The 115,343-nt window shown below is 58.8% G+C and carries 100 protein-coding genes and 10 pseudogenes (2 of these 110 running past the window's edge); 51 read left to right on the forward strand and 59 right to left on the reverse strand.

Annotation, left to right across the window (positions count from 1 at the left end; genetic code table 11):
• Positions 1-687 carry the 5' portion of an ABC transporter permease gene (locus E2484_RS12690; protein WP_137285586.1) on the reverse strand. 288 nt of this gene lie to the left of the window's left edge, so only the first 687 of its 975 coding nucleotides appear in the window; its start codon is at positions 685-687; its stop codon lies off the left edge, out of view.
• Between the two features lie 111 nt (positions 688-798).
• The gene (locus E2484_RS12695; RefSeq protein ID WP_137285587.1) at positions 799-2,508 is read right to left on the reverse strand and encodes an ABC transporter substrate-binding protein; all 1,710 of its coding nucleotides are present in this window, start codon (positions 2,506-2,508) and stop codon (positions 799-801) included.
• A gap of 403 nt (positions 2,509-2,911) precedes the next feature.
• Here E2484_RS12695 and E2484_RS12700 point away from each other — a divergent pair, with 403 nt between their 5' ends.
• Positions 2,912-4,309, forward strand: coding sequence for a hypothetical protein (locus tag E2484_RS12700; protein ID WP_137285588.1), 1,398 nt, complete (start codon positions 2,912-2,914; stop codon positions 4,307-4,309).
• A gap of 114 nt (positions 4,310-4,423) precedes the next feature.
• On the opposite strand, the pseudogene E2484_RS26050 reads toward E2484_RS12700, so the two are convergent.
• Positions 4,424-4,609, reverse strand: a pseudogene (locus E2484_RS26050) (DNA-binding protein); the annotation flags it as partial.
• A gap of 96 nt (positions 4,610-4,705) precedes the next feature.
• On the reverse strand, positions 4,706-4,909 hold the full coding sequence (locus E2484_RS26055; RefSeq protein WP_394347910.1) for an HNH endonuclease: 204 nt from the start codon (positions 4,907-4,909) through the stop codon (positions 4,706-4,708).
• On the opposite strand from E2484_RS26055, the gene E2484_RS12715 reads away from it, so the two are divergent.
• The 3 genes and pseudogenes from E2484_RS12715 to E2484_RS25595 all read left to right on the forward strand — a co-directional run.
• Positions 4,835-5,137: a hypothetical protein gene (locus E2484_RS12715; RefSeq protein WP_321112598.1), complete on the forward strand. Its 303-nt coding sequence runs from the start codon at positions 4,835-4,837 to the stop codon at positions 5,135-5,137. The genes E2484_RS26055 and E2484_RS12715 overlap by 75 nt on opposite strands.
• Positions 5,138-6,706 (forward strand): spermidine synthase, encoded by a 1,569-nt coding sequence (locus E2484_RS12720; protein ID WP_137285589.1) that lies wholly within the window; start codon positions 5,138-5,140, stop codon positions 6,704-6,706.
• A gap of 909 nt (positions 6,707-7,615) precedes the next feature.
• Positions 7,616-7,840: pseudogene (locus E2484_RS25595) on the forward strand (hypothetical protein); the annotation flags it as partial.
• Between the two features lie 138 nt (positions 7,841-7,978).
• Here E2484_RS25595 and E2484_RS12725 read toward each other — a convergent pair.
• Positions 7,979-9,271 carry an LVIVD repeat-containing protein gene (locus E2484_RS12725; RefSeq protein WP_170977339.1) on the reverse strand — a complete coding sequence of 431 codons (1,293 nt, stop codon included), beginning with the start codon at positions 9,269-9,271 and terminating at the stop codon, positions 7,979-7,981.
• 556 nt (positions 9,272-9,827) lie between these two features.
• Here E2484_RS12725 and E2484_RS12730 point away from each other — a divergent pair.
• The 4 genes from E2484_RS12730 (at position 9,828) to E2484_RS12745 (ending at position 16,872) form a co-directional block, all read left to right on the forward strand.
• Positions 9,828-13,406, forward strand: coding sequence for a PAS domain S-box protein (locus E2484_RS12730; protein ID WP_137285591.1), 3,579 nt, complete (start codon positions 9,828-9,830; stop codon positions 13,404-13,406).
• Between the two features lie 373 nt (positions 13,407-13,779).
• Positions 13,780-14,838, forward strand: a complete 1,059-nt coding sequence (locus E2484_RS12735) for a Bug family tripartite tricarboxylate transporter substrate binding protein (protein WP_321112600.1) — start codon at positions 13,780-13,782, stop codon at positions 14,836-14,838.
• A gap of 63 nt (positions 14,839-14,901) precedes the next feature.
• The gene (locus E2484_RS12740) at positions 14,902-15,375 is read left to right on the forward strand and encodes a tripartite tricarboxylate transporter TctB family protein (protein ID WP_170977340.1); all 474 of its coding nucleotides are present in this window, start codon (positions 14,902-14,904) and stop codon (positions 15,373-15,375) included.
• Positions 15,376-16,872 carry a tripartite tricarboxylate transporter permease gene (locus E2484_RS12745; protein ID WP_137285593.1) on the forward strand — a complete coding sequence of 499 codons (1,497 nt, stop codon included), beginning with the start codon at positions 15,376-15,378 and terminating at the stop codon, positions 16,870-16,872.
• Between the two features lie 153 nt (positions 16,873-17,025).
• On the opposite strand, the gene E2484_RS12750 is transcribed toward E2484_RS12745, so the two are convergent.
• The gene (locus E2484_RS12750; RefSeq protein ID WP_137285594.1) at positions 17,026-18,093 is read right to left on the reverse strand and encodes a Spy/CpxP family protein refolding chaperone; all 1,068 of its coding nucleotides are present in this window, start codon (positions 18,091-18,093) and stop codon (positions 17,026-17,028) included.
• Positions 18,094-18,467: 374 nt separating this feature from the next.
• Positions 18,468-19,382: a helix-turn-helix transcriptional regulator gene (locus E2484_RS12755; protein ID WP_137285595.1), complete on the reverse strand. Its 915-nt coding sequence runs from the start codon at positions 19,380-19,382 to the stop codon at positions 18,468-18,470.
• Positions 19,383-19,529: 147 nt separating this feature from the next.
• Here E2484_RS12755 and E2484_RS12760 point away from each other — a divergent pair, with 147 nt between their 5' ends.
• Positions 19,530-20,930 (forward strand): FAD-binding oxidoreductase, encoded by a 1,401-nt coding sequence (locus E2484_RS12760; RefSeq protein ID WP_137285939.1) that lies wholly within the window; start codon positions 19,530-19,532, stop codon positions 20,928-20,930.
• A 70-nt stretch (positions 20,931-21,000) separates the two neighbouring features.
• On the opposite strand, the pseudogene E2484_RS12765 reads toward E2484_RS12760, so the two are convergent.
• From E2484_RS12765 to E2484_RS12775, 4 genes and pseudogenes are all read right to left on the reverse strand, one after another.
• Positions 21,001-21,297, reverse strand: a pseudogene (locus E2484_RS12765) (zinc ribbon domain-containing protein); the annotation flags it as partial.
• Positions 21,298-21,695: 398 nt separating this feature from the next.
• Positions 21,696-21,947, reverse strand: coding sequence for a hypothetical protein (locus E2484_RS12770; RefSeq protein WP_137285596.1), 252 nt, complete (start codon positions 21,945-21,947; stop codon positions 21,696-21,698).
• A gap of 33 nt (positions 21,948-21,980) precedes the next feature.
• The gene (locus E2484_RS26060) at positions 21,981-22,364 is read right to left on the reverse strand and encodes a HalOD1 output domain-containing protein (protein ID WP_170977369.1); all 384 of its coding nucleotides are present in this window, start codon (positions 22,362-22,364) and stop codon (positions 21,981-21,983) included.
• 26 nt (positions 22,365-22,390) lie between these two features.
• Positions 22,391-23,035 (reverse strand): helix-turn-helix domain-containing protein, encoded by a 645-nt coding sequence (locus E2484_RS12775; protein WP_170977341.1) that lies wholly within the window; start codon positions 23,033-23,035, stop codon positions 22,391-22,393.
• Positions 23,036-24,225: 1,190 nt separating this feature from the next.
• Between E2484_RS12775 and E2484_RS12780 the strand changes: the two genes are divergently transcribed.
• Positions 24,226-24,486 carry a hypothetical protein gene (locus E2484_RS12780; protein WP_137285598.1) on the forward strand — a complete coding sequence of 87 codons (261 nt, stop codon included), beginning with the start codon at positions 24,226-24,228 and terminating at the stop codon, positions 24,484-24,486.
• 97 nt (positions 24,487-24,583) lie between these two features.
• Here the strand turns inward: E2484_RS12780 and E2484_RS12785 are convergent, their stop codons facing one another.
• On the reverse strand, positions 24,584-25,294 hold the full coding sequence (locus tag E2484_RS12785; RefSeq protein WP_137285599.1) for a DUF2270 domain-containing protein: 711 nt from the start codon (positions 25,292-25,294) through the stop codon (positions 24,584-24,586).
• 264 nt (positions 25,295-25,558) lie between these two features.
• Here E2484_RS12785 and E2484_RS12790 point away from each other — a divergent pair, with 264 nt between their 5' ends.
• From E2484_RS12790 to E2484_RS12800, 3 genes are all read left to right on the forward strand, one after another.
• Positions 25,559-26,593 carry a hypothetical protein gene (locus E2484_RS12790; protein ID WP_137285600.1) on the forward strand — a complete coding sequence of 345 codons (1,035 nt, stop codon included), beginning with the start codon at positions 25,559-25,561 and terminating at the stop codon, positions 26,591-26,593.
• Positions 26,594-27,281: 688 nt separating this feature from the next.
• Positions 27,282-27,554, forward strand: coding sequence for a hypothetical protein (locus E2484_RS12795; RefSeq protein WP_137285601.1), 273 nt, complete (start codon positions 27,282-27,284; stop codon positions 27,552-27,554).
• A gap of 86 nt (positions 27,555-27,640) precedes the next feature.
• Entirely contained in the window at positions 27,641-28,003 is a 363-nt protein-coding gene (locus E2484_RS12800; protein ID WP_137285602.1) for a DUF7344 domain-containing protein, read from the forward strand.
• A 26-nt stretch (positions 28,004-28,029) separates the two neighbouring features.
• On the opposite strand, the gene polX is transcribed toward E2484_RS12800, so the two are convergent.
• A complete protein-coding gene (gene polX, locus E2484_RS12805; RefSeq protein WP_321112602.1) occupies positions 28,030-29,757 on the reverse strand; it encodes a DNA polymerase/3'-5' exonuclease PolX in 1,728 nt (575 codons plus the stop codon).
• 129 nt (positions 29,758-29,886) lie between these two features.
• On the opposite strand from polX, the gene E2484_RS12810 reads away from it, so the two are divergent.
• Positions 29,887-30,123 carry an adenine nucleotide alpha hydrolase family protein gene (locus tag E2484_RS12810; protein WP_137285604.1) on the forward strand — a complete coding sequence of 79 codons (237 nt, stop codon included), beginning with the start codon at positions 29,887-29,889 and terminating at the stop codon, positions 30,121-30,123.
• A gap of 26 nt (positions 30,124-30,149) precedes the next feature.
• Here the strand turns inward: E2484_RS12810 and E2484_RS26065 are convergent.
• The 5 genes and pseudogenes from E2484_RS26065 to E2484_RS12830 all read right to left on the reverse strand — a co-directional run.
• Positions 30,150-30,380, reverse strand: a pseudogene (locus E2484_RS26065) (universal stress protein); the annotation flags it as partial.
• Positions 30,381-30,465: 85 nt separating this feature from the next.
• The gene (locus tag E2484_RS12820; RefSeq protein ID WP_321112603.1) at positions 30,466-30,957 is read right to left on the reverse strand and encodes a plastocyanin/azurin family copper-binding protein; all 492 of its coding nucleotides are present in this window, start codon (positions 30,955-30,957) and stop codon (positions 30,466-30,468) included.
• 184 nt (positions 30,958-31,141) lie between these two features.
• A complete protein-coding gene (locus tag E2484_RS12825; protein WP_321112650.1) occupies positions 31,142-31,471 on the reverse strand; it encodes a pyridoxamine 5'-phosphate oxidase family protein in 330 nt (109 codons plus the stop codon).
• Between the two features lie 8 nt (positions 31,472-31,479).
• Positions 31,480-31,683, reverse strand: a pseudogene (locus tag E2484_RS25600) (hypothetical protein); the annotation flags it as partial.
• 27 nt (positions 31,684-31,710) lie between these two features.
• Positions 31,711-32,160, reverse strand: a complete 450-nt coding sequence (locus tag E2484_RS12830) for a pyridoxamine 5'-phosphate oxidase family protein (RefSeq protein WP_137285940.1) — start codon at positions 32,158-32,160, stop codon at positions 31,711-31,713.
• 141 nt (positions 32,161-32,301) lie between these two features.
• Between E2484_RS12830 and E2484_RS12835 the strand changes: the two genes are divergently transcribed.
• The 3 genes from E2484_RS12835 (at position 32,302) to E2484_RS12845 (ending at position 34,657) form a co-directional block, all read left to right on the forward strand.
• Positions 32,302-32,748 carry a pyridoxamine 5'-phosphate oxidase family protein gene (locus E2484_RS12835; protein WP_137285606.1) on the forward strand — a complete coding sequence of 149 codons (447 nt, stop codon included), beginning with the start codon at positions 32,302-32,304 and terminating at the stop codon, positions 32,746-32,748.
• A 119-nt stretch (positions 32,749-32,867) separates the two neighbouring features.
• Positions 32,868-33,308, forward strand: a complete 441-nt coding sequence (locus E2484_RS12840) for a pyridoxamine 5'-phosphate oxidase family protein (RefSeq protein ID WP_137285607.1) — start codon at positions 32,868-32,870, stop codon at positions 33,306-33,308.
• Between the two features lie 134 nt (positions 33,309-33,442).
• Positions 33,443-34,657: an APC family permease gene (locus E2484_RS12845; protein WP_137285608.1), complete on the forward strand. Its 1,215-nt coding sequence runs from the start codon at positions 33,443-33,445 to the stop codon at positions 34,655-34,657.
• Between the two features lie 53 nt (positions 34,658-34,710).
• On the opposite strand, the gene E2484_RS12850 is transcribed toward E2484_RS12845, so the two are convergent.
• On the reverse strand, positions 34,711-34,926 hold the full coding sequence (locus E2484_RS12850; protein ID WP_137285609.1) for a dodecin family protein: 216 nt from the start codon (positions 34,924-34,926) through the stop codon (positions 34,711-34,713).
• Between the two features lie 189 nt (positions 34,927-35,115).
• Between E2484_RS12850 and E2484_RS12855 the strand changes: the two are divergent.
• Positions 35,116-35,996 (forward strand): annotated as a pseudogene (locus E2484_RS12855) (universal stress protein).
• 63 nt (positions 35,997-36,059) lie between these two features.
• Here E2484_RS12855 and E2484_RS12860 read toward each other — a convergent pair.
• The 7 genes from E2484_RS12860 to E2484_RS12885 form a co-directional block, all read right to left on the reverse strand.
• Entirely contained in the window at positions 36,060-36,929 is an 870-nt protein-coding gene (locus E2484_RS12860; protein ID WP_137285610.1) for a universal stress protein, read from the reverse strand.
• Between the two features lie 72 nt (positions 36,930-37,001).
• Positions 37,002-38,255 carry an MgtC/SapB family protein gene (locus tag E2484_RS12865; RefSeq protein WP_137285611.1) on the reverse strand — a complete coding sequence of 418 codons (1,254 nt, stop codon included), beginning with the start codon at positions 38,253-38,255 and terminating at the stop codon, positions 37,002-37,004.
• Positions 38,256-38,510: 255 nt separating this feature from the next.
• A complete protein-coding gene (locus E2484_RS25610) occupies positions 38,511-39,263 on the reverse strand; it encodes a hypothetical protein (protein WP_321112606.1) in 753 nt (250 codons plus the stop codon).
• Positions 39,264-39,390: 127 nt separating this feature from the next.
• Complete coding sequence (locus tag E2484_RS25615; RefSeq protein ID WP_321112607.1) at positions 39,391-40,605, reverse strand: HAD-IC family P-type ATPase; 1,215 nt, start codon at positions 40,603-40,605, stop codon at positions 39,391-39,393.
• 18 nt (positions 40,606-40,623) lie between these two features.
• The gene (locus tag E2484_RS25620) at positions 40,624-42,105 is read right to left on the reverse strand and encodes a cation-translocating P-type ATPase (RefSeq protein WP_321112608.1); all 1,482 of its coding nucleotides are present in this window, start codon (positions 42,103-42,105) and stop codon (positions 40,624-40,626) included.
• A 671-nt stretch (positions 42,106-42,776) separates the two neighbouring features.
• Complete coding sequence (locus tag E2484_RS12880; RefSeq protein ID WP_321112609.1) at positions 42,777-44,177, reverse strand: multicopper oxidase family protein; 1,401 nt, start codon at positions 44,175-44,177, stop codon at positions 42,777-42,779.
• Between the two features lie 145 nt (positions 44,178-44,322).
• Positions 44,323-44,646 (reverse strand): SHOCT domain-containing protein, encoded by a 324-nt coding sequence (locus E2484_RS12885; protein WP_137285612.1) that lies wholly within the window; start codon positions 44,644-44,646, stop codon positions 44,323-44,325.
• A 569-nt stretch (positions 44,647-45,215) separates the two neighbouring features.
• Between E2484_RS12885 and E2484_RS12890 the strand changes: the two genes are divergently transcribed.
• A complete protein-coding gene (locus tag E2484_RS12890; RefSeq protein WP_137285613.1) occupies positions 45,216-45,539 on the forward strand; it encodes a DsrE family protein in 324 nt (107 codons plus the stop codon).
• Between the two features lie 26 nt (positions 45,540-45,565).
• Here E2484_RS12890 and E2484_RS12895 read toward each other — a convergent pair whose 3' ends face one another.
• A complete protein-coding gene (locus tag E2484_RS12895; RefSeq protein ID WP_137285614.1) occupies positions 45,566-46,300 on the reverse strand; it encodes a helix-turn-helix domain-containing protein in 735 nt (244 codons plus the stop codon).
• 89 nt (positions 46,301-46,389) lie between these two features.
• Here E2484_RS12895 and E2484_RS12900 point away from each other — a divergent pair, with 89 nt between their 5' ends.
• The 7 genes and pseudogenes from E2484_RS12900 to E2484_RS25625 form a co-directional block, all read left to right on the forward strand.
• Positions 46,390-47,502, forward strand: a complete 1,113-nt coding sequence (locus E2484_RS12900) for an MBL fold metallo-hydrolase (RefSeq protein ID WP_137285615.1) — start codon at positions 46,390-46,392, stop codon at positions 47,500-47,502.
• A 3-nt stretch (positions 47,503-47,505) separates the two neighbouring features.
• Complete coding sequence (locus tag E2484_RS12905) at positions 47,506-48,798, forward strand: MFS transporter (protein WP_137285616.1); 1,293 nt, start codon at positions 47,506-47,508, stop codon at positions 48,796-48,798.
• A 339-nt stretch (positions 48,799-49,137) separates the two neighbouring features.
• Positions 49,138-49,416, forward strand: a complete 279-nt coding sequence (locus E2484_RS12910) for a hypothetical protein (RefSeq protein ID WP_137285617.1) — start codon at positions 49,138-49,140, stop codon at positions 49,414-49,416.
• A 1,167-nt stretch (positions 49,417-50,583) separates the two neighbouring features.
• Complete coding sequence (locus E2484_RS12915) at positions 50,584-51,237, forward strand: ribonuclease HI family protein (RefSeq protein WP_137285618.1); 654 nt, start codon at positions 50,584-50,586, stop codon at positions 51,235-51,237.
• Positions 51,238-51,657: 420 nt separating this feature from the next.
• The gene (locus tag E2484_RS12920; protein ID WP_137285619.1) at positions 51,658-52,707 is read left to right on the forward strand and encodes an outer membrane protein assembly factor BamB family protein; all 1,050 of its coding nucleotides are present in this window, start codon (positions 51,658-51,660) and stop codon (positions 52,705-52,707) included.
• A gap of 473 nt (positions 52,708-53,180) precedes the next feature.
• Positions 53,181-53,282 (forward strand): annotated as a pseudogene (locus E2484_RS26300) (DUF6735 family protein); the annotation flags it as partial.
• Between the two features lie 34 nt (positions 53,283-53,316).
• Positions 53,317-53,512: pseudogene (locus tag E2484_RS25625) on the forward strand (RNA-guided endonuclease TnpB family protein); the annotation flags it as partial.
• A gap of 105 nt (positions 53,513-53,617) precedes the next feature.
• On the opposite strand, the gene eif1A reads toward E2484_RS25625, so the two are convergent.
• Positions 53,618-53,902, reverse strand: coding sequence for a translation initiation factor eIF-1A (gene eif1A / locus E2484_RS12940; RefSeq protein WP_137285621.1), 285 nt, complete (start codon positions 53,900-53,902; stop codon positions 53,618-53,620).
• A 604-nt stretch (positions 53,903-54,506) separates the two neighbouring features.
• Between eif1A and E2484_RS12945 the strand changes: the two genes are divergently transcribed.
• The 6 genes from E2484_RS12945 (at position 54,507) to E2484_RS12970 (ending at position 58,590) form a co-directional block, all read left to right on the forward strand.
• A complete protein-coding gene (locus E2484_RS12945; protein WP_137285622.1) occupies positions 54,507-55,055 on the forward strand; it encodes a hypothetical protein in 549 nt (182 codons plus the stop codon).
• A 681-nt stretch (positions 55,056-55,736) separates the two neighbouring features.
• Positions 55,737-55,982, forward strand: coding sequence for an SHOCT domain-containing protein (locus E2484_RS12950; protein ID WP_137285623.1), 246 nt, complete (start codon positions 55,737-55,739; stop codon positions 55,980-55,982).
• A gap of 65 nt (positions 55,983-56,047) precedes the next feature.
• Entirely contained in the window at positions 56,048-56,914 is an 867-nt protein-coding gene (locus tag E2484_RS12955) for a universal stress protein (protein ID WP_137285624.1), read from the forward strand.
• A gap of 73 nt (positions 56,915-56,987) precedes the next feature.
• Entirely contained in the window at positions 56,988-57,416 is a 429-nt protein-coding gene (locus tag E2484_RS12960) for a universal stress protein (protein WP_137285625.1), read from the forward strand.
• Positions 57,417-57,551: 135 nt separating this feature from the next.
• A complete protein-coding gene (locus E2484_RS12965) occupies positions 57,552-58,001 on the forward strand; it encodes a pyridoxamine 5'-phosphate oxidase family protein (protein ID WP_137285626.1) in 450 nt (149 codons plus the stop codon).
• 133 nt (positions 58,002-58,134) lie between these two features.
• Complete coding sequence (locus tag E2484_RS12970) at positions 58,135-58,590, forward strand: pyridoxamine 5'-phosphate oxidase family protein (protein ID WP_137285627.1); 456 nt, start codon at positions 58,135-58,137, stop codon at positions 58,588-58,590.
• A gap of 33 nt (positions 58,591-58,623) precedes the next feature.
• Here the strand turns inward: E2484_RS12970 and E2484_RS12975 are convergent, their stop codons facing one another.
• The 4 genes from E2484_RS12975 to E2484_RS12990 form a co-directional block, all read right to left on the reverse strand.
• Positions 58,624-59,043, reverse strand: a complete 420-nt coding sequence (locus tag E2484_RS12975) for a CBS domain-containing protein (RefSeq protein WP_137285628.1) — start codon at positions 59,041-59,043, stop codon at positions 58,624-58,626.
• Between the two features lie 86 nt (positions 59,044-59,129).
• Positions 59,130-59,669: a VIT1/CCC1 transporter family protein gene (locus tag E2484_RS12980; RefSeq protein ID WP_137285629.1), complete on the reverse strand. Its 540-nt coding sequence runs from the start codon at positions 59,667-59,669 to the stop codon at positions 59,130-59,132.
• Positions 59,670-59,844: 175 nt separating this feature from the next.
• Positions 59,845-61,371, reverse strand: coding sequence for a multicopper oxidase family protein (locus tag E2484_RS12985; protein WP_137285630.1), 1,527 nt, complete (start codon positions 61,369-61,371; stop codon positions 59,845-59,847).
• A gap of 241 nt (positions 61,372-61,612) precedes the next feature.
• Positions 61,613-62,278 carry a phosphoribosyltransferase gene (locus E2484_RS12990; RefSeq protein ID WP_137285631.1) on the reverse strand — a complete coding sequence of 222 codons (666 nt, stop codon included), beginning with the start codon at positions 62,276-62,278 and terminating at the stop codon, positions 61,613-61,615.
• A 73-nt stretch (positions 62,279-62,351) separates the two neighbouring features.
• On the opposite strand from E2484_RS12990, the gene E2484_RS12995 reads away from it, so the two are divergent.
• Both E2484_RS12995 and E2484_RS13000 read left to right on the forward strand, forming a co-directional pair.
• Positions 62,352-63,020 carry a dienelactone hydrolase family protein gene (locus tag E2484_RS12995; RefSeq protein WP_321112610.1) on the forward strand — a complete coding sequence of 223 codons (669 nt, stop codon included), beginning with the start codon at positions 62,352-62,354 and terminating at the stop codon, positions 63,018-63,020.
• A gap of 35 nt (positions 63,021-63,055) precedes the next feature.
• On the forward strand, positions 63,056-63,490 hold the full coding sequence (locus E2484_RS13000) for a CBS domain-containing protein (protein WP_321112611.1): 435 nt from the start codon (positions 63,056-63,058) through the stop codon (positions 63,488-63,490).
• A 328-nt stretch (positions 63,491-63,818) separates the two neighbouring features.
• On the opposite strand, the gene E2484_RS13005 is transcribed toward E2484_RS13000, so the two are convergent.
• From E2484_RS13005 to E2484_RS13015, 3 genes are read right to left on the reverse strand one after another with little or no spacing between them, the layout of a single operon-like run.
• Positions 63,819-64,586 (reverse strand): SDR family oxidoreductase, encoded by a 768-nt coding sequence (locus E2484_RS13005; RefSeq protein ID WP_137285632.1) that lies wholly within the window; start codon positions 64,584-64,586, stop codon positions 63,819-63,821.
• A gap of 48 nt (positions 64,587-64,634) precedes the next feature.
• Positions 64,635-66,233: an SLC13 family permease gene (locus tag E2484_RS13010; RefSeq protein ID WP_137285633.1), complete on the reverse strand. Its 1,599-nt coding sequence runs from the start codon at positions 66,231-66,233 to the stop codon at positions 64,635-64,637.
• Positions 66,234-66,764 carry a VIT1/CCC1 transporter family protein gene (locus E2484_RS13015; RefSeq protein ID WP_137285634.1) on the reverse strand — a complete coding sequence of 177 codons (531 nt, stop codon included), beginning with the start codon at positions 66,762-66,764 and terminating at the stop codon, positions 66,234-66,236.
• 289 nt (positions 66,765-67,053) lie between these two features.
• Between E2484_RS13015 and E2484_RS13020 the strand changes: the two genes are divergently transcribed.
• A complete protein-coding gene (locus E2484_RS13020) occupies positions 67,054-68,454 on the forward strand; it encodes a sodium-dependent transporter (protein ID WP_137285635.1) in 1,401 nt (466 codons plus the stop codon).
• A gap of 25 nt (positions 68,455-68,479) precedes the next feature.
• Here E2484_RS13020 and E2484_RS13025 read toward each other — a convergent pair whose 3' ends face one another.
• Complete coding sequence (locus tag E2484_RS13025; protein WP_137285636.1) at positions 68,480-68,845, reverse strand: hypothetical protein; 366 nt, start codon at positions 68,843-68,845, stop codon at positions 68,480-68,482.
• A gap of 121 nt (positions 68,846-68,966) precedes the next feature.
• On the opposite strand from E2484_RS13025, the gene E2484_RS13030 reads away from it, so the two are divergent.
• Together E2484_RS13030 and E2484_RS13035 are read left to right on the forward strand one after the other, a co-directional pair.
• Positions 68,967-69,257, forward strand: a complete 291-nt coding sequence (locus E2484_RS13030) for a DUF211 domain-containing protein (protein ID WP_137285637.1) — start codon at positions 68,967-68,969, stop codon at positions 69,255-69,257.
• A gap of 6 nt (positions 69,258-69,263) precedes the next feature.
• Positions 69,264-69,845, forward strand: a complete 582-nt coding sequence (locus E2484_RS13035; RefSeq protein WP_137285638.1) for a VIT1/CCC1 transporter family protein — start codon at positions 69,264-69,266, stop codon at positions 69,843-69,845.
• 38 nt (positions 69,846-69,883) lie between these two features.
• Here the strand turns inward: E2484_RS13035 and E2484_RS13040 are convergent, their stop codons facing one another.
• The 8 genes from E2484_RS13040 to E2484_RS13080 form a co-directional block, all read right to left on the reverse strand.
• Positions 69,884-72,487: a cation-translocating P-type ATPase gene (locus E2484_RS13040; RefSeq protein WP_137285639.1), complete on the reverse strand. Its 2,604-nt coding sequence runs from the start codon at positions 72,485-72,487 to the stop codon at positions 69,884-69,886.
• Between the two features lie 221 nt (positions 72,488-72,708).
• Positions 72,709-73,137, reverse strand: a complete 429-nt coding sequence (locus E2484_RS13045; protein ID WP_137285640.1) for a universal stress protein — start codon at positions 73,135-73,137, stop codon at positions 72,709-72,711.
• A gap of 168 nt (positions 73,138-73,305) precedes the next feature.
• A complete protein-coding gene (locus E2484_RS13050; protein WP_137285641.1) occupies positions 73,306-73,890 on the reverse strand; it encodes a plastocyanin/azurin family copper-binding protein in 585 nt (194 codons plus the stop codon).
• A 632-nt stretch (positions 73,891-74,522) separates the two neighbouring features.
• A complete protein-coding gene (locus tag E2484_RS13055) occupies positions 74,523-77,963 on the reverse strand; it encodes a molybdopterin-dependent oxidoreductase (protein WP_137285642.1) in 3,441 nt (1,146 codons plus the stop codon).
• Positions 77,963-79,630, reverse strand: coding sequence for an NADH-ubiquinone oxidoreductase-F iron-sulfur binding region domain-containing protein (locus E2484_RS13060; protein ID WP_137285643.1), 1,668 nt, complete (start codon positions 79,628-79,630; stop codon positions 77,963-77,965). Before E2484_RS13060 ends, E2484_RS13055 begins: the two co-directional genes overlap by 1 nt.
• 83 nt (positions 79,631-79,713) lie before the next feature.
• Complete coding sequence (locus E2484_RS13065) at positions 79,714-79,920, reverse strand: hypothetical protein (RefSeq protein WP_137285644.1); 207 nt, start codon at positions 79,918-79,920, stop codon at positions 79,714-79,716.
• A 550-nt stretch (positions 79,921-80,470) separates the two neighbouring features.
• On the reverse strand, positions 80,471-80,941 hold the full coding sequence (locus tag E2484_RS13075; RefSeq protein WP_137285645.1) for an SRPBCC family protein: 471 nt from the start codon (positions 80,939-80,941) through the stop codon (positions 80,471-80,473).
• A gap of 171 nt (positions 80,942-81,112) precedes the next feature.
• Positions 81,113-81,520, reverse strand: coding sequence for a hypothetical protein (locus tag E2484_RS13080; protein ID WP_137285646.1), 408 nt, complete (start codon positions 81,518-81,520; stop codon positions 81,113-81,115).
• A 367-nt stretch (positions 81,521-81,887) separates the two neighbouring features.
• Between E2484_RS13080 and E2484_RS26075 the strand changes: the two are divergent.
• Positions 81,888-82,346: pseudogene (locus E2484_RS26075) on the forward strand (NAD(P)/FAD-dependent oxidoreductase); the annotation flags it as partial.
• Between the two features lie 1,047 nt (positions 82,347-83,393).
• Here the strand turns inward: E2484_RS26075 and E2484_RS13090 are convergent.
• Genes E2484_RS13090 through E2484_RS13100 form a run of 3 tightly spaced genes read right to left on the reverse strand, consistent with a single transcriptional unit; the run spans position 83,394 to position 86,265 of the window.
• Positions 83,394-84,206 (reverse strand): ABC transporter permease, encoded by an 813-nt coding sequence (locus E2484_RS13090; protein WP_321112613.1) that lies wholly within the window; start codon positions 84,204-84,206, stop codon positions 83,394-83,396.
• Positions 84,207-84,232: 26 nt separating this feature from the next.
• Positions 84,233-85,171, reverse strand: coding sequence for an ABC transporter permease (locus E2484_RS13095; RefSeq protein WP_137285648.1), 939 nt, complete (start codon positions 85,169-85,171; stop codon positions 84,233-84,235).
• Positions 85,168-86,265, reverse strand: a complete 1,098-nt coding sequence (locus tag E2484_RS13100; protein ID WP_137285649.1) for an ABC transporter ATP-binding protein — start codon at positions 86,263-86,265, stop codon at positions 85,168-85,170. The genes E2484_RS13095 and E2484_RS13100 overlap by 4 nt, the downstream gene beginning before the upstream one ends.
• Positions 86,266-86,370: 105 nt before the next feature.
• Here E2484_RS13100 and E2484_RS13105 point away from each other — a divergent pair, with 105 nt between their 5' ends.
• Positions 86,371-87,087 carry a maleate cis-trans isomerase family protein gene (locus E2484_RS13105; RefSeq protein WP_137285650.1) on the forward strand — a complete coding sequence of 239 codons (717 nt, stop codon included), beginning with the start codon at positions 86,371-86,373 and terminating at the stop codon, positions 87,085-87,087.
• 64 nt (positions 87,088-87,151) lie between these two features.
• Here E2484_RS13105 and E2484_RS13110 read toward each other — a convergent pair whose 3' ends face one another.
• Positions 87,152-88,357: an ABC transporter substrate-binding protein gene (locus E2484_RS13110; RefSeq protein ID WP_137285651.1), complete on the reverse strand. Its 1,206-nt coding sequence runs from the start codon at positions 88,355-88,357 to the stop codon at positions 87,152-87,154.
• Between the two features lie 368 nt (positions 88,358-88,725).
• Here E2484_RS13110 and E2484_RS13115 point away from each other — a divergent pair, with 368 nt between their 5' ends.
• Complete coding sequence (locus E2484_RS13115) at positions 88,726-89,511, forward strand: IclR family transcriptional regulator (protein ID WP_137285652.1); 786 nt, start codon at positions 88,726-88,728, stop codon at positions 89,509-89,511.
• Positions 89,512-91,049: 1,538 nt separating this feature from the next.
• Here the strand turns inward: E2484_RS13115 and E2484_RS13120 are convergent.
• A complete protein-coding gene (locus tag E2484_RS13120) occupies positions 91,050-91,865 on the reverse strand; it encodes a hypothetical protein (protein ID WP_137285653.1) in 816 nt (271 codons plus the stop codon).
• A 64-nt stretch (positions 91,866-91,929) separates the two neighbouring features.
• Complete coding sequence (locus tag E2484_RS13125) at positions 91,930-92,187, reverse strand: 30S ribosomal protein S17e (RefSeq protein WP_394347911.1); 258 nt, start codon at positions 92,185-92,187, stop codon at positions 91,930-91,932.
• 286 nt (positions 92,188-92,473) lie between these two features.
• Between E2484_RS13125 and E2484_RS13130 the strand changes: the two genes are divergently transcribed.
• The 4 genes and pseudogenes from E2484_RS13130 (at position 92,474) to E2484_RS13145 (ending at position 94,639) form a co-directional block, all read left to right on the forward strand.
• Positions 92,474-92,716 carry a hypothetical protein gene (locus E2484_RS13130; protein ID WP_137285655.1) on the forward strand — a complete coding sequence of 81 codons (243 nt, stop codon included), beginning with the start codon at positions 92,474-92,476 and terminating at the stop codon, positions 92,714-92,716.
• Between the two features lie 377 nt (positions 92,717-93,093).
• A pseudogene (locus E2484_RS13135) lies at positions 93,094-93,240 on the forward strand (RNA-guided endonuclease TnpB family protein); the annotation flags it as partial.
• Positions 93,241-93,389: 149 nt separating this feature from the next.
• A complete protein-coding gene (locus E2484_RS13140) occupies positions 93,390-94,304 on the forward strand; it encodes a hypothetical protein (RefSeq protein ID WP_137285656.1) in 915 nt (304 codons plus the stop codon).
• Between the two features lie 158 nt (positions 94,305-94,462).
• On the forward strand, positions 94,463-94,639 hold the full coding sequence (locus tag E2484_RS13145; protein ID WP_137285657.1) for a 30S ribosomal protein S17e: 177 nt from the start codon (positions 94,463-94,465) through the stop codon (positions 94,637-94,639).
• A 189-nt stretch (positions 94,640-94,828) separates the two neighbouring features.
• On the opposite strand, the gene E2484_RS25010 is transcribed toward E2484_RS13145, so the two are convergent.
• The 4 genes from E2484_RS25010 to E2484_RS13160 all read right to left on the reverse strand — a co-directional run bounded on the left by E2484_RS25010 (position 94,829) and on the right by E2484_RS13160 (position 99,244).
• Entirely contained in the window at positions 94,829-95,065 is a 237-nt protein-coding gene (locus tag E2484_RS25010) for a hypothetical protein (protein ID WP_170977342.1), read from the reverse strand.
• A 48-nt stretch (positions 95,066-95,113) separates the two neighbouring features.
• Entirely contained in the window at positions 95,114-96,907 is a 1,794-nt protein-coding gene (locus tag E2484_RS13150; protein ID WP_137285658.1) for an archaea-specific SMC-related protein, read from the reverse strand.
• Complete coding sequence (rdfA, locus tag E2484_RS13155) at positions 96,904-97,560, reverse strand: rod-determining factor RdfA (RefSeq protein WP_137285659.1); 657 nt, start codon at positions 97,558-97,560, stop codon at positions 96,904-96,906. Before rdfA ends, E2484_RS13150 begins: the two co-directional genes overlap by 4 nt.
• A gap of 385 nt (positions 97,561-97,945) precedes the next feature.
• On the reverse strand, positions 97,946-99,244 hold the full coding sequence (locus E2484_RS13160; RefSeq protein WP_137285660.1) for an amidohydrolase family protein: 1,299 nt from the start codon (positions 99,242-99,244) through the stop codon (positions 97,946-97,948).
• A 156-nt stretch (positions 99,245-99,400) separates the two neighbouring features.
• Here E2484_RS13160 and E2484_RS13165 point away from each other — a divergent pair, with 156 nt between their 5' ends.
• Positions 99,401-100,744: a dihydroorotase gene (locus E2484_RS13165; protein ID WP_137285661.1), complete on the forward strand. Its 1,344-nt coding sequence runs from the start codon at positions 99,401-99,403 to the stop codon at positions 100,742-100,744.
• Positions 100,745-100,858: 114 nt separating this feature from the next.
• Here E2484_RS13165 and E2484_RS13170 read toward each other — a convergent pair whose 3' ends face one another.
• Positions 100,859-102,583: an inositol monophosphatase family protein gene (locus E2484_RS13170; RefSeq protein WP_137285662.1), complete on the reverse strand. Its 1,725-nt coding sequence runs from the start codon at positions 102,581-102,583 to the stop codon at positions 100,859-100,861.
• A gap of 204 nt (positions 102,584-102,787) precedes the next feature.
• Positions 102,788-104,146 carry a 7,8-didemethyl-8-hydroxy-5-deazariboflavin synthase subunit CofH gene (gene cofH, locus E2484_RS13175; protein ID WP_137285663.1) on the reverse strand — a complete coding sequence of 453 codons (1,359 nt, stop codon included), beginning with the start codon at positions 104,144-104,146 and terminating at the stop codon, positions 102,788-102,790.
• A gap of 204 nt (positions 104,147-104,350) precedes the next feature.
• Between cofH and thrC the strand changes: the two genes are divergently transcribed.
• On the forward strand, positions 104,351-105,610 hold the full coding sequence (gene thrC, locus E2484_RS13180; RefSeq protein WP_137285664.1) for a threonine synthase: 1,260 nt from the start codon (positions 104,351-104,353) through the stop codon (positions 105,608-105,610).
• A gap of 258 nt (positions 105,611-105,868) precedes the next feature.
• On the opposite strand, the gene E2484_RS13185 is transcribed toward thrC, so the two are convergent.
• Complete coding sequence (locus E2484_RS13185; RefSeq protein WP_137285665.1) at positions 105,869-106,906, reverse strand: LLM class flavin-dependent oxidoreductase; 1,038 nt, start codon at positions 106,904-106,906, stop codon at positions 105,869-105,871.
• Positions 106,907-107,060: 154 nt separating this feature from the next.
• A complete protein-coding gene (locus E2484_RS13190; RefSeq protein WP_137285666.1) occupies positions 107,061-108,716 on the reverse strand; it encodes an N-acyl-D-amino-acid deacylase family protein in 1,656 nt (551 codons plus the stop codon).
• A 177-nt stretch (positions 108,717-108,893) separates the two neighbouring features.
• On the opposite strand from E2484_RS13190, the gene E2484_RS13195 reads away from it, so the two are divergent.
• The 3 genes from E2484_RS13195 to E2484_RS13210 all read left to right on the forward strand — a co-directional run bounded on the left by E2484_RS13195 (position 108,894) and on the right by E2484_RS13210 (position 112,083).
• Positions 108,894-110,126 (forward strand): Zn-dependent hydrolase, encoded by a 1,233-nt coding sequence (locus tag E2484_RS13195; RefSeq protein WP_137285667.1) that lies wholly within the window; start codon positions 108,894-108,896, stop codon positions 110,124-110,126.
• A 104-nt stretch (positions 110,127-110,230) separates the two neighbouring features.
• The gene (locus E2484_RS13200) at positions 110,231-111,559 is read left to right on the forward strand and encodes a 5'-deoxyadenosine deaminase (protein ID WP_137285668.1); all 1,329 of its coding nucleotides are present in this window, start codon (positions 110,231-110,233) and stop codon (positions 111,557-111,559) included.
• Positions 111,560-111,816: 257 nt separating this feature from the next.
• Complete coding sequence (locus E2484_RS13210) at positions 111,817-112,083, forward strand: sulfurtransferase TusA family protein (RefSeq protein ID WP_321112614.1); 267 nt, start codon at positions 111,817-111,819, stop codon at positions 112,081-112,083.
• A gap of 55 nt (positions 112,084-112,138) precedes the next feature.
• Here E2484_RS13210 and npdG read toward each other — a convergent pair whose 3' ends face one another.
• The gene (gene npdG / locus E2484_RS13215) at positions 112,139-112,807 is read right to left on the reverse strand and encodes an NADPH-dependent F420 reductase (protein WP_137285670.1); all 669 of its coding nucleotides are present in this window, start codon (positions 112,805-112,807) and stop codon (positions 112,139-112,141) included.
• Between the two features lie 334 nt (positions 112,808-113,141).
• Here npdG and E2484_RS13220 point away from each other — a divergent pair, with 334 nt between their 5' ends.
• The gene (locus E2484_RS13220; RefSeq protein ID WP_137285671.1) at positions 113,142-113,669 is read left to right on the forward strand and encodes a (2Fe-2S)-binding protein; all 528 of its coding nucleotides are present in this window, start codon (positions 113,142-113,144) and stop codon (positions 113,667-113,669) included.
• Positions 113,662-115,343 carry the 5' portion of a xanthine dehydrogenase family protein molybdopterin-binding subunit gene (locus E2484_RS13225; RefSeq protein ID WP_137285672.1) on the forward strand. 772 nt of this gene lie beyond the right edge of the window, so only the first 1,682 of its 2,454 coding nucleotides appear in the window; its start codon is at positions 113,662-113,664; the stop codon falls past the right edge of the window. Before E2484_RS13220 ends, E2484_RS13225 begins: the two co-directional genes overlap by 8 nt.

The raw sequence follows: 115,343 nt of genomic DNA on the forward strand, positions 1-115,343 counted from the left end.
CTCCGCCTTCTTGATCTCGATGTAATCTGTATTGAGAACACTAATCATACTGCTCCGCATGAGCAGGATCGGCTGCGCCATGTAGTAAATTGCGCCCGTGAGGACCGGCAGAACGAGATGGTACACGAACTCCCAGTTGAGATACCGCGCCCAGAAACTGGTCGCTGCATCGCTTCCGATTGCCCTGATCCCGCCCCACGGGAACCACCCAAGTTGGAAGACGAAGACGGACAAGAGCACGATTCCGATCCAGAATTCGGGCGACGACCGTGCGATGAGGGCGATTATCATGCCGACCCGCTCTTTGACGGTGCCACGAAGCCAGCCGATGTAGGCACCGAACATGATGCCGAACGTGTACGCCAGTCCCATTGCGCCAGCCATCAAGAAGATCGTATTCCAGAATTTCACCCACAGGATCTCTGCGACCGGGGCGTTGTACCGGTACGACATCCCGAGGTCTCCGGATAGCAACTGCGACATGTAGGTGATGTACTGTACGTGTAACGGCTCCGTGAGGCCATAGCGCTCTAACGTCGCTTGGCGTTCTGCAGCCGACATCCCCTCGGGGATATACAGCGTCGTCGGATCGCCCGGCGTGACTCGGAAGATGATAAACAGAATGGTGATAAACGCCCAGTAGGTGAAGACGAGATACGCAAGGCGCCGAACTAGAAACCTGCGCATTGATACCGTATAGCAGACGGCCAGATAGCATAACCTTTAGCCATATATGCGGCTATCCGCTAGGAAAATGAGTCCAGGAGAAAAATAAGTTAGAGATCGATGGTATCTAACTTAGGACGATTGCGTAGTCGTCGCCATGGTGGAGAAGTCAGCCGGGTAATGAATCTGACCGTCACCGTCCCACTGGAAGCCGATCTCTTCGAGTTGTTGGCGTGCAACATCCAGACTCGATTCGTACGGCTCGACATCGTCCCAGTACCAGTTCTCGAACCCGATCGAAATCGGATTGTAGATGATACTTCCCGTCCCACCGTAGATCGTATCGATAATAATCTCCTGCGGGATCGCATGCGCCAGAGCTCGGCGTACGTCCCGGTTCGCGAACAGATCCTCGCGGAGATTGTACCCGATGTGGTGGATCGACATCATCAGCGCGCTCTCTAACCCCACCGACTCGTTTTGTTCGAATCGAGCGATATCATCGACGGGGAGTTCCCAGCTGAGCATGTCCAGATCACCGGTTTCGAACGCTCGAATGCCAGCGCGGATGTCGGCAATGATCGCTCGGGTCAGGCCATCCACGTTCGGCGGGTTGAAGTGGTCCTCGAAGGCTGTCAGCTGCACCTGCGAGTCGAACTGCGCGCTCTCGACTTGGAAGGGTCCACTCCCGACGGCTTCGGGATTCTGCCAGTCGATGGCCGCATCTGCTTCGATGTCTTCCGGGACGTTCTCCCAGATATGCTGTGGAATGATGAACACCCGTGAGAGAGCGCTCGTGAGGAACGGGGCGCTGGGATTACTGAGGTTGAACACCAGATCGAGATCCGATTCGGTTTCGATACTCTCGATGGGTTCGGTCCGCGTCTCGAGCGTCGGCGAGTTTTCGGCCCCGTATTCGTAGGAGAACTTGACGTCCTCGGCGGTCACGTCCTCGCCGTCGTGGAACGTCATCCCCTCGCGCAGCGACACTTCGATAGTCGTTTCGTCGACTAGTTCGACGCTCGACGCCGCCCAGGGCTCGGGTTCGAGGTCAGGCGTCACGCGCATCAACCGGTCGTAAATCAGCCTGAGCATCTCGCGGTTCCCGCGAGCGACCTGATCGAGCGGATTGAGCGCGTTCAGATCTTCCGCCATCGACGTCCGGAGATTGGCTTGGTCTTCATTCACGGGTTCGATATTTACGTAGTTCCAGAACGATCCGATCCCCTGTTCGAGGATCGAGACGGGATTCTGGAAGCGGTCCTGATTGTACGGCATCACCCGCTCTTGGACGAGCAAGGGCACGACCGGCATGTCTTCGCGGAGAATCTGCTGGATCTGATGGATCAGTTCCGTCCGCTGTTCTGGGTCCGTCGTCTGAGCCTGTTCGTCGATGAGTTCGTCGACCTCGGGATTCTCGTACGCGTACAGATTCGACTGTCCGGGTCCGATGTTGTCCGAATGGAAGAACGATCGGAAGATCGCCTCCGCCGGTTCGAATCCGTCTCCTGCTCTTCGGACTTGGAGGTGCCAAGGAAACGGCGGTTCGGCACGTGATTCGAGGTACTGTGCCGTCGGCTGCGCGTCGTAACTGACTTGGAAGCCGAGTTCTCGGAGGTTGTCAGCGACGAGACGTCCGTACTCGAACCGTGCCGGAGCGTCTCCCTGGGCGATGCTGAGCAACCTGACCTCTTCAACAGGTTCCCCGTCGGGATCTTGTACCCGATTTAGGGTGACGTCGTTGTCCCTGTCGTCGTGCGGTTGTGACCAACCTGCTAACCCAGTTGTGATCGTCACCGCAGTGCCGGATTTGAGTGCTTCCCGTCTGGTATACTTTACCATGCTACCCTGCTACACTGATTCTCTATTTATAATTTTTCACTATTTATAATTCAGAATCTGGTTTTATTACCACGTCCCGGCCTTCTCTCTAAATACTGGCACAATTCTACGCTTCGACTTGGGTTCTCCCGCCGCTCAAACGAGACTTACCACTCCCGGAAGTGCAGGTACTCCGCGTCAGAACGCAGTTTCGCTTTCACCATCCTCCGACAGGCGATCACGTAATCGGGATAGTACACAGAATAACAACTTAACGGTCGAACCTATCTAGAGATCTCTCCATAGAACACCCATCCCCTGTGCGTTGATACAACCCCAGAGGTCAAGAAACACACGTTGATTTCAGACATTTTTATTTGGAACTAACACAAGGCATTTCTTCTCCCAATTCGCTTTGCAGCGTATGTCGCCCTCCTCAACTCGGCGCCAGCTCCTCCGAACAACGACAATACTCGCCATCAGCACCACTATCGCTGGCTGTAACCAAACTACTACGTCCAACGCGACGTCCAGCAAAACCACCACCTCGAAAACCAAGACGAATCCTCGTGCATTCATTGACCTCATCCAAGAATCGTATCTGGCGAAGGCATGGACACTTCCACAGGACAGATTCCGCTTCCCGAAAGGCGACTCCGTACCCCTCTCGGATCTCGACGAGTCAGTTCGTGACGCCGTTCGGACCGCTATCGACTCCCCGCCCTACACGACCCAAGATGCGTCACAGGACCTCTTAGACGGTATCGACGATATCAACCTCGTGACGTACGAAGACACGGTCTGGGACGTCGAACACACCTTCCCGACGGTGACCGTCCGTCTCGACACCGAAATCTCTGAGGACGAACCTGTCGAAGAGCGCACCGTCACGCACGACGGAGACGCCATTCGGTCGAACGATGCCATCGAGGATGTCGTGTCAACCATCGCACCCCTCGGTGTCGAAACCGCGCCACGCCCCTACGAGACCACCCGCCTTGACCCGCAAGTCCAGGTTTTCCTCGACCAATACGACTACATCGAAACGCCGAGAGGAACCGGCGAAATCGCCGTCTCCCGGACAAACCGCTCCCCACCCCACACCGTCCGTGCCCAAGAAGCCACAGATGAGGAACTCTACGGCCGCCGCATCCGGGAGACCGCCGACTACGGCCCGCCGACGAGAGAGTTCATCGAGCGCCTCCTTGCGAGCGACCGGAAGACACCGGGCAACTACCAGGACCGTATCCGCGTTCTCTATCCCGACGACGTCCCCCGGCAGTTCGCCAGAGATCTCGACTACGGGAGCAACTACGTTCGCGTTGACGACGAAGTCTTCGGGTTTGACACTCGCCACGTCCACTGGGACGACCTCCCGGTCACGTTTGACGCGACCGTCCTTGGCGAAAACGATGGGACGACCGGCCCTATCGACATCCAACTCTCCGTCCAGAATTCGAGCGACGACACCGTCCGGCTTCAGATGGAGGGCTGTACTCCATTTGGCGTGCTTTGGGGGTACGGCCCTGGCGGCGAACACGTCCTTTGGAATGACGTGTATGAGCAGACCGATAACGTCATCATCGAGAACGGTAGCATCGTCCCGGAGTCGCATACGGAAATGGACCTCCAGCCGGGCCAGACCCAATCTGCGACCTACCGCCTCGGACACGATAACCTCGGCGCCGATGAACCTCTCCAGTCGGGGACCTACGAGGTACTTGGCACCATCTGGACGAAGTGGCCGACGTACGAGGGTGCGAAGGAGTACGACTGGCGGAGTCAACTCTTCCCGTACACGCTCATCATCGAAGTCGTCTGACTCGGTGTGAGGGATGTCGGCCAGTCGTCGACCCAATTCAGAGCGTGAACTTGACGCCGACCACTGTTTGTGATTCTTTGTGCAGACCAACTCAGCTATAGTTTTTATAACTACTCAGTTTGGAGAATCACAGACGGAGACACCACCTTCGCTGATTTGATTTGTAACCTGTTCGTGGATACTCTCGGCGAGTTGTTGCATCGTATCTACTTGTCGTTCTGTCGGGCGCCGTCCTCCGTAGTAACTATCTGTGCGGTTAGTGTCGTACAACTGCCGTAATTCGCGCGTTGTCGTGGTACTCGGGGTTCAGACTCTCGTCGGGTAGTGGAACTCGCTCACCGGCTTGATCGATGATCGTCCGCTGAAGTAGTTCGCTTTGTGTCTCGAACGACGAGTTCACTCGCGACCGGTACTCCCGGTCAATCGGAATAATTCCCGATCAAACGCAGCATGATACGTCCTGCTCAACGGCAATACATTCGTCAAGTCAGACCAATACTCCGGATATTCACTCCACAACAGCACGTGAGCGACGTCCAAAAGCCCCAGATCACAAATGCACGCGGCCTTCTCAAGTCCGAGGTTTTCAAACGACCCCATGAACGTGGTCTCGAAGATTTATGGAAAGATGTCGTACTCGCACAGCACCGCGACGACAAACTCGACCGCGAAGAAGCTATCAAGCGCGTGGATCGAACGAAAGTCGAACGGACAAATCAGGAACAAGAGATCGTCGAAGGAGACGTTGACCGGGGACTCAACGTGCGACACGGCCAAGGAATGCTGCCTCGCCAGGATTTAGTTCTGGAAAGCTGTACTGGCTCGTAGATGGATTCCCCTCTAACTCGGTCCTTTGGCCGGGTGACTGCACCCGAACTCGCGGTATTCGTCTCCGGAGTGGCGAGTATGGGGCTCGAAATTCTCGCCGGCCGCATGGTCGCTCCCCAGTTCGGCAGCAGCATCTACACCTGGGGGAGCATCATCGGCGTGTTTCTCACGGCGTTGAGCCTTGGCTACCACTACGGCGGCAAACGGGCCGCAGAGCAGGCGAGCGTCGACCGCCTGACATGGCTATTGCTCGGAACAGCCGCTTACATCGCAGTACTGGTCTTCGCCGGCGATTTGCTGTTGACTGCAGGGTCGGTGTTCCCGCTCCCGAGCCGGTTCGCCTCGCTGCCCGCTATCATATTATTGTTCGGCCCGCCGACCTATCTGCTCGGCTTCGTCAGCCCGTATGCAGCCGAATTGTCGAACACCGAGGACGTCGGTGAGGCGTCGGGCCGCGTGTACGCCCTCGGGACGGTCGGCAGCATCCTCGGTGCTTTCGGCACGACGTTCCTTCTCATTCCAACGTTCGGCATCGATACTATCGGCTTCCTGTTCGGGTTGTTGCTCGTCGGGACGGCGGCATTGATTGTGCTTCCGTCGATGAACCGTAAACCGCTGTTTGCAGTCCTCGGCGTCACGGTACTGCTCGTAGCGGCAATCGGTAGCGGTGCTTTCGGCGTCTCCACCGGTGGGCGGGTCATCTACCAGACCCAAACGCCGTACCAGGAACTCGAAGTCGCCGACCTTGGCGACACGCGGACGCTGTTCCTCGACGGCCAGCGCCACAGCGCGATGGACCTAAGCGATCCAAACCGTCACGTCTTCGAGTATACTCGCTACTTCCACATCCCGTACCTGTTCGCCGAGGATCCCGACGAGATAGACCGGGTGCTGTTCATCGGCGGCGGCGGATTCACCGGTCCTAAGCGGTTCGAAGCCGAGTATGACGTCACCGTCGACGTGGTCGAAATTGACCCTGAAGTCATCGATGTCGCCAAGGAATACTTCCGCGTCGAGGAGTCCGCACAGCTCAATATCTATAACGCAGACGGCCGGCGGTTCCTCCGAAACACGGACAACACCTACGATGTCATCGTGTTAGATGCCTACAAGAAGGACAAGGTGCCGTTCCAGTTGACGACCGTCGAATTCATGCGGTTAGCGAATGACCGCCTCTCCAAGGACGGCATCTTCTTTGCGAACGTCATCTCGGCACCGAACGGGCCCGCTTCGGAGTTCTACCGCGCCCAATACCGGACGATGGAACAGGTGTTCCCGCAAGTATACGGGTTCCCGACCGCTAGAACGGGCGTCGTCCAGAACGTCGAACTCGTTGCAACAAAGAACTCGGAGGTGGTAACGGAGTCCGAGCTCCGAACACGGAACCGTGATCGCGACATCGGCATCGATCTCAGTAGCGAGATCGGGAGTTACCGAAACGACGAACCGACCGAAGGCGTGCCGATACTCCAGGATAACCGCGCGCCAGTCGACAGCTTGCTCGACCCGATGGTCGGCCAGCGGTACGTCATCGAACAGGCACCGCCGGAGAACGAAACAGTTGGCTGAACGGGGCGTCACTCCGGTCGACTCTTTAACTCGACAGTCCCGTTGTGGTGGATGGTAATCGCGTCGTTCTCCGAGGCGTCGGACAGTTCCGGTCGATTCTCGAAAATTGGGTAAGTCGAGTCGGCACGTTCAAGATACAGAGGTTGCGTGCAGCCTGAAGCAGGGGTTCCTTCCACTCAGCTACATGGACTCTATCGCTCACTGAATGTGCGATTCGAACTGGATAGTTCCGAAAGAGGCTTCGACAAGATATGCACCACGGATTGAGCATTCAGATTGTGTATCCTCGACACATGATAACCGTGAGAAGCAGACTATTCATCGGTGTCTTCGAAACAGTTAGCACAGCGGCGATAATGCTTTCGACGGCCTGACAGTCAACGTGTTGGAACATTTTGAGCTGTTCACAGTGGGGACCGTCGGCCATGAGTGCGTGCGTGACCTGTGAGCACCCCGTCTAGACGAGGACCTCGTCGGTCAGCGGTTCACTTGGATTCGGCAACCGAAATCGAGAGATATTCTTCGAGGAAGTCCTCACGTTCGCGGAGTTCAAGCCCGCTGAAACACAGCACTGTGACGCCGAGATTAACACACCCTCAATTGCACGTACTCCAATTATCCGGGGACGATCAGACAGGAAGGGAACGTCTCTTACACGTGGTGTAAGACCAACCAACTGCGTGACCGATAGCGAGACCACCGCAGACCACCGCTATTCAATACCAGCCTTACAGCTACCCAACCCCACTAACACATACGGTGTTGATAGTTCAGGAGTTCGTGGATTCAGTTCGGCGGTGGTTTTCCGTGAACCGTGGCGTGTTGCTGCCAGTCTGTAGGCGTGGCTAGGCTTCCACCAGCCGTAAGGCAGGAGATGGCCGTCTGGCGGGTTCTCGTGAACGTCACGCTCGCGTATTTACCTCAGTCCACAAGGCGTGGAATACACGGCTGGACAGCAACTCTACCATCGACGGAAGATGAACGAGACAGTGAACGGGGATCAAACAGAAATCCGGTGCGTTCGTGCGGTCACGCCCTTGGTGGAAGCAGTTCCGCGAACTCGTCATCAAATGCACCGTTCACAACCTGGAACGAACCCTTGCTATTTCACACGAGGAGTATGATTGTCCGTAATTCTGAGATGAACAGACTGCTGAATACAGAGCCTGTATTTAGCAATGGCTTCGGTACATCAGCACAAAAAACATCTCGATATTCACGTCAAGTTGCTGCAAGAGCCCGAAACAAGGGGTACGTTTGTCGCCAGCACCCTCAGGAATTAGGGTTTTTGAGGAAGACGAGTCCCGTGCGATATTCGCTCGCGACAATGGTCTCGTCTGCGGCAACGGCCGTCCAGAACGACGCACCCTCCGGATCGTAGACACCGATCTCGGTCGGCGTGCTCGGATCAGTGATGTCGAATACGCGGACGCCACCGCCGTACCACGACGTGTAGAGTCGGTCGGTGGTCACGTCGAAGTTGTGTGACGTACGGAGCAAGTCGCGACCCCGTGAATCGTCGGTGTCAATCACTGGGTTTGCGTCGAGGTACTCCTGATCAGCCAGAGAGAGGTCGATGTCAGGTGGGGAGATATGACCGATCCGGTTTGGGCCAGCAAAGATGTCCTTCCCGAGGTCGGAGACGTCCCAGATGTCGATGCCACCTGGCTCTCTGCTACCAAAGGCTTCCGCGCCGACATACACGTACAACCCATCTGGCGAGGGCTGGACGTAATGCGCGTTCCCCGGTAACGTCAGTTGACGGGTTAACTGCCCCGTCTCTTGGAGGTACGCCTCAGGGTCTTCCTCGCCAATTTCGAAGAATCGGACTTCTTTGGTGGCGCCGGGCGCCTCCCCGAAATGGGCTGCGAGTTCGGGCGCACTCGGATTACTCACGTCCAACACGACGATGCCCGCGTCCCAAAAGCAAATATAGGCGAGTCCATCTTGGACGTACACGTCGTGAAATCCATTAACGAGTCCGGCCTTTGCGAAGGCCGGACCCGGGAACTCTTTCAGTTTCCACGTGCTCACTCGCGTCGGGGTCGTCGGGTCACTCACGTCAACGATATCCACGCCCGTTTCGCCAAAGGGTCGCAACTGATCCGGTTGGCCGTCTTCATCCGAATCGATTGCAGTAGTCGCATTCACTCCGACGTAGGCGTACTCGCCATCGAGGAAGAGGTTATGCACGGTGCCGAGGGGGCGATCCTCTGTACTCACGTCGTAGAACGACACGTGTTCTGGTTGTTCCGGGTCGCTCACGTCGAAAAAGGCGACGCCGCCCGGATTGCCGTCGTTGGCGACCCCCGCCACATCGCCAGCCACCTTTACGTCCGGCGTGTCGATGCGCAGATTCGGCGGCGCGTCCGGTGTGAGCGGAGCCCCGAACGTCCGTGAGTACACGGTGCGTGGCTCTGTTGGCTCCGTCCAATCGACGACGGCGAGTCCCCCAGCATTGACGGCGGTTTCCTTGTATACGCCAGAGACGGCCACGTACGCGTACTGGTCTTGTATCACAACTTCGGCGGCACCATCGATCGGATGGGTGCCCAGGAGTTCCAATTGGGTAGGTGACTGTGGTAATTGTGAAACTGTGCGGCTGTCTATCTGTCCGAGGGGGGCGACAAGTGCGAGTGATTTCAAGAACGTCCGGCGGTCACTTCCCGGTTGTTCCTCGTCCCCCGAGCCATTGATGTGAGGTGCCATGCCATACCACAGATAGAGGGCCTCCATCATCCTCTATAAAATCACGGGATGAACGGTGTTCGTGGAGTGAACAGTCCACGATTCGAGAAGATGACGCTTCACACCATTTCCGATGCAAACGATAGTGGGACTGCCAGTGCCAGAAACAATTGGATTGAATCCCTCCGAGGGCCCCTCGTGCTGAATACGCGCTGTGTATTCAGCAAGACTTCTATAACCTATCACCGATTGAGGGTTTCAACAAGGCCACAATCTCATAGATAGGGTTGGTCTAACACCTGGTGCGAATATATCACGCTGATTTCCCTCAGAGATGGGATAATTCGTCGGTTGCCGTGCTGAATACAGAGGTTATATTCAGCTTGTTCCTTCGAGGGAAATTCTTTTGCCGTTCAAGTACGGAAAAGGATTAATGAGTTCCGGTCGTATCACTCTCGAAGAAGTCCTCGCCGCCTGTGAGCGAGCAGGGATGGTCTGCGAACCGGTGACGGCCAGCGAAGTCGGGGAGGAACTCGGATGTACTCGACGTGCCGCCCTCAACAAACTTGACGAACTGGCCGACCGGGGTGATATCGAGAGTAAGAAGGTCGGCGCTCGGAGCCGCGTATGGTGGCGCCCCCCCGACCCTAGCTCTACCCGCGAGCAAGACGATGCCGAAGACACTCTCGAGCCCGGTTCCATCACAGCCGAAGAATCGCTCTCTGACATCAAAAAGCGCCTCGAAACCGAACTCAACGAGATGTTCGGTCGAATTTCAGATGCCTTCTATGCACTCGACGACCAATGGCGATTCACATACGTCAATGAACACGCCGAGGAGTTGATCGACTACCAGGGCGAGGGTCTGGTCGGCAAGAACTTCTGGGAGGTGTTCGAGTGGGCGACCGACTCGACCCTCGGCGAGGAGTACCGGACTGCGATGGAGACCCAGGAACCGACCTCCTTCCAGTTCTACTACCCCGACCCGCTCGAAGCGTGGTACGAGATTCACGCCTACCCCTCCGAGACGGGGCTCTCAGTGTACTTCCAGGACGTGACCGAGCGCGTCGAACGCGAGCACGAACTCGAACGGTCCGAGCGCCGCTACCGGACGCTCGTCGAGAACTTCCCCAATGGCGCGGTCGCCCTCGTGGACGAGAACCTCCACTACCGGACCGTCGGCGGCAACCCCCTCGACGTCGCTGACGTCACGGCCGAGGAAGTGGAGGGTAGCCTGGTTCGAGAGGCGTTGCCGCCGGAACTAGCCGACGAACTCGTCCTGCGCTACGAGGCCGCCCTCAAGGGCGAGACCGACTCGTTCGAGGCCGAGTACGACAACCGCCTCTTCGAATTCCAAGTTGTCCCGGTCCGGGACGATGACGGCGACGTCTTTGCTGCCCTGGGGATGTCGCAGGATATCACCGAGCGCAAAGAGTTGGAAGCCGAACTTCGGACCACAAAAGAGCGATACCAGCGGCTCGTCGAACAGAATCTCCTCGGCATCTACCTCATCCAAGACGGCGAGATACAGTACGTCAACCCGAGATTCGCAGATATTTTCGGCTACACGCCGGAGGAAATGCTCTCGGAAACCGAGCCGCTCGATCACGTCGCCCCGGAAGACCGGGAAATGGTCGTCGAAAAACTCTGGGCGCGCCAAGAAGGCGAAGCCGACTCGAGTCATTATACGTTCACCGGCGTCCGGAAAGATGGCCAACGGATCGAACTCGAAGTCCACGGCAGCCGGGTCGAGTATCAGGGTGACCCAGCCGTCCTGGGAACGTTACTCGACGTGACGGAACGAAAGCGGATGGAGGCGGAGCTCCGGCGAGAGCGCAATCTCAAGGATCAAATCGTCGAGACGAGCCCGGTGGGAATCACGGTCGTCGACGCCGACGGCATGATCCAGTTCGCTAACGACCGTGCCGAGAAAATATACGGGCGCTCCCGCGAGGAACTCAACGAGTTCGCCCACGACGATCCCCGCTGGGATCTCGTCGACGAGAACGGTGACTCCCTCGAGACGGGTGAGGCGCCCTTCGATCGCGTGCTCGCCCGCGAGGAGGCGATCTACGACCAGGTCATCGGCCTCCGCCAGCCTTCAGGTGAGCGGGTCTGGGTGTCGGTTAACGGTGCCCCACAGTGGAATGAGGCGGGCGAACTGGAACATACCGTGTTCGCGTTCGAGGACATTACCGAGCACCGCGAGACGCAGCGACGTCTCGAAGAATCCGAGCGCCGGTACCGAACGCTCGCCGAGAATTTCCCGAACGGTGCCGTGGGCGTGTACGACCACGACCTCCGGTACACACTGGTGGCAGGTGAGAAAGTCGGCGATCCGTTGCCCAGCGCAGAGGAAATCGAGGGAACGAGGATGCCAGAACAATACTCTGACGACGTCGCTGCGGACCTCGAACCGATGTTCCGAGCTGCCATCGAGGACGGCGAGACCGGAAGCGCCCAGACAACGGTCGCTGGCCGGACCTGGCAGGCGTGGGCGACGCCGTTACGAAACGCCGACGGCGAGATCTTCGCGGGGCTAAGCTTCACCCAGGACATCACGGAACAGGTCGAGCGCGAACGAGAGCTCGACGAAACGATAACGGAGTTGCAGGAGAGCGAAGAGCGGTTACAACTCGCACTCAAGGCCGGAGAGATGGGCACGTGGGAACTCGACCTTCAGACCGGTGATGCACCCATCCGCTCACCACAACACGACCGAATCTTCGGCTACGAGGAACCGCTCGACGACTGGAGCCTAGAGACGTTTCTCGATCACGTCCACCCGGACGACCGCGAGCGAGTACAGCAGTGCTTCGAGGAGGCCTTCGAGACCGGCAAGTGGGACTTCGAGTGTCGGATTACGAGAGCCGACGGCGAGCGACGCGTAATCTCGGTTCAGGGTGGATTCTACGACGATAGCGAAGGGAAGCCCGTTCGTGCAGTGGGGGTGGTTCAAGACGTCACCGAGCGCAAGGAGCGCGAGCGCGAACTCGAACGTGCGCTCGACCTCCTCGAACGGACCGAACGCATCGCGGACGTCGGCGGCTGGGAGATCGACGTAGACACGATGGACGTGTTCTGGACCAACCATATCTTCGATCTCCTGGAGGTACCCGGCGACGAGGAACCGCCGCTGGACGAGGCCCTCGACATGTACTACGAGGAGGACCAGCCGATCGTTGAGGACGCCGTCGAAAACGCGCTCGACTCCGGCGACCCCTTCGATGTCGAGGTGCGGATTCGGACGGACACCGGTGAGATGCGTTGGCTTCGGCTTCAGGGAGTTCCAGAGACCATCGGCGATGAAGTCGTTTCGTTCCGCGGGGCGGCCCAGGACGTCACCGAAAAGGTCGAACGCGAGCGGGAACTCCAGGAGCGCAACGAACGCCTCGACACTTTCGCCAGCATGCTCGCGCACGAACTCCGAAACCCCGTCACCATCGGGCAAATATACAGCCAGCAATTGCCAGCGGAGACGGATTCGGAGGCAGTCGAGTACGTCACCGAAGCCTTCGATCGAATAGAGGACATGATCGACGTTCTGTTGGTGCTGACCCGTGGTCGCGAAGTAATCAATGAAGGAACACCAGTCCACCTTGCGGACGCCGCACGCAAAGCATGGGAGAAAGTCGAAGCCCCCGAAGCGACGCTCGACATTGAGTTCGACCAGACGATACAGGCCGACGAGACGTACGTTCAGCACCTATTCCGGAATCTCTTCGAGAACGCTGTGGAGCACGGCGGTCAAGACGTCACGATTACGGTCGGCGATCTTCCGGTCGGGTTCTACGTGGCCGACGACGGGTCAGGAATTCCAGTGGACGAACGAGATGCCGTATTCGAAGCAGGCTACACGACCGCCGCCGAGCAAGGCGGCACTGGGTTGGGATTGGCGTACGTACAGGAGTTAGCTGAGGTATACGAATGGGAGTATACGGTGACCGAGAGCGCAACTGGAGGTGCACAGTTCGAGTTCACGAACGTAGACCAGAACCCATCCCGTAACTGAGGCCTGTCGGAGCAAATCAGGACGAATTCAGAAAATTGTCCTATTTTCAAGCCACCTCCATCGATTCCTTCCACGGTGTAAACGGTCGTGTGACGCGCTACGAAATTTCCCTTAATCGATTCCGGCAGTCTGAATTTGGACGTGCGTCGATGCTGAATACGCGCCCTGTATTCAGCACATTGCGATTGATAGCATCACGATAGGTCTCTGTGAGTGTGCTGAATACCGAGATTGTGTCCATCAATATAGTGGCTGGAATTAATAACACTAGCTGGGAAGTATGGTTGATGAATCTAGCTTTTCATTCAGCCTCAATCTAGCTGTACTTGTGCGAAAAGGTCTTAGCTTGGATTGTGCATAGATATCAATTACCATGGTGGGGAAAGAGAAAGACACGAGCACGACCGAGCGGAGAACTCTTTTGAAGGCAGTCGGTACAGGGGCCGTGGCGGGCCTCGCCGGAATACCTAGCTACGTCGGGGCGAAACAGCAAGACTTCCCGAGTAGCGACATCGAGATGATAGTTCCGTGGGCCGCGGGCGGTGGCACCGACCGGACCGGCCGGCAACTCGCGTCACTGGCCGAGAACTACATGGATACCTCGTTCTTCGTGTCGAACGTGACCGGCGGAAGCGGGAGTGCTGGCTTCAGACGAGCGGCGAACGCCGAACCGGACGGCCACACCGTCGGGGTGCTGACGGTCGAGATATGCACCATCTCACACCTCGGTATCGCCGACATCACGCCCGATGCGTTCGCGCCGGTCATGCAGTACAACTTCGACCCAGCGTCGCTGACCGTCCATCAGGACGCACCGTACAGCACCATCGAGGAGTTCACGTCTTACGCCGAGGAGAACCCCGGCGAGATTCGCATCTCCAACTCGGGTATCGGAGCAATCTGGCACCTCTCGGCCGCCCAGTTCGCACAGGAGGTTGGCATCGAGGTCGAACACATCGGCTACGACGGCGGCGCACCAGCGACGCAGGCGGTCGTCAACGGCGAGGTCGAGGCGACGACTGCCAGTCCAGCGGAGGTCGCCCCACAGGTTCAGGACGGCCCGCTCAACATGCTAGCGGTCTTCGGCGAGGAGCGAAGCGACCTGTTCCCCGACGTGCCGACGCTTCAGGAGCGAGACATCGACGTGACCATCGGCGCGTGGCGCGGTCTAGGCGTCCCCGCTGGAACGCCGGACGAGCGGGTGCAGGCACTCCACGACGCGTACAGGTCGGTCTACGAATCCGACGAGTTCCAGAACTTCATGAACCAGAACGGGTTCGGGTTGGTCTACCGCGGTCCGCAGGAGTACGGCGAGTTCATGCAGAGCGAACTCGACCGGTTCGCTGGCATCGTCAACCAGCTCGGCCTCGGGCCCGGCGGGGACGACGCGACGCCAACGACCACCGAGACAGAGACGACGACCACGTCGTAACTCGCCCGTCCGCGGTGGGGCGAACTACTCACAATGTCTTTTCAGATACGATACACAGACAAGGTGGCAGCGGTACTGTTAGTCGGCCTCTCGGTCGGGGTTTTCGTCGCCAGTCGGGACTTCCCAAGCGGGTTCGGGGACTCACCCGGCGCGGCGTTCTTCCCGCGGCTCATCGTCTCGATAATCACGCTCCTCGCGGGCGTCCTCTTCGTCTGGAGTGTCGTGTCGAGTGAGACCCGAACGTACGACGTTTCCGCGACCGACGTGCGACGGTTCGCGGTTCCGGTCACGCTCCTCGTGATGTACGTCGCGCTGATGCCGATTCTCGGGTTCGTCATCGACACGGTGGCGTTCCTGGTCGTGTTGACGCTTTACTCCGGGGTCAAGAGCTACTGGCGGTCAGGAGCACTCGCTGTCGGCCTCAGCCTCGCGCTCCACTACGTGTTCGGCGAATTCCTGCACATCCCGCTCCCGGAAGGAAGTCTCGTGTCGGTAGTCAGATGGCTCCCGTCGCTCCCGCTAGCGGGGGTCGTGTAGATGAGCCTCGTCGGAAACCTGCTTCAGGGTGCCTCGCTCGTCTTCCAACCGTTCGCGCTAACCCTCATCGTCGCCGGAGTCCTCATCGGGATGACGATGGGATCGCTTCCCGGCATGACTGCGACGATGACCGTCGCGGTGTTGGTCTCGTTCACGTTCGGGATGGAACCGTCCGAAGGGATGATGCTGCTGCTGGGCATCTACGGCGGGGCGCTCTACGCGGGTTCGATACCCGCCATCCTCATCCGGACGCCGGGCACGCCGAGTGCAGCCGCCACCGTCTTCGACGGCTTCCCGCTGGCTGAACGCGGACTCGCGGGCCGTGCTATCGCCGTCGCCACCGTCGCGTCGTTCGTCGGGGGCGTGGTCAGCGTCGTCTTGCTGACCCTGCTGGCCCCCCAGGTCGCCTCGGTCGCCATCCAGTTCGGCTCCCCCGAGTTCTTCGCACTGGCGGTGTTCGGGCTGACCATCATCGCCAGCGTCAGCGGCGATTCACTCGTCAAGGGACTCATATCGGGCTTGCTCGGGATGCTCCTGGCGACCGTCGGACTCGACCCAGTCCTCGCGTACCCCCGGTTCTCGTTCGGATTCGAGACGCTGACCTCGGGAATCCAGTTCATCGCGGTGATGATCGGTCTGTTCGGTATCGGCGAGGGTCTGCTCCGATATCAGCGCGGTATCGGTAGTGAAGAGGTCTCGCAGGAGGTGACGAACGTGATTCCCAACCGAGAAGACCTCGCAGCCATCCGGAATGTCACCATCGGATCCAGCGTCGCGGGCGCGTTCATCGGTGCGATTCCGGGCGCAGGCGGCGACATCGCCTCGTTCGTGACGTACAACGAGGCGAAGCGGTGGCTCGGTGATACGAAGTCGTCGTTCGGCGACGGCGACATCCGCGGGATCGCGGCGGCCGAGTCGGGGAACAACGCCAGCACGGGCGGTGCGCTGATTCCGACGCTGACACTAGGTATCCCCGGCGACTCCGTGACCGCTATCCTCATCGGCGCACTGCTGGTCCATGGAATCCGTCCCGGTCCGGGCCTGTTCCAGGACGAACCCGCGCTGGTCTACGCCATCTTCGTCGGGTTCTTCATGGTCTACGTCGTCATCCTCGTCCTCGGTCTCGTCGGCGCACGCTACTGGGCGCGGCTCATCGACTTCCCTGCGAGATACCTCTGGCCCGCCATATTCGTGCTTTCGATAATCGGGTCGCTCGCGCTCCGCGGGAATGTGCTCGACGTGTGGGTGGCCCTCGGTGCGGGCGTTCTCGGGTACGTGATGCGAATCGAAGACTACCCGCTCGCCCCCATGGTGCTCGGCCTCATTCTCGGCCCGATAGCCGAGGTGAATCTGCGTCGCTCCCTCAAACTCTCTGGCGGGTCGCTCGACATCTTCTACTCGGAACCGATCACGCTCGGGATACTGATTCTCGCGGTCGTGTCGCTGCTCTTCCCGTTCGTGCAGGCGTGGCGGCAACGAGGAGTAGAATCTGCCTGACGACTCGGCCGCGGAAGACCGTTCTACTTTTTGTCCGCCTCGGCGTTCCTAATCTAGTTCAGTTGGTTGAGGAGTCCGTCCTGCGACTATCCGAGTCGAAGGCACTGCTATATCAAGCCTTCCTGCTTGAGACCTTCAACAAGGCCGTCTATTTTAGTGATTCTGCTTCTGGTCACCGTCATGGCCGTCGTTGGTGTACCCACGGATTTCGTTGTACTTATCGACCTGCTCTTCGGTTAATATCTTTTTAGCTCGGAAGTGATACTTGAGATGGGTATTCCTCAGTTCGCCGTAGAAGTTACCACTTTTCGTGAGAAGTGATTCGAGTTTTTCCTCGGTCAGCGTTCCTTCTTCATATCCATCCTCAATCTGCCGTTCAACTTCGAGATACTCTTTGCCAAGAGGGCGAGCTTCCGACTGCATATCGTCAAACAGACACTCGATTTCAGCTTCCTGTTCATCGGTAAGGTTGAGCTCGTCAGAGACATGAAGAACGTGTCGAGGTCCCGGATAACCATTCAGTTCCGCTGGTTTCGCTAGACCTCCGAAGACAGTGCCTTTCCCGGCCTTTAGTGCAGCTACTTCTTCCTTAGAAAGGGCTGCGTACTCCCGCGTCTGCTGACCGGCATACGTCGACTGGCCGTCATGACCGTCGTGTGACTGACCATCATGGCCGTCGTTGGTGTACCCACGGATCTCGTTGTACTTATCGACCTGCTCTTCCGTTAGTACCTTTTTAGTTTGGAAGTGATATTTAAGGTGGGTGTTCCTTAGTTCGCCATAGAAGTCACCACTTTTCGTGAGAAGTGATTCAAGTCTTTCCTCGGTCAGCGTTCCTTTTTCAAATCCACCCTCAATCAGACGTTCAAATGTGAGGTACCTTTTGCCAAGAAGGCGAGCTTCCGACTGCATATCGTCAAACAGATATTTGATTTCAGCTTCCTGTTCATCGGTAAGGTTGAGCTCGTCAGAGAGATCAAGCGTGTGCCGGGGTCCCGGATAACCATTCAGTTCCGCTGGTTTCGCTAGACCTCCGAAGACAGCGCCTTTCCCGGCCTTTAGTGCAGCCACTTCTTCCTTCGAGAGGGCTGCATACTCCTGCGTCTGCTGACCGGCATCCGGTGGCTGATGGTCATCCGCGCTCGTCGCAGACACCGACTTGCTCCCGAGGAGCAGTACACCGAGAGAGCCAGCTGCTGAAATGAAATTACGTCGTTCCATCTAACACTTCCATTGTACAGTATTGGCTTAAACCTACTGTATTACTGCGAAACATGGGCGGAGGGGAACAGGTTCGTTCGATTTTCGCGTCCGCATCGGCGAAGCCAAGTTGATGTCCGAAGTGGCAGTCGTCGTGCTGGAACCGATTTCGATAGCCCACTCTTTTAGATAGCGTTCAAGATCAATCCCTGTCCCGCATAGCTCTGATTTTCTTTACTACGCTATATAGGTCTAATGCGTAGTGCAAATGTATCGCGCTAATCCCATCAGAAAATATATTATTCACCGGCGCCGTGCTAAATACAGAGGCTCTATTCAGCAGAGCCATATCCACTTCTCCTCCTGCAACATATGAAGAACCCAACGAGAAGCTCTCAGTGGATCGAATCGATTCGATCGTTAGTGAGCGGTTCGGAGTCAGCTCTGACCGACGCGTAGACGCGCTCGGCCCACTCCCGAGCGATGGGTGACTCTGTGTCGACAAACACTTGCATCATGCCCGTCGACTCGTCGTACCCACCGATTCCCACACGCTCGTCGAAGATGGCGAGTCCGTAGGGAAGATCGTCGCGCGTCCGGAGGGTCAGGTGGCCTCTCTCTACCGCCTCGGTCGCCTGTGTCGGATACGTCTCGAAGAGTTTCTCGACGATGTGGGGAAGGTAGATGATTTCGGTGTCGGTTCTGTCGAACACCCGCTGGTGGAATTCACCCAGGACAAGCGGTGCCATGTGCGTCGTATTGAATCCGCGGAAGGTGTCCGATTCGTCCACCAGCGAGATAAACCGCTCAACCGGTTGGTACGGATCGTCCGGCTTGGCGACGGTGACCGTCGCGTCGACGAACGGTTCGACGACGAACTCCTGGTGGTCTTCACAGATAATATCCAGCAGCGGCGCCATTCGGTGGACGGTTCGCACGTTCGCCTCGAACCGGAGCACCTCGTCGGCGACAGCCTCACCACGCCCGGTCAACTGAAACCGGCCATCGACCTTCTTGACGAAACCCTGCTCGTCGAGCCACTGGGTGAAGCGGTGGCTCGTCGCCCGCGAGACGTCGAGACGCTCCTCGATCTCTCCGCGGTCGAGTGGCTTCTGACGAAGCGCTTCCAGTACTGGCCCATGCCGGACAATGTCGCCGAGCAGATCCGTGTCGACGCGGTCGCCCGCCGCGTTTAGTCGCTGGCCGAGATGCTGTTGATTTCGCGCGTTCTCCAGAAGAGCCTCTAGGATCGGTGAGCCTGGTGGCGGAGTCGAGTCTTCGGAGTCCGTTTCGTCTTTGTGGGGCTCCATGGGAATCCCGCTGGGAAGATACGGGAGCACAGATAGTAACGCTTCCTGTCATGAATTGAAACACGTCTCACGTGCTGAAACGCTGTTCACGCCGTCGAACGCTGCTTGATAGGTGAGGCCAAAACCCAGGCTGCCCTTCGATATGATATGGCAAAGCACGAAATCGACGACGAACAGCTCGAACAGTTCGAAGCCGGATTCCACGGCGATCTGATCCGTCCTAACGACCCCGACTACGACGACGCCCGCGCCGTCTGGAACGGGATGATTGACAAACAGCCGGGACTCATTGCGCAGTGTGCGGGTGCCGCGGACGTCATTAGTGCCGTGAATTTCGCCCGCGAAAATGATATTCTCGTGGCGGTGCGTGGCGGCGGGCACAACGTTGCCGGTACGGCCGTCTGCGATGATGGGCTCGTCATCGACCTCTCGAAGATGATCGGCGTCCGGGTCGAGCCAGAGGCGCGGACGGCGTGGGTCCAGGCCGGTGCCACATGGGCAGATCTCGACCACGAAACACAGGCGTTCGGACTGGCGACGCCTGGCGGTGTCGTTTCGGACACCGGTATCGCCGGGTTGACGCTCGGTGGTGGAATCGGACACCTGCGCTGCAAGTACGGCCTGAGTTGTGACAACCTCCGCTCGGTCGAGCTGGTCACGGCGGGGGGAGAGTACCTGACGGCCAGCGCCGACGAGAACGAAGACCTGTTCTGGGGGTTTCGCGGGGGCGGTGGCAACTTCGGTATCGTCACCGGCTTCGAGTTCGAGCTTCACCCTGTCGGTCCGGACGTAGCGACCTGCCTCGTGTTTTATCCCGGTGACCGGCTGACCGAGGTGCTGCGGGCCTACCGGGAGTTTGTTGCGAACGCTCCAGACGAGATCAGTACGCTCGTCTTCGCCGGCGAGCTTCCCGAAGAGGAGATGTTCCCTGTCGAGTGGGTCCACGAACAGAAGTTCGCCATCATGGGCTGTTATGCCGGCCCTGCGGACGAGGGGGAGTCCGAACTGAAGCCCCTACGGGAGTTCGCTGACCCGATCGCTGATTTCAGCGGGACGATGCCCTACGTCGAGTTCCAGCAACTCCTCGATGAGGACTACCCCGACGGGATGCGGTACTACTGGAAGTCGCTGTACCTCGACGGACTTTCGGACACTACCATCGACCGCATCGCATACTGGGCTCGAGCCGCTCCTTCGCCGTTATCGACGGTCGATGTCTGGCAGCTCGGGGGTGCGATTACGGACGTCGGCATCGAGGAGAGTGCCTTTGCCGGCCGCCACGCGCCGTTCCTTCTCGGCGTGGAGGCCAACTGGAAGGACCCAGAAACCGACGACGCCAACGTTGAGTGGGTCCGAGACTGCCTCGACGACATGCGCCAGTTTTCCGATGGGTCGGTCTACCTGAACTTCCCCGGCTTCCACGAGGAGGGCGACGAGATGATGCGGACGACGTTTGGCCCGGCGTATGAGCGGTTAGTCACGCTCAAAGACGAGTACGACCCTGAGAATCTATTCCGGATGAACCAGAATATCGAGCCGACCACGTGAACTGGGTATTGAATATCCGGGTAAATCGCCTCGGGGGTCAAGCCCCGAGGCTTTCGCGTGGACTCCCGTTCTATGCCTCACCAGCGGCAGGGGGGACGTATTCCCCACTCACGTTCAGCGTCCCGCGATTCAAGCGCACATCTACGGGTGCGCCTCCATCGTCTGCGTTTTGCCTGCGACGGAGATACTGCAAACCGATGTTCTTCGAGGCGTTGTAGTCGGCGTAGTTCACGTACCCACACTTTTGGCACTCGAACGCCTCTCCTGACCGATTGTCATCGTGGGTAAACCCACACGTTGAGCAACGTTTCGACGTATTGCGCGGGTCAACCTGCACGACTTCGACGCCGTGTTCTTTGGCTTTATAGAGATTACAGGCGAGAATACCACGGCGTTTACGGCGTGGCTGAATCGCCGTCATCGTCTCACGTTCGCGCGTGTCGGAAGTTTCACAGTCCCATACGGTATGTAATGGGTTGTGCGCGGGAAACTGGCAGTTGATTCGGTGTTTGCCACGGCAAGAGCCGAAACCAAACGGTAAGCCGACCGCGCCGACCGACACAAAACAACCAGATACCTCGAAGCCCCATCCAGGGTACGAGCATCGGCTTCGTGGCAGAGCCAGCGCCGTCGGTCGCACACCTGAGACTCCCACCGTTCCGAATTGACGGGAACCGCCACTTGTGCGGTTCGGGAGGCCCGCGCCTAAAGGCGCGGGAGGATGTCACCGAGTATCCTTGGACAGATAGTGAAAACCACGGTCTCTCACTTATTTTCTGTTATTCTCCAAAAGACGTATTGCTCTAAGAGCGGTGAAAAGTTATCGTGACCGCAATCCGGGCACTCGATTCCTGCGACGTTCTTAACGCCGATAGGGACTGTGTATCCACACTCGTTCTGGCATGAAACGTTTGTGTACCGGTCTTTCAGGTTAGTTACCACGCCTTCGGCGTGGTTCTCTTTGAGGTGCGTCTTCGCATCTCTTTTCACCTGCTCTACGGCTTCCCCTTCGACCATCACGCCGCAATAGTCACAATTTAGTTGATATATTTATTCTGTCTTACTCTCCTTGATGATTACTTCTCCGTCATTCGTGATCCGGATGTCACATTCGCTGTACTTGAATGCGACCGCCCTGTTCGCCATCCGTCGATCGTCGCTCATCCGTGGTGCGAACAGCGTATTGAGAGCGTCAGTTTCGACGACCGAGTAGAGCGATTCGATTTCCGTCGGGTGGGATTCTTTCTCAGCACTAACGGCTCGGACGACAGCTTCGGTGATCGATTCATCTTCCCGAACAGAGTACGTCGCCCCGTCTTTTTTCTTGAAAGTATACGACTTACTTGAAGAAGCTTCGGTATGATTAGTAATTTTGAGGACTCCTACTACTCTGTAGACACTCGGTTCGGTTGAATCCAGAGACAGTATATTCAGGGGGTTTAAAACATTGGTAGGTAAGGTTACGTCACGTCGAGTGTTTCTTCGATAAGGTTATGTATCCCTCGTCGGAGTCGGTCAGAGAACGACTGATGGGAAATCCCGAGTTCCTCCGCTAGTTCACTAAGGTTTGTTTCCGGGGGTGTCTCATAGTAGCCACTCTTGTAGGCGAGAAATACGGCTTCTCGCTGTTCCGGCGTGAGACCGTACGCTCCTTCAACGGTTCGCGCTCCGACCGAATGAATGTGTCCCAACGTGATATCAATGCCTTGATCGGCACAGTATTGTTGGAACTCCGCGATTTGGTTGGTGTCCTCGGCTCGAAACACGAACTTCCATTCATCCTCGGTGCCGGTCGCGGAGAGTACCGTCAGTTTTGCGTCTATAATCCCGGTGAGGATACCTTCAACATCTGGGTTCCACTCGGCACGGAACAGACCCTGGTCGCCAAGATCGTCGACAAGCGTGTATGATTTGAGTGCCCCTTGTGCTTTGAGGGCCTTTTGAACGTGTTCAACGGGCTCCTCTCGCACCCAAAAATAGGGGAGAATGGCATTATTTGTCGGTACGACTTGTTCGATTTCGATAGCAATTTCGGGGAAGGACTCGAAGATGTATCCAAGTGGGAAGGCGTCAGCAGAAACAGTAAACGTGGCTATCGTGGACATAGATACAACAGGCACCCTCAGAGCATAACTGCATCGCCCGAACCGGGGACTGCCTCGCGACTGTTCCGACATGCGTTTTCACGTCATCCTCCTCATCCCGGCAGGCATGCTCATTCCCGAACGTGGCCTATAATCGTCGCGTTGAGATTCTTGATATCGGTGAGGATGTCTGCGCCAGAAGCCCACGTTGCGTGACAGAGCACGCTATCGTCAACCGACGTGAAACGCGTTAGATCGTCAGTGACATCCTCACCCGCCGTAAACGGCGGGGCTTCCTGCTTACAGAAAGATGAAGGCGTCTGGGTCATCGCTGCGAACCCAAAAAGTGGCAGTGCAGCGTCTTGAGTCGGGACGATGCGTTCGAGGCGTGTGTTCGGGAATTCGACAAGGGTTTCCCCACCTGGAAGCGCATCAGTTGGTGGTGCAAACCAAGCGTGTAGAGTATGTCAATAATGCCGTAAGAAAGAAGTCGTAAGAGGTTGCGTTTCCTAACATGGGGAAATGCGGGGATGAGGGCAACTGGTAAATTTCTCCTGACCACCAGTGCATTCTATATGGCTAGTTGGCCTGCTCTTGTTCTCCTCTACGGTTCACTCCAAGCCCTTCACGGGAACGTCGCCTATATGCAACCAACCGACGCCATTGGAACAATCGCCATCATCATTGGCGTTTTACTTGGACTCTGGTTTCTATATAAGGAGTATTCGCTCAAGCCACTGTGGACATTTACAAGTGTGCTGTGGGTAGGTTTTCTACTCCTCATGTATTCTTCGTCCGTGGCTGACCTCACATCCATACTCCCACCGTTCGGTATTGCCCTTTATGCACTACTCCTCGGGACGACCGTCTATCTGTGTTCATACGCTCTTGTATATAAGAAATCATATATAAACTTTCAAAACATATGGTCTAAATAATTCTCTCAATTCACGCGCTGAATCGCGCAATTCGTGGTTCAAATTGAGCAAATTTGCCATAGTATATACATTAGATTATAGGAGTTGTCGTATGGGTTACCCGTACAGTCGCGGGCAGTATCTCTTGATTCGCTTCGACTCGTATCTCTCCAGTGCATCCTGCTGGTACCTCCGCTTGGTCAAAACGTATTTCCATCGTGTTATCAAATACCGCGATAGGTGTGGGACGGGGACACCCTTAACCACTAATTCGGGCTCGAATGTTACGCTGGCATGCAACTGACGGTCGGCGACGACGCCTACGGCATCATCTGCTTCACCGACCTCTCACCACGAGATGCGGAGTTCACCGAGGTCGAGCAGACGTTCCTCGAATTGAGGGGCCAATGCATGAGTTACGAACTCGAACGTACCCACCGCGAAGCGGACCTGCAACAAAAGAATAGTCGATTGGAGAACTTCGCCAGCATGCTTGCCCACGAACTACGGAATCCCACCATGTTTGGTCAAATCTTACAGCCAACAGCTCCCTGACGAGACGGAGTCGGAAGCGGTTGAGTACGTGATAGAGGCGTTCGACCGCATCGAAGATATGCTGAGTAGTTGGACAATCAAGTACCACTAAATGTTATCAACTAGACTCTTTCCATTCTTCTGGATCTCCTTCCCTGAACTCTCCTTTAGCTTCCCGGTCCCGAGGCCAGAGTGCAATTATAATGGCGGCTATGTAATAGAGAGCAATGAGAGCTGCGACAAGAATTCCGGGGACGCCGGCGATGGTTGCAGTCGCCAGTGGGCTCTCGTTTGGCGCGAACGCCGTGATTCGGAACAGCCACGCGACGAGTAAAACAGCCAGTAGCGGGAGGTAAATTCGCCGAAGACGGTTTGCTGTGGCTTCCCATGTCGATACTTTCAGTGTCGGTGTCCGATAATCCCGACTGAGTTTGCTCCGCCAATCCTCATGTTCGACCCCCTCTGACGGATCAAGCGCGTCCGCAAGCAAGTTCTGTTGGAAGAGACGCACTCGTGAGCGATAGACATCATAGTCACGGTACCGCCGTGCTTCAATCAACAGGAAGAGAGAGACAGCTAGAATACCGACGAGGATGATATAATGTGGATTATCGCCACTGGAAAACGCCCACGTGAGAATCGCAGCCACAACCGTTACCCCCCACGTAGTCGTCTGGTCAAGGCGTGATCGCCATGTCGTCTCCCGGTCCAATTCTCCGCGATAGGCATCACCCAATATTGAACTCATCTCCGTGCTGTTATCGGCGATCTCGTTGCCAAGTTCGGCTTCCTCTGACGTCTCTGAGTCGTCTGGCGTTTCATCGGCCATACAGAGGGGTACGGTACCAGCAGTGAAAGCACTTCCACGGTCTAGCTCCCTGTAGATCTAGAATTCTAGAATATTCCTTGGTCGTGGGCTCGACGTGGCTTCACCGGCGGAGCCTTCTCAGCAATTGATGTTCGCACCTAAAGCAAAGGTACACGTCGTTGACCCGGCCGAACTCTCACTAGAGGTTTTCCTGCGTGCCGTCGTAGCTATCTTATGCCGAGTACAGATACCCACACTGAGTCTGCTGGACAAAGCGAACAGCGAATGGGCGAGTCAGAAGCAGGACCGGTGTCAGTCGAGACGAACCCACTGTTGCAGTGGATATTGGTCAACGGAAACAGATGGGTCGTCTCTGGGGTTGCGTTAGTACTTGTCGGCCTTGGATTCGTCGGGAGTGGAGTGGTCTGGGCGGATGAACTCGTGACCTTATTCACGGAGGGACAAGTGGTTCAGTCGATTCTTATGGCGCTTTTCAGTGGGGTTATTTTGCTCGTATCAATCGCCGTTTCGGTGAATTCGATCGTCCTTTCCCAGGAGATCACTGCGCTTGGTGACCAAGAGGAGGAGATTGATGAGACGTTCTCATTTCGTGATTCGGTTCGAGAGCAAACAGATGCAGATGTTAGTCCAGTTCGCCCGGCAGAGTTCCTTCAAGTGATTTTCGACGCAATTCGAACCAACGTACAAGAACTTCACAATAGCATTTCAAACGACAACGTGGCACTCAATTCTCAAGCCGAAATAATAAAAAATGATATTATTAGTCAGGTGAGGGAAGTTGAAGACCGCTTAGAGAAAGGGGCATTTGGAACGTCAGAGGTGCTGTTCGCTGGTATTCAGTATGACTACTCACGGCAGGTCTATGCCATCCGTCAACTCCGAGTTGAACATGAAGAAACGCTCACAGATAGCCAGCGGGAGAAGATCGACGACCTTCTTACAACGCTCAAATACTTCACGATCGGTCGGGAGTACTTCAAGACGCTCTATTTCAAGCGAGAACTGGCGAACCTCTCTCGTGGACTGCTTGTCATCTCCTTTCCTGCTATCATATTCCTTGCATACGCAATACTCTCGCTTAGAGCGGGATTACTCCCGGAGTTCTCTATCCTCGGCATTCCGTCGATCATCTGGTTTGTTGGATTCATCTTCGTTGTTGGGATGGCTCCGTACACGCTTTTTTCAGCGTACGTACTCCGGACAGCCACAATCGCTATCAAGACACTGGCGGCTGGTCCGTTCATTCTAGGAAGTAGTGACGGCTCTACTCGGCTCAGCGAGAACAATGAATCGAAGTAATTGGCCTTGTTGAAATCCTCCTCTGCTGATAGGACAAAATCCGCCTACACGGGCTTGTGAAACCCTCAAACGGTGATAGGTCTCGGAGACCGTGCTGAATACAGGGCGCATATACAGCAGCGAGATATCTCACAGGAAGCGGCGCCTAGAGTTGAAATTGACCTCGATTTATAGAGATTACAGGCGAGAATACCACGGCGTTTACGGCGTGGATACGTGCCGTCACTGAGGGTAACAATCCACCGTTCAGAGCCGCTGCCCTGAGTTTCCAACACTAACGTATAATTGACAGGCTAATACTGAAAGAGGAATCGGTCGGAACGGAGCGGATTCCGAACCGTCCTTTGGAGGCGGCCTGGCCGCCCCATAATGAGGCAGTATCCGAAAGAGCAGGCGGTGAACGTCACATCCCCGAAGGGTGTGCCGACACGTGCTGACTGCTCAAAGCGAGCATCACGATACCCCGACTCCACCGACGCCTGTCGGAGTCCCTGTGGCAAAAACAACACGTGGACTCCGTATACGGTCGAGGATAGGGGTAACGGCGGCTTGGCACCGCCAGCAGTCCACCACACCGATGCTGTGGGACTCCCTGTGCCCGAAAGGTGTGGTAGTCCGGTGAGTGAACTGCACACCTGAAACTCCCACCGCTCGGGATTCCTCCGCGTAAACGCGGAGGAGGATGTCAATGCTGAAACGCCGCTATACTAAATCGAAGACCCTCTCAGCGGCCGTCAGCAATCTCGGACTGTTTCAGGTGTCCGACTTCTACTGGGACCCCACCGACAACTGCCTTCGGTACGACGCCCCGAACGTTCCGGACGACTGGCGGGAGCGAGAGGCGACCGAGTCGTCCGATTTCGGGCTCGGGGGCTCGTCGCTCGTCGTCCTCTCCGACGACGAATCGGATGAATTTGAGCGTATTGAGCGGAATCTGTCTTGGTTTATTCGTTCGACCTAGCTAACAACGGGCATATTGTCAGTCAGTGGGAAACGAACTGGGGGTATACTCTCGTCCGTATCCTACATCTACATAGGTGATGTACGATGCCAATCGACATACCCGAATTAACGCCCGACGTTGTCTTCGACGCACTTCGAAATCCGCGTCGACAGTTCACTCTGGCGTATCTCCGACAGCAGGACCGACACGTGACGTTGACCGAATTCGCCCGTAAGATAACCGCATGGGAAGTGGGCAGTTCGCCCACCGAGATCGAAGAGGATCAAGTAGAACGGGTGCGTGTCTCCTTACATCATAGCCATCTACCGAAACTCGCCGACCTCGGCCTCGTCGAATACACCGACGATGACCGACACACCGTCAGTGCCACGGAGAGAGTGCAGACGATAGAGGCAGATATGGAGATTGCTGCGTTAGTCGACCCGAAGAAGTACTATACGGGGTGATGTCTTGACCTTTTCTTCCGACTTCCTCAGCCTTCGAAGAGCGACCGAATCTCATCAAGCGGTTTCGTGTTGAGGACATCGTCGGTCGTACACCACCCGCGGCGAGCCTGAGCTACGCCGAGGTGCATGAAGTCGAGTTCGGAAGTCGTGTGGGCGTCCGTCGAAACCACGTACGTCGCGTCGTCGCGGTACTCCTTGACGTTCTGCCAATCGAGATCCAGTCGCTCGGGCTGAGCATTGATTTCGAGCGCTATCCCCTCCTCCGCAGCAGTTTCTACGACCGCTTCGACGTCGAGATCCAGCGGTTCGCGTTCGTGAATCAATCTATTCGACGGATGGGCAAAGATATCTATGGGATGCTCCACGAACGCCTGCTGAACGACTTCCGTGGGATTCGACGGATTGCTGTGCATTGCGCCGACCACCACGTCACAGCGGTCGCACCACTCCTCAGAGACATCGAGACCGTCGGTAGTGATTTCAGCTTCGATACCGTGGAGGGTCTCCACCTCTACATCGTCGTCCGCCCTCAGACGCTCGATGTCGTCGCGCTGGTCCTCGAACTCGTCCTGATTGATTCCGCTGGCGAACTGGAACGAGGGGCCGTGGTCGGAGATGAGAACGTAGTCAAGGCCGCGCTCGTCGGCAGCGTTCACCATCTCTTGTACGGTGTTCGACCCGTCGGAGTAGTCGGTGTGTAGTTGGAGGTCACCCTGAATATCACTGAGTTCGACCAACTCCGGCAGGTCGTCGTTCGCGGCCACGTCGATTTCACCGGTGTCTTCCCTGAGTTCGGGCGGAATCCACGCAAGATCGAGGGCGTCGTAGACATCGTCCTCAGTTCCACCGGCGATACGTTCTCCCTTCCGCAGACCGGATTCGGACGCTTCGACATCGCTTACGTCGAACAGCCTGTACTCGTTAAGCTTCCAATCGCGGTCGATGGCAAGATTCCGGAGTGCGATATTGTGATCTTTCGACCCCGTAAAGTACACGAGCGCGGCCCCGTACTCTCCCGGATCTACGAGCCGGAGGTCTATCTGGAGGTCGCCGGACACGATGACCGACGACTTGGTCGGGCCGCGAGAGAGGACGTCCTTCACGTCCTCGTGGGTACAGAACACCTCCATCGCGGCTTCCGGGTCGTCGGCCGTGGCCAGTACGTCGAGATCGCCGACCGTCGGGCGACGACGGCGAAACGACCCCGCGATGTCTACCCGTTCGAACTCATCGGCCTGATCGAGACGCTCTTGGAGTTCGTCGGCGATGGGGAACGCCCGGCCGAGGAGCATCCGCTCTTGTCCCGCTTTAGCCATCCCGATATGGTCGAGAATGTTCTGCTGTGTTTTCTCGCCGAACCCCTCGATCTCCGCGATTGCCCCCTCTCGGGCAGCCCGCTCCAGATCGTCGAGGTCGGTCACACCGAGTTTCTCGTAGAGCGTCTTGGCCGTCTGGGGGCCGATGCCCTCAACGCTGGTCAGCGCGTCGATGTCCACCGGGAGGTCGGCCTTGAGTTGCTCGTAGTACTCTAGCTCGCCCGTTTCGAGGTACTCGGCGATCTTCTCAGCGATGGACTCGCCGACATCGTCTATCTCCTGTAGTTCGCCTCGCTCGTAGATGTCCTCGACGTCCTCGGAAAGCGACTCCACGCTCCGGGCTGCCCGCCGGTAGGCCCGCGGCTTGTACTCCACCTCCTGGATTTCGAGGAAGTCGGCGATTTCATAGAGTTGGTCCGCAATCTCCTTGTTCTTCACGATTTGTCCCCCATCAGCTGCGTGTTCGCTGGCTAACCGTAAGTACCCCCGTCCTGATTCTCACGAGAGGAAAACAATACGGGCGACGGCTCCGGGCCTTACACGACGTTGGCATTCGTCTCCTCGGCTATGGTAGACGTGGAGCTCGCGGTCAAACGAACCATCAGCTTCCTCCGCGAACGGCTCTCGGAGACTGGCGCTGACGGTTACGTCGTCGGCATCAGTGGCGGACTGGACTCGGCGCTCGCCGCGACGCTCGCGGTCGAGGCTGTCGGAAATGAGCAGGTGAGCGGGATGATGCTGCTGGGCGCGCCGAGCGCCGAGTCGAACATGACGGAGCTTCCCACTCATACGATGAACTATTGATTAGGCAACTGGTTTCGGATAGTCGATTACTCCACCACGGTCACCGGCACTTCAGCACGGCGAACCACCTTTTCTGCGATACTACCCAAAATAACACGTTCGATTCCCTTCCGGCCGTGACTCCCGATGACGATTTGGGAGATGTCGTGGTCATCAGTATACTGGAGTATCGTCCGAGCGGGTCGTCCGACCTCTGTCACCGTCTCTATCTCAACACTGAATTCGTCTGCATGTTCTTCTGCCTCTGCGTGAATCTTAGTCGCACGTTCCTGCGCGTCGTCGTACTATTCCTCTGCGACGGGTAAACCCCCAGCCTCGGCGGCGTAAACAGAGTCAATCGGGTCAACCATAATCGCCGCCGTATTTCAGGAAGAAGTACGCGAGAGCAATAATCGACACCATCGCAGCGACGGTGACGATACCTACGACACGGGCACTTTCCGGGATTCCAGGAACAACGCCACCGTCACCTCCTCCGCCTTCACCGTCAGCGTCAGCCGACACCGTGAGTTCAGCGACCATTCCGGCCGTCTCGTGGGGAATGCAGAAGTACCCGTAGGTCCCCTCAACGTCGAACGTGTGTTCGTACGTCTTACCGCCCGGAATGTTTCCCTCATCTGGATACCCTTGACGGGCCGCCTGTTCGTTATTGAATCCGCCGGACGTAAAGTACTCGGCCTCGTCTGGAATCTCGTCTTCGTACGCGGTTACCGTTTGACCGACGGTCCCGACGTTCTCCCAGACCACGGTCGTTCCGGGGGCAATCGTCGTCGAGTCCGGATCGAACACCAGATCATCGGTCATGTCTATCGTCACCTGTTCCTGTGCGCTCACCTTACCGGTGGAAATCGGTGCCGTAGCGGCTACTCCACCTGCCGTTCATAGGAGTTCTCGCCGCGAAAGGCTTCCCAGTTCGTCCCCCTCATCCAGATTCCGTTCTACTTAGTGTCCAATAGTTCTTCGGCCGAACCGAGACCTCGCGTAACTACCGTCTGAACCATTGATATCGGTGCGTTCGTCAGTCCATCGTGCGGGCCTCTTTCTTTCCCGTCACTTCAGTCGGTGTTAATCGGAAGAATCGGAACTGCAATTCAACCGGATGCCTATCATAGACATCCACGAGCGGGATTTCCACTCGCTGCATCGCTTCGGCGACATTGGGATTGAGCGCCGACTTCGTAATCTCTTCAAGATGACCGGTCGCTACGACGCTCCGCCAACCACTTTCGGTGTCGTCGTACGTGACGAACGAAACAGGACGGTCTTCATCGAGACGTCGTCCTTCCCCGTTTCGGGACCAAAGGCAAGTCGGAAGTAGAACGTCTCCGTCTCCGCGTCGTATCCGTATGAGATCGGCAGCGAGTACGGCGGTTCGTCACCGCTCGTATCGAACGAGACGACGCCCGTTCCACCCCGTCCCAAAAATTCGTTTCGTTCCTCGTCGTTCATCTGAACCGAACGGACATCTTCCATACTGAAAGACAATTTCTGACAACGCAATAAGGTTTTTCTCGTCCGCTGAGAGCTTTGAGAGGGCTCGAACACCCTAGCAGTATCCATCCCGAAGATGCTGTCGTGCCTCTCCGTTCAAGAATCGTGTTTCACTTCTTTGTGCCCCGTGAGCGTTTGCGGGTCGAGGCGGAATTGACGGAACTGCATGTCTTCCGGTGGCTGGTCAAAAATGTCCACCTCCGGTATATCGACTGCCCACATCGCCTGGACGACCGTTGCATCGTACGGCATGTCAGATACTTCCGTAAGCTGACCGGTTGCAACGACGCTCCGCCACCCGTCGTCCGTCCGCTCGTGGGTGACGAAGGTGACCGGGTTGTCGATCACCTCTTTTTTCCCGCTTTCTGGCGGTAAGGCGAGTCGAAAGTAGAACGCCTTCCCGTCTGCGTCGTACCCGTACGACACCGGCAGCGAAAACGGGGAATCTTCTATCTCGGTCGAAAACGACAGCGTTCCGGCCCCGCCGGTGCCGAGGAACTCGTTCATCTCGCTCTCGCTCATTTGCACCCATCGAAGCCCCTCCATGGTCGATGGTACACCCTCTATCGTGGTAAATGACTCTGATGCAAAACCAGACAATTGTCGAGGAAAAGTGAGGTGATAGTCAATTGCGCTGCCCAGCAATTCGCTGATGAACGTTATGTGATTGCTCACCGTAGTCGTCATATGGAGCACGTAGACTATAGATATACGGAGGGAATGAGCGATGAGAACGTCGATCAACACCTCCGAAAACACGGTCACGGTGTTCTCGCACTTGCCGACGACAACGACAGCTACGCCGTCCCGCTCAATTACTACTATGATGGATCGCGTGTGCTTCTCCGGGTCAGTACCGAATCGGGAAGCGAAAAGATTGCCTTCGCAGAGACAACCGAGACTGCAACGTTCGTCGTCTACGACGTTGACCAGGACACCACGTGGAGTATTCTGATCCGCGGAGCAATCCGTCAACTGCCAAAGGCCGAACAGCAAGAATTCACGGACACGGTTATCAACGAGGAGTTCCCTCCGTTTCGCCTCTTCAACGAGGACATCGAAGAAGTCACGATGACCATTTACGAACTCAAACCCGACCAGATCACCGGACGGCAGTCGATGGAATTGAGTTAATGCAACCCACTACCTGCTACGAATTTCTCGCTGATAGGTAGAATCTAGAACGTGCCACGGAACTTTCTTTGTAACTAAAGTCGTGGGTAGGTAGCGTGTCACGAGAGATCGGGGTGGAAATGGACGAGTACGAGACGGAAGAATTCTTAAAAGAACGTGGCCTCGGCGTACTGGGTCTGTCGAAAGGCGGTGAGGCTTACACGATTCCCATTGCGTTCGCTTACGACGACGAAGGTGGACGGTGCGTTTTCCGGTTCCTCATGAGCGAGGGAAGTATGAAACGGCAATTCGTCGCCGAGACGGACGTTGCATGCCTCACGGCGTACGAGTGGCGCAGGAAAGATGAATGGAAGAGCGTCGTCGTCAGAGGACAGATTCGCCCGGTATCAGATGACGACCTCGCTCAGGTCGCTGCGCTGTTCTCTGACGTTGGCGAAGAGTCAGCACTTGAGGTATTTAATAGTCCGATTTCAGAATACGAGACCGTATGGTATGAACTGGACATTTCAGAGATTACGGCCCGAGGCCGGTTTCCTGGCGTCAAAGAACGTTCTATGTGAAACGAGTAGTTCGCATAGGCGAAATCCACTTTCGGACCGGTCATACGGGTTGATCAGATTTCGAGACACCACGTTCCTCAATCGCCCCATCTATTTTCTAATTAGAACACGGAGTGTGCGGGCACCGAGCTACCATGCCGGAGTTGAAACGCGAGATCAATCTTCCGCGAGCCACGATATACGGTGTCGGCCAGATACTCGGAGCTGGAATTTACGCCATCTTGGGCGAAGCGGCGGGCCGAACTGGGGAGTCCATCGGACTGTCGTTCCTGCTCGCCGCCCTGATTGCGGCATGCACGGGATTAAGCTATGCTGAACTGGTATCGCGCTACCCGAAAGCGGCAGGTGACTACATCTACGTCCGCCACGCATTCGACAACGAGTTACTAGCAGAGTTTACCGCGGTGAGCCGGCTTTTCGTCGGCATCATTGCGGCAGCAACCGTTGCCCTCGCGTTTGCGGGGTATCTCGCCTCCGTAGTGACAGTGCCGCTCATTCCAACCGCGATTGCCCTGCTCATTCTCCTCTCGATCATCAACTTTTGGGGTATCGGCTTTTCGACGCGTTTGAACGTGGTATTCACTGGAATCGAGATTTTCGGGTTACTGCTGATTATCTGGATCGGAATTGGCGAATGGGAGACAGTCAACGCATTTCAAACACCCCGTGGACTGACCGGCCTCGTACACGCGTCGTTTCTCATCTTTTTCGCCTACGTCGGGTTCGAGGATGTCGTAAACATTGCCGAGGAAACGCAAGACCCGACGACGGTGATTCCGCGAGCCATCGTGTCCGCAATCGTCATCACTACCACGATCTATCTCATGGTCGCGTTCTCCGCCGTGGCCGTCGTCCAGTGGAACGTCCTCGGGCAATCGGCGTCACCATTGGCACTCGTCGCCCAGATGGGATTCGGATCTGGGGCGGCCCTCTTGCTGGCTGTGATTGCGTTATTTGCGACGACGAACACAGCACTCATCAATCTCATTTCGACCTCGCGTGTCCTCTATGGGGTTTCGAAGTCAGAGTATCAAGTCTTCCCGGAGATTTTTTCACGAGTACACTCGACTCGTGACACGCCGTATCTCGCCATTGCGCTCATCGGGGTTGCCACGCTTTCGTTTACGGTAATCGGAGATCTCGGCGATGTGGCCGAGTTGGCCAACCTTGCGATGCTGACGTTGTTTACGTTAGTGAATGCGGCGCTGTTGAAACTCCGACTGTCAGATGCCGAGCCGAAACCGGCATTTAGAGCCCCACTAAACGTTGGTCGTGTTTCGCTAACCGCGCTCGTCGGATTGCTGTCCGCGGCTGGCTTGATAGTCTTCTACCTCTCTCAACTTCTATAATACTTTTCCAGCTCTTGTGCGGCTACTTTCTACACGCGATTTGCGGAAGTAACTCACCCCTGTTGATCCTCGTGCACGGGGAATGCGATTTCGACGGTCGCTTTGTATTCGGTGATCGATCCATTCTCTACGTTTGCGGTCCAGTCCTCGATTTCGACGCCGTGAATATCCTCGATTGTCTTACTCGCTTGGCTCACTGCTTCACGCGCAGCGTCTTCCCACGATTCCGTTGACGTCCCAAGAACCTTGATGATTTTTACTGCCGTCATCCGGTCGTAGAACGGGATGATACCAATTAACAACTGTTAGCCTTTCCCAGAGATGAATTTTGGTGAATTCATCTCAGACCCCACTTATTTTGCCGTTAGCAGGGTGGAATTTGGTTCCAAATCGTATCAGTACTACTGCGTCGGTAAGTAGCCTGCTCAATTTTGTATTTCTGCCTCGTGAGGCAGACTATGTATGACCAACTGCTCTTTCCGACCGACGGGAGTGACGGTGCATCAGTAGCATTCGATCACCTCCTCGATATCGCTACCAGCCACGACGCAACGGTCCACGTGCTCAACGTAGCGGACACAACGCAGCACAGCGTGACTCGAATTCAAGGAGAAGTCATCGATGTCCTCGAAGAAGAGGGCGAGAAGATCGTCCAGGAAGCAGCTGATCGCTTGCGGGACCGTGGCGTCGATGTTGTCACTGAGGTACTTCAAGGAGAACCGTACCGGGAAATCATCGACTACGCCGAAACACGTGGGGTGGACCTCGTTGGCATGCCGACGCATGGACGCAGAGGACTCGAACGATTTCTCCTCGGCAGCACAACGGAGCGGGTCGTCCGCCGAGTGGACGTTCCGGTGCTTACGATTCGGCCGGACGACGACGTCACGATCACTCACCCGTACGAGGACGTCCTAGTCCCAACCGACGGGAGTGACTGTGCCAATCAGGCGCTCGCTATCGGAGTTGACGTGGCAGACGCCGAGGGGGGGCGCTGCATCTCCTCTCGGTCATTGCTATTCCGGCGTTAGGAGTCGATGTTCGTCTAGATATCCAGATGGGGATTTTGGAGGAAAGCGCCCACGAACTTCTCGATGAGGCCGAGGCGTTCGCAGTGAACGCTGGCGTCGAAGTGCCGTCGAAGGAAGTCGAATCTGGGCCATCGATTCACAAAGCGATTCTCACGTACATCGAGGAGCACGACATCGATCTCGTCGTTGTCGGTACTCACGGGCGAACAGGTTCTGACCGATACTTGCTAGGGAGCGTCACTGACTACCTCGTTCGTACGTCGCCGATTCCTGTACTGACCGTCCGAGCCCCCGAGTCTGATACGTGATGCTATACTTAGACCACTGAAAACGAGGTGTCTCTCCAGGTCACGAAACCCTTCACTGGGCCGCTACTCTCCGCGTCCAACTGTGATGACGGGAACTGGCGCGGACCGGACGGTCTTTTCGGCGATGCTTCCGAGCAGGATTCGATCAGTCCCGCGTCTCCCCGTCGTCCCCATCACGACGGCGTGGATGTCGTTCGATTCGATAGTGTCGAGGATTATCTCGATGGGTGCGCCGTGTTCGATGTGTCGGACGGTGTTGGCGATGCCGTGTGTCTCCGCCTCAGAGACGAGATCGTCAACGGCATCGGTCGCTGCCTGTTCACTTTCCCGTCCAGAAGTTGTTGAACGAACGTCCAGACCTAGCGACGTTTCGTCTACGACGGACAGCACGTGAACAGTCGCATCGAGAGACGCTGCGAGGGAAAGGCCATGCTCGGCAGCGTGGGTCGCACCGGCACTCCCATCTGTCGGTATGAGGATGTTCTCGTAGGGGAATATCAGTTGTTCATCGGGTTGCATCCGCACCGTTAGAACGGGGACAGTAGACAGACGAACGACCTTCTCCGTGACGCTTCCGAGAAGGTATCGGGAAACGCCTTCCCGACCGTGCGTCGGCAGTACGATCAAGTCGTGATCGTATCGCTCGGCGTACTCGATGATTGTCGGCGCTGGATTTCCCTGTACGACGTCGGAATCGTAGTTCACTTCGAGCGTGCTCAGTGTCTTCTCCGCTTCTTCGACGATGTCTTCGCCCTCCTGGACGAGCGCGTCGACGACCTGGGTCCCGACGACGGTGACGCTATCCCGCGTCGTATCCGCTACAAAGAGGATGTGGATGGTAGCGTCGGCCCAGTGTGCAATCTCGGCAGCGTGATGCAACGCCTCTGCAGCTCCATCGCTTCCATCGAACGGGAGCAGAATGTCCTCGTACATACACTTCCAGAAGCTACGAGGGATACTCCCAAATGGTTGTCCCCTCCGACGCCGGTACTCGGCTTTAAAAGCCTAAATAAGGAGAAGAACCAGTCCACTCACCACGACGACGCTCAAAACGATGGAGACGAGTCGTCCGAGTCGATAGCTGCCAAGGAGCCACGCTAACGCAGCCTTGACCATGGTGTTTGCGATGGCCGCGATGACGATCCCCGTGGTTGCAACCCGTGGCGAAACCGTCCCCTCGGCCGCAAGTTTGCTCAACGTAATCGTCATCACGTCCACATCTGCCAGCCCAGAGAGGAATGCCGTGGCGTACACGCCTGACGTCCCTAGCCATTCGTGTGCGTATTCGGAGATGAGGAGTACAACCGCGAAGATAACACCGAACACGAGCGCTGGCCGAAGTCGAAACGGATTCTTCAGCTCGCCGGGTTCGACTGTCGCCTCGGACGTAGTCCGCCAGTACAGCGTCCCACCAGCGACTATCCCAACGACGGTCATGACTCCCAGTGGGAGGGCTACACGTGAGAGCAGGTTTGGATTGACGACCGCAACCTCGATGAGTGCACGCGGGAACATCACGATGGACGCAGTAACGACCGCAAACGCGCAGACGTGATACAGCGTCTCATTCTGTGCCGTCTTCTCCGCCATGGACACCGTTGTCGCCGTCGAGGAGACGAACCCGCCGATGATCCCGGTCAACGCGATGCTCTGTTCCGGCCCGAGGAACTGGGCGAGTAAGTACGCCACGAACCCGAGTCCGGTGACGAAAACAACCATCAACCAGATAAAGCGCGGATTGAGTCCGTAGAGAACGTCGAGTGAGCGGTCTGGGAGCGCCGGCAGAACGACGAGGACGACGAGAATGAACTTCACCGAGGCCAGCCGTTCAGTCTCATCAATCTGGTCGGCGAATTCGTGGATCGGATCTTTGACCGAAAGGAGGACTGTGATGGCACCGCCGACGATAATTGCGATAACTGCGCCGGTGTCAGATTGCATCGCTATCGCTCCGAGTATGACGGTAAGAAGCGCAGCCATCAGCGTCGTCAGACCGATATCCTGCTCGTACCAGATTTTCCCGGCGTATGCAACGGTGAGCGGTACGACGAGAACACCGAGAGCCAGGGAAAGCGTCGTCGGGAAAAATGCCGCGACGAGCGCCCCATAGAGCGCAAATAGCGGGAAGGTACGACTCCCGGCGAACGTCCCACCGGACTCGCTTTGCTCTCGTTCCAATCCGATGAGCGCACCGAGTCCGAAGCCGACGAAGAGATGCAAGAGAACCTCGGTGAGTGAATCGGTTGCGGGATCGACCATCGATTAGAGACTTGAGGGAGTGTAACGTCAAACTACGGGACAGAAACGGACGAACGGCTCACGACGTCGGTTCACGAGTCCACCTCACCGGACGTTGGCCATCCAATCCTTCGGGCGGGTCGGATTCGCCGTGGTTATCAGTGACCTGCCGTCCCTCCTGTCAACTACCGAATGTAGCGCTTGCTTACCTGTAGACAGATCTCAGGCGATTGTCTTCGTCCAGTCGTTGGAAGGTGGCTACGGAATACCATTTACTCATCCATCACGGTCGGATTCACGGAGACACGAGAGAATCGATGCACAGAGTGCTGTCTCTAATCCCGTGTTTCGATATCCGGCCGCGAGATTCAGATCGACCGCCCAGAACGTGCCATCAGTTGATCCCTTAATGAAATCAACTCCGAATCCTCTGACGTCGGTTCGTTCGACCAGTTGCCTGAGACGGTTCGTAATCGATGGACGGGGCTTTGCCGGACCGATGTAACGTTTGGGTCCGTAGAGTTTCGACGTTACCCGCCGTCCCGCCGTGTGAACGCGAGTTCCATCATCGACAGCGTAGTACTTGTAATCGACGTTGTCGGCCGGAATTCGCGCTTGGTAGAAATCGCCCTGGCCGTTCAGCTCTGGCTCGCCGTCCCAGACGTAGGCGTCTTTAGCCACGTATTCGCCTGCAGGCTTCTCCAAAGAGAGTGGTGGTGTGCGAAATCCCACCGCTTCGAGCGCGTTGAGGGTGATTAACCGCGAGCTAAACGCAATCGTCATGGTCAGACTGTTCCAGAGGGGGGTTTCCGTCCGGTGAGCGTACCGCAAAGCAGGAAGCGTGACCGGGAACACCTGCTTGTTGACCAGCAGGGCGAGTTCGTCGATATGCGTCGGTGAAACGGCCGACCGTGGAGCGAAGAACCGAACAGGAAAGCCCTGCTCTCGCAGGCGTTCGGCGACTTCGCCGAACACGGGCTGATCGGTGGCACAAAGGATGCCGATACGCCCCTCCCCGCTCGAAGTCATAGTGTAACTGTCATTACTCCGCAGGAGGAATAGGCGTTTGGCTGCCTGTTTTGAACGACGCTCTCACTGTCGGGACTTGGCTCGGTCGAACCCGAATTGGAATCGAGAATCCCGTTTCCGTGCATCGTCACGAGTCGTACGTTCCGAATCGCCGTCGGAGTTCGCGCTCTAGCTGTCCGATCACGAGGGGTAGTAGACTCATTCCGAAGACGAGCAGCCACCCCTCGACCCCGATGGGGGTAGTGCTCAGCGCCAAGGAGATGCCGGGCAAGTAGACTGCGCCGAAGAGGATTACTGATGACAGCCCCAGTGCACCCCAAACGTACGGGTTTTCCGTGACTTCATTTCTGACGAGACCAGACGTTATATCCCGGACGTTGAACACATGCCAGAGCTGGGCGAATGCCAGCGTGAGGAACGAGATCGTGACGGCCTCATCGGTGTCCATACCACCGGCGTACATCCCACCGCCGATGACGAATGCACCGATAACCGCGGCTGAAATCAGTATTCCAAACAGCCCCAGTTCGGTCCAGTTGGTTCGCGTCATAATCGGTTCCTCGGGGTCCCGAGGTGGGCGGTCCATGATGTCGCTGCTGCCGCCGCAGGCACCGAGCGCGAACGCTGGAAAAATGTCTGTCACGACGTTGAGGAAGAGAATCTGCAGTGGGAGCAATGGGAGCGGAAAGCCGAGTAGCGCGGCGATCAGAATGACGAGCAGTTCGCTGACGTTGCACGACATGAGATACAGGACGAACTTCCTGATGTTACTGAAGATGATTCGCCCCTCTCTGACGGCGTGATAGATGCTCTCGAAGTTGTCGTCCTGCAGAATCATGTCCGACGCTTCCTGAGCGACTTGCGTCCCTCGCTGACCCATCGCTACGCCAATGTCGGCTCTCTTGAGTGCCGGCGCGTCGTTGACGCCGTCGCCCGTCATTGCGACGATAGAGCCTACTGCCTGGTGAACATCGATCAAATCGAGCTTATTCGCGGGATTCACTCGCGCGAAGACGGAGGCGTTCACGAACCGGTCCCGCTCCGCCTGGGTGAGGTTTTCGACGTCGTCAAGTTCACGGCCCTCGATGACCTCGGTGTCGTCCGAGTCTACCAGTCCGACGCTCCTGGCGATGTTTTGGGCCGTCCCCGCGTGGTCGCCGGTCACCATGACGACTCGTATCCCCGCGTCCTGACACCGCTGGATAGTCGATCTGACTTCTTCGCGCGGCGGATCAATCAATCCAACGAGCCCAATCAGCGACAGGTCCTCGTACGGCGAGCCCTCTGTACGATCCACGTCTTTCCGGGCGAGTCCGAGAACGCGCAACCCGTCCTCGGCCATTCGCTCGCTCTTTTCGATCTACTCGTCCTTCTCGGTCGCCGATAACTCTCTGGAGTCCTCCCCCGTCAACACCCGAGAAGACGAGTCGATGACCTCCTCCGGAGCCCCCTTTACGGCCACGCTAAATCGTCCGTCGGAGTCGTGGTACGTTGCCATCATCTTGACGGCCGGGTCGAACGACACCTCCCGGGCTTCCGGCAGCGATTCGAGGAGGGCGTTCCGGTCGAGTCCTCCCTTCATCCCGGCGATCAGGAGAGCAACTTCCATCGGGTCGCCCGTCACGTTCGTATCGCCGCCGTCCTCGGTTACGGAGGCGTTGTTACAGAGTACACCCACTTTGAGCGCCTCCTGCATGGCGGGGTCCTGTGGCTCGTCTAGCTCTTGGCCGCCGTGCTGAAACGTCCCATCAGTGTCGAGTCCAGTCCCCGTGACCTCCACCGAGCCATTCGCCAGCTCGTAGGCGGCCACAGTCATCTTGTTCTCCGTCAACGTTCCCGTTTTATCAGTGCAGATGACGGTTGTGGAGCCGAGCGTCTCGACGGAGGCGAGGTTGCTGATGAGTGCGTTGCGGTCGGCCATCCGCCACATCCCCCTCGCCAACACGAGTGTGGCGACGATGGGGAGTCCTTCTGGCACGGTCGCAACCGCCAGCGCGATGGCCGTTTCGACCATCAGGAAGAGATCCTGCCCCCTGAGCCATCCGGACACGAGGACGATAACCGCCACCACGAGAAGTAATGGAACGAGCTTCTGTCCCAGGTCGTCCAGCTTCTCCTGGAGTGGCGTCTTCTTCTCACCCGTCTCTTGGAGCGATGCCGATATCTGACCCAGTTCCGTGTCCGGCCCCGTGGCGACGACGACTGCTTCTGCGGTTCCCCGCGTCAGGTACGTCCCCTTATAGAGCATGTTCTCTCGCTCGGCGAGCGGCACCTCCCCATCGAGGGGTTCGCTCGTCTTTCCGACGGGGACGGATTCGCCAGTGAGAGCCGACTCGTCAACCTGAAGTCTAGACGGATCTACCACCCGCAGATCGGCAGGGACGATATCACCAGCATCGAGGATGACGATATCGCCCGGAACCAGGTCTTCCGCCGGAATCTCCCGATCATCACCCGCTCGACGGACCCTGGTTTCGATTTCCGTCATCTCCTGCAGGCTCTCCATTGAACGGATAGCACGCATCTCGGTGACGAAGCCGATGGCACCATTAATGACGAGAACAGCGAGAACCGCGGTCCCTTCGATAACATCCCCCATCACGAATGCCGCCACGGCCGCGACTGCAAGCAGGAGCACGATGACGCTCGTAAACTGGTTCACTAGAACCTCTAACCAGCGACGCTGTTCGACTTCGTGTAACTCGTTGGGACCGAACCGCTCTCGTCTGCGCTTGACTTCCTCTTCCGTCAGCCCCTCGTCTTTCGATACGTCGAGTTGCTCCAGAACGTCGCTTACAGACCGCGACCACGGTGATTGAGTATTGTCCCTGTTTCGTACCATTACCTAAGAAGAGCTCCGTATTTTTTATAGAAGATATTGACCGCGCTGCCTTGTGTAGCTTCGGTACGGAGTGACGCCGAAACTGTGGGGCACCCTAGTGCTCGTGGTGATGGTGGTGATTGTGGTGGTCCTAGAAGCAGACGATTACAATGTTTTCGTCCTTACTTAAGACTGTGATGACACCCGACTTTATCGTCTTCTGACGAACCGGTGACTGATGGGCCAACTCGCCTACTAAGCCGCCGTCCACAAAGAGACAACTACGGAGATTGTAGAGGACTTCCTCGAAACGAATCCGATGCCCTGCCGGCGTTCGGCTTGGGAGGCGGTTACAGAGGCGTTTTGGGGCACGACGGACGCAATGACCTCGACCGTATTCAAGCCTCGGCCCTCGTGATCCACGGACCGGCTGATGGCGTCGTCCCGGTGGATTTCGCCTGGGAGACGGCTGACCGACTTCCAAATTTGGTCTTCTACCGTCTGGAACGAACTGGCCACATTGCCCCCTTAGAGTGTCCCGGTGCGTACAACCGACTACTCGATTCCATTATCAAAGCGTCTTATGGGAACGACGATCTCCTCATGTATGGTCGGCGTGCAGTAGCGAAGTCAACCTTACGGACCTGTACTGCTGAACTGATACACTATCTCTCGGTGCCTCCTTGTGGACCTTAAGACGGATTCCGTTGCTCCTTACTCGTAGGTGAGAACGCGTGCCATTCCGGCTTCGAGGTGGTAGATGTTGTGACAGTGGAACAGCCAGTCGCCGGGGTTGTCGGTCGCGAAGTCAAGCGTGACTTGGCCCATGTGTGGGGGGGGACAAGCACAGTGTCTTTCACCGCGTCGCCCACTTGGAAGAAGTGACCGTGGAGGTGCATCGGGTGAACCACAGGGCTGCGGTTGACCATCCGGACGCAAACGTGGTCACCTGCGGACACACGGAGTGGGTCGGCGTCGGGGTACGCCTGCCCGTCGATGTACCACTCATAGCTACCACCCATGTTGCCCGACAGCGTGAGGTCGAACGTCCGGTCTGGTCGCCCTCCGATACCTTGGATTGGATGTAGTGCCCGGAGGTCGCCGTACTGGAGTCGGCGACCGCCCTCGGATGGAAGTCGGGACGACCCTGACTGGCCCGTTCCACATCTGACTACGCCGAGGGCAGGGCTTTCGTCGCCGTACACAGGATTTGCCCGGAGTTCCCATGAACCCGGATTGTCGGCCTCGACTACTGCGTCGTAGCGCTCCCCGGTCCCGAGGTCGAAGGCATCGACCTCGACCGGTTCGACGGGCCGACCGTCAGCGTGCGTAACAGAGAACCGATGGCCAGCCAATCGAACGCGGAACGTCGTCGCACCGCTTCCATTGATAAACCGAAACCGGACGCGCTCGCCCTCCGTCACCTCGAAGGTGGGCGCGTCGGAGGGGAGCCGACCGTTCATCAGCATCCCCTCGTAGGGCGGTCGGTAGTCGCCCATCCCACCCGTGCCGCCCATTCCACCGGGACCTCTTCCGCCACCATCACCGCCGGGACCGTCTCCGCCCATTCCGCCATCACCACCGGGACCACCATCGCCTCTGGGACCACCGCCGGGCCCTGCGGGGAGATTCGACGGCAAGCGGGGCTTCTCGTCGAGGTAGTCGTCGAGGAAGACTGTGTACTCACAATCGTACTCGACGTGGGGCGACTCCTCTTCGATGATCAGCGGGCCAACGAGTGCGCGGTCGAACTGCAGGCCGACGTGACTGTGGTAAAAGTAGGTTCCGGTTGGCTCGGCCCGGTACTTGTAAGTGTACGTCTCACCGTTCGAGATGGGCGTTTGGGTTACGTCAGGCACGCCGTCCATCGGATTCGGCACAGGGACTCCGTGCCATTGAACCGTCGTTCCTTCTGGGAGCTGGTTCGTTACGTCCGCTTGTAGCACGTCGCCTTCCGGAACTCGGAGTTCCGGCCCTGGGAACGTCCCGTCGTACAGCCACGTCTCAGTTCCCGAACCGTCACCGGGCCGGACCGTCCCCTGCTTCGCGGTGAGTTGGATCTTTGTGTCGGCAGGCTCGGAAGGCGTGACCATGCCGTCGGTCACGTCCCGATTGTCTTGGTCACCGGTCTCGCCGCGTGGGGGGATGGATCCCCACACATAACCCGCGAGCGACGTGACGCCGAGACCGCCGAACGACTGGAGAAACGTCCGGCGCTTCGGGTTTTTTTCTCCCCCGTCATTTGACGGAATCGGAGTTACTGCGGAGTCGCTCAGCGCGCTTTTCGAACTCTTCGTCGTCGATCTCGCCGCGGGCGTACCGCTCCCGGAGTTCGGCGAGCGCTGGGTCTTCGTCGCTGGTCGAACGACTGCGGACGGCAGATTCGCTTGAACCGTCGGTTCCCCTACCGTTTCCGCCACCCAAGGCGCGTGCGAGGAGGTAGACGACCGTGGCGAAGAACAGCAACATCACGGCGAGGCCGACGAAACCGTAGCCGAATCCCCATCCTCCCGGCCCCATTCCGTTCCCCATCTGGAGGACTACAAGCAGACTGGCGTTCATCACTATGAGGTAGTGGCTAACGACGCAAGTAATGCACGCCGAACACAATACTATATCGAGGGATGAGAAGTGCACTATATCATGGGCGTAAAGACTGCCAATTAGACATCGGAAACGACTATCAGTAAACGGGCGAATTTGGATGCCTCACACCCGAAAATCGATTCGTTCGACCGCCGAACCGGAGCTTACAACACCACAGATTTGAGGTGGAATAATCGCCATACAGCGTAGCGATCATCGGTCGAACGGGCCTGATTTCGCTTTCGTTCGATGGTCGAACGGGGGAGTGATTTTCACAGGGATTCTCGTACAGCCAAACCTGCCTCCTTTGAGAAAATCAACTACCGAATGATGCGGTGTCCCGATATTGCATCGTTCCTGAACTTATAGCTGGATACGTCAACCCAAGACCGCCAAGCCGTAGCGGCTGCGTCGATAACCTCTAATGCGTCTTGACCCCCATCTGCCTCCCTTTCTCGAAATCTTACACCATAATAAGTGGTCGTGGTTCCATCCACTGGAGAATCATCACCGAGACTCAAGTCATCACCTACCGAGGCTTCTGTATGGACCTCGGAATCATCTTGGAGACCAACGACCCCGAGCGCGTCTGGAACGCATTCCGTCTCGCAAACACAGCACTCGATGCAAATCACACGGTCGAGACCTTCCTTCTCGGGGACGGTGTCGAGGCACCGGATCTCGATCACGAGAAATTCAATCCACACGGTGTGATGCTCAAGTACACTCAGAACGGCGGGGAACTCGCTGCCTGTGGGACGTGTCTCGACTCCCGAAACCTTGACGCGGACGACCTTAGACCGCGGGGGACGATGGAAGATTGCCTGCGAATCGTTGAGGATGCCGAGAAGGTACTCACCATTGGCTAACAGAGCTAAATTCGGAGTGTTGGTGGTCAATCGGCTGCCTGTTCGGCCTGCCGAGTCTGTTCTACCCCTAATGGGTCTCCCGTCGATGTCGCGATGACTAGTCGCAAGAACTGTCCCGCATTCGTGAGAAGTTTGTTCTCCGCCTTTCGCAGATGTTCTTCATACGTCGAGCGAGCGACGCCCGTCTGGTCGGCCAGCTCCCGGAGCGATGTCTTCCGAGGCTGCTCGTAGTATCCACTTTCTAGCGCCAGTTGAAGCGCCGCCAGCTGCCGATCAGTCATGTCGTCGAACAACTGATCGACCGGAGCCAACATGCTGTGGGGGATTTGTTGCTCTGTAATCGCCGTCTTCGAGAGTACTTCGATATCACGATCAGCCTCCAGCTCGTGAAGGAGCGCCCGAACGTCACTCTCGTCGAATGCGATCACCGTGTAGTGCTCCCAGCCCTGACGATGAATCGTCGGCGGTTGATACAAGCAGTTGTACTCCTCGAACCGGTCGATGATGGAGTCTTCCAGCGAGCAGAGACAGGACTGCGTGACGACATGGAGCCCGGATTCGTTAACCGACTTGTGGAGAATCGTCCCCAAGTGGTCAATCTCTTCGAGGAGTTCGTCAGTTGGCGATTCTGGAGATGTTATTTCGATCACCTGGCAGTCGCTCAGATACCACTCACGAATCGTGAGATCCGGATAGTGCTCCGAGATTTTTCGATACGGACACTCGTGTTTGACCCGGAAGGAAGCTTCGTACAGACTCATACAGGTGTATTTGTGCTACTGTCAATTAACGGTGCCGGTCATGTCCGGCACCACCTATTTCCTAATACTTCTCCTATCGGTGAATACTGATGTCGGAGATTAGCCCCGAAAAACTCAGTGACCAATTACAGGCTGGCGAAGACAACTTGCTCGTCGTCGATATTCGCCACGAGGAAGAGCACAATGACTGGAATATCCCGGACAGCGTCAACGTCGATGTCTACAACGAACTGACCGACAACCCCGAGGCCGCAAAAGACGCCCTCGCAGATCTCCCCGAAGAGAAGGAAATCGTTACCGTCTGCGGGGCAGGCATCGCTGCGGCGACGGCAGCTGACGTCCTCCAGGAGATGGACTACGCCGCGAAGACGCTCACGGACGGAATGAACGGCTGGAGCCGCGTTCACCGGCACGCGCCGGTTCAGGTCGATCTCGACGGGACGCTTATCCAGGTTGCACGTCCGGGCAAGGGCTGCCTCTCACACGTCCTTATCTCAGACGGTGAAGCTGCCGTCTTCGACCCATCACACTACCTCGACGAGTACGAGGCGATTCTTGACGAGTACGACGCCGAGCTCGTCGGCGTCTTCGACACGCACGCTCACGCCGACCACGTCTCCGGCGCTGTGGAACTTGCCGACCGACACGGCGTTCCCTACTACCTCCACCCGAAGGACGCGCTTGCCATCGACGCGACACCCCTCAAAGATGGACAGACCGTGACGGTCGGTGGGCTCGACATCGAGGTCATCCACACTCCGGGTCACAGCGAAGGGAGCGTCTCGTTCGATATCGACAGCGCAGCGCTGCTCACGGGTGATACGGTCTTCCACGAGAGCGTGGGCCGCGTGGAACTCGGCGTCGAAGCCGGGATCGAAGACTCCGACGTCGAAGGGAACGCCGCGACGCTCTACGAGAGCCTCCAGCGATTGCTCGACCGGCCAAAGGATGCTGTCGTCCTGCCGGCCCACGATCCCGGGTCACCCGAACCACCGGTGAGCGCGACTCTCGCTGAAGTCAAAGAACGGAACGAGGACCTCGGACGCGACCGTGCGAAATTTGTTGAGGAGCTCGCGTCGGACATTCCAGACCACCCGCCGAACTTCGAGCGTGTCAAGCGGACGAACGTGGGACAGGAATCCGTTCCCACCGACGAGTTGGCCGACCTGGAGCTGGGTCCCAACAACTGCGCAGCGGAGTGAGCCATGAGTACGGACACTGAACTCAAACAGGGCATCCGCGAGCACCTCGGGCAGTTCTCGCTGCACGTCCTGCTGGTGTTCGCCACCGGATTGACCATCGGGTCCGAACGTGCCGTCGTTCCCGTGCTAGGCCGCGACGTGCTGGGTGTCGAGTCGCTGCTCGTCATCGGTTCGTTCGTCGTCTCCTTTGGCTTCGTCAAGGGGCTCCTGAATCTCTACGCCGGCAAGTGGGGCGGCGAGTACGGCCGCAAGCCCGTCCTGATCGCTGGCTGGGCAACCGCACTGCCACTTCCGGTCATCCTCATCTTCGCGCCGAGTTGGGGCTGGATTACCGTCGGGAACATCCTGCTTGGGATCAACCAGGCTTTGACCTGGAGTATGGCCATTAACGCCAAGATCGACATTGCGGGTCCCGAGCAGCGAGGGTTAGCCGTCGGCATCGACGAGGCGTTCGGGTACAGCGGCGTCGCCGTCGGTGCGTGGATTACGGGCGTCATCGCCGCCCGGACGAGCCTCCGGCCCGAGCCGTTCTACTTCCTCGCTGCCGTGGTCGTGCTGGCGTTCCTCATCTCGATTTTCCTGATCAAGGAGACCGTCCAACTCGCGGAGGTAGAGGTTGATGACGACGACCACCACGACGCGAACCTGCCGTTCGGCGAGGTGCTGAAGCGGGCGACCTATGGCGACAAGACGCTGTTCGCCGCGGCTCAAGCGGGTCACATCGAGAAGTTCGTCGATACGTTGTTCTGGCTCGCCGTCCCGCTGTATCTCACAAGCCAGGGACTCGGGATTGCAGCAGTGGGATTTGTCGTCGGCGTTCACAGCGCAATGTACTTCCTCCAGATTGCGACCGGTGGGCTCGCGGACCGAATCGGTCGGCGTCCGCCGGTCATCGCCGGGATGTTCCTCACCGGCGCAGGCGTCCTCGGGATGGTGCTCGTCGAGGGCTATCTCCTGTGGGCCGTGCTCTCGGGTGTGTCCGGTCTCGGGATGGCGTTGCTCTATCCGAATCTGATGACCGTTCCCGGCGACGCGGCCCATCCGACGTGGCGTGCGACCGGGATGGGCGTCTACCGGATGTGGCGTGACTCCGGGTACGGCGTCGGTGCAATCCTAATTGGACTCTCGATGGAGTTCGTGAGCGCCGAAGCCGCGTTCTACATGACCGCGATTCTGATGTTCGTCTCGGGAGCGATTGTCTATCTCTGGATGGAAGAAACCCATCCCGAGTTCGGGACACATGAGCCACCTGTCCCTGCGACAGAGCAACCGACTCGGGCCGCTCCGCAGGACTAGCTTCGATAGGACATCTTTTCGGGGTCACTGGCGATATCCAACGTCCTCTTTACCTCAATACGGACCAGATAGGAGACGACCATCCGCTGAATATGTGCTGTGTCTTGCACGGAAGAAATACACTCGTAATCGAGTTGCCAGAAATGACGGTCTTGAAACGGTCGAACTCGGCCGTCTCACGCCTCAGAGGTCGATTCGTTCGATGGTTGAACGAGAGCCCATGCATCTGAAGTAGCCACATACACCAATATTTCTACATAACCGTGGTTCAGTAAGCGCCGCTACAAAAATATACTTCAGATTACACTTATGCGGGTGCCACACCTACATCTATCTGTGATGACGTACACACCAAACCAAGATACGGCCCGGCATCTGAGCTCGACCTCGGCGCAGAGTTTCGGCGCTATCATCACGACGTCGGCACTGGCCATCCTCGGACTCTTCGCAGCGGTGTTGGCACTCTCGTACCCCACCGCCACCGCTGGCGTCGTTGCACTCACGGCTACTGGCATCATCGCCGTCCAAACGTTCCGTCGGTTCTACCAGACACAACAGCGAACCAGACGGACTCACGAAGTCTGCGTTCCGAAGGTCGGCGTTTGCGTCGAAGTCTAATCTCCACCCGCTCCCGCTGACGACTCCGCTCTCCACTATTCACTTAAGTCGTTCTGGCGACAACGGATAGATACGAGGAAGATTCTCCGAGACACCATCCGAGAAGAGGTACCTCTCCTCGCCCTCCTCGGAGCCTATTCGTAATCATACTCCCGCCTATCGTCAACGACGTGGACGTCCTCGCCCACCGCCGCTTCTCGTCTCGCTCTACGTTGAGATGAAGCAAGCACCCTTATCGAAACTGAGTTGATCAAGTCGTCCCCATGTTCCCACAAGAGCCGCTTCAGCTGCTCTTCCATTCCACTAACAGGCAAACAGACATCGGCAAACAAGTGTGCTAACGCTTCCCTGGAAACCGGCTCGAATAAGTCTCAATGGTGAATCTCCAAACTCTACACCATGTTTCTCACCGAACAGCCGGAAAAACTAGTTCTACACACGGAGCAGGCCGAGTCCCTCAGGGACGCTCGGAAAACCCTACGTCTACCTGATGACGAGAGACCAAAGCTCTCGTACCACTTGACCCCGAGGCCGTTCACTCCCACCCACCACAACCAACTAGTAACCAACACAACAATTCCCGAAACCAAACCCACCACCCATCGCTACCACCCATCGTCACCCAGGAATTCGATTCACTTCGCACACGCAGGGGATGTCCACCCACCTCGAAACCACCAACTCCGGATCGAAGCAGGGCTATGTATAGTCGGCGTTCATATGCTTCGAAGTAGCGAGAACCGCATGACTACGTCGGGGTGGGGCGGTATCGAGGTGGTTCGAGACAGGGCACACGCTTGAGAGTACTACGAAGTTGATTCGAGGGTAGTTCGAAGTAGTATGATGTTGCAGTGTGTCGGTAACGCTGTGGAGATAGCATCCACTCCGAGCTATAGAAAGCGTGTTTTTAGAGAGGTATCTTTGACCTATTGAACCCGTTAATGCCGACCTGCCAAATTCATCCGGTGTATTCAGCAGGCCGTTTGTATCAGCCGCTAAGGATTCCACGGAGTCGACCGATTCAAAACGGCCCGCCACCGGTGCCACCTGAAGAGGTTATCCCGCTTGACCACCGAGGACCTATATGCAGTTGTGCGACCAGCCAACGAGATTACCCGGGGGCGAGGGAGTGAAGGCCCGGAACCGAGGCTCGAAGGAGGAAGTGGCGTGACCGACGACCCCCTCCCAGCCGAACACCTCTCGCCGCTCGCCACGCTCGTCGACGAGGTACTCGCGGGCGTCGGCTACGAGGTAGCGGCCGCCACCGACGCCATCAACGACGCTGTCCCCGGCTACGGCGGTCTATTCGACCCCGAGACCACCCCGGCCGAGTTGCGTCGCGCGCTCGAAAGCCTGCTAGCGTCGGGACTCACCCGGCCACCCGTCCCCGAGCCGACGAGCGACACCTTCGTCCTCTACGTCGACGGCAGTTCACGCGGCAACCCCGGCCCCGCAGGTGCGGGTGCTGTCATCATGGACGCTGCAGAGGACGAACTCGCCCGTCTCGGCCGACCCGTCGGTTCCCGGACGGGGAACAACACCGCCGAGTACGTCGCCCTCCAGCTCGGACTCTCCGAACTGGTTGCTCGCTACGAGCCACGCACGCTGGAAGTGCGCATCGATTCAATGACGGTCATCCGAGACGTCTGGGGTGGCGATGACCCGACGGAACCGGGCGTCGAGACATACAGCGAGGCCGTCACGGCGGCACTGGCGAGCATCCCGGAACACCAGTACACGCATCTGGCCGACAGCGACCCAAACCCCGCCGACGCACTAGCGACAGTAGGAGCCGATATAGCGGCCTTCGGGCCTGGATAGTAGCGTTACGTCACATAAAATTCGAAATCCCGGCTCCGTTGAAATTCTCAGAAGCTAATAGAAACCACGTGCTGATTACACCCTCTGTATTCAGCACGGCAACTGTTGCGCTACCCCGTAATTGATAGGGTTCACGAAGTGCCGGTTCCCGGTGCTGGCGAAGCGGTACGTCGTTCGCGACGATGAGGTCCTCCACGCAGATCTCAGCGGTCTCAGGCCGATCAACGAATAGAGTGTAGAGTATCGACACGAAGCCAACTCAGGAGATTTACTTGTTCGCTCGAAATAGCATCGCCTATGCCCTCCCATTCGCGTCGTCAGGTCCTCGCAGCTTTCGGGTCTGCAAGCGTCGCCCTTGCCGGCTGTCCCTCGCAGTCCCCGCCCTCAGGGGATCTCGGTGCGGTTGATGGGGCGTGGCCAATGGTCGGCCGAAACCCTAGCCACACCCGAGAGGTTGCCGCGACCCCGACTGATCCACAGACCGTGTGGATAACCGAACTCGACCAGGGCCGAGCAACTGGAACACCAGCGGTCGTCGATGGCCGTCTGTACGTTTCCGTCGACGCCATCTCCGATACGGCACGACACCGCCACCGAATCCACGCGCTCACCGCAGCGACCGGTGAGGAACGCTGGCAGGTTCCCCTCCGGTCGGAGCCGAACGGCCCGCCCGCCGTGAGTGGTGATCGGATCGTCGTCACTGCACGGCGGTCACTCGAACAGGGCCGCATCGTCTGCTTTCAGACACGATACGGTGAGGAGGACTGGCTCGTCGACATCGACGCGAGACTCACTGCGCCCCCCACGATCGACGGTGGTGTCGTCTATATCCCCGACTGGCGTGGGCAGGTCCACGCGCTGTCAGTATCCGACGGGTCCGTATTGTGGTCACGTCATGTGGATGCGGATGGAAGTGGGAGAACGTTCCCGGAATCAGTCGCTGTGCTCGAAGAAACGCTCTACATAGGCTCGCAGTCCGGGAAGACCGGCGTGGTCGCACTGGACGCCACGACTGGCGAGAGACGGTGGACGGAATCTACGCATGCCGTGACTGGCGGCCCAGTCGCACACGGGAACGGGATTATTGTGCAGAGTCACCAGCTCGTCATCGCGTTCGATACTGATGGCTCGCGTCGGTGGTCGTTCAACGTCCTCGAAGGAACCGCTCGACCAATCGCAGTAGATGATCGACACGTGTACGTTGCCGCCCGAAATGCGCTGTACGCGATCAACTGGAACGGAAAAGAAGCTTGGGTCTACGAGTCGTCCGGAGAGCGGATCGGAACGCCGACTATCGCGGGCGAAACGGTCCTTGTTCGAGGTGAGGATCACCTTACGGCCCTCTCACGAGTAGACGGAACGAAACAGTGGACGGCGACCCCAAAGGGGGTCGGCCGCGCAGTCGTTGTTCCCGAGGCAATCTTCCTGTCTGGTGCAGACGGGACCGTGATTGCATTGGGTGAGGCGTAACGGCGTCAAACGGATCCACTTAGTTACGTTCCAAAGCTCCATTCACCGCGTCCCGTCGCACTGCCGTAGTGCCGCTTGGTGTCTAGAACGCCGCCGTTCGTCCACTGGAAACTCGTTCGATAGTCATACGCGAGCGTTTCCTCCGTGCGAAAGCCCCCACAACCAGTGAGTACGCTACGGGCTCGGGGACTTTCGGGCGTGACCTCGATCGCGAAGGAACTCCGTGTGGTATCCGACACGTTCGCGACCTGGACCCCGTTCTGCGTATGGGAATTCGGGAAGACGCTGTGCAACCGTTGGTCGTCCTTGACACAGTCCCGAGAGTAGCAAAAAAACCGTCGTCTAGACGTTCGGTTTTCTCGGAGAGTGGCTGATGAGCAGTCGGAGGGCATTGCTAGTTGAGTGGGTACTCGAAGGAATAATAATCCCGAATCACGTACCGTGAGCGCTAGCTACGCACGCTCGACTGAACATTCGGTGGCGAGGACACCGACTCCAAGTGGGCGAAACAGCTGCTTGCGGAACTGGCGAATGGCCTCGAGGCAGACGACGTCGACGGCCATCTGCAGGGGCAGTTCCAGGCCCTGGAAGACGTCGTCGGCGATATATCGCAACAAGAAGCGGTTCAAGTGCCGGGGCTGTGGGCCTCAAGACGCATCAGGACTGGAATGTGCCTGCTCTCAACAGCCTCCCCCTTGTTCGGAAGGTGCGACGGCAGGCATCGAGGGCAGTGGACGCCCCGACCGTGACCCATCCGACTGTTCGAGGCTCTCAAGCCGATGGTCGGATGGGAGTGCCCGACTAAGCCACGGGAAGCCTCGGGGCTTGACCCCGAGGCGATTCACCGGGTCAAACTATCGACTAGTATCGTAACTCGGCGTCCTTTTGCTCACGTCCGAGTAGAGCGGAGCTATTCGATATGGCCTTCGGCGCGGAGTTGGTCGGCGTCCTGTTGGGTGTAACGCCATTCGACGTTGGCTTTCTCGTCCTGCCAGTCCCACGGTTCGACGACGACGACGTCGCCTTGCTCGATCCAAACCCGGTACTTCATTCGTCCAGGGATGCGGCCCATACGATTCTGACCGTCCTCACATTGGACGCGCACGTGGTTACCGCCGTTGTGTTCGGTTACGACGCCGAACAACTCGTCGTCGTTCGGCATTCGAAGATTTCGCCGTTCTGAATTCTCACTCATAATTTATAGAGGAACCGATTACTGAAAAGCCATCCGGAACACTTGATGACAAGCAACACCACCTGAATCGATTCATTTTTTAACTCTGGAATGACGAGTGGAGCTGTACGAAAAGCTTCCAGCCATTCGGCATCCTGTAGCCCACATCGGGCGCCTTGTATCTGCTTCAGTACGCCTGTGACGGGTGTGAACCGCCTCGGGGTCAAGGCCCCGAGGCACTCGGTCTGGTCCGCCTGTAGAACGGTCTGCCTCGGAACGGCCGCCGCGTATACAATCTGCGTATCGGAGGTGTTTTGTACTAATGAACGAATGTATTATGTAGGCGGCACGGTCAGCAGTGACCTTTCAGCCCGCGTGGTTTCCACGTGTGGTGACCGCTGACTGACCTACTCCGTCTCTTCAACAAATACGAGCGACGGCTATTGCGGTATCCAGAATACTCTCAACTGCCAGCGTCAGGTACGTCCTCGAACTTCCCATACTGGGACTCGGTCGGGACTGATCGGCGCGTAGTCACGGCGACCTATCCTATCGATTAGCTATCCGCGGACGCGGACGTGTATCATAGAAAAGTTATTTGATAACGAATTCCAAGTGATACCTGATGGGGCGAGTGCTGCCCGATGAATCGCGTCTCGGACTGCTTGGTGGAGTGATTCTCGCAGGACAGTTGGCGGTGCTCGTCGTTCTCAAATCGAACGTCGCTCTCGGGGTGAGTCTGCTCCGTTACGGCGTACAGAGTGGAACGGTAAGGCCCGCCGTTCTGACAGCGCTTCTCCCCGGTGTCGTGTTTGTATTCCCCGGTCTCATCGTCGGACTCGGCGTGGGGTATTTGCATCGCCGACGGACGTCAGACCCTCTCTCACGTCGCTCTCAAGCAACGTTGGTGGCGCTTCTCACGCTCGTTCCGACAGTACTTACCCTCATTTTGGGACTCGCTGGATTCGCGCTCGTGGTAGGAGGCACGTTCGTAGACTCTGGACTCGTAGCGACAGTTACGATGGGGGTGTTCTTCGGTGCATTAGTGTTCGCAGTGGCCTTGGGAGGCGTGACTGCCATGGTCTTGGTGGTTGGCGTACCTGCCGGTATCGGTGTCACAGTAGGTGGCTACGTCTTCGAACTGCTTACGGACCGCACCGTCATTTCACAATAAAAGACCATCGGTGGTGCTGCATACACGGTATTGTGTCCACCACTGCCTCCAGATAGCGATTGGACATCATTACAAATTACTGAGATATAATGTCGTTCATGGGTACCAGTCTGCATCATACATCCACAACCCGGTTATTTTGAAGTAGTCTGAGCGGAATCGGTAGGTGAATAGGGGACTCCTATGGAGTGTTCATACTGTGGTCAGGCAGTCGACGAAGCGGCTGAGTTCTTCGAAGTAGTCCATCACAAACCGTGGGCTCACACAAAGCAAGATGGACTCTTTTGTTCGTATGAATGTCTTCGCGGCTACCTACATGTCGAACATTTCCAGATACTGTTCGGAGACGAGCACATGAAGTGAATACAGAAACGATGCCCAAAGAAGAGCCCTACATGCCGATATCGATAGATTAGCACCACACATCGATCATCTTGACTACTGTCAGAGACGAAGGATTTCATCCTATACAAGACAATTCGAATCCCACGACCTTGTCGAAATCGTGAGAGTGAGACCGGCTTAGTCTCGCAGGGTAGGACGGGATGTACGGACATCAATTCTCAGAAGGTGAGAAATGCCTCTCTAGTGTTTACTCGTCTCTCGCTAACTATCTCTTGTGAAGAGACAATGATATTCAACATATTACAGACCTACCCCTACTGGAGCGATGGAAGTCAAATGGGTAGATGGGGAATGGGCGGGAGTAGCATGTGGGGATTCAGCTTCGTCTGGCTGCTTCTCGTACTGCTCATCATCGCCGTGATTGCGATCGGCGCAGCGTATCTGTTCATCCAGCGGAGCACTACGACTGACTCGAATCGTGCGATGGACCTGCTCCGTGAACAGTACGCTCGCGGTGAAATAACCACAGGAACGAACGACTGTGCCACCATCGCTCGCACAAGGGGTGTTGGAATCGCTTAGAATCGGCGTCGGCTTCTCTGTCCCAATACTAATGCTGTGTGAGGTAGTGTACTGATTGGCAAAATATGTTCGATGACATCCTCATTCCGACGGACGGGAGCGACGAGGCAGATGTCGCTGTCGACCATGGAATCGAACTAGCAAAGAAGTACGATGCGACCGTCCGCGTTCTCCACGTCGTCAACCTCGTTGCGCTGGGTCGGGTAAGTGACGTTCAACCGGCGAAAGATGCTGGCCGAGGAATCGTTGCTACCGTCGGTGATCGAGTGGAAGACAACGAGGTTCCGCTCGAAACCGACGTTCGATCGGGGATACCGCACGTCGAGATTCTCAAGTATGCGAGCCAGAACGACGTTGATCTCATCGCAATGGGACGGCAGGGACAGGGACGACTCGAAGATTTTCTTATTGGAAGCGTTACTACGAACGTCGTTAGAGAAGCTGACGTGCCAGTTCTCACCGTACGTATGGCGGACAATGGTGAGCTTTACTGTCCGTATGAGAATATCCTTGTACCGACGGACGGTAGCCAGACTGCGACGAACGCAGCAGATACGGCGATCGAACTGACAGACCGATACGACGCCACTTTGCATATACTCTCGGTCATCGATACGCAGCCATTGGGGTTCGATGTACGCTCAGAAGTCGCTCAGGACGAACTCGAAGAAGATTCGGAGACGGCTATCGACGAAATCGAAGCACAGGCACAGAAGGGCGGGCTCTCTGCCGTCCGTACGAGTGTTGAACACGGGCGGCCTCATCAGACGATTCGAACGTACGTTGCAGAGAACGAAATCGATCTTGTCGTCATGGGGACGCATGGACGAACTGCTGTCGATCGCCTGTTCCTTGGAAGTGTGACGAAACGAGTCCTACAGACGGTTCCAGTACCGGTGGTAACCGTCCAGACCCTCGAGGATACACAGTAGACGGGGGCAATCCTTCAGTCTCCAATTTTGGTTCTCCAAAGACTATTTCCTGCTAGCTAGTGTTGGCGGGGGCATGACTCTCCAAGTTCTCGTACCGCTGGACGGGTCGGAATGTTCCAGCCAAGCTCTTGAGTATACACTTGAAACGTTTCCTGACGCGGTGGTCACCACGATTCACGTTATCAACCCGATCGAGTCCGTCTACGCGGTAGAAGCCGGAGGGTTACCCGTTGCCGAGGAGTGGTACGACAACGCTCAAGAGCGGGCGAGCGAGATTCATGAAGATGCTCAGGAGTTTGCGGACGAGTACGGCGTCGAGTTAGATACCGCTACCGAGGTCGGGAAACCTGCACGGACGATGCTCGAATACGCTGACGAACACGAAATAGATCAAATCGTCATGGGAAGCCATGGCCGGACGGGCGTCGAACGCGTCGTCTTGGGAAGCGTCGCGGAGAGTGTGGTACGTCGAGCGCAGATACCGGTGACCGTCGTGCGGTGACTGGTCGACATCCGCCGGTATGGTGGCTACGATTCTGTTCGACACCGGAATCCAGCCTCGAAAACACCCGGATATAAGAGATGCCACGGTTTTCGCTCTCCGAAGCTATTTCTACGCATGTAGCATACATTCGGTATGGAGGGACTCCGCTGGGTCCAACTGAGCGAGGACGAATTGAACGAGTTTCTCGGTAACGGGGGCACTGGAACGCTCTCGTTCTCGACGGAGTTTGAAGACCCACCGTTTTCTTTACCGGTCTCGTACGGATACGATCCGGACGCGATGAATTTCTACTTCCGACTCGCTTTCCCACCGGAGAGCAAGAAATCCGAGGTCCTCGACGGTCCCGTCACCTTCGTTACACACGAGCAGACGGACGATGGGTGGCAGAGCGTCGTCGCGATCGGTCGACTCGAAGAGGTGTCCGATATGCCGTACGATTCGAGCGCCGTTCAGGGAATGTGGGCGGTCGATATTCCGGAGGTCGACGTATTCGACCGCCCACCCGAGGAGATACCGTTCCGTCACTTCCGACTGGTCTCCGAAAAACTCACAGGACGGAAAGAAGTCAAGTCCCACTCGTGAACGGTGCGGCGATGGCTGTTCTCCCTATCTGAATCAAGCTAATTAGCCTACGCCAGCGAGTTTTCTGTCCATACTCGTAGGAAACAGAGGGTGAGGACACATCTTTTTGCCAATCCGGATGGTAATAGATGACATGGAGGATGTCCGCTCAGTACAGATGAGTGATGAGGAGTTAGCTGAATTTCTGGACCGTGGTGGAACGGGCGTCATCTCATTCGACACCAGCCAAGGGGAGCCGCCGTATTCGCTGCCGGTCTCGTATGGATACGACGCGGAGACCGGGAGGTTCTACTTTAGATTCGCCTTCGGCCCCGACACCAAGAAGGAAGACGTCGTCGACGAAGACGATCCGGTCTCGTTCGTGACGTACGGGAACACGGACAGCGGTTGGCGGAGCGTCATCGCAACCGGCAAGCTAGAAGAGGTAACGGAATCTGCGCTCGACCCGACCGTTTCCGAGGCAATGCAGCGAGTCGAAATTCCACTCGTGGACGTGTACGACAGACATCCGATAGAGTTGCAGTTCCGGTTCTTTCGGCTCGCGCCCGACGAGGTAACCCACAAAAAAGAGGCCCGATCCGTGGACTGACCGTCGAGTTCGTGAAACTCGAAACGACGGGAGTCAGTACGGAGGCCGTTGGGCCCGGATGGCCTCGGCGAGTTGCTGTTGTTCGTCCGCGAGGAGCTCGGTCAGGTCGTCTGCCGTAATTATCCCGGTTAGCTCGTCATTCTCGTTACACACTGGGAGTCGTCGAATCCCGTGTTCGGACATTAGTTGGGCCGCCTGGTAGAAGCCATTCTCCGAATCGATCGTACACAGATCGTCGGACATCACGTTTGCAGCAGTCTCGTCTCTATCGGCCTGCTCGGCCAACACGCGAACGGTCAAGTCCCGATCAGTGACGATGCCGACTGGTGTCTCTCCCTCGGTGATTACGATGCTTCCCACGTTCTGTTCGTCCATCGTCGTCGCGAGCTCCGTGACGGACGTTTCGGACGGCGCAGTCACGACGTCACTGCGCGCGAGATCTTCGATTGGCATTTTGGTTCCCCCATGTAGAAACGAGGGTGCGCCACCAGATAAAGCGACGTGTCAATTACCGTGGCGTGAGAATTAGCGCGATTTGACTAAGCAACACCCTTCAGAAGATTCCCGACGACGTAGGCGACGGTCGCCGCGAGCATTCCGACGAGGAACATCTCGCCGCCGTTGACGTACCACCGTCGTCGAGTCACGAGGCTCCGACTCGCACCGACGGCGAAGAACGCGAGCCCGGTGACTGTGATGGACATCGGAAACAGCGGTTCGACGACGAGGATGTACGGAAGGAGTGGCGCCCATCCTGCGATGACGAACGCCAGGAACGTGACGAACGCCGTACTCGCTGGAGACTTCGGATCACTGGCCTCGGACCGGACCTCCTCGACGGTCGCCTGATACGCCATCTCCGAGCGACGACTCAGGTAGTTACTCATCCCCATCGAAAACCCGTCCGCGAACAGGTTCGCGACGCCTAGAATCAGCACGATCGAGGGATTCAGCGTGGCTCCGGCAACTCCCGAGACGACGGCGAACGTGGTAACGATTCCGTCGTTCGCGCCGTAGATAATCTCCGCCAGATACTCTCCGGACGACTCCACCTCATCGCCGAGCAGTTGCTCGATCATTCCTGTCCCCTCTGTACAGTCTAAACTGCTACAAGCCTTTCCTAGAGTTCACTTCGCGACGAGTGACGCTGCTCGTCGCTCCGTGCCACCTATTCTACAGGTGGATCAGGTCGAGTGCCTCGGGGCTTGACCCCGAGGCGGTTCACGAAGTACGTCCGAGAACCGGGAACACTCCTCAGACGTATTCGAAGACGCGGGCCATCCCACGCTCCAGGTGATAGTTGTTGTGACAGTGGAAGAGCCAGTCGCCGGGATTGTCCGCCAGAAAGTCGAACGAAACCTGTCCCCGATGGGGCGGGACGAGGACGGTGTCCTTGACTGCGTCGCCGACCTGGAAGAAGTGGCCGTGAAGGTGCATTGGATGGATCGCCGGACTGCGGTTCACCATCCGAACTCGGACGTGCTCGCCCTCGCTGATCTGTAGCGAGTCGGCATTCGGGTACGCCTGCCCGTCGATGGTCCACGCTCCGGGTTCCTGCATCATCCCTCCCGAGAGGGTGAGGTCGAACGTCCGGTCGGGTGTACCGCCAACGTCGAGCGGTTCGAGTGCCCTGAGATCGCCGTATTGCAGCGTCCGTCCGTCGAACTGCGGTCGTCCGGCAGAATTGGTCCCGGTCGTACCCTCGTACCACAGCATCGCTTCCGCAGGTTGCTCACTTCCGACGACGGGTGACGCGACGATGGCCCAGTCCCCGGGGGAGTCGGCCTCGACGATCACGTCGTAGCGTTCGCCCATGCTGATGTAGAAGGAGTCGACTTCCACCGGTTCGACCGGTCGTCCATCGGCGTGCGTGACAGCCATCGAGTGGCCGCCGACGCCCACTTGGTACGTCGTAGCCCCGCCGGGGTTGATAAACCGCAGTCGGACGCGCTCGCCTTCTTGGACGTCGAATACGGGCGGGTCGGAGGGGAGCCGTCCGTTGACGACCATCCCCTCGTACGGGGGACGGCGGTCCTGCATCGGACCGCCACCTCCCATTCCGCCGTTCCGGCCTCCGCCGCCGGGACCACCACCGCCGGGGCCACCTCCTCCACCAGGTCCGCCACCACCGCCACCGCCGCCGGGACCACCACCACCGCCGCCACCGCCACGACCTCCCCCAGGTGGCGCCTCGATGGAGTCGAGTTTCGGATCGCCAGAGAAGAAGTCGTCGATCACTAGCGTGTGCTCCCGATCGTACTCGACGTGGGGCGACTCTTCCTCGACAATCAGTGGCCCGTTGAGCGCCCTATCGAGTTGGAGACCGACGTGGCTATGATAGACGTAGGTGCCCGCTGGCGACGCTTCGTATTCGTACGTGAACGTCTCGCCGGGTGGGACCGGGTCCTGCGTGACGTTCGGAACGCCGTCCATAGGATTCGGGACGGGAACGCCGTGCCAGTGAACCGTCGTTTCCTCCGGCAACCGATTCTCGACGGAGACGCGTAGCGTATCTCCCTCGCTCACGCGGAGTTCCGGTCCGGGATACCGGTCGTCGTACAGCCACGAGTCGCCGGTCTCACCCGGCGCTACCTCGACCCGGCCTTCCGTGGCGACGAGAGTCGTGCCCTGTCCGTTCTCGCCTCCTTCCCCTTGGGACCCGATGGCGGGCTCCGATTCAATCCCGCGCACTCCCCCACTTCCTGTGATTCCCAACAGCGCCGCGCCCCCTCCGACGCGCAACACGCGACGCCGCGATACGTTCTGATCGTTACTAACCATCACGTGCCCTACCACGCCTACGAGAAAAAACGAGGGGGCAATGCTCAGCACCAGAGACTATCGTCGTCCTCCTCGGCCAGCGCGTCGATGTGTACGACAACTACGTCTGCGCCGTACGTCCCCTTGTATTGGTTTGACATTCGTAAGGAACTCGAGGGTATTCGAGATTCGCGTGCAGTCGTCTGGCCAGGGCGTCACGGAAATTCGACGTTCGGGCCAGCCGTCAGTGCGGTCGTCCCGACTACGTCTCGTCGGAGAGGTAGGCCATCGCCTCCTCGTCGGTCACCTGCTCGAAGTTCTCGTAGAACTGGCCCACTCCACGGAACGCGGACGTCACCCTCGGACAGACCACCTCGTCGGCCTCCGCTTCGAGGTCGTCCACCGTACTCGGCGGTCCGACGGGAACGGCGACGACGACTCGCTCGGCCCCCTTCTCGCGAGCCAACCGGACCGCAGCGATCGCAGTCGACCCGGTCGCCACCCCGTCGTCGACGATGAGAACCGTCTTTCCCGCGAGGTCCGGTTCGTCTCGCTCACCACGATACGTCTCGGCTTTCTCGCGGGCGTTCTCGGCCTCTCGTTCGCGCTCTCGTTCGAGGTAGTCGTCGGATGCGCCGACTCGTTCGATGGCCTCGTCGTCGAGCCACGCACTCCCGTCGCTGGCCACTGCGCCGATGGCGTACTCCGGGTTGCCCGGCGCGCCGATCTTCGATGCGACGATGATGTCGAGCGGTAGGCCCAAGGCGTCCGCGACTTCCCGACCCAAGGGGAGGCCACCTCGTGGAATTGCGAGCACGATGTCGGCGTCCACGTCGCGTTCGCCGAGTGCCTCCGCCAATCGCTGGCCGGCGTCGATGCGGTCGCGGAACCCGTTTGAATTGGTGTCCCCGCTTTGTCCCCCTGACATACGCTGTGATACGACCGTCCGATAGAAAACAACCTTGTCTCCTCTCTATAACCAGAGAAGTGCCGGTGGTGTTATGCTGAGCAGTCTCGAATTCTCGTTGATGGTGACCGAGGAGGAGAACATCGTGCACGTTCCGGTCGACGGGGTGGAACTGGAGGGTGACCTCCGCGTCCCGGCGGACGCGTCCGGTCTGGTGGTGTTCGCCCATGGGAGCGGAAGCAGTCGGCACAGTCCGCGAAACAACTACGTCGCGGAGGTCCTCCGGTCGCGTGGTCTGGGGACGTTCCTCTTCGATCTGCTCACCGAAGAGGAGGACCGGTCCCGCGAGAACCGATTCGATATCCCGCTTCTGACGGACCGCCTCGTCGCGGTCACGGACTGGCTCGAAGAACACGACGCGACGAGCGACCTCGCGCACGGCTACTTCGGGTCCAGTACCGGCGCGGCCGCCGCGCTCCGGGCCACCGCGAGACGCGGTTCAGACGTCGAGGCCGTGGTATCTCGTGGTGGCCGGGTCGACATGGCATCCGAACACCTCGGAGACGTTCGGGCCGCGACGCTGTTCGTCGTCGGCGGCGAGGACACCGACGTACTCGAACTCAACCGCGATGCGTTCGGAGAACTCGACTGCGAAAAGGAACTGGCGGTGGTCGAGGGTGCGGGTCATCTGTTCGAGGGAGAGGGCGAACTCGAAGAAGTGTCCGAACTCGCTGCCGACTGGTTCGCCGACCATCTGGCGTAAGCATACATTTATAGCCGTGTTCATCTGGGGACGTAATGGGGGAGACAGTGACAGTAATAGACGTAGCTCGAACTGGCGTAGTGACCGCTCCGAGCGACCAGACCGCCGGGAATCTGGCGACCGTGATGAGAGAGGAGAACGTGGGCAGCGTGATAATTGAAGACGACGACGAGCCCGTGGGTATCGTCACTGACCGCGACCTCGTGTTGCAAGTGCTCGAACCGCGCGAGGAACCGACGGCGGTGACTGCCGAGGACATCATGACCGAGACGTTGGTCACGGTGCAGAGCGACGACGGCGTCTTCGAAGCGACCGCGACGATGTTCGAGAACAACGTGCGACGACTCCCCGTCGTGGACGAGAACGGGAGCCTCGCGGGCATCGTGACGCTAGACGACCTACTCGTCTTGCTCTCGACCGAAATGGAACACCTTACGGGGGTCGTCGAAGCCGAATCACCGCCGTACTGAGATCGAAACTATCCACCGATAATCGCTCACGCCCTCTCCATCTCGTTCGAGGGCCGACTGCGTTTCGGCAGTCATGCTGAGCGAGCCTCCGAAATCATATAGAGGTGTTTTGCAAATAGTAATATTTTCAAAGTAAATATGTAGTTGTCTCTGCGTGTTCCGACGATTCGCCCGATTCGGCGGGCTCACTGGGACGTATCTTCCGCTCCAGCCTCGCTTTCGGCGTCGGGTTGCGGACCGCCACCGGTTTGTTTCTCCTGCGCCTCGCTCCCCGCCAGCGTCGGTCACCTCGAACAGCTACGTAATCTCCATCGGGAGTGAGGCGGTGTCACCCCGTATAGGTGTAACCACCGTCGACGACGAGCGACTCGCCGGTAACGTACGACGCGAGGTCGCTCGCCAGGAAGAGTGCAGCCCCGGCGATGTCCTCGGGTTGGCCCATTCGGCGTTGGGGAATCATCTCTACGAACGCCTCGGTCGCCTCGGGACCGAGGTTCGCGTCCTCGGACATCGCGGTTTCGACGCCGCCCGGATGAATCACATTGACGCGGATCCCCTCGGGGCCGAGACGGTGAGCGAGCGCGTAGGTCAACAGGCGGACGGCACCTTTCAAGGTGCAGTACGTAACGTACCCGCCGTTTCCGACGATACCGGCGATGCTCGAGACGTTGATAATACTGCCGCCGTCGTCTTCGAGCATTCGCGCGGCGGCACGTTGCGCGCCGAAGAACGTCCCCTTGACGTTGACGTCCATCAGCCGGTCGTACTCCTCTGGCGTGACGTCTAAGAACTCCTCCACTCGGAAGATACCGGCGTTGTTGACCATCACGTCGACGCCTCCGAACTCGTCGGCCGCGCTCATGGCCGACTCGATGTCCTCGACGTCGGTGACGTCGCACTCGACGAACGTCGCGTTCGCGTCCGTCTCGTCTTCGAGAAGTTCGTGCGTCGGTGCTCCCCCTTCCCGCGGCGTCTCTCGAACGTCCGCGACGACGACATCGGCCCTGTGTTCAGCGAACGTCCGGGCGATACTCCGACCGATACCGCTCGATCCGCCCGTCACCACTGCCACGCTGTCTGTCAGCAAGTCCCCCATATCGGCGGTCACGACGAGCACCGTAACAAGCGTTTACCCTGTATCGGCTCACGCCACCACCGGCCAGACGAGGGTGAACAGGACGAACGCCAGTACCGCGGTGACCAGCACCATCGCCACGTCCAGGATCACTCCCGGTCGGAGCATGTGGTCTTTCGTCATCTGGCCGGTCCCGAACGCGATGGCGTTCGGCGGCGTCGCGACCGGAAGCGCGAAGCCGAAACTGGCCGCGATACCGCCCGTAACGGCCAGGAAGACGCTAGCCACCGTCGGAGTGGACCCGAACGTCTCCGCGTATCGCGGCCCCATCGAGATGAGAATCGGCACCGAAATCGCCGCCATCGCCGTGTTCGAGGCGATTTCCGAGGCGGCGACCATCGCCGCGGCGACGGTCAGCGCGACGACCAGAATCGGTGCACCAGCGATCGAGCCGACGACAGACTCGGCCAGCCAGCGCGTCGCGTCCGTCGTCGCGAGTGCATTCGCCAACGAGATACCGCCGCCGAGCAGGACGATCGTTCCCCAGTCGATCTGTTGAATATCGTCCCAGTCGATGGTTCCAGCGATTGCGAGCGCCGGAATCGCGGCCAGCCCGACGGTCACGAAGTACAAGATACCCTGATGGTCTCCGACGCCGAAAAGATGGTCTCCCGAACCGCCGAACATCGTCACGTACAAGCGAGGTGGTAGAACACCCTCGAAGAGGAATCCGAGACCACCGAGCAACCAGAGGCTGGCCGTTGCGCCCGTAATGAGGAGGACGCGTCGTTCGGCCGCCGAGGGCGCTCCCGTCCGACGCAGGTATCGCCTCGCTTCCTCGCGTGCGACGCTTGCATCGTCGACTTGGGGAGGATAGACGAGGACGGTGAGTACGTACCACGTCACCGGCAGCCCGACCACGACGAACGGGAGACCGATAGCCAGCCAGTCGACGAACGAAATCGTGTAACCGAGTTGCTCGCTGAGCTGGGAGACCACGATGGCGTTGGGCGGCGTCCCGATGAGGGTCCCGACACCTCCGATGCTGGCCGCGTAGGCGACGCCCAGCAACATCGCTAGTCGAAAGTTCGGCTGTTCGGTCAGCTGTGCAGACTCGTCGCGCGGTGTCGTCTGCTCTACTGCGGGCGGGTTCTCCGCCACCGCGTCGCGTTTGGTACTTCCATTCGTCTCTGCGTCGTCCGTTATCACTCGGTCGGCGATACCGAGCGCGATGGGAATCATCATCGCGGTGGTCGCGGAGTTCGAGATCACCATCGACAGCGCCGCCGTGGCGAGCATTACGGCGAAGACGATTCGACGCGGGGAGGTTCCGACGGCAGTGAGGACGTGGTACGCGACGCGGCGGTCCGTACCGTGTTTCTGGAGCGCCTCCGCGAGGACGAACCCGGCGAGCAACAGGAAGATGATCGGGTCGGCGAAGCCGGCGACGGCCTCCCCGGCGTCCGGAACGACGCCGAACCCCGCGAGGAGTACGGGAATCGTTAACGCCGTAATCGGGAGCGGCAGACCGCCGGTGACCCAGAGGACGCCCGCGAAGGCTGCCGTCGCCAGCGCGTACTGTCCGGGGGAGGCCAGTCCGGCGATCGGGGCGGTGGCGACGCTGGCAAAGACGAGAACGGCGACCGCGAGGGCGCGACGGTCGGCCATCTACGCCAGCCCGCCGAGGGCGTTCCCTGTGGCGAACGCAACTCCCGCGGCGAACATGCCGACCACTAGCATCTCGCCGCCGCCGGCGTACCATCGGCGGTTCGTCACCAGGGTCCGACTGGCTCCGACGGCGAAGAACGCAACGGCCGTCACTACGACGGAGAACCGGAACGTCGAGGTGAGTCCGAGGGCGTACGGGAACAGTGGTGCCCAGCCCGCGACGATGAACGCGAGGAACGTCACTACCGCAGTGTATCTCGGCGGTTTCCCTCGCTCGGTAGCATTGTCCTGGGCTACCTGGTAATCCCGTTCGGACCGCTGGCCGAGGTAATTGCTCGTGCCCATCGGGAACCTGTCTGCGAGCAGGTTCGCCACGCTGAGGATTGGCACGATGGCCGTGTCGAGTGCGGCACCCGCGACGCCAGCGACGACTGCAAACGTCGTGACGATGCCGTCGTTGGCACCGTAGATGACCTCCGCAATGTACCCGCCAGCCTCGTTCAGTTCGTCACCGAACAGGAGTTCGATCATCGTACGCGAAGTCGGCCGCGACGTCCATAACGGTACGGTACAGTACTCGGCTGGAGGGTTTCCTACACCGCAATCACGGTGTCGGTTGCGGTCGCGATTTCGCAGTCGTCGGGTGGAGTCTCCATGCGAGACGTACCTCGGTACGCCGAGATAAGATACTAGTGACGGGACTACTCTCGACAAACGCTCGACTCAGGATACGAAAGAATCCACTCAGTCGAGGTCAGTACTGAACTCGCGGTGCGGAACGGTACCGAAAGGTCACAAAGCGAGACGTACAGGCTAGCGTATGGAACGTTGGTCGTCCCGCTTCGGCTTCGTCCTCGCCGCCACCGGCGCGGCCGTCGGCATCGGGAACATCTGGCGGTTCCCGTCGGTCGTCGGTCGGAACGGCGGCGGTGCGTACCTGCTCCCGTTCCTCGTCGCAGTGTTCGTCTTCGCGGTCCCGCTGATGATCCTCGAGATCGGTAGCGGACGTCGGGCGCGCGCCGACGTCGTCTCCGCGTTTCGAGGAGTCCGACCGGACCTCCGGAGTCTCGGATGGTTCGTCGTGGCGGTCGTCCTTCTGGTCCTCAGCTACTATCTCGTGATCACGGGCTGGATACTGGCGTTTCTCGTCTCGGCCGTAACTGGCACTACGATCTCGTTGGAGGGCTTTACCGGAACGTACGCGCCGCTCGTCTCCTTCGTCGTCTCGCTCGTCGTCGGCGGCGGCGTCCTCTCGTTCGGGGTGCGCGAAGGAATCGAACGACTGACGAGCGTTCTCATGCCGTTCGTGTTCGTCATTCTCGTCGGGATGGCGGCGTTCTCGATGACGCTATCGGGGTTTCCAGACGGAATCGCGTTCTTCTTGACGCCGGACTTGTCCGTACTGGCTGATCCGCTTCTCTGGAGTGCGGCGTTCGGTCAGGCGTTCTTTTCACTCTCGGCAGGCATGGGAATCCTCCTGACGTACGGAAGCTACGTCAGCGAAGAGATGGACGTGCCCCGGGCGGCGTTGACCATCGCGGTCGCGGACGTCTTTGTCGCCGTTCTCGCCGGCGTCGTGATCTTTCCGATCGTGTTCACGTTCGACCTCGAACCGTCGCTCGGGACCGAGCTAGCGTTCTCGACTCTCCCCGCGGCGTTCTCGCTCCTCCCGGCCGGACGGATCGTCGCCGTTGCATTTTTTGGACTCCTGTTCGCCGCCGCCATCACGTCCGCCGTGTCCATGATGGAGGTCGGCGTTGCCAGCGTCCGCGGTGCGACACGGTTTTCGCGGCGGCAGGCGACCGTTCTGGTGGCCGCGCTGGTCTTCCTGCTCGGGCTTCCGTCCGCGCTGAGCTACACGCCGTTTCGGCTCCGCGTGTTCGGCTCGCCCTTCCTCGACGTGCTGGACGAGTCGGTCGGAACCCTCGGTCTCCCGGTGACCGCCCTCGTCGTTTCGATCACCTTCGGGCATCTCGCGAAGGACGGCTTCGAGCGACCATCACGCGTCGAACGATCGACATCGCTTTCGGTCAAGTATCTTCTTCCGCCGGTTCTCGTAACGGTCATCGCGTCACAGCTACTGGTCGGGTTCGACGTTCCCGGCTGGCACGTTCTCCCCGGACGTGTGCGAGACCGGTCGCTCGGCTCTGTCGTGGTGGTCGTGTTCGTCGCCGTCTTCGGATACGCCGTCGCACGGTTTCGGCGAGTGTCGTCGAGGTGACGACCGACCCGTCCGCTTCGAGGAGTTATTCGGCGCCGGCGGCTTCCGCTCGGACGAACAGATACGTCGTAAGAAGGATGAAACTGCCCCCGACGACCCCGGTCAGGACGCCGAGGCCAACGTACTGCATCCCGCCGAGGAGCCAGAGCACCCCGAGAAAGCCCGCGAAGAGTGAACCTAGCAGGTACAGAATCGGACGGAAGTACGGCGTGAAGTGTACTCCGACTCCTGCGAGGAAAACCGCGCCGACGAGCAAGAACTGGATGGACGTGGGACTGCCGGGCCTTTCGACGAAGAGACCAATCAAAAAGTGGATCGCTGCGAGAGCGAACGCGAGATATATCGTCGCGTCGTGGAGCAGTCCGTTTCGCTCGACCTCGTTGGATGTCATTGGCTGTGAGTTCCGTAGGTCCAATACGCGACCAACTTCCGAAAGGTTACTGGACAGATGCGGGCAAAGTGGGGTAGCTGAACGGAGGACGTTTTAGTGGAACCGCACCGCACGTACCAGCATGGCTTCCGTCCGCCGACTCGTAATCGACGTGTTGAAACCCCACGAACCACCCCTCCTCGAGTTCACCGAGCGAGTGAGCGAGATCGACACCGTCGAAAGCGTCTCCGCGTCGCTCATCGAACTTGATCAGGAAGTTCAAAACATTAAAATCACGTTCGAAGGAAACGATATTGATTTCGATACAATTAGAGAGGTGGTCGAACAGCTCGGTGGGACCGTCCACTCGGTCGATCAGGTCGCCTGCGGGGAGTACGTCGTCGAGGAACGCCGAACCTTACAGGACGACTGAAGACTCGTGAGTTCGATTCGCCAACTCCTGGACCGTCTTCTCGAAAAAGAGGACGTCCGCGCCATCTCCCGCCGGTACTTCGTCTCGAACGGGTTCGACGGCACGCTGACGAGCATCGGAGTCATCGTTGGGGCGGTGCTCTCGGGCATTCCCGACGGTATCACGGTCATCAAGATCGGACTCGGTGCGGCCGTCGGCCTGGGAACGTCGGCCGTCTGGAGCGTCTGGGAGATCGAACGCGCGGAGACCCAAGCCGCGATTCGACGCATCGAACGGGCGATGTTGACGGACCTCGACGATACCCGCGTGCAACGGGAACAGCAGGGTGCTCGCGTCGTCCACGCGACGGCGAGCGGGATGGGCCCGCTCATCGGCGTCCTCGTTCCGCTCGCACCGTTCGCATTCGAAGGGTCGGTTCTTACCATGGCGGAAGCTGGCGTGGTCGGGGTCGCTCTCGGCGTCGGTATCTTGGCCGTCTTCGGGGCGTACATGGGGTCGATCTCAGGACAGCGATGGTACGTATCGGCGGTCCGGATGGCCCTCGCCGGCCTCGTCGTCGCGGTCATCAATCTCTTCCTCCCCGGGTGAGACGGTTGACCAGACCTACGACGCGTAATCGCGCGCCATCAATCGACGTGTGCCTCAGGGACGTCCTCGGAGTCGGTCGCGCTAGGCGCCACGCGGCGCTCGCCCGTGCGACGCTTGATCAGCCAGCCGACGACCAGTAACGCTGGCGTACCGACGAGAAGCACGACTCCCAACAATCCCCAGTCGGCGACGCTGAGGGGGACGGTCCCGAAGTACTCGCTCAACGGAGTATACAGTACGGCTAGCTGGAGGAGTAGCGAAGCGACGACTGCGACGGCGAGCCACGCGTTCGTGAGCGTGGGCGTGTCCTTCGTCCACCGAACCACGTACAGCTTGACGAACTCGAAGAGGACGAATCCGGTGAATACCATCGTCATCGCGTACGGTGTGACCGCCGGGGCTCCTGCCAAGATGTAGAACGTCAGACCGAGCATCAACACCGTCGCCGTCAGGCCGGCACCACCGATGAAGCCGAGCATGTCGCTGTCGATGATTCCGGTGGTGCGGTCCCGCGGTTGGCGGTCCATCACGTCGCCCGTCGGGTCGGTCCCGAGCGCCAACGCGGGTAACCCGTCCGTGAGCAGGTTGATCCACAACAACTGGACCGCTGGCAGGATGAGATATCCGAACAACGAGGCGACGAACACCACCGCTACCTCCGCGGCGTTCGCGCTGAGCAGGTAGGCGACGAACTTCCAGACGTTGTCGAAGACGGTGCGTCCGCGCTCGATGGCAGTGCGGATCGACGCGTAGTTGTCGTCCAGCAGGACGATGTCGCTCGCCTGCTTGGCGACGTCCGTGCCTCGAACGCCCATGGCGATGCCGACGTCGGCGTTCTTCAGCGCCGGCGCGTCGTTGACCCCGTCGCCGGTCATCGCGACCGAGTGACCGTTCGCCTGAAGCGCCTTGAGGATTCGGACCTTGTGGGTCGGTTCCGCCCGCGCGTACACGTCGACCTCCTCGACCCGTTCTCGGAGAGCGGCGTCGTCGAGTGCTTCGATCTCCTGACCGGAGAGGACCGAGGATTCGACCCCGACCTGCGTGGCGATGGCGCGAGCCGTCACGGGATTGTCGCCGGTGATCACCTTCACGTCGATGCCAGCCCGCTTCGTGTCGGCGATCGCGTCGCGCACTTCCTCGCGGGGCGGGTCGAGGAGCCCCTGGAGGCCGACGAAAACGAGATTCTCTTCTTGCCCGCCGTCGGTCGTCCGCTCCTTGTACGCGAATCCGAGCACCCGGAGCGCGTCCTCGGCGAACGCGTCGATCTGCTGCTCGATTCTCGTTCTCGTCCGGGCGTCCAGTTCGACGGGCCCCTCGGACGTGAGTATCCGTGTCGAGCGGTCGAGGACTACGCCGGGTGCGCCCTTGACGTAGACGACGTCGTCGTGAACTGTCGCCATCCGCTTGCGTTCCGAAGAGAACGGTACCTCGTCGCGTCGAGGGTAATCCTGACGGAGTGCCTCGACGTCGAACCCTCGTTCTTCGGCGGCCGCGACGAGCGCTCGCTCGGTCGGGTCGCCCTCGTCGGCCGTGGCATCGTTGCAGACAGCGCCGATCTCGAACAGGAGGTCGAGACGGTCCTCCGACCCGTTCTCGTCGACGGTAAACACCTCGTCGTGTACCCACGCGGCACGCACGCGCATCTCGCCCTCGGTCAGCGTTCCGGTCTTGTCCGTACAGACGACGTTGACCGCGCCGAGCGCCTCGACGGCCGGGAGGGTGCGGACGAGCGCGTTCTCTCCGGCCATCCGGCGGACGCCGAGCGCCAGCGTCAGCGTGACGACTGCGGGTAGCCCTTCGGGAACGGCCGCCACCGCGAGCGAAACGGCGGTCAATCCGGCCTGAACCATTCCTCGTCCCTCGAATACGAGTAAGGGAACGATGAGCGCCGAGAGCGCCACGACCCCGAATCCCAGTCGACGACCCAATCGGTCGAGGTCGCGCTGGAGCGGGGTGCGCGGATCTTCGGCGCCGATCAGCTCCGTGGCGATAGCGCCGACTTCGGTGTCCATGCCCGTGGCGACGACGACAACGACAGCACTGCCACGGCTCACGCTCGTCCCCCTGTAAACCATGTTCTCGCGCTCGGCGAGTGGCGTCTCCGCGTCCACCTGCCCCGTGGTCTTCTCGACGGGAACGCTTTCGCCGGTCAGTGCGGCTTCGTCCACCTCGAGGTTCCGCTCCTCGACGAGTCGGCCGTCGGCGGGGACGACGTCGCCCTGCTCCAGCAGAACGACGTCGCCAGGGACGAGATTGGTCGCCTCGACCTCTCGTTCGGTTCCGTCCCGACGGACGGTGACGGTCGGAGTAGACAACTCGCGGAGTGCTTCGAGGCTCTGCTCGGCCCGGTACTCCTGGATGAATCCGAAGACGCCGTTCGCCAGTAGGATGATGCCGATGAGCACCGCGTCGACGACGTGCCCGATGGCGAACGACAACGCGGCCGCCACGAGCAACACCCAGATGAGCGCGCTCGAGAACTGTGCGAGGAATATCCTCACGGGCCCGCGCTGCTGGTCGCTTTCGATCTCGTTCGGACCGACCTGCTCGCGTCTTTCGGTGGCCGCCTCGGTTGACAGGCCGGTAGCGGTCGCGTCGAGTTCCTCGTAGATTTCTTCCAGTGAAGGGCTGTGCCAATCCATCAGTTGGTAGTGCAGGATTCGTCGTTCTGATTTACCAGGGTGCTCGTTCGTGTCAACCGAGTCTTCGGTAATAGCGGAATCTCGGTCATTGCTTCCGTACTATCGCCACCATTACAGGGGTTTCCCCGACGGTCGTTCCCAGTCGCTGAACTGGTGCTCGGAATGGCCACTGGTCGTGGGGACCCCGTTCACCTTTTCGACGCGTAGAGTCCTCGGTACGCTCACTGCTCGTCGGTCGTCCGGACCGTCAGGACCGGGACGTCGGACAGTCGAACGACCTTCTCGGTGACGCTCCCGAGGAGGTACCGTTCGACGCTGGTCCGACCGTGCGTGCCCATGACGACGAGGTCGACGTCGCGCACGTCGGCGTAATCGAGGATTTCCCTATGCGGCGGTCCCCTACGGACCTCGGTCTCGACCGGGACGCAGCGTTCGTCTCCCTGCGCAGCGATAGCGGCGGTCGCTCGTTTGCCTTCGTCCTCCAGCGCGTTAATGATTCGCTCTCCGCTGTACTCCGCCGTGTAGACCGGTTCGACCACGTACAGCGCGTGGACGGTAGCGCCGTAGGTCTCGGCCAGTTCGAGTCCGCGTTCGATAGCCAGTTCCGCACTGTCGCTCCCGTCAGTCGGGACGAGGACGTTCTCGTACATCGTCGTTCACGTAATCGTTGGTTCCACAGCGATTTCAATCGGGACCGTCCTTCCTATCGGCCGAGAATCGCTGCCTCGTCTCACTCGACGGGGGTAAAACGGCGAAAGACGTCGAGTGTATCAACCACGCTCAGTCGGTACCGTCGTAACCGGCCGCGGCCTTTTCTCCTATTCTAAGCCGTAGTCGCCACCGTACTTCAGGAAGAAGTACGCGAGACCGACGATAGCCACCATAGTAGCGACGGTGGCGATGCCGACCACCCGCGCGCTTTCTGGAATGCCGGGAACGATACCGCCGTCTCCCTGTCCGTCGCCACCAGCGTCCGCCGAGACCGTGAGTTCGGCGACCATCCCTGCCTGTTCGTGCGGAATGCAGAAGTATCCGTACGTGCCTTCGACCTCGAAGGTGTGTTCGTAGGTTTCACCCCCGGCGACCTCGCCCTCTGGATACGCTTGTCGGGCCGCGTCCTCGCTGTCGAATCCCCCGGACGCGAAGTACTCCGCGTCGTCCGGAATCTCGTCCTCGTAGGCGGTCACGGAGTGTCCGACGCTCCCCACGTTCTCCCAGACGACGGTCGTTCCCGGCGCGACGGTGGTCTCGTCGGGATCGAACACGAGACTGTCCGTCATGTCTATCGTCACCTGCTCCTGTGCGCTCGCATTAGCCGACGAGACCACCGTCGCGCCGGTCACACCGCCCGCGATTCTCAGAAACCCCCGTCGCGAAACTGTCGCCGAGTTGTCTCCCCTCATCCGGTCTTGGTTCGACGGAACTGTTCAAAAATCTTCGGCTGACCAGACTGGACGGCGTTCATGTCACCCCGGTACAGTAGTCGAATCTGGCGGGTGACCAGCGAGTGCAAGTGCAGTTCTCACGCGAAGGACGACGCCCGAGGCATCGCAGGTCGAACGATAATGGCGCTGTCGAATCGGAGATACGAAACTAAATAATTGCTGTATATCTATATACATCGGTGAAACGATTCTATAGAAATTTCATACATCGCAAAATCACTATTGACGGGCCTCGTCACTGCCGGACGCTTGTAGGTCTCGTTCCTTCCGTACGCTCCTCGTGTAATCTCGCGTCGTTTTGCCGCAGGGAATCACTGCTTCTCGATCGTTCGCCGCTCTCGTTTCTACAGTGGAGCCAACAGTTGTGATAGAGACGCCAATAGACTTCTAAGACTCTTTTTCGACGGCTGCTTCAAGTCCGTGAGCCGCCTCGATAAGTGGCTGCGCCTAACAGAAGAGACAGTTTCGCAGTACCCGTCCACGCGTACGCGACGATGCATCCTCCGACGGCTCCGCCACGAAGTGACGAACCGCGACGCGCTGCGACGAGGAGGCGGCGTTTCGGTTCTCTATACGCGAGCGGTGGCGAGTTAGTCGTCGCCTGCCAAGGTGTTCGAGCCACCTTCAGCGAGCTCGGCGGGCGAGGTCGGTTCCTCGTCGGGGTCCGTTCCGAGCGGCCGAACCTGGACGTTCGTCACCTTGTACTGGGGTATCTTGCTCGTCGGGTCGAACTCCTCTTTAGTCAGTTTATTGACCGCACCGTGGACGAAGTGCATCGGGACGAACAGCACGTCCGGTTCCGAGGTCTCCTCGACGTTCGCCTTCACGACGATGTCGCCCTGCTCGGACTCGACGCGGACGTACTCGCCGTCCTCGATGCCGAGTCGCTCGGCCGCCTCCGGGTGAATCGTGACGAAACTCTCCGGCACGTGTCGCATCGACGTTTCGACTCGGCGAGTCATCGACCCCGTGTGCCAGTGGTAGAGGACCCGTCCGGTGGTCAGCGTGAACGGATAGGACTCTGTCCCGGCGGGCAGTCGGTCGTCGGGCAACTCCGACGGGACGAACCGCGCCAGTCCATCGTCGAAGTTGAACTCCTCGTCGTACAGGTACGGCGTTCCGGGGTGGTCCTCGTCCCAGCACGGCCACTGGAGGCCGTCCTCTTTCTCCTCCAAGCGGTCGTACGTGACGCCGCCGTAGATGGGCGTCAGGTCGTTGATTTCGTCCATCACGTCCGCGGGACTCCCGTACTCCCAGTCGAATCCAAATCGCCCGGCGAGGTCCTGCAGGATGGCGGCGTCCGTCCGCGCCTCGTCCGGCGACTCGACGGCTGGCCGAACGAGTTGGACCCGACGTTCGGTGTTCGTGACGGTGCCGTACTTCTCGGCCATCGAGGCTGCGGGCAGGACGACGTCCGCGTGTTCGGCCGTCTCAGTCATGAACAGCTCTTGGACGACGAGGAAGTCGAGTGCCTCCAGCGCCCGGTCGGCGTGTTCGAGGTCCGGCTCGGACACCGCAGGGTTCTCGCCGACGATGTACATCCCGTGTAAGTCGGTGTTGTCGGGCGTATACCCCTCGTCGGCGCTCGGGTCGTCGGTGCCGCGCGCTCGCTCGTCGGCGGACTCGTCGCCGCCGTACGCGTCGTCGCCGTCTCCCCCGGAGGTGGTCTTCTCGACGCCTGGAATCGCGCTGAACATCTCGGTGATGCGGAGACCGACTTCGCCCGGCGGACGGACACCCCACGACTCCTCGAACTTGTCGAGCACATCGTCGTCCTCGACGGACTGGTAGCCCGGAAGGGTGTTCGGAATCGGCCCCATGTCACCGCCGCCGCCCTGTACGTTGTTCTGGCCGCGGAACGGCGACAGTCCGGAGCGCGGCTTGCCGAGGTGGCCACAGAGCAACGCAAGGTTGGCGATAGCGAGCGCGTTCCGCGTGCCGTGGGAGTGCTGGGTCAGCCCCATCGCCCAGCCGTAGACGCAGGTGTCCGCCGCCGCGATGGTCTCGGCCGCGCGCTTCAGTTCCGCGGGCGGCACGTCGGTCACTTCTGCGACTGCTTCGGGCGTGTACGGCTCGACCGTTTCTTTCAGCTCGTCGAAGTGCTTCGTGCGCTCTTCTATGAACGCCTCGTCGTGGAGGGATTCGTCGATGATGTGGCGCATCATCCCGTTGAGCCACGCGATGTCCGCGCCGGGCTTCGTCCGACTGTACTGGTCGGCGTGTTCCGCGATGGTCGTCTCGCGCGGGTCGAACACGAATAGGTCCGCCCCGTCGCGGACGTTCTGGACGATGCGGGTCGCCAGCACCGGGTGGCTCTCGGTCGTGTTCGACCCCGTGATGAGGTAGCAGTCGGTCTTCCCGATGTCCTCGTTGATGCGGTTGGTCATCGCGCCGTAACCGACGGTCTCTTTCAGCGCGGCGACGGTCGAGGAGTGACAGAGCCGCGTGCAGTTGTCCACGTGGGGCGTCCCCAACACCTGTCGGGCGAATTTCTGGGCGAGGAAGTTCTCCTCGTTGGTCCCCTTCGAGGTGGACGTGACCGCCAGCGAGTTCGCCCCGTGTTGGTCGCGGATTTCGGTCAGTCGCTCGGCGACCAAATCGAGCGCCTCGTCCCACGATGCCTCCCGGAACTCGCCGTCCTCTTTGATGAGCGGGGTCGTCAGTCGCTGGTCGGAGTCAACGAAGTCGTAGCCGAACTTCCCCTTCACGCAGGTCGAGAAGTCGTTCGCGGGCGTCTGCTCGGGGTCGGCCGGTCGGACGCCCAGCACCTCCTCGCCCTTCCCGTACAGGTCGAACCGACAGCCGACTCCGCAGTACGTGCAGGTCGTGTCCGCCACCGTGATGTCGCGCTTTCGCCCGGTGCTGACGACCTCCGCGGCGTCGAACAACTGTCCGACGGTGAGTGACTTCTCGGCGACGCTCTCGGCCGCGTGTTCGACGGTTTCGAGCGTCTCGCTGGCGGCCTGCTCGGAGACCTTGGACGCCTGCTCCTTCGCCCGCGCCATGAACCCGGCGACGCCGTCCTGATCGACCGCTGCTCGCGCCGACTCGCTCGCGCGATCGGCCTCGGCCGCGCCGCTCGCCGTCTCCGGAACGTCACGGTTCGGCTCCTCGGCCGTGTCGGCCGTTTCGACGGGCGTGGCTTCGCGGACTTCCCCGATGGAGTTCTTCTGGGTGAATCCGGGGAGCGGAATCGTCGTCGCGTCGGTGAGACCATCTTCGACCAACGACCCCGTCGGACAGACGGTGACGCAGTGGCCACACGAGATGCAGGTCGACTCCGCCATCGTCTCGGCCTCGGGTTTCTGGAAGTCGATGTGGATGTCGTCGCCTTGTCCGGACATCCGGAGGACGCCCGCGTTCTGGACGTCGTTGCACGCCTCGACGCAGCGATTGCAGAGGATGCACTTGTTGCGGTCGATTTGGATGACTGACGAGTCGTCTATCGGCGCGTACTCGTCTCGCTCGTCGAACACCCCGTAGCGCGGTTCGTTCACGCCGTGTTCGATGGATACGTCTTGGAGTTCGCACCGACCGTTCTGCCCGCACGTCGTACACCGCAGGTTGTGGTTCGCCAGCACGAGGTCGAGGTTCACGTCTCGGGCTTCCGCGGCGTCAGTCGCGTCGGTTCGCACGTCGAGTCCCTCCTCGGCTGGGAAGCTACAGGCCGGGACGACGCCGTGTTCGTCGGTCTCGACCATGCAGGTCCGACACGTCCCCCGCGGGCCGATTTGGTCTGCCTGCTCGGTGTCACGGTCGTAGTAACACAGCGCCGGAACGTCGGATTCGGTTTCGACCGTCTCGATGGCGTCGATGAGCGTTGCCCCCGGCGGGACGGCGACGGGGTCGCCGTCGACCGTCACCGTCGTCATGCCGTCGTCCTCGGCACCCACTTCGGGGTCGTTCGCCGTCCCGGTGCGGAAGTCCTCGGTCAGCGGCGTGTCCGATCGCGGGTCCTCGACGTCCGGCACGCCGGGCGTCGCGTCGGTGGGACTGTACTCGGTCGGGCCGGGGCTGTCGTCTTTGCTCATTATCGGCTCACCTCACAGACGCCGCTCGGACAGCGGCCGTCGGCGTGCGCCTCGAACTCGGTCTCGAATCGTTCGACGGCCGTCCCCACCGTTCGGGCGGCCGACTGGCCGAAGTAACAGAGGCTCGAACTCTCCATCGTACGCGTCAGTTCACGTATCATGTCGTCTTCGTAGCTCCCGTCGTAGACGTCACGTAGCAGGTCGAGGAGCTGTTTCGATCCCTCGCGGCAGGGGAAACACCGCCCGCAGTTCTCCTCGCTGGCGAACCGCGTGCGCTTCCCGGCGGTCGCCACCGGACACCGGTTCTCGCCGAACAGTTCCACCACGCCCGCGGTCCCGAGGTCGGCACCTGCGAGCGCGACCGAACTCGCGCCGTGGTCGAGCGACCGCGTGAACCCGCCGAACTGCCCGCCGACGCACGCCATCTCGACTCCTCCGTCGGCGTCGACGGCGTCACGGACCTCGGCCAACGACCCGCCGGTCGGCAGTTCGATGGTCGCCGGCGTCTCGACGTCGCCGGTCACGGTGAACACCCGCGTACCGGGGTCGGCGTCGCTGGCGTCGAACGCGTCGGGGTCGAGCAGTGCACGCCGTATCTGGGCGACCGTCCGCGGCGTGTGGACGACCGTGGGACGCCCGTAGAGTCCGTGCCGAGCGGGACCGGGCGGGCGGAGACGCGCTTCCAGTCGGTCGTTGCCTTCCAGTGCTTCGAGCGCCATGGTCGGCTCTCCGGCGATGTACTCGCTGGGTCCGGCGACTACCTGTGGGGTGTCGGTACCGTCGACGTTCGTCTCGCCATCGTCGCCATTCGTCTCGCGGCCGAGTGCGTCCACGACGGTCCGCGCCGCGCGGCGAGTTCGGTTCCGGGCGAGATTGTCGCCCTCGTTCGCGTACACGACGACGTCGCTCGGGTCTGCACCGACGATGGCGGCGACGGCGATCGCCCCGTCGAGGACCGTCGCCGGTGCCCCGGCGAGAAGCGTGCGGTCGGCGTCGTTGCGAGGGTCGCTCTCGTTCGCGTTCACGACCACAACCGGGTCACCCGGCGTCTCGCGGGCGGTCTCCAACTCGTCGGCGACCGGCGCGTCTTTGCTCGCGTCGCCTCTCCCCCGCCCGCGAACCCCCACGTCGCAGAGTCGGTCGAACGCGCGCTCGGGGTCATTGCGTGCGAAGGTCGCCGCCCTCGCACCGGTCGCGTCTCCATCGGGGTCGGTCCAGCCGCACGCGCCGAGGACGCCCCGAGCGCCGACCGCGAGCGGTCCGTCCGACGGCGTGGGGAGCGCGTCGGCGTCCGGGTCGTGTTCGACGACCCACCTCGCGTCGTCGGCTCCGACTTCTCCCGAGTCGGCGCGCTCGACGAGCGAGCGAACCCGTTCGGCGGACGGACACACGTGATACGCTGTCCGCCCCTCGCACGTGACGAGAACGAGCGGTTCAAGCGCGCGAACGCCAGTCGAACCGACTTCGAGGACGGTCGTCTGATCGCTCGCAGTCCGAGCAGCTTCCAGCAATCGTCGCTCTCGTTCCGGTTCTCCCCCGGTTTCCCTCCGCTCGCCTCCCCTTGTAGACCGGTCCGTTTTCCAAACGTCGTCGCCGTCGTCTCGTCCGCCGTGGTCGACCGTGACCCGAACGACTGCATCGTCGCAGAAATCTCCTCCCGTATCCATATCGGTACTTCCCCGAGAACGCCAGAAAACGTTGTGGCCTTTCCTTAGTCTGCCAACCTCCTCGGATGAATCGACTCGGCCAGCTACACCGGGTCCGTACCGGGATTCCGCTCGGGGTTCGGACCCCGAGCGTCGCGGTCCTCACTCGTGTCTCGTTTCGAGCGGCGGTACGACCGCGCGAGCGGCGCTCGTTTCCGCCACGCCCAGAAGGCGAGACCGCCGACCGCTGCGAACAGCAACGCGACGACGAGGGTGCTAACGCCGGTCGACTTCGTCCGTTTGTCGTCCATATGTCGTCTACTTCCGCGGTCGTGGATATGGATTGGGGCCGAGGACGAAGCGTCCCACACGGTTTTCCCAGTCTCCGGTGCGGTATACGATGTCACCTTCTCCGGCCTAGAGGTATTCGGCAGTATATAATCGACAAAGATTAAATAAACATACATCGATGGGCGCGACTTTCGGACTTTCTTATTCCCTAATAAGATTCCCAAGAATGGCGTCTCGCTCTGCTGAACTAATGCATTGCCTTGTATTCGGCATCCTCTTCGCGGTACTGGTTTCTCGACCACCGCTACGGGAGTACGCGGACGGCGTCGGCGAGAGTACGAGGCTCGGGCTCGTCTACGGATTCGTCATCTGGATAGTCGCTGCAGGAATCGTCATGCCGATCTGGTTGCAAACGGTCGGATTTCAGGGAGCACCACCGTTGCCGAACTTCGACGTGCTGAGTCTCGTCACTAACTCACTCCACCCCGATGCGTATAACCGTAATCTAACCCCGTAGTAAGGTGGTTACGTCGGGGAAATCGCGATATATCGACACGAACCGATGGGCCGCTACCGCCCTTTGTCGACCTTCTGCCCCGTCTGTACGTACGTCGCAAGTCCATCTAAGACCTCGTCGAACGTCTCCTCGAACTTCGATTTCATCACCAGTTGCCCCATCACCCACCCTACCGGTCCGTACTTCGGAGTGAAATTAGCGGTCATCGTGACCGTCGACCGGCTATCGTCGACCGATTCAACGTCGATTTCGACAACGTTCGTTTTCAAAGGGAACTCACCGACGTCGAGGAAATTAACTGCGTACCCTTCCTTCGGTTCGTATTCGACGATCTGTTCTTCGATTCGGTTGCCATCGTAGAATCGACACTCTCGAGTCGCTCCGATTCCTGTATCGGGGCCGTCGACGATACCCGATGTTTTGATGTTTGGGTTGTAGTTCGCAACATCACCAAAATCGTCTAGAACCGACCAGACGTCATCGATCGGCGCATCGATCGTCCTGCTTACACTTACCGTATGCATACAGACGGTAGGTAGTGTCTATGGATAAGCGTAATTGCGAGGTGTACAACAAACGCACAACCGCTACTACGAGTTCCACAGGGGCCCTCGGATTGTTCTAGTAGGGTGGAGTATTCTTCGTTACGGATGTATCTTCATCAGCGACTTCGGTTTTCGACAATTCGAAATAGTTCATCCGTTGACGTGCGAGTCATCGCTAGCTTCGAACCAGACGCCAACGCCCCCGTCCGGATACCCGATCCGATAGTCACAGTAGAGGTCCGCGACGGCTCGGTAGAAACTCGGCAAAACGACCGTTCGTAGGTCTGCGTCGGGTTGGTCGCCATGCTCGTACACCGTGATGGAAGCCGCGTCGATGATCGCTTCGTCGACTGGTTCTGGGACGATCGGCACTGGCGCAGTGCGAACGAACGCAGTCCGGAATGCCTCGCCGAGTTGATTGGCGAACACTTCCGTCGGTTCGAACGTGTCGTACCCACGGTCGATCAGTAGATACCACGTCTTGTGCACGAGGTCGGTACCGCTCGGAATGTCGTATCCAGCGAACGCATTGTTTCGGGTGGTGCAAGTTCGAGTCATGGTCTGTCCGGTCGGATTCGGTAGGGCCGTCGCCGTCCTAGGCTACCTATAGTTACTAGATAACGCTTTGTAACCTATAAAGATGCGCCATGGAGTCTGTAAGCTGCTTACGCCACGGTAACTCCAAAACTGCGAACGGACTTTGTCTCGTAAAATCGAATCGCGATACGGTATTGAACTTCTGCGGAGGCTCCACCGTGACTTTTGTCCGTTTGGGAACGGCTTACCGTTCTAGAATGACTTCGAGTCTTTCCGTGCCACTAACCGCACAGTAACTCCGTTACGTTTCTACCGCTCACTCACTTCTAGGATAACTAATACTTATGAGCTACCCGGCGGAACTAAGTTACCGTAGGTGACCCCAAACGTGACCAACCAACGAGAGAAAACCGAGAGTAGTCCTGAAGACGACGTCGTCGGAGGTAGCCCCGCAGGATTGACGACAGCGCTCTACACGACGCGACTCGGCCACGACACGGCAGTGTACGACTGCGGCGGTGGCCGCGCGGCGATGATACGAGACACTCACAACCTCATCGGCGTCTCCGAAGCCGTTTCCGGCAACGAGTATCTTCAATCAGCAATCGACCAGCTCTAGGGATACGGAGCGGATTACGAGCGTGCATTCGTCACCTCCATCGAGGCGGCTGAGAAAACCTCCAAGTGCTTCCGACTCGAGACGACTGACGGGATGGTGTTCACTGACCGAGTCGTCCTCGTAACGGGACTCGGGGACGCACGCCCCGGCCCGCCGCTCCCCCGTACCGGTCGCGGCTTCCACTACTGCCTGCACTGCGACGCCTACATGTTCATCGACGAGCCAATGGAAACTTGCCCGTGTCCGTGAGTCCGTCGACTGACGAACTCACTTCGGGTCGCCATCCGCGAAATACAGACTGAGTGCATCCGGCGAGCCGGGACTACTACTCCTTTTACATGTTGAGAAAATGAGATAATATTATAGAATTATTTATACATTATATGTAGTGTCAACCTACAAGATAGAAAATGACGACCGCGCGACAGTCAAGAGCCGCTAGTAGAGACGGATGTCAATAAACATATTATGGAAAAATAATAAAATTTATATCCAAAAACATAATGTAGATAAAATCATATCGTGAATCGTTGCAGAAGTAATTAGATTCACGCAGGTGGGAATTCGTGCTCTATTCTGTGATAATGATCGCGTCCGTGACTGTCGATGATCTCCACGACGCTAACGATGCCGTCACACCCGGAAAACCGCAAGACCACTATCGATTACATTTAGACACAAAGACGACGTTTCAGATGTCATGTCGTCCTAATAATACTAACCTCTAGCAACAGTATACTGATACTTAGGCAACTATCCACCTTTACGCAATAAAAATGGATAATCTACGAGTATTTTATACCTGTTTCCGAATTTGACCGATTACGATGCCTCAACGAGGACGACGGAATGTTCAAATAAAGGAAAATGCGGTGTCACGTATTCATACGGCTAGATTCGGCATCTATTTCGGTCGTCCGATTCTGACTCCAACTGTCAGTATTCGAGGATAGCTGGTAGTGCTAATGCAGCGAAATAGTACAATTAATTATGTATACTTGGCTGTTTGCTGACCTGATAAACTCGCCAAAGACGGCCTCAATTGTTTCGATTGCCAGTCTTAAATACTGTTGGCCGATTTGTGGACGGAAAATGGATACGAGTTGTATCTATCGTACAGTTCTAGTTTTCTATAGTATTAAGCACCTCAAACTTCGTCTCGTGCATCCCTTATTTCGTTCTGCCGTACGGATTTAGTGTTTGGCTTCCCTCACAGACTAAAATCCCGTTATTTGGGAGCCGCTAAGACTTTAATCGGGGTTGGAAGGGACGGATCTATTTCACCACCCGAGAAGAGAGTTTCTCCGCAGCTGCGGCTATCAGGAGCGAGAAGATGATGATCACCGTCCCGACGGCGTTAATCGTCGGCTCGATTCCCGTTTTGATCTTGCCGTAAATCACGATCGGAAGAGTTTCGACGTCGCTCCCCACCCAGAAGAACGTCTGGGTAAAGTTGTCGAACGAGAGCGTGAACGCGAACAGCATGCCCGCAATAATCCCCGGAGCGATCAGCGGAAGGGTTACTTCGTAGAAGGTTCGGAGTTCCGAGGCGCCGAGATTTTGAGCTGCTTCCTCCAACTCGCGGTCGAATCCGTACAGTTGCGAAGCAACTACGAGAATGACGAACGGCAGTGCAATGAGGATATGCCCGATCACGACGGAGAGGAACGTCCCCTGAATGCCGATGATGGAATAGAGGGTGAGAACGGCGATGCCGGTCACGACCCACGGCACGACAATCGGTGAGAGAAACACCGTATAGAGCACACTGGAATCCAACCATGGAGTGTCGAAGTCGCTACGAACCATGCCAAACGCAGCGAGTGTACCGATAACGCCCGCCCCAATCGCTGTAATAATAGCAATTTGGAGGCTCTGAATGAACGCGGAAACGATTCGTTCGTCATGTCCGGGGGGAATGAGATTGAGATACCATTTCAGAGTAAACCCCTCCATTGGGAATGACGGGACTTTCTGTTCGGTGAACGAAAGTAGAATCACGATTACGACCGGCGCATACAGGAACACGTACACGAGATACGTGAACCAGCGTAGTGCCCGCTTGCTGTTGCGATCGGAGAGTTCCATAACTCCGAGTGCACGGTGAACGGGGTTCATGCGCTCTCACCGCCGTACAACCCACCAAGACCAACGAGATGGTTGAAAACGAAGACCAGAGTCAGAGAGATCGCAGTGACGACGACGGCCATCGCACTGCCGACTTCCCACGCCTGAAACTGGCCGAACATCTCACTGATAACATTGGCAATCATGATGTTGCGCGAGCCACCGAGAAGCAGTGGAACGACAAACGATCCAAACGCGAGGACGTACACGATAGCGACGCCAGCGGCGATTCCCGGGAGACTTTGTGGGAGCGTTACTTCGTAGAAGGCACGGAGCTTGTTCGCACCGAGGTTTTTCGCAGCCTCGATCTGCGTTCGGTCGAATCGGTTGAGCGAAGTGTAGATTGGAAGTAGCATGAACGGGAGGAACACGTGGACGAGTCCTAGGACGATCGATCCTTGACTGAAGAGATAGTCACCCGGTTGCTCCATTACTCCGAAAACGGTCACAAAAAGGTAATTGAGGACGCCTTGACGGCCCAAAATAAGCCGCCACGCGTACGTCCGAATAACGATATTGATCCAGAAGGGAAGGATCACGAGCAGTACGAGCAAATTCTTGTGCGCACTCTCCGTAAACGCTAGAAAGTATGCTACTGGATAGGCAATTGCCAGGGTTATCACGGTCACCTGGATTCCGATGAAGATGGATTCCCAGAGCACTGTTCGATAGAACTCGTCGGTGAGAAACTCGATGTAATTCTGGATGGTGAATTCGTAGGCATCCGCGGGTGGAGCGGTCTTCAGAACGCTGTAGAACACGATGATGGCGAACGAAACGACGAAGAAAATGAGGAGATATGTAAGTCCAACGAACAACTGTGCTGACGCAAGGTGGTCACGATACCGGGAAACAAGTTCGTTGACTCGGGTTCGAACGGTTATGGATTGCTGAACGCTGCGATCAGTGGCTTCAGGCTGGCTCATGATGTCCTCCGTAACAGGACGCAGTCCTTGGAATCCCAGTCAATCGCAACCTTGTCTCCCGATTCGTATTCGGATTGCGTCGCGCGACCGAACACGTCGACTCGGACGTCGTGCTCGCCGATGTCGACGAGAATCGTCGTGATCTGCCCGTAGAATGTTGTTTCCATGACGGTACCCGTAAGTGCGGACTTCTCGCTACTGTCCGGGCCAGTGATGCGCATATCTTCTGGCCGCACGTTCACCAGTACTTCATCGCCTTCAACGAGATCAGTCATTGGCGCTGACTCACGGACGAGAATTGGATCACTGGAGACCGAGTCGAGATCAACGTGGACCTCAGACCTCTCAGTAGCAGTGATGGTTCCTTCGAGGATATTCGCTTCTCCGATGAAATCGGCCACGAACTCATTCGCCGGTTCGTTATACAGGTCGACCGGCTGGTCTTGTTGCTTGCCCTGCCCTTCATCCATCACCAGGATGCGGTCGCTCATCGAAAGCGCCTCCTGCTGGTCGTGGGTGACGTACACAGTTGTGATACCGAGTTCGTCTTGGATGCGTTTCAGCTCGAATCGCATCTGCTGTCGAAGTTTGAGATCGAGGTTCGCGAGTGGTTCGTCGAGGAGCAGAACGTCCGGTTCGATGACGATCGCACGGGCGAGTGCGACCCGTTGCTGCTGACCACCGGAGAGTTCGGTGGGCGATCGGTTCTCGTATCCTCCGAGGTCGACCATTTCGAGTGCCTCACTCGCTCGTGATCGTCGTTCGGCTTTGTCCACTCCTTCCATCTTTAACCCGAACGCGACGTTCTCGGCAACCGTCTTGTGGGGGAAAAGTGCGTAGCTCTGAAACACCATCCCGACGTCACGGTCGTACGGCGGGACGGCGGTCACATCTTCATCCCCGATTTTGATGCGTCCGTCCGTCGGCGATTCAAAGCCCGCTAACATTCGGAGGGTGGTCGTTTTCCCGCATCCGCTCGGACCAAGGAAAGTGAAGAACTCCCCTTCCTTAATCTCGAACGAGAGATCGTCGACTGCAGTCAGTGACCCAAATTCCTTTTTAAGACTCTCGACTCTCACTGTCCCGTCTGTCATGGCACACCACAACAAACCTCTGGTACCGTAATAAAATTTTCCATGCGGTGTCTTAGCTTACGGGTCGTCGTAACAATTAACACACGGCATCGTGAATCCGGATGTATGTTCGGTTGGCGCGGTAAACTCGGAGTCATGGTTACGTCGTCCGATCCGACGACAGAGGCGGAGTACAATCGATACCTACCCCAGGGAGTGTCACTTCACGCATCGCGGATGCTGCTTGAGGACGGACAAGTAACCCCCGAAACGCTTGAAGAGATGGCAGACGACGCCGAACGGTGCGCACGACTCTTGAACACGCTCAACGTCGACGTGATCGCCTACGCTTGTACGACCGGAAGTCTGATCAAAGGTCACGGCTACGAGGATGAAATCGAACGCCGAATCGCAGACACCGCAGAAACGCCTGCGGTTGCCACGGCGGCGTCGATTCAACGGGCGTTTGACGCCCTAAACGTCGAATCGGTGGCGGTTGCGACTCCGTATACTGAGGCTCTCGACGAACGTGAACGAGTATTTCTTGAAGAGGCCGGATACGAGGTTTCCACCATCGAAGGACTAGGGTTCGGGACCGACCGTGAAATTGGGCGACAATCACCGGAAGTTGCGTACCGGCAGGCGCAAGCAGTCGATTGTTCGGCGGCGGATGCCGTCTTCATTAGTTGTACGGGGACGCGGACGTTTGAGATTATCACTCAGCTTGAACGAGACCTCGGTAAACCAGTCGTAACGAGTAATCAAGCGACACTCTGGGACGCACTTCGAACGATGGGGATCGAATACTCGTCGGTCGGCCTCGGAACCTTGTTCGACCACTGACGTGACGAACGGTACATCAGCGAAATCTCGTCGAATCATTCAGCGTCGAAAAAATAGGCCGTAGTCAGCGACGAACCGTCTTCTGGAACTTCTGGCTCCACTCCTCTCGATGCTCCTGAACGAGCTTATAATCCCATAGCTTAATGTTGTCGATATTCTTTTTGTCGGGGTTTTGCTTGTACGCTTCAGGTGGGTCAGAAACCTCGTAGGGTTGGTAGTACGGAATCTTCGTCGCGTACTCGCGAGAAGGTTCAGGTCGAGCTTGGTAATCAAGGAACTTCTCCGCAGTGTACCGGCCCGGATCCTCTGCAACGCCCACGCTCCAACAAGATACGCCGCCGACCGTTCCTTCTTCCGGCACGGTGTAGGAAATCGGGACGTCTTGGTCTTCCCGAAGAGAAACAACGCGACCGTACCAGAAGTTCCCTGCCAGTGCCGTTTCACGTGTCAGGAGCTGTTGGGCCGAAGAGCCCGATTCCCACCATTGATACACGTACTCGTTCTGTTCTTCTATTTGATTCCAGATCGCATCCGCAACCGATTGGTCCGCTTTGATCTGGTTGAAGTCGACCTCTGCTTCACTCGCAGCGACACCCATGGCGAGCGAGACGAACCCGGTATTCGTGACCTTCTCCTTCAATTCGGACGTGTAGATGTCTTTCCAACTCGATGGCTCGTCGAGTTCGTTGTGATTGTATACGAGGCCTTGGGCCCAGACCTCTTTGGGAACGTAGTGCCAGTCCTCGCCAGGGTCAAAGGTCGACGCATCCGCATCACCGCGCAATCGATCGTCCTGGAGATTCTCTTGGACTGTCGGGATGTTCTCCAGACGAACAGGCTGCCACACATCGGAGACTCCCCCGAGGACACTGCCGGGGTTCTGCTCGACGACGTGTGCGGTAACGCTATCGTTCTTGATTTTCGGGATGAGATCCCATCCACTTGCGATGGTTTGGTGGTTCACCTCGACGCCGTACTCGTCGGAGAACCCGTCGATGTACGCTTCCTTGATTCCCTCTCCGTTCGCACCACCGAACGTGTAGATGTTGATTTTTTCGGCTAATTCCTGCTTCCCTCCGCTAGAACTAGTCGTGCCTCCAACGGTTGTCGTCGTATTTTCGGTTTCACTATCACTGGTGCAGCCAGCCAAACCGACCATCACGGTACCTGTGGCTGCGGTCGTTTTGAGGAATCCGCGGCGGGAGTGACTCCCCGTTCGGCCACTAGACCCACAGGCCGCTGTCTCGTCACTACGATCTGGTTGTGACATGCTGACAAACTACGATAACAGACTCGGGTATATAAAATTACGGGGATACCAGGTTTGCGGGCTCGAACAGTTCTCTGAGAGTGTCTCTGAATTAGTTATCTCTGACACGTTCCGATAAGCCGTTCTTTTATATAATCGCCTCGGGATTCAAGATTCACCCGATATGAACACCTCTCTAACCGTTCCTCCAACGAGTCGCTGCTTTTTGTGCCATCGTGAGGTATAAACGTCCGGTTCTCCGGAACAAAAGCGGGTGAATTGGATGCATCACGCTTCAGATTGTTAATGCAGTCTGAATCTCAGATTCAAGGCGTAATCCGTTTGGTAGGGCCGAACTTTCTTATAGTTATACGATTTTGGTATCCCCTATGGGCAACAGACATAAACCGAACTCGGGGCATGCCGACCTGCTCTCGACTACCGAAACATCACTCGCAATCCTCGACGCGATCCGAGCCAACGACGGTGCTCGCCCTTCGCAACTCACCGAAGAACTGGACCTTGCAAAGAGTACCGTCCACACGCACCTGAAAACGCTGCAAAACGCGCGGTACGTCACAAAAGAAGGCAGTCAATATCACTTAGGACTGAAGTTTTTCGAGTTCGGAGAGTACGTTATATCCCGTAAAGCGGCGTACGACATCGCTGAGCGACACACGAATGCGTTAACTGATCGGATTGACTACGTGGCGGACTTCAGTGTTGAAGAACATGGGCGCGTGATCTCACTCTATAGCGACCTCTACAATTCGCAACAGGCGTTCTTTGGAGATCGGCGAACGTTCTATATGCATAATACTGCTGCTGGTAAGGCAATTCTCGCCGAGGTTGACCAAGCAAAGGTCCACCGAATCGTTGAACAATGGGGACTACCCAATGAGACGGAAAAGGGACTTTCAACACCAGAGGCACTCGTCACCGAATTGGAGCAAATACAGGAGCGCGGATATGCCATTAACGACGAGGAGACAATTAGGGGACTGTATTCGATCGGTATCGCCATACTGTACCCCAATAACGACGTATGTGGTGCCATCAGCATAGATATCCCGAAATACCGTGTTAACGACAAGCTCGTAACGGAATTAGTCGAAGAACTCCAGAAGACCGTGGCGGACTTCGAAGAGGATCTCGAGACGGAGCAGGTGATGTAAGCCCATTTCCTCGTTTACCCTGCTTGCAGACCGTGTGACAAGAACTCAAGCGAAGGGGGAAATCTAGGTCAGAGGGGATCAATTTGCGAACGCCCTATCTTCAATTGTCGTGAGAAGCACGATAGTAGGCCGGTCAATGCTTCTCCACTAACTCACCTACTGTGATGCGAGAAGTTGGGCGATGCTTTGTTCCGTAGAGGCGAACGCTTAAAAGGTACCTTGCTTTTCGTCTCGACCTTTGGAGACCCTGTTGTTACATACCTATCTCTGTAACACACTTGATGAGAGGGGTCCCCAACACGGGAATTTGGTTCGAAGCACAGAACGGGATACATCCTCCGTCGGGGACTCCTCATTGTCCTCGTATTAGGGACGATTTCAAGAATTTCTAAGTTTGTTCGACTGCTTAATGATCGACGTCAATCGCGCTTGCGTCCTCCTGGAGTAGAGCCACGATCAGAAAATCGGGATACTCTGCAAAGTATGCGATCAGGCGGGCGATTCTGTCGGAATCTATCGCTTCCGGGGAGTGAAGTATCATCACGGGCACCGTTTCGTGGTCTTTGGTTATGGGAATACGTTCTTCGTAGAAGCATGCATGTACTGGGAGAGACCAGTGTTGTCGGCGAAGAAGTTACGTACCAATCCGGATAGCCAACACTGCCGTAGAAATCACATCTTTTATTCAACTCTATTTATAATATATTTTTAATATATTAAATAATTTATTAATAAATAAGATGTTGTAAAAACGTCCACTTCTGCAAGAGAAATTGGAATAATAAACATAGTTATATTAAATTATATATCGTAGAATCAGTAGTAGAAAGTATTTTTAATAGTGTTCTGTTGGCTAAGAGCTCAGTTAGTAGCATATACTTCAGTAGAACAAAAATTGTAGAAAATACATGATGACGGGCGTATATTAAGCAGATACGAGGGAAAGCACCGACATTATACGCAAAGCGAGATTCCTCTCGAACGCGATAGTGAAATCTTCGCAATAGACGTTACTCGTCAGCCCTCGAAGGAGTTTGATTCCGCTTCCGGGGTCGTACCTGGAAGGAGTAAACGGACATTAACCAAGAAAACTAGAAGGGCTACGGTTGCCCGACTAGCAAAGAACGTTTCGAGGAGTAACCGATCACGGAGAGGAAAGATGGGGGTCGACCCGGTGTTGCAGACGCGATCTTGACAGCACTAGCCAACTCGACGTGCTTCCCGCAAGTCCCGCCAATCACTATCCAACTTTTCTTCACCTGTTCGAATCGCGGCGTGCGTTCCTCTTCATTCCGTGAAATCAGTTCGGTCGAACGTGACCATAGAACGATATCGAAGCTTCGAACGTACCATCGACCGGCTTCCGTCGTGATTACCGTAAAAAGCATCACCGAGACGATGACCAATACGACCCCGTACAGAGAGAAGAAACACCCTCAAAATACCGTCAGTAAGGCGGCGAGCTTCAGGTCTTGAGTACGAACACTCTCAGGAGGGAAACCACGTCAGCCCGTCACTCCCGTCTGTTCTTTCTATCGTCATTGATAACCGTCTAAATACAGGTTCCTGCTCAACACGAGGTTCGTGATCGTGTTCGCCTCTATCACCTCGGCCTCTTCCGTTTCGCTTCCGTCAGCGGTCCGTTTTTGCACTCGGTAATCGTTCAAACCATCGTGATTGCCGGAGCTCGCCTCAAGGACTTCGAATCGCTCACCCGTCGCCTCGTTCCGGTACGTTCGGCCAACTTCGAGACCAACAACGGGCACATCTGTCGGCCACTCCCAACCGAACTCTCGAAAGTACGTATCGAACTGTGTGACCAGCGATTCCGGGTCGACGTCGTCGTTGAAGGAACCGTCAGCCAGACGGACGAGCGCTCTGTCCCAGTAATCGATGACGCACTTTTTCAGGTCATCGTGGAGCGTCTCCTCGACGGTTCGCTGTTCGATCGGATACCCGATTTCGATGCAGACGATGGCGTGCTGGTCGAGTCGGGTGAGACACCGCTGGCACTCCACCTCGAAGACGGACATCGAGACGGGGTTCTCCGTTACGACGTGCGCAACCTCGTTGCTGCAGTTCGGACACCAGAAGAACAGAACACCGTTGTCGGCCGAAACTAGCTCGGAGAGTACGGTGAGATTGTCGAACAACTTGTCCGTCGGTTCTGCGGGAGTTTCCTCTTCCTTCTCTGCATCTTTCTCTTCGGTTGTTACTGCTGCGCCGGCGAACTTCGCTAACTCTCTGTCTTTCAGGAGTGCTTTTATGACCGAATCGTGCGAGGAATGCGATTCGGCCTCGCGAATCTCCTCGATTTGTTCTTTCGTCCAGTCGCGTACCCGGATAGTGGCCATTGCGTGAATAGATTGTTTACAACCTATTAATTTTTTCCCAGAAAAGGTCTTGTCTGCCGATTGGTCAAGATTTTTCGTCGATGCTCTTCGCCTTTTGGTCCTGACAGTTCCTGGTGATGTACCCGGCGACCCGGTTGCGGATGTGTTTCGAGCGAAGGTCAGTTAGCCGTTCGACCTCGCGCTTATTCTGTTCGAAATCGTCACTGAATGTGTCTGGATAGCGTTGTAACAGTTCGTTCCCGATACTGATAATATTGTCTGAGTCGATCGGCATACTCTGAGTTTGTGGATGTGCCAAATAGTCCTTGCTATTGTTTAGCATTAGTCGTACACCGGAAGCCAGTTTGACAGGTAGTCGATACTACTCCCTATTGCTAACCTGAGCACGGAAATCGAGAACCGGATCGTACACAGCATGGTCCACACGGTGTAAACTCTCGATAGACGGACGTGAAAGCTCACGTGAATTCCAAATAGTGAATCGGGACCGGTATTCCGCCGGTGCCTCAGACGTAATTCCTCCTCGGACGAGAATAGGCGACGTACTGAAAGAACAGGCGATATATTGAAGGGGGTCGGTCTCGAAATGGGGCATGGGTTAGCATAGCATGGCCCGGCAAATAACGGTCAGCTCGACCACCTCGATAGCGGATAGTGGAGACGTCTGCCACTTCGACGAACTGTCGGAGACGGCAAAGGGTACGCTCACGCGTCTCGTGAACGACGAAACGACGGCCGGAATCGAATCGGAGGCGGCAGACGAACTCGCCCAGTACGACGTCATCAAATTCACCGAGTACATCACGGTATCCTACGACGGTTCGAGTGCTAGCGGCTCCGTTTCCGCATGAGCTAGTCCGTACTTCCGATCGTTCGCGTCTCGTTCAGTGGAGCGCCTACAGGTTCACCGATAGCGGATGCCAATAGGGGTGGACAGCTCCTTTCCACGTTCGTAATCGGATACGGTAGGCAACACCGGTTCGTCTCGCTCGACCGGCGTGATTTTCTCGCGGGAGTCCTCCAGCGCTTGTTTCACCATCGACCCGGTGCTGGGGGGAGTCGGACCGCCCCCAACACATAGTCTAACTGGATATCGATTTCGAACGGTTCGCTGGAGATTATATGCTGCAAAGTCGTAATTCCACGGCCTGAAGGCCGTGGATACGCGCCGTCACTCAGTGTCACGTTCCATCGATACCGGCAGGGCTGGATATTCTACTTCAAACCGATGAACGCGGACGTGAATGGTGCGGTAAACATTCGCAGACAGATAACTCAGAGTCCCCCGACAGGGGATATGAGTAACGGCTGGTTGGCACAGCCCGAAGTTGTCCTGTTCGTCCACGAGAGCGGACGGTTCACACCGAGCGAATAGGGAGATTGCAAACCCTAATAATCCCAACGCTCGGAATTCCTCCGGCTAAAGTCGGAGGAGAATATCAATCTGGATACAAGATACGTATTAGAGGACAATAATGCCGGTAAACGATGTTTTATAATCTGAATTGTGAAATAATATCTGGTATGGTGGTGAGCGCCGCGTTTGGGGAGTTAGCCGAGATACTGGAATGTCTAGAGCTCACCGACGCCGAGGTACGTGACATCACGCTCGACGAGCGGGCAGTCGACGAAAACGAAACGATCTCCGCCGACATTCGCGTCGGACTTCCCCTGTTCGTCGATCTCGACGTCCCTGACGACGTCTCCATCGAAGCCGACGGGACGGACCTCACGCAGGAGAAGCACGATTTCGAACTTACGGTCACGGTGCCGACTGACGGTCGTTCGAACGACTCCCCGTTTGCTTCGGCCTTCGACGAGACCAAGGCGAAGATCGGTGCTTCAGCGGTCGGACCACTCGACACCTCCGGGTCCGGAAATCCGGCGTACAAGGACCCTGACGCACTACAGACCGTCTACGAGGAGTACGATACTTTCACGGAAATGACCGAAGCCCTCGGCGTTGACGTTACTTCGGAGACGGTCCGTCGGTACATGGTCGAGTACGATATCCACGATCCAACTGCGGACGAAGACCACCGTCCAAATGACGACGGTGAGGACGGTACTGGCGAGACGGAGACTGGAGCGGACGGCAAGCGAGAGCGCGAGATCGCCGACGTTGAACTCGCCGAAGCACTCACGTCCGCGGACGAGGACGAAACGGAAGAGAAGCCTGCCGCAGACGGACTCGGCGTTCCGGGAAACCGCACCGTCGGGGAACTGACCACCATCCTCGAGGAGTCCCGTACCGTGTACGAGGTCGCACAACGACTGGATACCGATTACGACTCGACCCGGCGGCTACTGACCGATTTCGACCTCCTCGACATCGTCACGAATCGTCTTTCGTCGCCGCAAGCGGAACTGACACCGACCGACGTCTGCCGCCGAATCGGCTACCTCGACCGTCCCGAAGAACGTACGGGAAGTCGATAGCCGGACGAGCAGTACGGCCGACCTCGAACAGGATTCCTGCCTCGTCGTTTTCTGCCACATCTCCGCACAATCGGTGCACAACCGAGTTGTCCTCGGCCGTCTCGAACGCAAACAACCAAAGCTCTTATATCGATTTTTCCAGTATGGTATCGTACTCAATGACGGTCGACCCAAACGACGTAATGAGCATCGGGAATCGGCTTCTCGAACGGTATCCCGACACGTTCACCAAGGAGTTCAATCGGAACAAGGAGGCCGTACAGACGCTTACGAACGTGAACTCGATTCATCTGCGCAACCGTATCGCGGGCTACATTACTCGCCAGAAACAGTAACGCTGGTTTTCACCACGGTCTACCGCGGGGAACGACTGCACAAAAGTGGTCGGGAGTCGCTCCCGGTCGTCGATAGCGGTCATCGGCGGCAATCGCGCGCTGAACACGGTCGGACACCCACTGATTGCGACCGGACTCTTCTACCGTCGGCGTTTCCGCATCGAGGTACCGCTCGTAAACCGAGAGTCGCTAGCCGAGTTCCTCGTCCGCGCTCACTGCGAGTTCTTCGAAATACCGTAGCTCGGGCCACTCGTACTCCGGATTGATACGGTCGTCGGTGATCGGCGTGACGTCACCCAGATCTCCCACGCCGCAGTCAAGAAGTTCTTCTACCGGCGATAGATTCGGCGGAGGCGTCCATCTCGATGCGTATCCCTTGTCACCGTCGGTAACGTCCCAACTGTTCCGATCGTCGGATGAGTCCATTCGGTCGATTATCACGCGCTTAGGTCAGAATAGTCACGTCGGGAGAACTCAGTTCGCTGGCACCTCTCGGTCGGTCGCCACCTCCCACTCCGCAGGACTGATGTCCTTCCCGTCGAACGACGCGTACTCCGGATAAACCGTGAACACGAGGTACTCGCTGCGTCCTTGCAAGTAGTCGATGAGTGTGTGGAGGTTGTCGTCGGCGAGACCGCCGACTCCATCGACGAGCAGAATCGGGACCGCCTCACCCACGTCAAACGCTTCGTAGCCGGCCAGCGCGGTGACGAATCCCAGCAGTTCGAGTTCGCCTTCGCTCAACGCGTCGAGACTCGCCTCCCTACCTTCACGAGCCACGACGAGATCGAATTCGGACGTCAATCGCGCTGTTTCGAATCCGGTGTCGAACCGCGCGAGAACGTCCCGTATCGCCTCGTCGAACGCTTCGCGGGCTTCGTATTTGATGGTATCTTTCCGGTTCCGGAGGTCCTCGATCTCCGAGTCCAGTTTCTCACGCTCCTCTTCCAGGAGTTCGACACGGTCGGCGCGCGTCTCGAGGGCATCGAGTTCGTCTTTTGCGTCTTTCAGCTCCGCTTCGCGGTACTTGATGTCGCTCTCGACGTCGGTGATTTCGTCGACGGTTTCGTGTACGGAGTCCGAGAGCTCCTCGACGCGTTGTTCGGCGTTCTCGAGTCGCTCCTCAGCGTCCTCGAGACTCTGGCGGTAGTCGGACAGCTTCTCCTCGAGTTCAGCGATCTCGGCTTCGAGGTCCCGCTTGCGCCGCTGGGCCTGGCTCCTCTCCTCGCGCCGTGCCTCGAGTTCCTCGACCGCGTCGCGCCGGGACTCGGCTTTCGCACGCAGGTTGGCTATCTTGTCACCGATCTGTTCGAGGTGGTCCTCGATGTCCGACCGGGTCGCCTCGTTACCGCACGTCCAGCACTCGACCGTATCGCCGGTCAACTCCCGCTGGACCTCCGTAAGCAGGTCGAGGCGGTTCTCCTTGAGAACCATCTCGTTCGCCGAGTATATCGACTGGAGGACCTCGATATCTTGCTTGCTCTCCTGCAACTGGTCGCGTGCCTCGGCGAGCTCCGCTTCCACGCTCTCGTCTTCGACCAGTTCGATGTCGTCGAGTTCCCTCCGTCTCTCCTCCAGGCGGGATTCCGTGCGCTCGATGCTACGCTCGAGGCGCTCGATCTGGTTCTCGGCCTGATCGCGCTCGGACTGGGCCTGCGCCAACTCGCTCTGTGTCGACGCCGACGACTCGGCGTCTGTCTCGCCATCTCGCGTGAGCGACTCGTGCTTCTCTCGGAGGTCCTCGAGCTCGGACTCGAGACGCGTCACTTTCTCCTGAATCGACGGGAGGCGCTTTTTGGCTTCGTTCGCCTGCGCGAGCTCGGAATCGACCTGCTCGCGCTCTCGCTTGAGGTCCGCAATCTGCTCGTCGATGTTCTGGAAATCCAACGGGCGCATCAACACGTCCTCGAGGTTGTCTCCCTCACGGACCGTCCGTCGAATTTCGTTTCGTTCGTCGAGACAGGCGAACAGGTCCGTCCGGATGATGTCGTACTCGTCGCTGAGGTAGGGCTGTCCGCGCCGACTGACGGAACCGTTCTCGCGGACGAGTTCGACCTCGGTGTCGCGGTCCGGCGTGTCGAGGTGCACTCGCCCCTCGTCCTGCCCTTCGGTCAGCGGCGTCGTCACACCTAGCGCCGTCTTGATCGACGCGACGAAACTCGATTTCCCTTGCCAGTTCGAGGCCCGGACGGCGTTGAGCCCCGGTTCTATCGTTGCACTCCCGTCGAGGATGCCAGCGATGTTCTCGATCTCGATTTCCCAAGTCATGTGTTGGTCCTCGTGTCTGCCTGTGTGCTCGTTCGTCCGTGCTCCTCGCAGACGTACCCTCGTTCGAGCGCGACGTCGAGCGGGACGCGCGTCGGACAGACGTCGCAGCTCACCTTCACCTGCACCGTCACCGACGACGTTTCGACGCCGTCGAGTTCGCCGTTCGACGCCAGTGAGGAAAGCACGGTTTCGATCTTCTCGCGTGCGAACGATGTCGCCATATCGACGCTCTTGCGCTCCCAGTCGGTCTCCCTGGTGCGTGCGTCCTTCTCTCCGTTTAGACAGTCCTGGAGGTGGGTCCGCATCGTCCCCCACGACACCGTGTCGTCGAGAACGCGCGCAGCGTCGATTCCGTCGTCCTCGAGGCTTTCGATTACCTCCTCCCGGAGCAAGTCGTCGTCTCCAGTCAGAATTTCGTAGTCGTGGTCCACGCGCGCACCGAGGGCGTCCCTGCCGTGTTCGTTGAACACCCGACGCAGCAGGCGCTTGTTGAACCATTCCGTCAGTGTGCGATAGCCCTCCGCAGTGTGCCCGTCGTCACCCCGCCATCTCGCGAGCAACCCTTCGTCCATCCTGTCGTGGCGGGGATCCGCGGTATCGAGTTCGTACTCCTCGATTACGCGGTCAACTTTACATCCGGAGTCTGACTCCATCGGGTGAATATTTTCTCCGGTCCCTGATAACCGTAACGGAGTGTGTACAACAGGTACCGTTCACACCTCCCTCGAAATTGTCGGATTTTCGCTGTCACGAAGGACGTGTACGCCTCCGATTTCCGCGTGAAGTGATTAACACCCTCAGTCTGTTAAGACCGGGTTCGGTCGCCGATTCGGTCTTCGCCAGAACACGCTCTCGATATTAACAGACTTAGTGTGTTAAAACGAGCAACCCCCGAAAACTCCCGGCGCATAGAGAGACGCGTAACAGTTCGTCTTCTAACGAAAGGAGGCCGCTGGGAAACGCGCGTCGACCACGGTACAAACACGACCGCGTCGCGTCCGAACGAAAATCGGCCGAGAATCAGTTCGAGCACTCGCCTCAGAGCCGGTCCCAGAGCGCGGCACTGGCCTCGCCGACAGCCTCCATGTCCGAATCGTCTACGCCGTGTACACCCTCGCCCCGCTCGTAGACGACGTCGCCGTCGATGACGGTCCGGGTGACGTCACCCCGACTCGCAGCGCTCACCACGTAGTAGGGAGCGCTCCCTGGGAGAACCGGATTCGGACCGAGGTCGAGCGTGACGAAGTCCCCGCGCTTGCCGGGCTCGATGCTTCCGATGCTGTCGTCCATCCCCATGACGCGCGCGGAGCCGATAGTCGCCCATTCGAGCGCTTTCGCCATGTCGAAGCCGCTCGGGTTGTTCTTCTTCAGCTTGTGGATTCCGACCGCCGACCGCATCGTCTCGAACATATCGGGATCCCAGCCGTCGTCGCCGATGCCGATCGTCATCCCCTCGTCCTCCATCTTCTCGACGTTCGCGATGCCGACGGCGTTGTTGATGTTCGAGTACGGGTTGTGTGCGACGTTCACGTCGTGGTCGGCCAGAATCTCGATTTCCGTCTCCGTCGAGTGGACGCAGTGGGCCGCGATGACGTCGGCGTCGAAAAAGCCCATCTCCTCCAGAGCCGGTACGGGACGCTTCCCGTAGTCTTCGATGGACCTGTGGACGTCGACGAGTCCCTCCTCCAGGTGGATCTGGATCGGACGGTCGTCCGCCTTGGCTGCCTCGACGGTCTGTTTGACGACGTCCTCCGTGTTCGTGAACAACGTGTGGAGACAGTAATGACCCGTCACCCGGTCGAACTCGGCTTCGTCCTCGCGGATGAACTGCTGGTTCTCTTCGATTCCCGCTCGGGCCTCGTCATCGGAGTTGCGGGCCGTCGTCTCGAAGGTAATCATCCCCCGAATCGGCGTCTCCGCCACGCCGGTCGCCACAGCGTCGAGCGCTCCTGGCAGCGTGTTCGGCCCTGAGTAGTTGTCGCAGAACGCCGTGACGCCACTCTGGAGCATCTCGACCGACGACCCGAGCGACGATAGTCGGGCGTCCTCCATCGTGAACGCCTCGTCGACCTCCCACCAGATGTCCACGAGCGCCTCGTAGAAGCTCTCGGGGGTCGCCGTCAGCGGTGCGCCGCGTATCGGGAGCGCGTACATGTGCGTGTGGCAGTTTACGAGTCCCGGAATGACGACCTCGTCGCGGGCGTCGACGACGTCGTCACCGGATTCGAACCCGTCCTCGACGGCCGTTATCTCGCCATCTTCGACGACGACGTGTACCTCTTCCCTGACCTCGCGCTCGTCGTTCATCGTGACGAGCGTACCAGCGTTGAGTATCACACCATTCAGAATGTTGGCATGGTACAAAAAACTATCTCAGCCGACCGTTCGCCTTCTGGGCCGAGTTCCCGTCGGTGGGCAGACTCTCTCCGAACTAAGCTAGCCTATCATACATGTTTGCCAACAATTTTCCCGGTGTCGCGTGTGACTTCGGTCATGGTAGACCGTCTCATCACGGATGCTCGTATCGTGGAATCGACGGGCGTGACGGCCGGCGACATCGCCATCGATGACGGAACGATAGCCGCCATCGGACCCGAAGTCGGCCAGCGGTACGACGCAGACGACCGCGTCGACGCCGACGGCATGGTCACGCTTCCGGGCGTCGTGGACGTCCACAACCACATGCACGACGAGGCCCTGTTCCCGGACGGCATCGATTTCGACTCGCAGACGGCGAGCGCGGTCGCCGGCGGCGTTACGACCGTCGTCGAACTGCCGACACAGACGCCGGTGACGTCTCCCGAGGCGTTCCGCGAGAAGCGAGAAACCTGCGAGGAACTCTCCCACGTCGACTTCGGTCTCGTGGCCGGTAACGTCGAGGACGCGGCCATCGATATCGACGGCATCCTGAACGAGGGCACGCGCGACTTCAAGACGTTCACTGCGGAACCGTACCTCGCCGACGACGCCACCATCGTCGAACTGATGGCAGAGGTCGGCGCGGCCGGTGGCAAAGTGCGCGTCCACTGCGAGACGCAAGGAATCCTAGACCACGCCCGCGCGAAGATCGAGGGCACCAACCCCGAAGTGTACCCCGACTCCCGGCCGCTGGAGGCGGAACTCGACGCCATCAACCGGGTCGGCTGGTTCGCCGAGTACGCCGACTGTCCGCTGCACGTCGTCCACGTGTCCAGCGGAAGCGGTGCCCGGGAGGGCGGCCGGTTCAAATCCAGAGCCAACGTGCCTGTCACGCTCGAAACCTGTCCGCATTACCTCGCGTTCTCCGACGACGATGTGGAGGAACTCGGCCCGTTCCTGAAGGTGAATCCGAGCCTCAAATCGTCCGACGAGGTCGAGCGACTCTGGGACGCGGTCCAGGACGGAACGATAGACCTCGTCGCCAGCGAACACTTCCCGACCTATCGAGAGGAACGCGAACGCGGTTGGGAGGACATCTGGGAACCGTACGCCGGATTGCCGAGCATCGAAACGATGCTCGAGTTCCTCGTGAGCGAAGGAGTTCACGAGGACCGGCTCACGTGGCCACGACTCGCCGAACTCGTCTGCGCTCGCCCCGCCCGCGAAGCGGGCGTCTACCCGCAAAAAGGTAGCCTCCGGGTCGGTACCGACGCGGACGTCGTTCTGCTCCGCCGCGACTCGTACGAGGTGTCCGCCGACGATCTCGCGTTCGTCGGCGGCTGGACGCCGTACGAGGGCCGCCAGTGGACTGCACGGGTGGATACCGTCATCGCGGACGGTGAGGTCGCGGCCCGGAACCATCGGGTGCTCTCCTCGCCCGGCGATGGTGATTTCCTCGCCCGCGAACCGTTGCGGTGACTGCACCGAATCCGTTCACTGCGTCCGCCGGTGACTGACCGCTTTCTGACGGCCGACCGCTTTCGTAGCCGATAGGCAAGTACGAACGTGAGAACGGTGGGTTCTGGTGGACGCTCAGTCGGCAGTTCCCCTCTCGGTCGTCTGCAGGTCCTGTTCGCTCTCCAGGTGCGAGAGGAGCGTCTCGTGGACCGCGCCGTTCGAGCCGACCAGTTCGTTGCGCGACCCGTCGTCCGGGAGCGGGTCGTACGCGCTCCCATCGGTGTTCGAGATGGTGGCTCCCGCGGCCTCGGCGATGACAATGCCGGCCGCGACGTCCCACGGATGGGTGTCGTACTCCCAGACCGCGTCGGCACTCCCGCTGGCGAGGTAACAGAGATTCAGCGCCGCCGACCCGAGACTTCGGACGCCGCGGGTTTCCCGGTAGCAGTGCGAAAGGAAAGCGCCGTCCGGGTCGTACCCCGACAGCAACATGCACTCGTCGAGCGAGTCGCGATCCGTCGTCGAAATCGGCGACCCGTCGAGGCGTGCCTGCTCGCCCTCGACTGCGCTGAACATCTCGTCGGTTTCAGGCGCGTAAACGACGCCCATGACCGGTCTATCGTCCTTCAGGAGGCCGATAGACACGGCGTAGTTGGGGTTCCCGTGCGCGAAATTACCGGTTCCGTCGAGCGGGTCGACGAGCCACGTGTACTCCCCGTCGCCTTCTATCGCGTCGCTTTCCTCCGAACGGATGCCGTGGTTCGGGAACTCGTTCGCGATGACGGTCGTGATGATATTGTCGGCCTTGTAGTCGGCTTCCGTGACGATGTCCGACTTGTCCGACTTGTACTCGACCGACTCGGTCTGCCCGTGGAGTTCACGCAGCGGTTCGCCGGCCGCGCGCGCTGCTTCCTCGGCCACCTCCTTCGCGCGGCGAAGCAGGTCTTCCTTCGCGTCGGCCAGGTCCGTGTCGACCGGGAGCAGGTGCTGTTTCCCCGTATCGTGGCGGTCTTCGCGAACGCTCCAACCGAGTTTCTCCGACACCGACGTGAAGAAGTCGTCGTCGTAACTCGTGTTCACGACGAGCGCGGAGGTATCTGCGCCCTCGATTCTGACGATGTCTTCCTCGCCGAGTTCCGCGTACGCTCGACCGCCGTCGACCTGCAGGTTCGCCGGTCCGTCGGACACGACGGTGATGGACGTTCCCGCGTCGACGACGAGCGGGCGAACGCCCATCCGGTGGGTATGTAGCGGTACGACCTGGAGCGACGCGTTGTTCTTGGGATACTGGACCGGTCCCATCGCAGACAACGAGACGCCCGTCGACCCCGTCGGCGTCGCGACTGCGAGGCCGCTGCCTTCGTACTCTCCGACAAACTCGTCGTCCGCGAACACCTGCAACCGCGTTATCTTGCGGTCCACCGGATTCTCCGGCGGGACGTGTTCGATCATGACGTCGTTGATGCCCGTACAGTCGACGCCGTTCGCTTCCACCTGGAGTTGCTGGCGCTCGTCGACGTTCGCCTTCCCCCGAATCACTTCGTCGAGCGCATCGGTGAGTTCGTCCGGTGCGATACTAGCGAGGAAGGCGAGCGTTCCGGCGTTGACCCCGAGAATCGGTATCTCTCTGGGGCTGAACTGCCGAACGCCCTCGAGGTACGTTCCGTCGCCGCCGAGCGTGACCCCGAGATACTCCGTTCCGTGCGTGTACACCGACTCGATGTCGTCGCCGACTGGAACTGCGTTCACCCGAACGTCGTAGTCGTCGGCCCAGGCTTCGATTTCGGCGAGTTCTTCGTCGCTATCGGGGCTCACGAGCGTGATTATCTCTTCTATCGTTGCTAACCGTCTTCCGTACATGGTTGTCTCCGCACTAGCCGTATTCGTACGTACGGGTCGCTGACGCTTCCGTCGGTAGTAGGCTAGCGTACGACCTCATTAACAGAGGTGTTCCGTATAAACTTCGTGTCGTTTGTCACGTCTGCCACCGGGTGTGTGAGATGTTGGCATGCGAAGGTGGTCACCACAGAACTGTGGCAAAACCGCCTGAAAATCGCTGCCGGATTACTCCGAAAGAAGCGGTGTACCGTCGGCCTTCGGACCGAGTTTCGGGCCGACCGTTCCGTCAGAATGCGGAATCGAACGCCGTTCGGTGTAGTCGGTTGACCGCTCGACCGGTACGCGCCCGATAGCGGTAATCATATCGACGTAGTCCCGAAACGACCGAAACTCCCCGTGGGCACCGCCGGCCCGCTTGGTAATCTCCTCGGACAGCAGCGTCCCCATGAAGTCGTCTGCGCCGCAGTTCAACATCTTGAGTCCGTGTTCGTCGCCGAACTTGACCCAGGAGGACTGGATGTGGTCGACGTTGTCGAGGAAGAGTCGCGACACGGCGGTCATCAGTTCGTCCTCTTCGCGGGTTGCGCCACCGTCGACCACCCCGTACTCGGCGAGCGGTGTCTGCTCGTGGACGAAAGAGAGCGGGACGAACTCGGTAATGTTGCCGGTTCGGTCCTGCAGTTCGCGCACTACCTGCAGGTGTTCAACGCGATGTTTCGCATTCTCGATATGACCGTACATGATCGTTGCCGTCATGGGGAGGCCGACGTTTGCAGCGGCCTCCATGGCGGTCACCCACTCGTCCGTCCCGATTTTCCCGGGACAGAGCACGTCACGCACTTCGTCGACGAGAATCTCTGCGGCGGTCCCCGGAACGCTGTCTAGTCCGGCGTCCTTCAGCCGAGCGTAAACCTCCTCGTAGTCCCAGTCCGTTCCGCGCCGGGCGTGATACGCCTCTTCCGGAGTCATCGAGTGGACGTGCACGTCGTCCACGCTCATCGCTCGTAACTGTTCACAGTACGTTCCAGGGTCGTCGTCGTACGCGGAAGCCGGCTTGTAGTTGACGTCGCCGTGGCCGTTCGCCGCCAGCAGTTCACGATGTTCGTCGTCGAGAACGAGTGCGGGATGGAGGCCGCTGACGGAACACACCTCGTAGATACCGCGGTCGACGGCGTCTCGCACGATTTCGCGGGATTCCGTGGGCGTCTTCGTGAAGCCGTTGTGGTCTTCCGCGTGCTCTGTCTCGAACTTCTTTGCGGAGTTCTTGAAGTTACAGAACAGACAACCGGTGTTGCAAGCGGTTGTGACGTTGTTGTTGATGTTTGCGACGAACGTGACCTCCTCACCGACGATCTCCGCACGCCGGCGGTCGGCTATTCTGAGCACTGCTTCCTTGCGCTCGCCGTCTACTCCCGGCCGGTCGGTTCCGGTCGTGAGGAGTTCGACTCCGTCCGCGACGGTGAGGCGTTCGCCCTGCTTTGCCTTCTCGAGAGCGTTCTCGAACGACTGGTCCGTCTCGGGACGATGTTCGTACACCGTCTTCCCCGATGGACCGGTCACTTCGGCGCGAAAGATATCGGCCATACTTGTACTACGACTGTCGGCTGACAAAAAAGTTGACCGCTCGGACGGTTCCCAGCGTTTCGCTCTCCGGGGGCGTATACAGAGAGTTGAACGGAGCGTGTACGAAAACGAGACATCTGTTAACGTCCCTCAAGAAGACGTGTGGATCTATACGCCGGACCGCTACGGCGTGGTATTTAAGTAGTATCGCTCTGTTCATTCAGCATGGCGATGGACCACGTAACCACGCTAGAGTGTACCATCTGTGGAAAGGAGTACGACCCTGACCAGGTCATCTACACCTGCTCCGAGCACGAAGGCGTCAAAGGGATTCTGGAGGTAAAATACGACTACGACGTCATCCACGACAATTTCGACGCCGAACTCGACGGCAGTATCGCGACCCAGTGGAAGTACGAGGCGTTCCTCCCGGTTCACGACGACGCAGACCCCGTAACGCTCAACGAGGGTGGAACGGATCTCTTCGACGCACCGAATCTCAGCGACGAACTCGGCGTTACGACGCTCGTGAAAGACGACGGCCGCAACCCGACCGGCTGTTTCAAAGACCGAGCGAGTTCCATCGCGGTGACGAAGGCCAGCAACGCGGGTCGAGACATCATCACGTGCGCGTCGACCGGCAACGCCGCCGCCTCGCTGTCCGGGTACGCCGCGCGCGGCGGTCTCGACTGCCGAATCTTCGTTCCGGGAGACGCCCCCGCCGGGAAACTGGCCCAGCCGTTGGTGTACGGTGCGGACGTGCTCGCGGTCAATGGCTCCTACGACGAGGCCTACGACCTCAGCGTCACGGTTACCGACGAGTACGGCTGGTACAACCGCAACGCGGCGATCAACCCGTTCCAGGTCGAGGGCAAGCGAACGGTCGGCCACGAACTGGCCGAACAGTCGAAGGTACGCGGCGAGGTTCCCGACTGGGTCGTCTTCTCGATGGGCGACGGGTGCACCATCGCGGGGGCGTGGAAGGGGTTCCGCGAGTTCTACGACCTCGACTACGTGGAGGACACGCCGAAGATGCTCGGCGTGCAGGCCGAGGGCGCCTCCGCGATTCACGACGCGTTCCACGCGCACGAGGACGTCGACGAAATCGCCGACACGCTGGCGGACAGCATCGCCGTCGGCCGCCCGCGAAACACCGTCAAAGCGTGTCGCGCGCTCGAGGAGAGCGACGGTACGTCCGTTCTGGTCAGCGACGAGGATATCCTCGAAGCTGAAAAACTGCTCGGGAGCACCGAGGGGATATACTCCGAACCCGCCGGCGCGGCGCCGGTCGCCGGCGTTCGGAAAGCCCTAGAAGACGGTATCGTCGACCCCGACGAAACTGTCGTCGTCAACTCCACCGGCTTCGGCCTGAAGGACACCGAGAGTGCGAAGAAAGCGACCGGCGACGTCGAACGCATCGATCCAGAACTCTCGGAAGTCCGGAACCTCTACGGTGACGCCCAGGGAACCGTCGCGGACGACTAATACCCGGAGATTCGGTGCTGCCAGTCGTCCTTCGGCGGTAGCTTCGTGACGTGAGCCCGATTTGACGAAGGTTCTTGGGCGACTGCGCCTCCCGGAATCGGGCGGATTCTCGATGCTATCCCTGCCGGTCAGTGGAACGTGAAAAGAGCGCAAGCAGAACGCCAGGCGATGCCACTGACCGTGAGCCGTCTGTGCGTGAGGCCACGTTCCGTTCGACGAACGGTTTATCTCTATACAAAAGGGGGTGTCCGCTCGGCGTTACATGTATCCGTCCGCGAATTCCTCGATCATGAGGCGGGGATCGTCCCCGAGGGGGTAGAGGATGGGACACTGACAGCCGTTCTCCGCGTACTCGCGGACCTTCTGCCGGCACTGCTCGGGCGTCCCACTGGCGGTTAGCTTGTGGACTACTTCGTCGGGGATGAGGTGCATTCCCTCCTTGATATCGTCCTTGTCGGCTGGCCATCCGCCGATGGCCTCGCCGACCTCGTCGATGAGGTCCTGGCTCACGCCGCTCGCCTTCATGATGTGGGGCTGTTGGCCCAGATACTGGGTGATGAGTTCACGGGCGTTGTCGAGCGCCTTGTCGGTGTCGTGGTCCATCGAACAGACGACCAACTGCGGCCGGTCGATGTCCTCGAGGCTCCGGTCGGCGCGTTCGGCGCCCGTCTCGAGGGCGTCGAGCGCCTTCTGGTTGTACTCAGGGCTGACGAGGTAGTTGAGCAGCGCTCCGTCAGCGAAGTGGCCGGTCAGTTCCAGCATCTTGAACCCGGTTGCGCCGACGTAGACGGGCACCGTGCGGGGTCCGGAGTCGCCGTGGACGACGTCGAGTTCGATGTCGCGGACGTTCACGAACTCGCCGTCGTAGGTGACGTTCTCCATGTCGAGGAGCCGTTTCGTCACCTCGACGCACTCGCGCATGGCCCGTAGCGGGTTCGAGCGGTCGATGCCGACCTTCTCGGCGAGCGGGTCCCACCACGCACCGATGCCACAGAGGACGCGGTTCGGCCCGGCGAGTTCCTCGAGCGTGCTCATCGTCTGGGCGATGAGCGCCGTGTTACGCGTCCAGTTGTTGATTACTCCAGAGCCGATCTTGATGTCGTCAGTTACCGCGGCGTAGGCGGCCATGGGGGTGATCGCGTCGCGGGCGAGACGAGACTCGGCCTGCCAGGCCTCGTCGAAGCCGTTCTCCTCCGCGTACTGCACCAGTTCCATGTTCTCCCGGATGGGATGTTTGTCCTGGAGATAAAGTCCGACACGGTCTCCTCGATCGCTCACTCTGTTCGTATCACTCATGGAGTCCTTCTTGAAGTAGACCGACATCTCATATATAACTATGGGTGTGTCTAACAACAATATCCCTCCACGCGATTCGACACACTGTGTGTCGAGGTCACCGACTCCAATTTGTCGGACCGAGAATCGGTGGCGGTCACCGGCCGCGTCAGACTCACTCAGAAGGTGCTCGTTCGGTCGCTTTGCGGTCGAAAAACGGTCGAGCGTTACCGTCCCACTCGTCGGTCGAACGCAGGACGGACCCGTTCCGAATCTCCGTCCGCTCACCGTTTTCGACTGCGATTTCCCCGCCGACGAGCACGTAATCCATGCCGTCCGTCAACTGGAACGGGTCTTCGTAGGTCGCGTTGGCCGACACGTCCGATAGTTCGAAAACGACGAGGTCCGCGACGTATCCTTCCTTCACGTACCCACGGTCCTCCAGGCCCAGGATGTCGGCCGGACGACCGGCGGCCTTGTAAGCCATGCGTTCGGGCGAGAGCACCTCGCGGTCGCACACGTAGCGTTCGAGGATTCGACCGAACGTTGCGATAGCCCGCGGATGGGGCTTGCCACCGAAGATGCCGTCGGTGCAGAATGTCCCCCGCTCGTCGGCGAGGAAGCGCTCGATGTCCTCCTCGGACATGATGAAGTCGGCCATCGTTACGTCGAGGTCTTCCTCGACGAGCAGTTCGCACATCGCCTCGACGGGTTCGAGATCGCGCTCGTCCGCAATCTCGGCCACGGTCTCGCCCTGGTGGGTGCCGCTAGCGGTCCTGGTGATGAGGATGTTGTCCCACGTGCCGGCCGCCCGAGCGAGATTCTCCCACTCGCCGGGCGAATCGATGTCGTCGGCGATTCGCGTCACCGTTTCGGCGTCTCGTAACCGCTCGAGGATGTCCGCGGAGTCGCCCTGACGGGCCCACGGTGGTAAGAGCGCGGTCAGCATGGTCGACCCCGCCGTGTACGGGTACTGGTCGAACGAGACGCGGTGGTCGGCGGCTTCCGCTTCGTCGAACAGGCCGAGCACCGCCTCGGACTTCCCCCAGTTCTGTTGCCCGCCCACCTTGAGGTGGGAGACGTGCGCGTGACACCCGCCGCGCTGGCAGATATCGATGTACCGGTCGATAGATTCGACGACGTAGTCCGTCTCGTTCCAGACGTGGGAGACCATGAACGAGTCGCGCTCGGCGAGGCTCTCCGCCAGCGCCTCGAGTTCGTCGTCGCGACCGTAGGAACTGGGCGGATAGATCATCCCCTTCGACATCCCGAACGCACCGTCGTCGATAGCCGCCTGCAGTTCCGCCTTCACGGTCTGGACCTCCGGTTCCGAGAGTTCGCGGTCCTCGAATCCAGCGACGAGCGACCGCAGGTTTCCGTGTGGAGCGTAGTAGGCCGCGTTGACGGCCGGGTCGGCCGCATCGAGTTCGTCCAGATACTCGCCGACAGTCTCCCACGGCCACGCTCCGTTCACGGTCCCGTCGAGCGACTGGATTCGCGTGGCCCACTCGGATTTCAGGTCCGCCGGAACTGGTGCGACGCTGACGCCGTCCTGTCCGAGCACCTCGGTCGTGATGCCCTGGGTCAGCTTCTCTTCGGCCCCCGGCGTGTGGAGGAGTCGTAAGTCCGAGTGAGCGTGCATGTCGACGAAACCGGGCGCGAGGTAGGCTCCGTCGAGGTCTATCACGCGGTTCGCGCCGATGGGTTCGTCGGCGATTCGCTGTATTCGTCCGTCTGCGACCAGGAGATGTCCGTCGTAGCCGTCCTGACCGCTCCCGTCGAGGATTCGCGCGTTTCGAAATTCGAGCGAACCGCTGCGCTGTGAGGCCATAAACTGAGATTGCTTATCACCCGTTTTGTTCTTTCGGTAGATATTATATTTGACACGTTCGGGGCAGTTGTCTCCGTCGCGACCTAACTACGGGAAGAGATCACCGTCGTGCGCAGAACTCAGTGGATGCCATATCTCGTCGGAATGTTAAAGTTGATACTGCTGGTTGATTCGTTCATGCCGGACGTCACTATCGACAACCAGCGGTACCGGGAACGATTCGAGGAGTTCAGCCAAATCGGCGCCACGGAAAACGACGGCGTCAATCGACCGTCGCTGTCGGACGAGAACAAGGAGGCTCGCGACAGGATCGTCGAGTGGTTCCACGAGGCTGGCCTGGAAGTTACGATCGACGAGATGGGGAACATCTTCGGTCGCCGCGAGGGTGCAAACTCCGACCTCGCCCCGGTCATGTTCGGGTCCCACGTCGACAGCCAGTACAACGGAGGGCGATTCGACGGCGTCGTCGGCGTCCTCGGGGCCCTCGAAGTGGTCGAGGCGCTCGACGACGCCGACGCCTCGACCGAACGGCCGCTCGAAGTCGTCGCCTGGAGCAACGAGGAGGGCGTCCGGTTCCAGCCCGACATGCTCGGTAGCGGGGTGTTCTGTGACGTCTTCGATCTGGAGTACGCCTACGAGCGTACGGACAAAGACGGCAACACCTTCGGTGACGAACTCGAACGCATCGGCTACAAGGGCGAGGTACCCTGCGAGCCCCGCGACCTGCACTGCTATTTCGAGATGCACGTCGAGCAAGGACCATTCCTCGACCAGCAGGATCTCCCGGTCGCCGCAGTCGAGGGCGTCTTCGGCTTCTCGTGGATGAACGTCACGTTCGAAGGCCAGGCCAATCACGCCGGCCCGACGCCGATGAACATGCGCCACGATGCGATGGTCGCGACCAGTGATATCGTCCAGGCCGTCCGCCGTCTCACCGCTACCGAAGGAACCGACCTCGTCGGCACTGTCGGCAGCGTCGACGTCTGGCCGAACGCGATCAACGTGATTCCGGAGACCGTCGAGTTCACCATCGACTTCCGCTCGTACGACGACGAGGTCGTCGAGTCGGCCGTCCAGGGTATCAAACGGGAGATCGAGATGGCTGCCGAACGCGAAGGTCTAGAGTACGAGTTCGAGGAGATCATGCGTATCGACGCGGATCCGTTCGACAAGGACTGCATCGACACGGTCGTCGAGTCGATCGAAGAGCGCGGGTACGACTACACCCGACTGGTCAGCGGGGCCGGCCACGACGCGAACTACCTCAACAAGATCTGTCCGACGAGCATGATCTTCGTTCCGAGCGTCGACGGTATCAGTCACCGCGAGAGCGAGTACACCGAATGGGAGGACATCCGAATCGGGACCGAAGTGCTCCTCGGGGCCGTCCAGAAGAAGGCGAACGAGTAACGGCCCGGAACTGCAGGAACTCTCATCTCGTTCGACGGTATCCCGCGACCGAAACGGGACGGGCAAAAGCATTTTAGAACGTAGATCGAGACTCTACGGTGGATATGATACTATCGGGGACCGTAGTTGCCGATTCGTCGACTATCATCCGTGACGGAAGCGTAGTCGTCACGGACTCGCGTATCGAAGCCGTCGGCAAGCGCGAGGAACTCGTCGACAGCTACCCCGGACACGAGCGGAAAGAGTACGACGTTCTCATGCCGGGGCTCGTCGGCGGACACGTCCACTCCGTCCAATCGCTGGGGCGTGGCATCGCCGACGACACCGAACTCCTCGACTGGCTGTTCGACTACGTCCTCCCGATGGAGGCGTCCCTGACCGAGGACGAGATGGAGATCGCCGCGAAGTTGGGCTACCTGGAACTCATCGAGACAGGAACCACCACCGTCATCGACCACCTCTCGGTCGCACACGCCGACCGCGCCTTCGAAGCCGCCGGCGAAATGGGACTGCGGGGCGTGATCGGGAAAGTCCTGATGGACCGCCGGTCGCCGGACGGCCTGTTCGAGGACACCGACCGAGCACTGAACGAAACCAAGCGACTCATCCGGCAGTACCACAAGTCCTACGACGATCGGATCAGGTACGCTGTCACGCCGCGCTTCGCGGTCTCCTGCACCGAGGAGTGTCTCAGAGGCGCTCGGGAGATAGCCGACGAACACGACGACGTCCGGATTCACACCCACGCGAGCGAGAACCGCAGCGAAATCGAGACGGTGAAGGAAGATACCGGAATGCGAAACATCCGTTGGCTCGACGAGGTCGGACTCACGGGCGAAGACGTCGTGCTCGCCCACTGCGTGTGGACCGACGAGTCCGAACGGGAGATTCTCGCCGAAACCGGCACGCACGTCACCCACTGTCCGTCGTCGAACATGAAGCTCGCCTCGGGTGTCGCACCCGTCTCGGACTACCTCGACCGGGGCATCAACGTCGCGCTCGGCAGCGACGGTCCGCCCTGCAACAACACCCTGGACCCGTTCACGGAGATGCGTCAGGCGAGCCTCCTCCAGAAGGTAGAGCACCTCGACCCGACGGCGACGCCGGCCAGTACCATATTCGACATGGCGACGATTAACGGTGCTGAAGCGGCCGGGTTCAGTCGTGTCGGAAAACTCCGAGAAGGCTGGCGTGCCGACGTCGTCGGCGTCCGAACGGACATCACCCGTGCGACGCCACTGCACGACGTCCTCTCACACCTCGTCTTCGCGGCGCACGGTGACGACGTCGTCTTCACGATGGTCGACGGAAACGTCCTCATGGAGGACGGCGAGGTGGTCACCGCCGACGCTGACGAGGTACGCCGCCGGGCGGACGAGGTCGACCTCGACCTCGTGGAAGCGCGTGAGACTGCCAGGCAGGTCAAACCCTAAGACGAGAGCGCTGTCCCTTCACCGGTCTCCATCTTTCCGCTCTACGATGCTGTCTACACCAAGCGTGCACGGAGTCGCGAGGCGAGCGCGTCGGTATCAATACAAGTATGAATAATTATATAAACGCCGTCACGAGATGAGGGTATTGGAGGCGCTGAGTGGTGATGACGAGGTAGTATCCGATACCGCCCGCACCGACGAATTCGAGGATGGTCACGGACCGAATCGTTATGGGGGATGGTCTCGAACGTCGAACTGTGAAAATCGACGTCAGTGGTCTGGTCTGTCCCCAACCAGTACTCGTCGTTCGCCGGTGTCTGGAGGAACTCGACTCGGGAGACGAACTGGTCGTCGTCGGTGACTATCCGCCGGCGGAGCGGAGCATCAGGCGGACCTGTTACAAACACGGATACGACGTGTCCGACGGACCGCCGCCGGACGCCGAGGACGAGTTCTCGTTGCGCATTCGCGTGAGCGAATCAGCGTCACTCACCGGTGAGTCAGCCGTTAGCGGAATTGAGTAGATGAGTTACGCTTGGTCGGCAAGGTCGTTCGGACACTGCAGACGTTCCCCGACTCCTACTGGAACTGAACGGTGAGGTCGTGCATCCCCTCGTTGTTCATCGCGAGGTTGATCAGCAGCGGCGTGATGCTTTCGACGACGCCTGTGTTGGCGAGCGGTCCGCCATCGAGTGCACGGATTCCTTCGATGTCTTCGGCCAGCGACCGGACTATCCCTTTGGCCTCGTCGTCGTCTCCAGTAACCACGACGTCGGCGGTAAGTTCGTTGTCGAGGTTGCTGAGCGCACCTGCGGCGAGGTTCTGGAACGCGCCAACGACGGGGACGCCGGCGGGAGCGGCTGCCGCGATGGTTTCGGCGACGGTTCCCGACTCGGGTGGGTCGTAGTGGAACCCGTCGGCGTCGCGGGCCATCTGCACGGCCGGGCTCACGAGTACGTCACCTTCGTCGAGCGCTGGTGCGACCGCTTCGACGGTATCCGAAGTGTACTGAGGCGGAACGCTCACTACGACTACTTCAGCGCGGGCCGCGGCCTCTTCGTTGCCGTATCCCTCAAGGTCGTGTTCGACGCCGCGCTCACTCAGTTGCGTCTGGTATGCGTCGGCTTTGCTCGCTGCCTTCTCCGGCTTCCGAGATCCGACGAGGACCGTGTGTTCCGTGTCGTGAGCCCAGCGCAGTGCGAGTCCTTCACCGATGTCGCCGGTACCGCCGAGGAGTGCTATCTCCATGCGGGTGAGATTCACATCCTCGTTAAAAAATGTACCTGCTGTGGAGAATGTTCTGTCGGGAAGTGCGGCGTTTGGCGGGTGGTTGCCACACGATCTGTTACGTGCTACGGTGATGGGACGCTGACGTGTCACGGGGATGGGTCGCTGATGAGTGGTCTCCGTCGGAGCGAATCGGGGCGTCTCGGGCACACGGGACCGACCGGCGATCCGTCTCGGTCTCCGATGCCAGTCGCGTCGAACCCCGTGTCAACCGCAACCATAGATATTTGTATCGCGGTCTCACATTTTACGGTACAACGAGTGTGCCAGTAGTGCACATAACGGAGGCAACATCGTGAAGATTGACTTGACAATCAACGGCGAACCGAACACTGTCGAGGTCGGTAGCGAGGAGGACCTGGCGACGGTGCTGCGACGGGAGGGATACACCGGCGTAAAGTGCGGCTGTGACGGTGGCGTCTGCGGCGCGTCCAAGGTTCTCGTCGACGGAGGAGCAGAGATGGCCTGTGGCATGGCGGCCGAGGAAGCCGACGGTCGCGAGATCGTCACCATCGAAGGCCTCGGTAGCCAGGACGATCTGCACCCCATCCAGCAGGCCTTCGTGGACCACTTTGCAGTACAGTGCGGGTTCTGTATCCCCGGTATGATACTGCAGGCCAAGTCGCTGCTCGCGGACAACCCGGACCCGTCCGAGGCGGAGGTCCGCGAAGCCATCGACGACAATATCTGTCGGTGTACGGGCTATCAGAAACCGGTCGAGGCGATTCTCGACGCGGCCGGACGCATGCGCGGCGAACGGGCCGCCGTGACCGATGGCGGCACGTCAGCTAACTCCCCTCGCGGAGGTGAGTCTCATGAGTAACGACGCGAACGAACCGAAGGCGGACGGCGGGGCGGCATCGCAACCTATCGGAGAGGAACTCGAAGAACTCGAAGAACACCCCCTCGAGTGGGACGAGCCCGCGAACAACAGGAAAGCACCCGACGAGCGCGAGAGCGTCTCCAAGCCGTCCGAAAAGGACGACGATCGAAAACTCGTCACCGGCGAGGCGAAGTACACCTCGGACTACGACGAACAGTTCCCGGACCTCGCGCACGCCGAGGTCGTCCGGAGTGAAATTCCGCACGGACGCGTAGTCGACGTCGATACGAGCGAGGCCGAAGCGATGGACGGCGTTCATGCGGTCCTCACGCCGTGGTCCGATGCGGTGCCGGACGCGAAGTACACGAGCGCGGGTCAGTCCTACCCCGAGCCGAGTCCGTGGGACATGAACGTGCTCAACGAGCGCGTCCGCTACGTCGGCGACCCCATCGCGGCCGTCGCCGCCGAAACTGCCGAGACCGCCGCGACCGCAGCCGAGACGATCGAGGTCGAGTACGAGGAGGACGACTACGTCCTCGACCCCGAGGAGGCGTTCAGCGAGGACGCCCCGCAGCTCTTCGACAAGGACGACGTCGAGAACAAGATCGTCGGCCACGACTACGCACGCAACCGGATGTCCCATATCGAGGGAGAGCTCGGCGACGTCGAGGCGGCGATGGAACGGGACGACGTTCGCGTCCACGAGACCGAATGGGAAACGGTTCGCCAATCACACGCGCAGGTCGAGAAGCACACCTCGCTGGCGTACACCGACGAGGACAACCGACACGTGGTGATTACGAGCACGCAGGTCCCGAACCACACGCGGCGACAGCTGGCGCACTTGTTCGACATCCCGATTCGGGACATCCGGGTCAAGAAGCCCCGAGTCGGCGGTGGCTTCGGCGGTAAGCAGGCGATGGTCGTCGAACCGATTCCGCTCGCGCTGTCGCTGGCGGCCGACCGCCCGGTGATGTACGAAGCGTCTCGGGCGGAGGAGTTCTCCGCGATGCGCTCGCGTCATCCGATGCGGGTGCGAGCCCGTTCTGCGGTCACCGAAGACGGCACCATCGAAGCTATCGAACTGTACGCGCTCTCGAACACCGGCGCGTACGGGAGCCACGGGATGACGGTCGCCGGCAACGTCGGTAGCAAGCCGATGCCGCTGTACTCGAAGGTCCCGAACGTCCGCTTCGAAGCCGATATCGTACACACGAACACGCCCCAGACCGGCGCGATGCGGGGGTACGGCGCTCCGCAGGGGACTCTCGCACTCGAGGGGCACCTGGACGAGGTGGCCCGCGACCTGGATGTCGACCCCGTCGAGTTCCGCCGGCGCCACTACATGGAGGTCGGTGACCTCGACGAGATCGCGGGCATGATGGGTGGCGAGGGTGCCAAACGCCGTATTCGGTCCTGCGGTCTCGACGAGTGCATCGAGCGCGGCAAGGAGGCCATCGGCTGGGACGACGTCGAACAACCCGACGCCGACCACCTCCACCGCGGGATCGGCATGGCGCTCTCCGCACAGGGGACGGGCGTCGCCGGCGACGAACTCGGTGCCGCTCAGATCATGATGAACGAGGACGGCTCGTTCCACCTGATGGTCGGCGGCGTCGACATCGGGACGGGAGCCGACACCGCGTTCATCCAGATTGCCGCGGAGGTGCTCGG

Origin of the sequence: Halorussus salinisoli, from assembly GCA_005239435.1 — an archaeon.
In the GTDB taxonomy this organism is placed as follows: domain Archaea; phylum Halobacteriota; class Halobacteria; order Halobacteriales; family Haladaptataceae; genus Halorussus; species Halorussus salinisoli.

Excerpts from the sequence above, each read along its gene's own strand:
- E2484_RS13010 (WP_137285633.1), bottom strand. The coding sequence starts at position 66,233 with ATGGCCGACCGTCGCGCCCTCGCGGTCGCCGTTCTCGTCTTTGCCAGC.
- E2484_RS12895 (WP_137285614.1), bottom strand. The coding sequence starts at position 46,300 with ATGAGTCTGTACGAAGCTTCCTTCCGGGTCAAACACGAGTGTCCGTAT.
- E2484_RS13195 (WP_137285667.1), top strand. The coding sequence starts at position 108,894 with ATGCCGGACGTCACTATCGACAACCAGCGGTACCGGGAACGATTCGAG.
- npdG (WP_137285670.1), bottom strand. The coding sequence starts at position 112,807 with ATGGAGATAGCACTCCTCGGCGGTACCGGCGACATCGGTGAAGGACTC.
- E2484_RS25610 (WP_321112606.1), bottom strand. The coding sequence starts at position 39,263 with ATGACTTCGAGCGGGGAGGGGCGTATCGGCATCCTTTGTGCCACCGAT.
- E2484_RS13190 (WP_137285666.1), bottom strand. The coding sequence starts at position 108,716 with ATGGCCTCACAGCGCAGCGGTTCGCTCGAATTTCGAAACGCGCGAATC.
- E2484_RS13120 (WP_137285653.1), bottom strand. The coding sequence starts at position 91,865 with ATGGCCACTATCCGGGTACGCGACTGGACGAAAGAACAAATCGAGGAG.
- E2484_RS13115 (WP_137285652.1), top strand. The coding sequence starts at position 88,726 with ATGGGCAACAGACATAAACCGAACTCGGGGCATGCCGACCTGCTCTCG.
- E2484_RS13140 (WP_137285656.1), top strand. The coding sequence starts at position 93,390 with ATGGTGGTGAGCGCCGCGTTTGGGGAGTTAGCCGAGATACTGGAATGT.
- E2484_RS13075 (WP_137285645.1), bottom strand. The coding sequence starts at position 80,941 with ATGCATACGGTAAGTGTAAGCAGGACGATCGATGCGCCGATCGATGAC.
- E2484_RS13025 (WP_137285636.1), bottom strand. The coding sequence starts at position 68,845 with ATGACATCCAACGAGGTCGAGCGAAACGGACTGCTCCACGACGCGACG.
- E2484_RS12730 (WP_137285591.1), top strand. The coding sequence starts at position 9,828 with ATGAGTTCCGGTCGTATCACTCTCGAAGAAGTCCTCGCCGCCTGTGAG.
- rdfA (WP_137285659.1), bottom strand. The coding sequence starts at position 97,560 with ATGGAGTCAGACTCCGGATGTAAAGTTGACCGCGTAATCGAGGAGTAC.
- E2484_RS12955 (WP_137285624.1), top strand. The coding sequence starts at position 56,048 with ATGTTCGATGACATCCTCATTCCGACGGACGGGAGCGACGAGGCAGAT.
- E2484_RS12750 (WP_137285594.1), bottom strand. The coding sequence starts at position 18,093 with ATGGAACGACGTAATTTCATTTCAGCAGCTGGCTCTCTCGGTGTACTG.
- E2484_RS12695 (WP_137285587.1), bottom strand. The coding sequence starts at position 2,508 with ATGGTAAAGTATACCAGACGGGAAGCACTCAAATCCGGCACTGCGGTG.
- E2484_RS12890 (WP_137285613.1), top strand. The coding sequence starts at position 45,216 with ATGGACCTCGGAATCATCTTGGAGACCAACGACCCCGAGCGCGTCTGG.
- E2484_RS13150 (WP_137285658.1), bottom strand. The coding sequence starts at position 96,907 with ATGACTTGGGAAATCGAGATCGAGAACATCGCTGGCATCCTCGACGGG.
- E2484_RS13090 (WP_321112613.1), bottom strand. The coding sequence starts at position 84,206 with ATGGAACTCTCCGATCGCAACAGCAAGCGGGCACTACGCTGGTTCACG.
- E2484_RS13000 (WP_321112611.1), top strand. The coding sequence starts at position 63,056 with ATGGGGGAGACAGTGACAGTAATAGACGTAGCTCGAACTGGCGTAGTG.
- E2484_RS13170 (WP_137285662.1), bottom strand. The coding sequence starts at position 102,583 with ATGTACGGAAGACGGTTAGCAACGATAGAAGAGATAATCACGCTCGTG.
- E2484_RS12905 (WP_137285616.1), top strand. The coding sequence starts at position 47,506 with ATGAGTACGGACACTGAACTCAAACAGGGCATCCGCGAGCACCTCGGG.
- E2484_RS13145 (WP_137285657.1), top strand. The coding sequence starts at position 94,463 with ATGACGGTCGACCCAAACGACGTAATGAGCATCGGGAATCGGCTTCTC.
- E2484_RS12985 (WP_137285630.1), bottom strand. The coding sequence starts at position 61,371 with ATGGTTAGTAACGATCAGAACGTATCGCGGCGTCGCGTGTTGCGCGTC.
- E2484_RS13065 (WP_137285644.1), bottom strand. The coding sequence starts at position 79,920 with ATGGACGACAAACGGACGAAGTCGACCGGCGTTAGCACCCTCGTCGTC.
- E2484_RS12945 (WP_137285622.1), top strand. The coding sequence starts at position 54,507 with ATGGGGCGAGTGCTGCCCGATGAATCGCGTCTCGGACTGCTTGGTGGA.
- E2484_RS12760 (WP_137285939.1), top strand. The coding sequence starts at position 19,530 with ATGGCAAAGCACGAAATCGACGACGAACAGCTCGAACAGTTCGAAGCC.
- eif1A (WP_137285621.1), bottom strand. The coding sequence starts at position 53,902 with ATGAGTGAGAATTCAGAACGGCGAAATCTTCGAATGCCGAACGACGAC.
- E2484_RS13110 (WP_137285651.1), bottom strand. The coding sequence starts at position 88,357 with ATGTCACAACCAGATCGTAGTGACGAGACAGCGGCCTGTGGGTCTAGT.
- E2484_RS12745 (WP_137285593.1), top strand. The coding sequence starts at position 15,376 with ATGAGCCTCGTCGGAAACCTGCTTCAGGGTGCCTCGCTCGTCTTCCAA.
- E2484_RS13055 (WP_137285642.1), bottom strand. The coding sequence starts at position 77,963 with ATGAGCAAAGACGACAGCCCCGGCCCGACCGAGTACAGTCCCACCGAC.
- E2484_RS12800 (WP_137285602.1), top strand. The coding sequence starts at position 27,641 with ATGCCAATCGACATACCCGAATTAACGCCCGACGTTGTCTTCGACGCA.
- E2484_RS12960 (WP_137285625.1), top strand. The coding sequence starts at position 56,988 with ATGACTCTCCAAGTTCTCGTACCGCTGGACGGGTCGGAATGTTCCAGC.
- E2484_RS13040 (WP_137285639.1), bottom strand. The coding sequence starts at position 72,487 with ATGGATTGGCACAGCCCTTCACTGGAAGAAATCTACGAGGAACTCGAC.
- E2484_RS12700 (WP_137285588.1), top strand. The coding sequence starts at position 2,912 with ATGTCGCCCTCCTCAACTCGGCGCCAGCTCCTCCGAACAACGACAATA.
- E2484_RS12780 (WP_137285598.1), top strand. The coding sequence starts at position 24,226 with ATGCAACTGACGGTCGGCGACGACGCCTACGGCATCATCTGCTTCACC.
- E2484_RS13125 (WP_394347911.1), bottom strand. The coding sequence starts at position 92,187 with ATGCTAAACAATAGCAAGGACTATTTGGCACATCCACAAACTCAGAGT.
- E2484_RS12790 (WP_137285600.1), top strand. The coding sequence starts at position 25,559 with ATGGGCGAGTCAGAAGCAGGACCGGTGTCAGTCGAGACGAACCCACTG.
- E2484_RS25615 (WP_321112607.1), bottom strand. The coding sequence starts at position 40,605 with ATGGCCGAGGACGGGTTGCGCGTTCTCGGACTCGCCCGGAAAGACGTG.
- E2484_RS12850 (WP_137285609.1), bottom strand. The coding sequence starts at position 34,926 with ATGACGGCAGTAAAAATCATCAAGGTTCTTGGGACGTCAACGGAATCG.
- E2484_RS12900 (WP_137285615.1), top strand. The coding sequence starts at position 46,390 with ATGTCGGAGATTAGCCCCGAAAAACTCAGTGACCAATTACAGGCTGGC.
- E2484_RS13165 (WP_137285661.1), top strand. The coding sequence starts at position 99,401 with ATGGTAGACCGTCTCATCACGGATGCTCGTATCGTGGAATCGACGGGC.
- E2484_RS12720 (WP_137285589.1), top strand. The coding sequence starts at position 5,138 with ATGGATTCCCCTCTAACTCGGTCCTTTGGCCGGGTGACTGCACCCGAA.
- E2484_RS12865 (WP_137285611.1), bottom strand. The coding sequence starts at position 38,255 with ATGGTCGATCCCGCAACCGATTCACTCACCGAGGTTCTCTTGCATCTC.
- E2484_RS13100 (WP_137285649.1), bottom strand. The coding sequence starts at position 86,265 with ATGACAGACGGGACAGTGAGAGTCGAGAGTCTTAAAAAGGAATTTGGG.
- E2484_RS12975 (WP_137285628.1), bottom strand. The coding sequence starts at position 59,043 with ATGCCAATCGAAGATCTCGCGCGCAGTGACGTCGTGACTGCGCCGTCC.
- E2484_RS13130 (WP_137285655.1), top strand. The coding sequence starts at position 92,474 with ATGGCCCGGCAAATAACGGTCAGCTCGACCACCTCGATAGCGGATAGT.
- E2484_RS12995 (WP_321112610.1), top strand. The coding sequence starts at position 62,352 with ATGCTGAGCAGTCTCGAATTCTCGTTGATGGTGACCGAGGAGGAGAAC.
- E2484_RS13050 (WP_137285641.1), bottom strand. The coding sequence starts at position 73,890 with ATGAGGGGAGACAACTCGGCGACAGTTTCGCGACGGGGGTTTCTGAGA.
- E2484_RS13080 (WP_137285646.1), bottom strand. The coding sequence starts at position 81,520 with ATGACTCGAACTTGCACCACCCGAAACAATGCGTTCGCTGGATACGAC.
- E2484_RS12980 (WP_137285629.1), bottom strand. The coding sequence starts at position 59,669 with ATGATCGAGCAACTGCTCGGCGATGAGGTGGAGTCGTCCGGAGAGTAT.
- E2484_RS25620 (WP_321112608.1), bottom strand. The coding sequence starts at position 42,105 with ATGGTACGAAACAGGGACAATACTCAATCACCGTGGTCGCGGTCTGTA.
- E2484_RS13185 (WP_137285665.1), bottom strand. The coding sequence starts at position 106,906 with ATGAGTGATACGAACAGAGTGAGCGATCGAGGAGACCGTGTCGGACTT.
- E2484_RS12910 (WP_137285617.1), top strand. The coding sequence starts at position 49,138 with ATGACGTACACACCAAACCAAGATACGGCCCGGCATCTGAGCTCGACC.
- thrC (WP_137285664.1), top strand. The coding sequence starts at position 104,351 with ATGGCGATGGACCACGTAACCACGCTAGAGTGTACCATCTGTGGAAAG.
- E2484_RS13060 (WP_137285643.1), bottom strand. The coding sequence starts at position 79,630 with ATGGATACGGGAGGAGATTTCTGCGACGATGCAGTCGTTCGGGTCACG.
- E2484_RS12880 (WP_321112609.1), bottom strand. The coding sequence starts at position 44,177 with ATGGTCACGCCTTCCGAGCCTGCCGACACAAAGATCCAACTCACCGCG.
- E2484_RS26055 (WP_394347910.1), bottom strand. The coding sequence starts at position 4,909 with ATGGGGTCGTTTGAAAACCTCGGACTTGAGAAGGCCGCGTGCATTTGT.
- E2484_RS12810 (WP_137285604.1), top strand. The coding sequence starts at position 29,887 with ATGGTAGACGTGGAGCTCGCGGTCAAACGAACCATCAGCTTCCTCCGC.
- E2484_RS12795 (WP_137285601.1), top strand. The coding sequence starts at position 27,282 with ATGCTGAAACGCCGCTATACTAAATCGAAGACCCTCTCAGCGGCCGTC.
- E2484_RS12990 (WP_137285631.1), bottom strand. The coding sequence starts at position 62,278 with ATGTCAGGGGGACAAAGCGGGGACACCAATTCAAACGGGTTCCGCGAC.
- E2484_RS12885 (WP_137285612.1), bottom strand. The coding sequence starts at position 44,646 with ATGAACGCCAGTCTGCTTGTAGTCCTCCAGATGGGGAACGGAATGGGG.
- E2484_RS13020 (WP_137285635.1), top strand. The coding sequence starts at position 67,054 with ATGGAACGTTGGTCGTCCCGCTTCGGCTTCGTCCTCGCCGCCACCGGC.
- E2484_RS13095 (WP_137285648.1), bottom strand. The coding sequence starts at position 85,171 with ATGAGCCAGCCTGAAGCCACTGATCGCAGCGTTCAGCAATCCATAACC.
- E2484_RS12830 (WP_137285940.1), bottom strand. The coding sequence starts at position 32,160 with ATGGAGGGGCTTCGATGGGTGCAAATGAGCGAGAGCGAGATGAACGAG.
- E2484_RS12785 (WP_137285599.1), bottom strand. The coding sequence starts at position 25,294 with ATGGCCGATGAAACGCCAGACGACTCAGAGACGTCAGAGGAAGCCGAA.
- E2484_RS13105 (WP_137285650.1), top strand. The coding sequence starts at position 86,371 with ATGTTCGGTTGGCGCGGTAAACTCGGAGTCATGGTTACGTCGTCCGAT.
- E2484_RS12835 (WP_137285606.1), top strand. The coding sequence starts at position 32,302 with ATGGAGCACGTAGACTATAGATATACGGAGGGAATGAGCGATGAGAAC.
- E2484_RS12840 (WP_137285607.1), top strand. The coding sequence starts at position 32,868 with ATGGACGAGTACGAGACGGAAGAATTCTTAAAAGAACGTGGCCTCGGC.
- cofH (WP_137285663.1), bottom strand. The coding sequence starts at position 104,146 with ATGGCCGATATCTTTCGCGCCGAAGTGACCGGTCCATCGGGGAAGACG.
- E2484_RS13200 (WP_137285668.1), top strand. The coding sequence starts at position 110,231 with ATGATACTATCGGGGACCGTAGTTGCCGATTCGTCGACTATCATCCGT.
- E2484_RS12950 (WP_137285623.1), top strand. The coding sequence starts at position 55,737 with ATGGGTAGATGGGGAATGGGCGGGAGTAGCATGTGGGGATTCAGCTTC.
- E2484_RS12920 (WP_137285619.1), top strand. The coding sequence starts at position 51,658 with ATGGTCGGCCGAAACCCTAGCCACACCCGAGAGGTTGCCGCGACCCCG.
- E2484_RS12860 (WP_137285610.1), bottom strand. The coding sequence starts at position 36,929 with ATGTACGAGGACATTCTGCTCCCGTTCGATGGAAGCGATGGAGCTGCA.
- E2484_RS12845 (WP_137285608.1), top strand. The coding sequence starts at position 33,443 with ATGCCGGAGTTGAAACGCGAGATCAATCTTCCGCGAGCCACGATATAC.
- E2484_RS12965 (WP_137285626.1), top strand. The coding sequence starts at position 57,552 with ATGGAGGGACTCCGCTGGGTCCAACTGAGCGAGGACGAATTGAACGAG.
- E2484_RS12970 (WP_137285627.1), top strand. The coding sequence starts at position 58,135 with ATGGAGGATGTCCGCTCAGTACAGATGAGTGATGAGGAGTTAGCTGAA.
- E2484_RS12770 (WP_137285596.1), bottom strand. The coding sequence starts at position 21,947 with ATGGTCGAAGGGGAAGCCGTAGAGCAGGTGAAAAGAGATGCGAAGACG.
- E2484_RS13015 (WP_137285634.1), bottom strand. The coding sequence starts at position 66,764 with ATGATCGAACTCCTGTTCGGTGACGAACTGAACGAGGCTGGCGGGTAC.
- E2484_RS25010 (WP_170977342.1), bottom strand. The coding sequence starts at position 95,065 with ATGGACTCATCCGACGATCGGAACAGTTGGGACGTTACCGACGGTGAC.
- E2484_RS13005 (WP_137285632.1), bottom strand. The coding sequence starts at position 64,586 with ATGGGGGACTTGCTGACAGACAGCGTGGCAGTGGTGACGGGCGGATCG.
- E2484_RS13030 (WP_137285637.1), top strand. The coding sequence starts at position 68,967 with ATGGCTTCCGTCCGCCGACTCGTAATCGACGTGTTGAAACCCCACGAA.
- E2484_RS12775 (WP_170977341.1), bottom strand. The coding sequence starts at position 23,035 with ATGTCCACGATAGCCACGTTTACTGTTTCTGCTGACGCCTTCCCACTT.
- E2484_RS12735 (WP_321112600.1), top strand. The coding sequence starts at position 13,780 with ATGGTGGGGAAAGAGAAAGACACGAGCACGACCGAGCGGAGAACTCTT.
- E2484_RS12755 (WP_137285595.1), bottom strand. The coding sequence starts at position 19,382 with ATGGAGCCCCACAAAGACGAAACGGACTCCGAAGACTCGACTCCGCCA.
- E2484_RS13045 (WP_137285640.1), bottom strand. The coding sequence starts at position 73,137 with ATGTACGAGAACGTCCTCGTCCCGACTGACGGGAGCGACAGTGCGGAA.